The organism is Roseovarius arcticus (genome assembly GCF_006125015.1).
Lineage (GTDB): Bacteria > Pseudomonadota > Alphaproteobacteria > Rhodobacterales > Rhodobacteraceae > Roseovarius > Roseovarius arcticus.
The window spans coordinates 3,526,736-3,640,482 of the sequence record NZ_SZZN01000001.1; the positions used below are offsets into that span (position 1 = coordinate 3,526,736).

General features: G+C 59.7%; 111 protein-coding genes, 1 tRNA gene and 1 pseudogene (2 of these 113 running past the window's edge). 64 read left to right on the forward strand and 49 right to left on the reverse strand.

The window, feature by feature from the left end; translation table 11 throughout:
• A protein-coding gene (locus tag MK6180000_RS16845; protein WP_138935791.1) for a PP2C family protein-serine/threonine phosphatase crosses the window boundary here: on the reverse strand, positions 1-769 show its 5' portion. It extends 506 nt beyond the left edge of the window; 769 of the gene's 1,275 nt are visible here — the first part of the coding sequence; the start codon lies at positions 767-769; the stop codon falls past the left edge of the window.
• A 152-nt stretch (positions 770-921) separates the two neighbouring features.
• Here MK6180000_RS16845 and MK6180000_RS16850 point away from each other — a divergent pair, with 152 nt between their 5' ends.
• On the forward strand, positions 922-1,254 hold the full coding sequence (locus tag MK6180000_RS16850) for an Hpt domain-containing protein (protein WP_138935792.1): 333 nt from the start codon (positions 922-924) through the stop codon (positions 1,252-1,254).
• 10 nt (positions 1,255-1,264) lie between these two features.
• On the opposite strand, the gene ilvA is transcribed toward MK6180000_RS16850, so the two are convergent.
• From ilvA to MK6180000_RS16865, 3 genes are read right to left on the reverse strand one after another with little or no spacing between them, the layout of a single operon-like run.
• Complete coding sequence (gene ilvA / locus MK6180000_RS16855; RefSeq protein WP_138935793.1) at positions 1,265-2,503, reverse strand: threonine ammonia-lyase IlvA; 1,239 nt, start codon at positions 2,501-2,503, stop codon at positions 1,265-1,267.
• Between the two features lie 58 nt (positions 2,504-2,561).
• The gene (locus MK6180000_RS16860; protein WP_138935794.1) at positions 2,562-2,768 is read right to left on the reverse strand and encodes a hypothetical protein; all 207 of its coding nucleotides are present in this window, start codon (positions 2,766-2,768) and stop codon (positions 2,562-2,564) included.
• The gene (locus tag MK6180000_RS16865) at positions 2,732-2,971 is read right to left on the reverse strand and encodes a hypothetical protein (RefSeq protein ID WP_138935795.1); all 240 of its coding nucleotides are present in this window, start codon (positions 2,969-2,971) and stop codon (positions 2,732-2,734) included. Before MK6180000_RS16865 ends, MK6180000_RS16860 begins: the two co-directional genes overlap by 37 nt.
• A 161-nt stretch (positions 2,972-3,132) precedes the next feature.
• Here MK6180000_RS16865 and MK6180000_RS16870 point away from each other — a divergent pair, with 161 nt between their 5' ends.
• Positions 3,133-4,359: an argininosuccinate synthase gene (locus MK6180000_RS16870; protein WP_138935796.1), complete on the forward strand. Its 1,227-nt coding sequence runs from the start codon at positions 3,133-3,135 to the stop codon at positions 4,357-4,359.
• Positions 4,360-4,446: 87 nt separating this feature from the next.
• Here the strand turns inward: MK6180000_RS16870 and MK6180000_RS16875 are convergent, their stop codons facing one another.
• A complete protein-coding gene (locus tag MK6180000_RS16875) occupies positions 4,447-4,998 on the reverse strand; it encodes an ActR/PrrA/RegA family redox response regulator transcription factor (RefSeq protein ID WP_138935797.1) in 552 nt (183 codons plus the stop codon).
• Between the two features lie 80 nt (positions 4,999-5,078).
• Positions 5,079-5,708 (reverse strand): SCO family protein, encoded by a 630-nt coding sequence (locus MK6180000_RS16880; protein ID WP_138935798.1) that lies wholly within the window; start codon positions 5,706-5,708, stop codon positions 5,079-5,081.
• 52 nt (positions 5,709-5,760) lie between these two features.
• Here MK6180000_RS16880 and regB point away from each other — a divergent pair, with 52 nt between their 5' ends.
• From regB to MK6180000_RS16935, 11 genes are all read left to right on the forward strand, one after another.
• Positions 5,761-7,200 carry a sensor histidine kinase RegB gene (gene regB, locus MK6180000_RS16885; protein WP_138935799.1) on the forward strand — a complete coding sequence of 480 codons (1,440 nt, stop codon included), beginning with the start codon at positions 5,761-5,763 and terminating at the stop codon, positions 7,198-7,200.
• Positions 7,201-7,308: 108 nt separating this feature from the next.
• A complete protein-coding gene (locus MK6180000_RS16890) occupies positions 7,309-8,820 on the forward strand; it encodes a PAS-domain containing protein (protein ID WP_138935800.1) in 1,512 nt (503 codons plus the stop codon).
• Between the two features lie 40 nt (positions 8,821-8,860).
• A complete protein-coding gene (gene tsaE / locus MK6180000_RS16895) occupies positions 8,861-9,343 on the forward strand; it encodes a tRNA (adenosine(37)-N6)-threonylcarbamoyltransferase complex ATPase subunit type 1 TsaE (protein ID WP_138935801.1) in 483 nt (160 codons plus the stop codon).
• A complete protein-coding gene (locus MK6180000_RS16900; protein WP_138935802.1) occupies positions 9,336-10,334 on the forward strand; it encodes an aminoglycoside phosphotransferase family protein in 999 nt (332 codons plus the stop codon). Before tsaE ends, MK6180000_RS16900 begins: the two co-directional genes overlap by 8 nt.
• The gene (locus tag MK6180000_RS16905) at positions 10,310-11,005 is read left to right on the forward strand and encodes a nucleotidyltransferase family protein (protein WP_138935803.1); all 696 of its coding nucleotides are present in this window, start codon (positions 10,310-10,312) and stop codon (positions 11,003-11,005) included. The genes MK6180000_RS16900 and MK6180000_RS16905 overlap by 25 nt, the downstream gene beginning before the upstream one ends.
• A complete protein-coding gene (gene addB, locus MK6180000_RS16910; protein WP_138935804.1) occupies positions 10,998-13,928 on the forward strand; it encodes a double-strand break repair protein AddB in 2,931 nt (976 codons plus the stop codon). The genes MK6180000_RS16905 and addB overlap by 8 nt, the downstream gene beginning before the upstream one ends.
• Entirely contained in the window at positions 13,925-17,260 is a 3,336-nt protein-coding gene (gene addA, locus MK6180000_RS16915) for a double-strand break repair helicase AddA (RefSeq protein ID WP_138935805.1), read from the forward strand. The genes addB and addA overlap by 4 nt, the downstream gene beginning before the upstream one ends.
• 54 nt (positions 17,261-17,314) lie before the next feature.
• Positions 17,315-17,635, forward strand: a complete 321-nt coding sequence (trxA, locus tag MK6180000_RS16920; protein ID WP_138935806.1) for a thioredoxin — start codon at positions 17,315-17,317, stop codon at positions 17,633-17,635.
• A 123-nt stretch (positions 17,636-17,758) separates the two neighbouring features.
• Positions 17,759-18,316, forward strand: a complete 558-nt coding sequence (hslV, locus tag MK6180000_RS16925) for an ATP-dependent protease subunit HslV (protein ID WP_138935807.1) — start codon at positions 17,759-17,761, stop codon at positions 18,314-18,316.
• 117 nt (positions 18,317-18,433) lie between these two features.
• The gene (hslU, locus tag MK6180000_RS16930; protein ID WP_138935808.1) at positions 18,434-19,744 is read left to right on the forward strand and encodes an ATP-dependent protease ATPase subunit HslU; all 1,311 of its coding nucleotides are present in this window, start codon (positions 18,434-18,436) and stop codon (positions 19,742-19,744) included.
• A gap of 163 nt (positions 19,745-19,907) precedes the next feature.
• Positions 19,908-21,131 carry an MFS transporter gene (locus MK6180000_RS16935; protein WP_138935809.1) on the forward strand — a complete coding sequence of 408 codons (1,224 nt, stop codon included), beginning with the start codon at positions 19,908-19,910 and terminating at the stop codon, positions 21,129-21,131.
• Here MK6180000_RS16935 and MK6180000_RS16940 read toward each other — a convergent pair.
• Genes MK6180000_RS16940 through MK6180000_RS16950 form a run of 3 tightly spaced genes read right to left on the reverse strand, consistent with a single transcriptional unit; the run spans position 21,114 to position 23,388 of the window.
• Complete coding sequence (locus tag MK6180000_RS16940; protein ID WP_138935810.1) at positions 21,114-21,707, reverse strand: Smr/MutS family protein; 594 nt, start codon at positions 21,705-21,707, stop codon at positions 21,114-21,116. The genes MK6180000_RS16935 and MK6180000_RS16940 overlap by 18 nt on opposite strands.
• Positions 21,707-22,741, reverse strand: a complete 1,035-nt coding sequence (gene mltA, locus MK6180000_RS16945; protein ID WP_138935811.1) for a murein transglycosylase A — start codon at positions 22,739-22,741, stop codon at positions 21,707-21,709. Before mltA ends, MK6180000_RS16940 begins: the two co-directional genes overlap by 1 nt.
• Positions 22,738-23,388, reverse strand: coding sequence for a Tim44/TimA family putative adaptor protein (locus MK6180000_RS16950; RefSeq protein WP_138935812.1), 651 nt, complete (start codon positions 23,386-23,388; stop codon positions 22,738-22,740). The genes mltA and MK6180000_RS16950 overlap by 4 nt, the downstream gene beginning before the upstream one ends.
• 111 nt (positions 23,389-23,499) lie before the next feature.
• Between MK6180000_RS16950 and MK6180000_RS16955 the strand changes: the two genes are divergently transcribed.
• Positions 23,500-23,970: an FxsA family protein gene (locus MK6180000_RS16955; protein ID WP_138935813.1), complete on the forward strand. Its 471-nt coding sequence runs from the start codon at positions 23,500-23,502 to the stop codon at positions 23,968-23,970.
• A gap of 55 nt (positions 23,971-24,025) precedes the next feature.
• The gene (gene secB, locus MK6180000_RS16960; RefSeq protein WP_138935814.1) at positions 24,026-24,526 is read left to right on the forward strand and encodes a protein-export chaperone SecB; all 501 of its coding nucleotides are present in this window, start codon (positions 24,026-24,028) and stop codon (positions 24,524-24,526) included.
• Positions 24,527-24,533: 7 nt separating this feature from the next.
• On the opposite strand, the gene dnaQ is transcribed toward secB, so the two are convergent.
• The 4 genes from dnaQ to MK6180000_RS16980 are packed head-to-tail and all read right to left on the reverse strand — an operon-like array spanning position 24,534 to position 27,238.
• The gene (gene dnaQ, locus MK6180000_RS16965) at positions 24,534-25,226 is read right to left on the reverse strand and encodes a DNA polymerase III subunit epsilon (protein ID WP_138935815.1); all 693 of its coding nucleotides are present in this window, start codon (positions 25,224-25,226) and stop codon (positions 24,534-24,536) included.
• A complete protein-coding gene (gene coaE / locus MK6180000_RS16970) occupies positions 25,219-25,812 on the reverse strand; it encodes a dephospho-CoA kinase (RefSeq protein ID WP_138935816.1) in 594 nt (197 codons plus the stop codon). The genes dnaQ and coaE overlap by 8 nt, the downstream gene beginning before the upstream one ends.
• Positions 25,809-26,642, reverse strand: a complete 834-nt coding sequence (locus MK6180000_RS16975) for a shikimate dehydrogenase (RefSeq protein WP_138935817.1) — start codon at positions 26,640-26,642, stop codon at positions 25,809-25,811. Before MK6180000_RS16975 ends, coaE begins: the two co-directional genes overlap by 4 nt.
• Positions 26,639-27,238 carry a Maf family protein gene (locus MK6180000_RS16980; protein ID WP_138935818.1) on the reverse strand — a complete coding sequence of 200 codons (600 nt, stop codon included), beginning with the start codon at positions 27,236-27,238 and terminating at the stop codon, positions 26,639-26,641. Before MK6180000_RS16980 ends, MK6180000_RS16975 begins: the two co-directional genes overlap by 4 nt.
• A gap of 394 nt (positions 27,239-27,632) precedes the next feature.
• On the opposite strand from MK6180000_RS16980, the gene hemJ reads away from it, so the two are divergent.
• From hemJ to MK6180000_RS17015, 7 genes are all read left to right on the forward strand, one after another.
• Complete coding sequence (gene hemJ, locus MK6180000_RS16985; RefSeq protein WP_138935819.1) at positions 27,633-28,082, forward strand: protoporphyrinogen oxidase HemJ; 450 nt, start codon at positions 27,633-27,635, stop codon at positions 28,080-28,082.
• Between the two features lie 119 nt (positions 28,083-28,201).
• Positions 28,202-29,473: a transcription termination factor Rho gene (rho, locus tag MK6180000_RS16990; protein WP_171054675.1), complete on the forward strand. Its 1,272-nt coding sequence runs from the start codon at positions 28,202-28,204 to the stop codon at positions 29,471-29,473.
• A gap of 57 nt (positions 29,474-29,530) precedes the next feature.
• Positions 29,531-30,817 (forward strand): tRNA uridine-5-carboxymethylaminomethyl(34) synthesis GTPase MnmE, encoded by a 1,287-nt coding sequence (mnmE, locus tag MK6180000_RS16995; protein WP_138935820.1) that lies wholly within the window; start codon positions 29,531-29,533, stop codon positions 30,815-30,817.
• A gap of 3 nt (positions 30,818-30,820) precedes the next feature.
• On the forward strand, positions 30,821-32,698 hold the full coding sequence (gene mnmG / locus MK6180000_RS17000) for a tRNA uridine-5-carboxymethylaminomethyl(34) synthesis enzyme MnmG (protein ID WP_171054676.1): 1,878 nt from the start codon (positions 30,821-30,823) through the stop codon (positions 32,696-32,698).
• Between the two features lie 5 nt (positions 32,699-32,703).
• Positions 32,704-33,303 (forward strand): 16S rRNA (guanine(527)-N(7))-methyltransferase RsmG, encoded by a 600-nt coding sequence (rsmG, locus tag MK6180000_RS17005; RefSeq protein WP_138935822.1) that lies wholly within the window; start codon positions 32,704-32,706, stop codon positions 33,301-33,303.
• Positions 33,296-34,105 (forward strand): ParA family protein, encoded by an 810-nt coding sequence (locus MK6180000_RS17010; protein ID WP_138935823.1) that lies wholly within the window; start codon positions 33,296-33,298, stop codon positions 34,103-34,105. Before rsmG ends, MK6180000_RS17010 begins: the two co-directional genes overlap by 8 nt.
• Before the next feature lie 70 nt (positions 34,106-34,175).
• Positions 34,176-35,021, forward strand: a complete 846-nt coding sequence (locus MK6180000_RS17015) for a ParB/RepB/Spo0J family partition protein (protein ID WP_246040621.1) — start codon at positions 34,176-34,178, stop codon at positions 35,019-35,021.
• A 6-nt stretch (positions 35,022-35,027) separates the two neighbouring features.
• On the opposite strand, the gene hemW is transcribed toward MK6180000_RS17015, so the two are convergent.
• The 3 genes from hemW to rph are packed head-to-tail and all read right to left on the reverse strand — an operon-like array spanning position 35,028 to position 37,495.
• Complete coding sequence (hemW, locus tag MK6180000_RS17020; protein WP_138935825.1) at positions 35,028-36,185, reverse strand: radical SAM family heme chaperone HemW; 1,158 nt, start codon at positions 36,183-36,185, stop codon at positions 35,028-35,030.
• Entirely contained in the window at positions 36,178-36,786 is a 609-nt protein-coding gene (gene rdgB / locus MK6180000_RS17025; protein ID WP_138935826.1) for an RdgB/HAM1 family non-canonical purine NTP pyrophosphatase, read from the reverse strand. The genes hemW and rdgB overlap by 8 nt, the downstream gene beginning before the upstream one ends.
• Complete coding sequence (gene rph / locus MK6180000_RS17030) at positions 36,779-37,495, reverse strand: ribonuclease PH (protein ID WP_138935827.1); 717 nt, start codon at positions 37,493-37,495, stop codon at positions 36,779-36,781. The genes rdgB and rph overlap by 8 nt, the downstream gene beginning before the upstream one ends.
• Before the next feature lie 118 nt (positions 37,496-37,613).
• Here rph and hrcA point away from each other — a divergent pair, with 118 nt between their 5' ends.
• Positions 37,614-38,678: a heat-inducible transcriptional repressor HrcA gene (hrcA, locus tag MK6180000_RS17035; RefSeq protein WP_138935828.1), complete on the forward strand. Its 1,065-nt coding sequence runs from the start codon at positions 37,614-37,616 to the stop codon at positions 38,676-38,678.
• A 12-nt stretch (positions 38,679-38,690) separates the two neighbouring features.
• Positions 38,691-39,251 (forward strand): nucleotide exchange factor GrpE, encoded by a 561-nt coding sequence (locus MK6180000_RS17040; RefSeq protein ID WP_138935829.1) that lies wholly within the window; start codon positions 38,691-38,693, stop codon positions 39,249-39,251.
• Between the two features lie 60 nt (positions 39,252-39,311).
• On the opposite strand, the gene mutS is transcribed toward MK6180000_RS17040, so the two are convergent.
• Complete coding sequence (gene mutS, locus MK6180000_RS17045) at positions 39,312-41,963, reverse strand: DNA mismatch repair protein MutS (RefSeq protein ID WP_246040561.1); 2,652 nt, start codon at positions 41,961-41,963, stop codon at positions 39,312-39,314.
• 145 nt (positions 41,964-42,108) lie between these two features.
• Here mutS and MK6180000_RS17050 point away from each other — a divergent pair, with 145 nt between their 5' ends.
• Positions 42,109-44,364, forward strand: a complete 2,256-nt coding sequence (locus MK6180000_RS17050) for an NADP-dependent malic enzyme (protein ID WP_138935830.1) — start codon at positions 42,109-42,111, stop codon at positions 44,362-44,364.
• Between the two features lie 13 nt (positions 44,365-44,377).
• Here the strand turns inward: MK6180000_RS17050 and MK6180000_RS17055 are convergent, their stop codons facing one another.
• The 3 genes from MK6180000_RS17055 to MK6180000_RS17065 form a co-directional block, all read right to left on the reverse strand.
• Positions 44,378-45,247: a DMT family transporter gene (locus tag MK6180000_RS17055; RefSeq protein ID WP_138935831.1), complete on the reverse strand. Its 870-nt coding sequence runs from the start codon at positions 45,245-45,247 to the stop codon at positions 44,378-44,380.
• An 86-nt stretch (positions 45,248-45,333) separates the two neighbouring features.
• Positions 45,334-45,621, reverse strand: a complete 288-nt coding sequence (locus tag MK6180000_RS17060) for an HU family DNA-binding protein (protein ID WP_138935832.1) — start codon at positions 45,619-45,621, stop codon at positions 45,334-45,336.
• 121 nt (positions 45,622-45,742) lie between these two features.
• Positions 45,743-47,221 carry an AMP nucleosidase gene (locus tag MK6180000_RS17065; RefSeq protein ID WP_138935833.1) on the reverse strand — a complete coding sequence of 493 codons (1,479 nt, stop codon included), beginning with the start codon at positions 47,219-47,221 and terminating at the stop codon, positions 45,743-45,745.
• 95 nt (positions 47,222-47,316) lie between these two features.
• Between MK6180000_RS17065 and MK6180000_RS17070 the strand changes: the two genes are divergently transcribed.
• From MK6180000_RS17070 to MK6180000_RS17145, 16 genes are all read left to right on the forward strand, one after another.
• Entirely contained in the window at positions 47,317-48,174 is an 858-nt protein-coding gene (locus tag MK6180000_RS17070) for an SDR family oxidoreductase (RefSeq protein ID WP_138935834.1), read from the forward strand.
• Positions 48,175-48,258: 84 nt separating this feature from the next.
• Positions 48,259-49,551, forward strand: a complete 1,293-nt coding sequence (pncB, locus tag MK6180000_RS17075; RefSeq protein WP_138935835.1) for a nicotinate phosphoribosyltransferase — start codon at positions 48,259-48,261, stop codon at positions 49,549-49,551.
• A gap of 16 nt (positions 49,552-49,567) precedes the next feature.
• On the forward strand, positions 49,568-50,218 hold the full coding sequence (locus MK6180000_RS17080; RefSeq protein ID WP_138935836.1) for a histidine phosphatase family protein: 651 nt from the start codon (positions 49,568-49,570) through the stop codon (positions 50,216-50,218).
• 18 nt (positions 50,219-50,236) lie between these two features.
• The gene (locus MK6180000_RS17085) at positions 50,237-50,851 is read left to right on the forward strand and encodes a glutathione S-transferase family protein (RefSeq protein ID WP_138935837.1); all 615 of its coding nucleotides are present in this window, start codon (positions 50,237-50,239) and stop codon (positions 50,849-50,851) included.
• Between the two features lie 10 nt (positions 50,852-50,861).
• Entirely contained in the window at positions 50,862-51,917 is a 1,056-nt protein-coding gene (locus MK6180000_RS17090) for a saccharopine dehydrogenase (protein ID WP_138935838.1), read from the forward strand.
• The gene (locus tag MK6180000_RS17095) at positions 51,914-53,059 is read left to right on the forward strand and encodes a saccharopine dehydrogenase family protein (protein WP_138935839.1); all 1,146 of its coding nucleotides are present in this window, start codon (positions 51,914-51,916) and stop codon (positions 53,057-53,059) included. The genes MK6180000_RS17090 and MK6180000_RS17095 overlap by 4 nt, the downstream gene beginning before the upstream one ends.
• An 82-nt stretch (positions 53,060-53,141) precedes the next feature.
• Positions 53,142-53,846, forward strand: coding sequence for a monofunctional biosynthetic peptidoglycan transglycosylase (gene mtgA, locus MK6180000_RS17100; protein ID WP_138935840.1), 705 nt, complete (start codon positions 53,142-53,144; stop codon positions 53,844-53,846).
• A gap of 58 nt (positions 53,847-53,904) precedes the next feature.
• On the forward strand, positions 53,905-54,570 hold the full coding sequence (fzlA, locus tag MK6180000_RS17105; RefSeq protein WP_138935841.1) for an FtsZ-binding protein FzlA: 666 nt from the start codon (positions 53,905-53,907) through the stop codon (positions 54,568-54,570).
• Between the two features lie 38 nt (positions 54,571-54,608).
• Entirely contained in the window at positions 54,609-55,664 is a 1,056-nt protein-coding gene (gene queG / locus MK6180000_RS17110; protein WP_138935842.1) for a tRNA epoxyqueuosine(34) reductase QueG, read from the forward strand.
• A gap of 49 nt (positions 55,665-55,713) precedes the next feature.
• A complete protein-coding gene (locus MK6180000_RS17115) occupies positions 55,714-57,717 on the forward strand; it encodes a hydantoinase/oxoprolinase N-terminal domain-containing protein (RefSeq protein WP_138935843.1) in 2,004 nt (667 codons plus the stop codon).
• Positions 57,718-57,786: 69 nt separating this feature from the next.
• Positions 57,787-58,980 (forward strand): glycine C-acetyltransferase, encoded by a 1,194-nt coding sequence (locus tag MK6180000_RS17120; RefSeq protein ID WP_138935844.1) that lies wholly within the window; start codon positions 57,787-57,789, stop codon positions 58,978-58,980.
• Between the two features lie 11 nt (positions 58,981-58,991).
• Positions 58,992-60,023 carry an L-threonine 3-dehydrogenase gene (gene tdh, locus MK6180000_RS17125; RefSeq protein ID WP_212751952.1) on the forward strand — a complete coding sequence of 344 codons (1,032 nt, stop codon included), beginning with the start codon at positions 58,992-58,994 and terminating at the stop codon, positions 60,021-60,023.
• The gene (locus tag MK6180000_RS17130) at positions 60,020-60,829 is read left to right on the forward strand and encodes an isocitrate lyase/PEP mutase family protein (RefSeq protein ID WP_138935846.1); all 810 of its coding nucleotides are present in this window, start codon (positions 60,020-60,022) and stop codon (positions 60,827-60,829) included. The genes tdh and MK6180000_RS17130 overlap by 4 nt, the downstream gene beginning before the upstream one ends.
• A gap of 364 nt (positions 60,830-61,193) precedes the next feature.
• Positions 61,194-61,643 carry a peptide-methionine (R)-S-oxide reductase MsrB gene (gene msrB, locus MK6180000_RS17135; protein WP_138935847.1) on the forward strand — a complete coding sequence of 150 codons (450 nt, stop codon included), beginning with the start codon at positions 61,194-61,196 and terminating at the stop codon, positions 61,641-61,643.
• A complete protein-coding gene (msrA, locus tag MK6180000_RS17140) occupies positions 61,640-62,137 on the forward strand; it encodes a peptide-methionine (S)-S-oxide reductase MsrA (protein WP_138935848.1) in 498 nt (165 codons plus the stop codon). Before msrB ends, msrA begins: the two co-directional genes overlap by 4 nt.
• 80 nt (positions 62,138-62,217) lie before the next feature.
• The gene (locus tag MK6180000_RS17145; RefSeq protein ID WP_138935849.1) at positions 62,218-63,141 is read left to right on the forward strand and encodes a DMT family transporter; all 924 of its coding nucleotides are present in this window, start codon (positions 62,218-62,220) and stop codon (positions 63,139-63,141) included.
• Positions 63,142-63,144: 3 nt separating this feature from the next.
• Here MK6180000_RS17145 and MK6180000_RS17150 read toward each other — a convergent pair whose 3' ends face one another.
• The 5 genes from MK6180000_RS17150 to MK6180000_RS17170 form a co-directional block, all read right to left on the reverse strand.
• A complete protein-coding gene (locus tag MK6180000_RS17150) occupies positions 63,145-64,470 on the reverse strand; it encodes an NAD(P)/FAD-dependent oxidoreductase (RefSeq protein ID WP_138935850.1) in 1,326 nt (441 codons plus the stop codon).
• Positions 64,467-65,279 carry an ABC transporter permease gene (locus tag MK6180000_RS17155; protein WP_138935851.1) on the reverse strand — a complete coding sequence of 271 codons (813 nt, stop codon included), beginning with the start codon at positions 65,277-65,279 and terminating at the stop codon, positions 64,467-64,469. Before MK6180000_RS17155 ends, MK6180000_RS17150 begins: the two co-directional genes overlap by 4 nt.
• On the reverse strand, positions 65,276-66,166 hold the full coding sequence (locus MK6180000_RS17160) for an ABC transporter permease subunit (protein ID WP_138935852.1): 891 nt from the start codon (positions 66,164-66,166) through the stop codon (positions 65,276-65,278). The genes MK6180000_RS17155 and MK6180000_RS17160 overlap by 4 nt, the downstream gene beginning before the upstream one ends.
• A gap of 3 nt (positions 66,167-66,169) precedes the next feature.
• Positions 66,170-67,291, reverse strand: coding sequence for an ABC transporter ATP-binding protein (locus tag MK6180000_RS17165; RefSeq protein ID WP_138935853.1), 1,122 nt, complete (start codon positions 67,289-67,291; stop codon positions 66,170-66,172).
• Positions 67,292-67,358: 67 nt separating this feature from the next.
• Positions 67,359-68,444, reverse strand: a complete 1,086-nt coding sequence (locus MK6180000_RS17170; RefSeq protein ID WP_138935854.1) for a polyamine ABC transporter substrate-binding protein — start codon at positions 68,442-68,444, stop codon at positions 67,359-67,361.
• A gap of 147 nt (positions 68,445-68,591) precedes the next feature.
• Between MK6180000_RS17170 and MK6180000_RS17175 the strand changes: the two genes are divergently transcribed.
• The 9 genes and pseudogenes from MK6180000_RS17175 to MK6180000_RS17215 form a co-directional block, all read left to right on the forward strand.
• A complete protein-coding gene (locus MK6180000_RS17175) occupies positions 68,592-69,296 on the forward strand; it encodes a GntR family transcriptional regulator (RefSeq protein ID WP_138935855.1) in 705 nt (234 codons plus the stop codon).
• A 71-nt stretch (positions 69,297-69,367) separates the two neighbouring features.
• Positions 69,368-70,762 (forward strand): aspartate aminotransferase family protein, encoded by a 1,395-nt coding sequence (locus MK6180000_RS17180; RefSeq protein WP_138935856.1) that lies wholly within the window; start codon positions 69,368-69,370, stop codon positions 70,760-70,762.
• 228 nt (positions 70,763-70,990) lie between these two features.
• On the forward strand, positions 70,991-71,668 hold the full coding sequence (locus MK6180000_RS17185) for a potassium channel family protein (protein WP_138935857.1): 678 nt from the start codon (positions 70,991-70,993) through the stop codon (positions 71,666-71,668).
• Complete coding sequence (locus tag MK6180000_RS17190; protein ID WP_138935858.1) at positions 71,668-73,014, forward strand: TrkH family potassium uptake protein; 1,347 nt, start codon at positions 71,668-71,670, stop codon at positions 73,012-73,014. Before MK6180000_RS17185 ends, MK6180000_RS17190 begins: the two co-directional genes overlap by 1 nt.
• Positions 73,015-73,222: 208 nt before the next feature.
• Positions 73,223-74,323: an ABC transporter ATP-binding protein gene (locus MK6180000_RS17195; protein ID WP_138935859.1), complete on the forward strand. Its 1,101-nt coding sequence runs from the start codon at positions 73,223-73,225 to the stop codon at positions 74,321-74,323.
• A gap of 107 nt (positions 74,324-74,430) precedes the next feature.
• Positions 74,431-75,528, forward strand: coding sequence for an extracellular solute-binding protein (locus MK6180000_RS17200; RefSeq protein ID WP_138935860.1), 1,098 nt, complete (start codon positions 74,431-74,433; stop codon positions 75,526-75,528).
• Between the two features lie 97 nt (positions 75,529-75,625).
• A complete protein-coding gene (locus tag MK6180000_RS17205) occupies positions 75,626-75,913 on the forward strand; it encodes a DUF1330 domain-containing protein (RefSeq protein ID WP_138936562.1) in 288 nt (95 codons plus the stop codon).
• Positions 75,914-75,917: 4 nt separating this feature from the next.
• Complete coding sequence (locus MK6180000_RS17210) at positions 75,918-77,588, forward strand: ABC transporter permease (protein ID WP_138935861.1); 1,671 nt, start codon at positions 75,918-75,920, stop codon at positions 77,586-77,588.
• 12 nt (positions 77,589-77,600) lie between these two features.
• Positions 77,601-78,479: pseudogene (locus MK6180000_RS17215) on the forward strand (ABC transporter permease); the annotation flags it as partial.
• Between the two features lie 61 nt (positions 78,480-78,540).
• Here MK6180000_RS17215 and MK6180000_RS17220 read toward each other — a convergent pair.
• The gene (locus tag MK6180000_RS17220) at positions 78,541-79,407 is read right to left on the reverse strand and encodes a branched-chain amino acid aminotransferase (protein ID WP_138935863.1); all 867 of its coding nucleotides are present in this window, start codon (positions 79,405-79,407) and stop codon (positions 78,541-78,543) included.
• Positions 79,408-79,563: 156 nt separating this feature from the next.
• Between MK6180000_RS17220 and MK6180000_RS17225 the strand changes: the two genes are divergently transcribed.
• The 3 genes from MK6180000_RS17225 (at position 79,564) to leuC (ending at position 82,424) form a co-directional block, all read left to right on the forward strand.
• Entirely contained in the window at positions 79,564-80,061 is a 498-nt protein-coding gene (locus tag MK6180000_RS17225; protein WP_138935864.1) for a MarR family winged helix-turn-helix transcriptional regulator, read from the forward strand.
• Positions 80,058-80,759: a response regulator gene (locus MK6180000_RS17230; RefSeq protein ID WP_138935865.1), complete on the forward strand. Its 702-nt coding sequence runs from the start codon at positions 80,058-80,060 to the stop codon at positions 80,757-80,759. Before MK6180000_RS17225 ends, MK6180000_RS17230 begins: the two co-directional genes overlap by 4 nt.
• Before the next feature lie 261 nt (positions 80,760-81,020).
• A complete protein-coding gene (gene leuC / locus MK6180000_RS17235) occupies positions 81,021-82,424 on the forward strand; it encodes a 3-isopropylmalate dehydratase large subunit (protein ID WP_138935866.1) in 1,404 nt (467 codons plus the stop codon).
• Positions 82,425-82,441: 17 nt separating this feature from the next.
• Here the strand turns inward: leuC and MK6180000_RS17240 are convergent, their stop codons facing one another.
• Positions 82,442-82,654, reverse strand: a complete 213-nt coding sequence (locus MK6180000_RS17240; RefSeq protein ID WP_138935867.1) for a hypervirulence associated TUDOR domain-containing protein — start codon at positions 82,652-82,654, stop codon at positions 82,442-82,444.
• Positions 82,655-82,741: 87 nt separating this feature from the next.
• On the opposite strand from MK6180000_RS17240, the gene leuD reads away from it, so the two are divergent.
• The 3 genes from leuD to MK6180000_RS17255 all read left to right on the forward strand — a co-directional run bounded on the left by leuD (position 82,742) and on the right by MK6180000_RS17255 (position 85,537).
• Entirely contained in the window at positions 82,742-83,347 is a 606-nt protein-coding gene (gene leuD, locus MK6180000_RS17245; protein ID WP_138935868.1) for a 3-isopropylmalate dehydratase small subunit, read from the forward strand.
• Positions 83,348-83,702: 355 nt separating this feature from the next.
• On the forward strand, positions 83,703-84,500 hold the full coding sequence (locus MK6180000_RS20760) for a hypothetical protein (protein WP_246040562.1): 798 nt from the start codon (positions 83,703-83,705) through the stop codon (positions 84,498-84,500).
• A gap of 74 nt (positions 84,501-84,574) precedes the next feature.
• Positions 84,575-85,537: an endonuclease/exonuclease/phosphatase family protein gene (locus MK6180000_RS17255; RefSeq protein ID WP_246040622.1), complete on the forward strand. Its 963-nt coding sequence runs from the start codon at positions 84,575-84,577 to the stop codon at positions 85,535-85,537.
• On the opposite strand, the gene hemF is transcribed toward MK6180000_RS17255, so the two are convergent.
• The 6 genes from hemF to MK6180000_RS17285 all read right to left on the reverse strand — a co-directional run bounded on the left by hemF (position 85,534) and on the right by MK6180000_RS17285 (position 90,334).
• On the reverse strand, positions 85,534-86,424 hold the full coding sequence (gene hemF / locus MK6180000_RS17260) for an oxygen-dependent coproporphyrinogen oxidase (RefSeq protein WP_138935870.1): 891 nt from the start codon (positions 86,422-86,424) through the stop codon (positions 85,534-85,536). The genes MK6180000_RS17255 and hemF overlap by 4 nt on opposite strands.
• A gap of 20 nt (positions 86,425-86,444) precedes the next feature.
• Positions 86,445-87,245, reverse strand: a complete 801-nt coding sequence (locus MK6180000_RS17265; RefSeq protein ID WP_138935871.1) for an SDR family NAD(P)-dependent oxidoreductase — start codon at positions 87,243-87,245, stop codon at positions 86,445-86,447.
• A 27-nt stretch (positions 87,246-87,272) separates the two neighbouring features.
• Positions 87,273-88,268, reverse strand: a complete 996-nt coding sequence (locus MK6180000_RS17270; RefSeq protein ID WP_138935872.1) for a class I SAM-dependent methyltransferase — start codon at positions 88,266-88,268, stop codon at positions 87,273-87,275.
• Positions 88,269-88,273: 5 nt separating this feature from the next.
• Entirely contained in the window at positions 88,274-88,609 is a 336-nt protein-coding gene (clpS, locus tag MK6180000_RS17275; protein ID WP_138935873.1) for an ATP-dependent Clp protease adapter ClpS, read from the reverse strand.
• 161 nt (positions 88,610-88,770) lie between these two features.
• A complete protein-coding gene (zapE, locus tag MK6180000_RS17280) occupies positions 88,771-89,838 on the reverse strand; it encodes a cell division protein ZapE (RefSeq protein WP_138935874.1) in 1,068 nt (355 codons plus the stop codon).
• Between the two features lie 52 nt (positions 89,839-89,890).
• Positions 89,891-90,334, reverse strand: a complete 444-nt coding sequence (locus tag MK6180000_RS17285; RefSeq protein WP_138935875.1) for an Lrp/AsnC family transcriptional regulator — start codon at positions 90,332-90,334, stop codon at positions 89,891-89,893.
• Between the two features lie 83 nt (positions 90,335-90,417).
• On the opposite strand from MK6180000_RS17285, the gene MK6180000_RS17290 reads away from it, so the two are divergent.
• Genes MK6180000_RS17290 through MK6180000_RS17300 form a run of 3 tightly spaced genes read left to right on the forward strand, consistent with a single transcriptional unit; the run spans position 90,418 to position 92,694 of the window.
• Positions 90,418-91,071, forward strand: coding sequence for a LysE family translocator (locus tag MK6180000_RS17290; protein ID WP_138936563.1), 654 nt, complete (start codon positions 90,418-90,420; stop codon positions 91,069-91,071).
• Positions 91,043-91,675 carry a hypothetical protein gene (locus MK6180000_RS17295; RefSeq protein WP_138935876.1) on the forward strand — a complete coding sequence of 211 codons (633 nt, stop codon included), beginning with the start codon at positions 91,043-91,045 and terminating at the stop codon, positions 91,673-91,675. The genes MK6180000_RS17290 and MK6180000_RS17295 overlap by 29 nt, the downstream gene beginning before the upstream one ends.
• A gap of 56 nt (positions 91,676-91,731) precedes the next feature.
• Complete coding sequence (locus MK6180000_RS17300; RefSeq protein WP_138935877.1) at positions 91,732-92,694, forward strand: acetyl-CoA carboxylase carboxyltransferase subunit alpha; 963 nt, start codon at positions 91,732-91,734, stop codon at positions 92,692-92,694.
• On the opposite strand, the gene MK6180000_RS17305 is transcribed toward MK6180000_RS17300, so the two are convergent.
• Together MK6180000_RS17305 and MK6180000_RS17310 are read right to left on the reverse strand one after the other, a co-directional pair.
• Positions 92,691-93,338, reverse strand: a complete 648-nt coding sequence (locus MK6180000_RS17305) for a GntR family transcriptional regulator (protein WP_138936564.1) — start codon at positions 93,336-93,338, stop codon at positions 92,691-92,693. The genes MK6180000_RS17300 and MK6180000_RS17305 overlap by 4 nt on opposite strands.
• A gap of 31 nt (positions 93,339-93,369) precedes the next feature.
• Entirely contained in the window at positions 93,370-94,050 is a 681-nt protein-coding gene (locus MK6180000_RS17310) for a M48 family metallopeptidase (protein ID WP_138935878.1), read from the reverse strand.
• Positions 94,051-94,159: 109 nt separating this feature from the next.
• Here MK6180000_RS17310 and MK6180000_RS17315 point away from each other — a divergent pair, with 109 nt between their 5' ends.
• Both MK6180000_RS17315 and MK6180000_RS17320 read left to right on the forward strand, forming a co-directional pair.
• Positions 94,160-94,489, forward strand: a complete 330-nt coding sequence (locus MK6180000_RS17315) for a TIGR02300 family protein (protein ID WP_138935879.1) — start codon at positions 94,160-94,162, stop codon at positions 94,487-94,489.
• A gap of 98 nt (positions 94,490-94,587) precedes the next feature.
• Positions 94,588-94,663 (forward strand) — tRNA-Ala (locus MK6180000_RS17320).
• Between the two features lie 67 nt (positions 94,664-94,730).
• Here the strand turns inward: MK6180000_RS17320 and ccoS are convergent.
• The 14 genes from ccoS to MK6180000_RS17390 form a co-directional block, all read right to left on the reverse strand.
• Positions 94,731-94,907, reverse strand: a complete 177-nt coding sequence (gene ccoS / locus MK6180000_RS17325; RefSeq protein WP_138935880.1) for a cbb3-type cytochrome oxidase assembly protein CcoS — start codon at positions 94,905-94,907, stop codon at positions 94,731-94,733.
• The gene (locus tag MK6180000_RS17330; RefSeq protein ID WP_138935881.1) at positions 94,904-97,054 is read right to left on the reverse strand and encodes a heavy metal translocating P-type ATPase; all 2,151 of its coding nucleotides are present in this window, start codon (positions 97,052-97,054) and stop codon (positions 94,904-94,906) included. The genes ccoS and MK6180000_RS17330 overlap by 4 nt, the downstream gene beginning before the upstream one ends.
• Positions 97,051-97,503 carry a FixH family protein gene (locus MK6180000_RS17335; protein ID WP_138935882.1) on the reverse strand — a complete coding sequence of 151 codons (453 nt, stop codon included), beginning with the start codon at positions 97,501-97,503 and terminating at the stop codon, positions 97,051-97,053. The genes MK6180000_RS17330 and MK6180000_RS17335 overlap by 4 nt, the downstream gene beginning before the upstream one ends.
• The gene (gene ccoG / locus MK6180000_RS17340) at positions 97,504-99,054 is read right to left on the reverse strand and encodes a cytochrome c oxidase accessory protein CcoG (RefSeq protein ID WP_138935883.1); all 1,551 of its coding nucleotides are present in this window, start codon (positions 99,052-99,054) and stop codon (positions 97,504-97,506) included.
• A gap of 166 nt (positions 99,055-99,220) precedes the next feature.
• Entirely contained in the window at positions 99,221-100,084 is an 864-nt protein-coding gene (ccoP, locus tag MK6180000_RS17345; protein WP_138935884.1) for a cytochrome-c oxidase, cbb3-type subunit III, read from the reverse strand.
• On the reverse strand, positions 100,077-100,292 hold the full coding sequence (locus MK6180000_RS17350; RefSeq protein ID WP_138935885.1) for a cbb3-type cytochrome c oxidase subunit 3: 216 nt from the start codon (positions 100,290-100,292) through the stop codon (positions 100,077-100,079). Before MK6180000_RS17350 ends, ccoP begins: the two co-directional genes overlap by 8 nt.
• A gap of 12 nt (positions 100,293-100,304) precedes the next feature.
• A complete protein-coding gene (ccoO, locus tag MK6180000_RS17355) occupies positions 100,305-101,129 on the reverse strand; it encodes a cytochrome-c oxidase, cbb3-type subunit II (protein ID WP_138935886.1) in 825 nt (274 codons plus the stop codon).
• 12 nt (positions 101,130-101,141) lie between these two features.
• Complete coding sequence (ccoN, locus tag MK6180000_RS17360; protein WP_138935887.1) at positions 101,142-102,740, reverse strand: cytochrome-c oxidase, cbb3-type subunit I; 1,599 nt, start codon at positions 102,738-102,740, stop codon at positions 101,142-101,144.
• A 184-nt stretch (positions 102,741-102,924) separates the two neighbouring features.
• Positions 102,925-103,659 (reverse strand): transcriptional regulator FnrL, encoded by a 735-nt coding sequence (fnrL, locus tag MK6180000_RS17365; RefSeq protein ID WP_138935888.1) that lies wholly within the window; start codon positions 103,657-103,659, stop codon positions 102,925-102,927.
• Positions 103,660-103,798: 139 nt separating this feature from the next.
• On the reverse strand, positions 103,799-105,115 hold the full coding sequence (locus MK6180000_RS17370; protein ID WP_138935889.1) for an aspartate aminotransferase family protein: 1,317 nt from the start codon (positions 105,113-105,115) through the stop codon (positions 103,799-103,801).
• Positions 105,112-106,224, reverse strand: a complete 1,113-nt coding sequence (locus MK6180000_RS17375; protein ID WP_138935890.1) for a phosphotransferase — start codon at positions 106,222-106,224, stop codon at positions 105,112-105,114. Before MK6180000_RS17375 ends, MK6180000_RS17370 begins: the two co-directional genes overlap by 4 nt.
• Positions 106,224-107,513: an ArgE/DapE family deacylase gene (locus tag MK6180000_RS17380; RefSeq protein WP_138935891.1), complete on the reverse strand. Its 1,290-nt coding sequence runs from the start codon at positions 107,511-107,513 to the stop codon at positions 106,224-106,226. The genes MK6180000_RS17375 and MK6180000_RS17380 overlap by 1 nt, the downstream gene beginning before the upstream one ends.
• Before the next feature lie 21 nt (positions 107,514-107,534).
• Positions 107,535-109,097, reverse strand: coding sequence for an acetolactate synthase large subunit (locus tag MK6180000_RS17385; protein WP_138935892.1), 1,563 nt, complete (start codon positions 109,095-109,097; stop codon positions 107,535-107,537).
• Positions 109,094-110,122: a histone deacetylase family protein gene (locus MK6180000_RS17390; protein ID WP_138935893.1), complete on the reverse strand. Its 1,029-nt coding sequence runs from the start codon at positions 110,120-110,122 to the stop codon at positions 109,094-109,096. The genes MK6180000_RS17385 and MK6180000_RS17390 overlap by 4 nt, the downstream gene beginning before the upstream one ends.
• Positions 110,123-110,413: 291 nt before the next feature.
• Here MK6180000_RS17390 and MK6180000_RS17395 point away from each other — a divergent pair, with 291 nt between their 5' ends.
• From MK6180000_RS17395 to MK6180000_RS17405, 3 genes are all read left to right on the forward strand, one after another.
• Positions 110,414-111,979: an ABC transporter substrate-binding protein gene (locus tag MK6180000_RS17395; RefSeq protein ID WP_138935894.1), complete on the forward strand. Its 1,566-nt coding sequence runs from the start codon at positions 110,414-110,416 to the stop codon at positions 111,977-111,979.
• A 95-nt stretch (positions 111,980-112,074) separates the two neighbouring features.
• Positions 112,075-113,046, forward strand: a complete 972-nt coding sequence (locus tag MK6180000_RS17400) for an ABC transporter permease (RefSeq protein ID WP_138935895.1) — start codon at positions 112,075-112,077, stop codon at positions 113,044-113,046.
• On the forward strand, positions 113,043-113,747 hold the 5' portion of the coding sequence (locus tag MK6180000_RS17405) for an ABC transporter permease (protein ID WP_138935896.1). It continues 135 nt past the right edge of the window; only the first 705 of its 840 coding nucleotides appear in the window; its start codon is at positions 113,043-113,045; its stop codon lies off the right edge, out of view. Before MK6180000_RS17400 ends, MK6180000_RS17405 begins: the two co-directional genes overlap by 4 nt.

Here is a 113,747-nt window from a genome sequence, read left to right on the forward strand (position 1 = left end):
CCATGCGCTGCAACGCGACGTTCTGCTCGGGCGCGGCGCCCGACAGATATCCGGCGAGCCGCGCCGTCATCAAGGCAGAGCTGATGCCATGGCCGGACACATCAAGACCATAAAGCCCGATTCGCGTGTCGCTGACAGGGAACATGCCCACCAGATCACCGCCAACATGCCCAGACGAGCGAAGCAGCATGGAAACCTCGGCAGTGCCATAATCGCGGTGGCGATCGCTGACCAACGATTGTTGTAGCTTTTTGGCCTCTTTCAGGTCGGCGTCAAGCGACGCGTAGAGCGCCTGCAACTTGTCCAGCGTCGAATTGACGAGGCGGTTCTTCTGGGTCAGCTCGCGCTCCATCTCAAGAATACGTTCGCCCGCGGCTATTCGCGCGCGTAGCTCGCCCGGATCGACCGGCTTCGTCAGGAAGTCATCGGCGCCAGCGTCCAAGCCATTGGCGATTTCTGCCTTATCAGATTTGGATGTCAGCAGAATGAAGTATCCATAATTGTCGCGCGACAGTTTTCGGAATTCGTCGCAAAATTCCAAACCTGACATACCCGGCATCATCCAGTCGCTTAGCACCAAATCGGGGGGCGATTCGCGACATATCTCAAGGGCGTGAATTCCCGATTCAGCCTCAATGACGGCAAACCCCCACTTCTTCATTAGCGCACCAAGGATGCGGCGCTGAAGTCGGCTATCATCGACAACCAAAACGCGCTGAATAGCGCGCTTGGGGGGGGGCGGCGCTTCGTCTGCGGACGGATCTGGCATTTGGGACAAAATTCTTCCCTTCGCGTTCAATCCGCAGACTTTACCGCACCCCCGATTAACGGATCGTGAAGAGAGAAAGGTCGGAGCAAGAATTTGGATGATACCTTTTGTTAAGGGCTTTGCATCATTTTCGAGGCTATAGGAGGGATTTGATGATCGACTGGAAAAGGATATCAGAGCTGCGCGATGAAATCGGAGTCGACGATTTTGGCGAAGTTGTTGAGCTGTTTTTGGATGAAGTCGATGGCGAAATTGCCCTGCTGCGCAGTGGTTGCGCCGAGGATGCCTTGGAATCGCGCCTGCATTTTCTAAAAGGCAGCGCGCTGAACCTGGGATTTCGCGCGTTTTCAATCCTCTGCCAGAACGGCGAAAGCGCCGCAGCAGCAGGCCGGCCACAAGACGTAGATTTGCCTGCGATACTGATTAGCTTTGACGCATCAAAGGCGGAATTTCTGAATGGGCTGCCCCGGCTGACGGCGGCCTGACAGACGTATCTCAGATAAGAAATTCGGCTAGAACTCCGTCATCAGTTATGTCACGATGCTCAAACCCGGCGGCGGTAAAAGCAGCCAGCAGACGGGTAAAATTTTCCGCACGGCTGGTTTCGATCCCGATCAGGACCGAGCCGAAATTACGCGCTGATTTCTTGAGGTATTCGAACCGGGCAATGTCATCTTCGGGACCAAGTAAATTCAGGAAATCCTTTAGCGCGCCGGGACGCTGCGGCATACGCAGAATAAAGTATTTCTTTACCCCGGAATGGCGCTGCGCGCGTTCCTTAACCTCCGGCAAACGCTCAAAATCAAAGTTGCCGCCGGAAGTCACGCAAACCACAGTCTTGCCGCGAATTCGGTTGCGCATGTCCTTGAGCGCATCTACCGCCAGCGCGCCGGCCGGCTCCAATACGATACCCTCGATATTGAGCATTTCGATCATCGTGGTGCAGAGGCGATCCTCATTGATAGTTACGACTTGGCCGGGGTCCAAATGGGCAAGCCTTGCAAAGGTTCGCGCACCAATCTGTGCCACCGCGGCGCCATCAGCAAAGGTATTCACATAGTCTAGGCGCACAGGTGTGCCGGCCAGCAGCGCTGCCTGCAAACAAGCACCTCCCTGTGGCTCGACCAGCGTAATCTCGGCGCGGTCGCCGATATAGCTGGTCACGCCAGCCGAAAGACCGCCACCGCCAACGGGCATCACGATATGATCGGGCATACCGCCCAGATCGCGCTCAACCTCGACCATGACAGATGCTTGCCCCTCGATCACATCCTCGTCGTCGAAGGGCGAAAGAAAATGACCGCCAGTCTGTGCGCAATACTGCTGCGCCGCTGCCAGCGTCACGTCGAAATAATCACCCGTCAATTCGACCCGAATGTTGTCGCCACCAAATATGCAGGTCTTGCCGATCTTTTGCTGCGGCGTGGTCACGGGCATAAAAATGACGCCCTCCACCCCAAAGTGGCGGCACATAAATGCGACGCCCTGCGCGTGATTGCCCGCGCTAGCGCAGACAAAAGTGGGCGCATCCCCGCCCCGCGCCAGCACTTTGCGCATGGCGTTGAACGCGCCCCGCAGTTTGTAAGAGCGGACGGGCGTCAGATCCTCCCGCTTTAGCAGGATGTTGGCGTCGTAGCGCTCGGACAGGTGTTCGTTTCGCTGAAGCGGTGTCGCGTCAAAGACGCCGCGCATCGCTGCCTCGGCGGCTTGGGCATTTTGCTGAAAATCACTCATGCTGATATGCCTGCCTTAAGAAAACAGCCTGTGCAAGGGGCGCACCACGTTCGCCCGATCATTCGCGCGCGTCGCTCAGCGGGCGCCCGTCGACGTAATGACCATAGATCGTCGTGAGGATACTGGCGTTAAGCTGGCCCAGCGCTGCCGCCAGCAGGATCGACAGGATGGCCCCGAAGACGGGGACAGACCCTGCCAGCAGCACAACGATCACGCTGGCCAGTTGGGCTACGACCATCGAGAGGATGATGATAAGCGGTGCCAATTGACCAGCATCCAGATCATTGCAACCACCGCAATCAGGATTGAGATCAGCCCTGTCAGGATCATGGGCCCGCGCGCCGCCGCCTCGCCAACCGCCGCCTGCAACTGAGGCAGCGCAAACCCAGCCACCACGAGGGCCACGGACCATAGGGCGGTGGGCACAAGCGCGATGTGCAGCGCCTCCCGCCAATTGCGCACCAGCATGCTCAGCGCATGTACAAAAATCTTCCAGCCCTTTATGCTGATCTACCTTTTTCCCAAGCTCGGCCATTCAGCACGGCGCACCGCCGCACGCACTCCCAGCGCCTTGCCTGCCAATGCAAAACCCGCTAAGCCCCGCCGGACTCTGACAAAGGAACATGACGATGTCCGCGCCCAAGAAAGTCGTGCTGGCCTATTCCGGCGGCCTCGATACCTCGATCATCCTGAAGTGGCTGCAAACCGAATATGGCTGCGAGGTGGTGACCTTTACCGCCGATCTGGGCCAGGGCGAGGAGCTGGAGCCGGCGCGGCAGAAGGCGATCACCCTCGGTATCAAGCCTGAGAATATTCATGTCGAGGACGTGCGCGAAGAATTCGTGCGCGATTTCGTGTTCCCGATGTTCCGCGCCAATGCGCTCTATGAAGGGCTGTATCTGCTCGGCACATCCATCGCGCGCCCGCTGATCTCCAAGCGTCTGGTCGAAATCGCGGGAGAGGTCGGCGCCGACGCTGTCGCTCACGGTGCTACCGGCAAGGGCAACGATCAGGTCCGGTTTGAGCTGGCAGCCTATGCCCTCAACCCCGATATCAAAGTGATTGCGCCCTGGCGTGAGTGGGATCTGACCAGCCGCACCCGGCTGCTGGCCTTTGCAGAAGCAAACCAGATTCCCATCGCCAAAGACAAGCGCGGCGAGGCGCCCTTTTCGGTCGATGCGAACCTTTTGCACACCTCGTCTGAGGGCAAGGTGCTGGAAGATCCCGCTGAAATGGCGCCTGATTACGTTTATCAGCGCACCGTCGCCCCCGAGGATGCGCCCAATACGCCTGAATTCATCGAAGTCGGATTCGAGCAGGGTGATGCAGTATCTATAAATGGCGAAGCGCTCAGCCCCGCCACCATTTTGACCCGGTTAAACGAACTGGGCGGCAAGCATGGCATCGGCAGGCTTGATTTTGTCGAGAACCGTTTCGTGGGCATGAAATCGCGCGGCATCTACGAGACGCCCGGCGGCACCATACTGCTGGAGGCCCATCGCGGCATTGAGCAGATCACACTCGATTCAGGTGCGGGCCACCTCAAGGACAGCCTGATGCCCCGCTACGCCGAGCTGATCTATAACGGCTTCTGGTTCTCGCCCGAGCGCGAAATGCTGCAAGCGGCCATCGACAAAAGCCAAGAACACGTCACCGGCACCGTCAAGCTGAAGCTGTACAAAGGCGCTGCTACCTGCGTCGGTCGCTGGTCCGATCACTCGCTTTATTCCGAGGCGCATGTCACGTTTGAGGATGACGCGGGCGCATACGATCAGAAGGACGCAGCAGGCTTCATCCAGCTGAACGCGCTTCGGCTCAAGCTACTGGCCGCGCGAAACCGCCGCATTAAAGGCTGATCGCCAGACGTGAAAGGGTGGGGAAAATACCGCCCTTTCAGCGGCCTAAGAAACAATCACGTACCCGTACTGCGCCCAGAGCATCGTCTATCTCGGCGATCGCTTGGCCAGTATGCGCTGCAGTGTCCGCCGGTGCATATTCAGGCGCCGTGCCGTCTCGGATACGTTGCGATCGCACAGCTCAAACACACGCTGGATATGCTCCCATCTCACGCGATCAGCGCTCATCGGGTTTTCAGGTGGTGGGGGCAATTCAGCGCCCGTCGCCATGAGTGCGTTGATGATGTCCATCGCGTCCGCTGGTTTTGACAGGTAGTCGATCGCACCGATCTTGACCGCCGCGACGGCGGTCGCGATAGCCCCATAGCCGGTTAGAACGATCACCCGGCTTTCGGGACGGCGTTCGCGGATAACCTCGACGACATCCAAGCCATTGCCATCCTCCAGCCGCAGGTCGCAGACAGCATAGGCTGGCGGGTGGGCGCTGGCTGCGGCGCGTCCCTCAGCAACGGACATTGCAACCTCGACAACAAACCCGCGTTTTTCCATCGCCCTGCCCAGGCGGCGCACAAATGCTTCGTCGTCATCGACCAACAGCAGCGAGGGGTCGTCGCCCAGAACCAGCTCCGTGTCGGCCATCACGCATCCTCCAGTTGATCGTTTCAGAATAGCCTAGAGGTAGGTCACTGTCGCCCCTGCGTCAAACCGGAGCGAATCTGTCAACTCGCATTCAGGAAGCACGAGACTTTCTCGGCCATCTGCTCACCAGTCAGGTCGCGCCGAAAAAACTCGACAAAGCCGCGGCCGGGCAGAGTCAAATAGGTGAATGTCGAATGATCGACGAGGTAGTAATCCTCCTCGCCTTCCTCCGGCTCATGCGCTTTGTAGAACGTGCGGTAGGCCTTGCTTGCCGCCTTGACCTGCTCGGGCGAGCCGGTAAGGCCCAGCATCCGGGGGTGCATCGCGTCAGTGAAATCTGCAACCACCTCGGGTGTGTCGCGCTCCGGATCGATCGAGATAAAGATCGGCTTCACGATTTCGCCGCGCGCCTCTAGGATCTCGGTCGCTTCGGCGTTGCGGGCCACGTCCAGCGGGCAAACATCGGGGCAAAACGTATAGCCGAAATAGATCAACGCTGGCTGGTCCAACACCTCAGCGCTGGTCACGGTCTTGCCGGTCTCATCGACCAGTGTGAAGTCGCCGCCAATGCTGGCGCCGCCATCTGCAACTGCGGTGCTACGGCACTCGGCAAACTCGCCGCCGCCACCCCGCCCAGCAGTTATCAGGTATATACCGCCCAGCACGGCGATCAGCGCCCCCCCGGCAGCGATGGCAAAGATGCGGGTCATGTGAGGTTCCTTCCAGCTAGGCAAGTGCACGTCGTTGTGCCACATCTAACCTATGCCGCATCGCACGCAACAGGACGAAATATCGCACAAGGGCGCGGGCGCACAGATTCAGGTCGCGCCGCGCGGGCGCGGTGCTTGGATTCGGCTACGCACGCTGATCTTGCTGCGGTGGTGGGCGATTATAGGCCAGTTGTCCGCGTTAATAGTCGCCCAGCGCGCGCTGGGGATCCAGATCGAGGCGGGGCTGTGCTACCTCGTTATCGGCGCTTCCATCGTCAGCAATCTGGTTGCCTCGCTGGTCTTTCCCGCGACCAAACGCTTGAATGAGACTGAAAATCTGGCGATGGTCCTCTTTGACCTGCTGCAATTGGGGCTGCTACTCTATCTGACGGGAGGACTGAACAATCCGTTTTCAGTGCTGATCGTCGGGCCAGTCGTCGTTTCGGCTTCGTCCTTGTCGTCCCGTTCGACTCTGTTTCTGGGAATGACCGCTATCGTGATCGTGACGGTGCTTGCGCGCTTTCACCTTGATCTGCGCAGTGATGCCGGTTTCGTCATGCAAAGGCCGGCGATTTTTTTGTTCGGCACGTGGGTCGCCATCGTCATCGGTATCGTATTTCTGGGCGTCTACTCGCGCTGGATCGTGACCGAAATGCGCGCCATGTCAGGCGCGCTTCAGGCCACGCAGATGGCACTGGCGCGCGAGCAGAAGCTGACCGATCTAGGCGGTGTGGTTGCGGCGGCCGCCCACGAGTTGGGCACCCCCCTTGCCACGATCAAGCTGACGAGTTCGGAGTTGGCCAGCGATCTGCCCGAAGGCAGCGAGGCACAGGCCGATGCCGTGCTGATCAGCGCTCAAGCCGACAGATGCCGCGATATCCTGCGCTCGATGGGCCGCGCCGGAAAGGACGATCTACATCTGCGCAGCGCGCCCTTTACGGCAGTCGTCGAAGAGGCAGCCGAACCTCATATCGAACGCGGCAAACTGCTATTGTTTGACAATGGCCCGGCACACGGCGCCTCTCAGGCACCGCCCGTTATATTGCGCCGCCCCGAGATTATTCATGGTCTGCGCAACCTCATCCAGAATGCTGTCGATTTTGCCGAGACCCGCGTCTGGATAGAGGCGCGTTGGTCCGGCGCTGCGATTACATTGCGCATCATGGATGACGGGCCGGGATATCCTACAAATATGTTGAGCCGGATCGGTGATCCACAAATGCCGCGCCTGGCGCGCAACAATTCCGCACTTGGCGCGCAGAGGCCCGAATATGATGGAATGGGCCTCGGCCTTTTCATCGCCAAGACGCTGCTGGAGCGATCCGGCGCAGAGCTGAGCTTTGCCAACGGATCCGACAGCTTTCGTGGCGATTCGGCCCGCCGTGAACGTATTGGCGCGGTCGTCGAAGTGGCATGGCCCCGCTCGGCCCTAGAAGTCAGCGGCGACAACTCCCTGGGCGGGATAGGGCCAAACAAACCGATAATGCCGTAACCTTGATGCGCGAATGCCACCCTCAATACCTTTCGAGATCAGGCTTAACTGTCTGTTAACTAAGGCGAGCGCTATTGTAATGCTCCGTTAAGATCGAAAGGGGCGCCAATGGCCGCGACATCACTCATGCTCTGGCTTCAGCTGGGCGCCTTGGCTGCGCTGATCTCATTCGCGGTGCTTTGGTGCGTGGGCCGCTTCATCCCAAGCCCGCCGCGTGCTGTGGCGCCGTGGCATTCGGGCGATGCAGAGGCGAGCTATCTGTTTCAGGACGATCTGATGTTCGATCATGACGCAGGCGCACTTCCCACTGCCGAGGATGGCGCGCAGACTTGGGCAGCCATGCGAACATGGCTGGACCATCGCTTTGCCGATTTGCCGGCCAGCCTTGAGGGACTGATCGAGGATACACCGTTCCTTGCGGCACCGCGCGAGGCAGGCGACACTGCGGTCCTACGCTTGACGCGCACCGTCCATGGAACACGCGTCACCCTCACCGATCCGCCCCACGCCGCCCCTGCTGAGCGGCATGATATGCGGGCCAGCGCCGCGCGGATGACTGATATCACCGACACATTCAACGCCGCGCCGCACCCTATCTGGAAGACGGGGACAGATGGCACGATCCTATGGAGAAACGCAGCCTGCGAGGCCGCGTTTGACCCTGCCTTGCATCCGGGCGAGCATACCGCACAAGGCGATAGTCCCACGAGCCGCTTCTGCGTGACGCCCCAAGGGGGGTCGCGGCCCAAATGGTACGAATTATGTACGACCGAACATAACTGGGGCGGGCTGCATTACGCGACCGATGTCAGCCAAGTCGTCAGTGCCGAAAGGATGCAAAAGGATTTTGTCCAGACCCTGACGAAAACCTTTGCCTACCTGCCAACCGGCCTTGCCGTGTTCGATCGCAACCGCAAGCTGGTTTTGTTCAATCCCGCGCTAATCGACCTTACTTCTTTGGGCGCGGAGTTTCTTATTGCCCAGCCTAACTTGATGGCCTTTTTCGACAGCCTGCGCGACCGCCACGTCATGCCTGAGCCGCGCAGCTATTCCTCATGGCGCACCCAGATTGGCGAGGTCATCGATGCAGCAGAGGGCGGCCACTACCAAGAGACATGGTCCCTGCCCAACGACGTAACATACCGCGTGACCGGACGGCCACATCCCGACGGTGCAGTCGCTTTTCTGTTCGATGATATCTCGGCCGAGGTGATGGCAGAGCGGCGTTTCAGGGCTGAACTGGATCTGCGGCAATCTGCGCTGGATTGCCTGCCAGAGGCCGTTATTGTCATCGGACCAAACAACGTGCTGGCCTTCTGCAATACCGCCGCAACCGAGTTGCTGAATATCGATCCCGACGCCAGTTTTGCCGATATGACTGTGCCCGATCTGATGCGCGCCTGTGCAACTGCCCTGCCTGCCCCATCGGTCTGGAGCGAGGTCGAGCGCCGCCTGCGCCAGCGCCAGCCGGATGCCCCATTGCGTAAATCGGCCGAGATTGCGCCGAACCATTGCCTGACCTACCGGGCCGAGGCGCTATCAGGCGGGGCACGGATGCTGATGCTGCGCAGCACCATAGACGCGGCCCAGCAAATCCCGGCGCGGCTGGTCGCAGGCTGATCGCGGTTGCAGGTGGCGGCGGCGCGTGTAGTGTCGCGCCATGCACAGCCATCCCGACACACTCACAATCACGTCCAGCAGCCCGGGCGATACATGCACCATGGGACGCCGCCTCGGCGCGCACCTATGCGCGGGCGACGTCCTGCTGCTCAGCGGCGATATTGGCGCGGGCAAGACGCATTTTGCGCGCTGTCTGATACAGTCGGTCTTGGCGCAGCCCGAAGACGTTCCGTCGCCGACCTATACAATCGTTCAGACCTATCCCGGCCCCACATGCGAGATTTGGCACGCTGATCTATATCGCCTGCCGGGACCAAATGAGGTGGTCGAACTGGGCCTTATCGAAGCCTTCGATACTGCGATCTGCCTAGTTGAATGGCCTGATCGGTTAGGCAATCTCGCGCCGCCGTCGGCCCTGAAAATGGATTTCGTCCTCGATGGAAATAATGACACCCGCAAAGTGACACTGCACTGGCAGGGCGGGGACTGGCAGACCAAGCTGACGGAGGCGCTGCATGACTGATCGCATGGCTCTGGCAAGGGACTTCTTGCGCGGCACGGACTGGGCGGGCGCCGATACCGCACCGTTGGCTGGGGACGCGTCAAACCGTCGTTACCTCCGCGTCTCGCGGGGCATGGAAACGGCGGTGCTGATGGACGCACCACCAGAGCGCGGCGAGGATGTCCGCCCGTTCATCGCCGTCGGCCAACGTCTGCTCGCAGCGGGCCTAAGCCCGCCGCGAATTCTCGCCCAAGATACGGATCACGGATTTCTATTGCTCGAAGATTTGGGCGACGATTTATTTGCGCGGATTATCCCGCAAAAGCCAAAGATCGAGCCTGACCTGTACCGCGCCGCGACCGACGTCCTGGTCCATCTGCATAGGCAACCTCTGCCTGAAGAGCTCGCCACTTATGATGCAGGCATGATGGCGGACAAAGCGGCGCTGGCCTTTGAATGGTACGCGGGCGCGGCACAGTGCAGTGCCGCGCATGAAGCCGTCCTCACCGCATTGTCGGCACATGCAGATGATAGCGTTCTGATACAGCGCGACTACCACGCAGAAAATCTGCTGTGGCTGCCCGGCCGTGATGGCGTGGCACGCGTTGGGCTGCTGGATTTTCAGGACGCGATGCGCGGTCATCCGGCCTACGATCTCGTCTCGCTTTTGCAGGACGCACGGCGCGATGTACCGCCCGCAATCGCGGCCGACATGCTGGCCTATTATATTGCGCAGACCGGGCAAGAACAGGACCGCTTTACTGCCGCCTATCATGTGCTGGGCGCACAGCGTAATCTGCGGATCATCGGCGTTTTCGCGCGTCTGTGCCTGCGCGACGGCAAGGCACATTACATCGATTTAATACCACGTGTCTGGGGACACCTCATGCATGATCTGGACCATCCAGCATTGGCGGACGTGGCCCCATTTATAATTGATGGACTGCCCGCGCCGTCCGACGCATTCTTAAGGGATCTGAAAAACCGATGCGCAACGTCCCCACTTCTCTGATGCTCTTTGCCGCCGGTTTCGGCACGCGCATGGGCAGCTTGACCGCGGACCGCCCCAAGCCTTTGATCGAGGTCGCCGGGCGCGCCCTATTGGATCATGCGCTTGATATCGGGGCAGACGCGGGCGTGCCGCGCATCGTGGTTAACGCCCATTACAAGGCCGAGCAAATTGCCGCCCATCTGGCGGGGCGCGATATCGCCATCTCGCGAGAGGCACCCGATATCCTTGATACGGGCGGCGGTTTGCGCGCCGCCATGCCGCTGCTGGGTCGGTCGCCAGTTTTTACCATGAATTCAGACGCTATTTGGCACGGACCGAATCCGCTGGCACTGCTGGCCGAGGCGTGGCGCGACGACATGGATGCCCTCCTGCTATGCGTGCCACCTGCACACGCGATCGGCCATGCCGGCCAAGGCGACTTCGTGATGGACGCGGACGGGCGCGCCACACGGGGGGCGGGCCGTGGCCTGATCTATTCTGGTGCCCAGATCATCCGCACTGACGCGCTTGCCGAAATGCCGGATAGTGCGTTCTCGCTAAATGTAGTCTGGGACAAGATGCTGGCAGACGCGCGCCTCTTTGGCATTTCGTACCCCGGCAACTGGTGCGATGTCGGACACCCCGGCGGCATCAAATTGGCCGAGGATATGTTGGAACACCGCGATGTTTGACCCGCAGGAAGCCCCACGTGTTTTCGGCCTGCCGCCGGGCGTCGACTTTCCCGCTGCTCTGGTGGATGGCATTTTGGGGCGGCTCAAGGATCAGCCACCCGAGGCAATGGGCCGCGTGCATCTAATCGTCAACACGCAGCGCATGGCGCGGCGCATTCAATCACTGTTGGCGCAAGGGGACGCGCGCCTTATGCCGCGCATATCGCTGGTGACAGAGCTTGGGCAAGACTGGACGATGGCCGATATTGCGCCGCCGGCGCCACCTCTACGCCGTCGGTTGGAGCTGATCCAGCTGATCTCGTCCCTGCTTGATGCCCAGCCCGACCTTGCGCCCCGCACCGCGCTTTACGATTTGGCCTCCAGCCTCGCGACCCTTATGGACGAGATGGAGGGCGAAGGCGTATCGCCGGACGTTATCGACACGCTGGATATCAGCGATCAATCCGGCCATTGGGAGCGTATTCGCGCGTTTTTGAACATTGTGCGCCACTTCACTGAAGGACGCGGCGCACCGGGTGTCGAGGCGCGGCAAAGGCAGGTAATTGAGCGCACCATCCAACGTTGGGCAGCCGCGCCGCCGCAGTATCCTGTCTTGCTGGCCGGGTCGACCGGGTCGCGCGGGACAACGCAGATGCTGATGCAAGCAGTTGCGCGACTGCCTCAGGGCGCGGTAGTCCTGCCGGGCTACGACTTCGACACGCCAGATCATGTCTGGGTGTCAATGAACGATGCGTCGATGCTGAGCGAGGATCATCCGCAATACCGTTTTCAGGCACTACGCATGGCGTTGGACCTGGGGCGTGTTCCACCTTGGACAGGGGCGCTGCCCCCCAGCCCCGCACGCGCAAAGCTGGTATCGCTGGCGCTGCGCCCTGCGCCGATCACCGATCAATGGCTGGACGAGGGTCCAAAACTGGACGCGATCGCAGAAGCGATGGCTGGCGTCACACTGATCGAGGCCCCGTCGCACCGGATAGAGGCGCTGACCATCGCCATGCGCCTTCGAGAGGCGGCTGAGACAGGCCAGACCGCTGCGTTGATCACACCTGACCGCAGCCTGACACGCCGTGTCGCCGCCGCGCTGGACCGGTGGGGCATCATCCCCGACGACAGCGCTGGTATCCCGCTACACCTATCGCCGCCGGGCCGGTTCCTGCGCCATGTGGCCGAGCTTGCCCTCGGGCCTCTCACTGCCGAGGCGCTGCTGACGCTGCTGAAACATCCGTTGACGCATACGGGCGGCGACCGGGGCACACATCTGCTGCTGACCCATGAGCTGGAGCTGCACCTGCGCCGCAACGGCCCGCCATTTCCAAAAGCGGGCGACATCGTCGATTGGGCAGCCGAACTGACACAACCAATGGCGCGAGACTGGGCAAACTGGATCGGCGGCCACATCGCGGCGCAGGACGCGCCAGAGGCGAGCCCGCTTGAGGCGCGCGTTGCTGCGCATCTGGCCACCGCCGAGGCGATTGCTCAGGGCTGCACTGCCGAGCATACCAGCGAGCTATGGAGCGCGGACGCAGGCAAACCGGCGCGCGAGATTTGCGATTTGCTTAGCGCCGAGGCGGTACATGGCGGCGATATGACGGCCACCGATTACGCCACGCTATTTGCCGCGATTTTGCGCGGACAGCAGGTGCGTAGCGCTGCGCAGCCCCATCCTGGAATTCTCATCTGGGGCACGTTGGAGGCCCGCGTTCAGGGCGCGGATATGCTAATCCTTGCTGGCCTGAATGAGGGCAGCTGGCCTGAATCGCAAACGCCTGACCCATGGCTTAACCGCGCGCTGCGTCATCAAGCGGGCCTCTTGCTGCCTGAGCGGCGCATCGGACTGGCGGCGCATGATTTTCAGCAAGCGGTCCTGGCGGGCGAGGTATGGCTGACGCGCAGTGCGCGCTCGGACGAGGCCGAGACGGTCGTGTCACGCTGGCTGAACCGGATGCAGAATTTGCTATCAGGTCTGCCGCAGCAGGGTGGCGACGATGCGCTAAATGCGATGCGGCAACGCGGGCAGGATTGGCTGGACCGCGCCGCCCAACTAGAGGCGGTCGAGGCGATCACCCCTGCCCCGCGACCGGCGCCCTGCCCGCCCGTCGATCTACGCCCAAACCGCCTGTCAGTGACTGAGATCAAGCGGCTCATCCGCGATCCCTATGCGATCTACGCCAAACATGTGCTGGGCCTACGTCCACTGGACCCATTAATGCGCGCGCCCGATGCGTTGCTGCGCGGGATCGTTCTGCATGAGGTGCTGGAACGCTTTGTCAAAGACAGTGTAGCCGCCCCCGAGCGCCTGACGCGCGAGGTGCTGATGACCTTGGCCGAAGAGGTGCTGACCAGTAAAGTGCCATGGGCGGAGGCACGCGCGCTATGGCTTGCACGGCTGGAGCGGGTCGCTGATTGGTTCATCGAGACTGAGGAGGCGCGCCGCGACTTAGCCACGCCCACAGCATTCGAGGCGCGCGGACAGGCGCAGATGGCCGATTTGGGATTTACCCTCGTGGCGACTGCAGACCGCATTGATATCGACGACCGCGGCTGCTTGCATATCTATGATTACAAAACGGGAAAACCGCCGGGCAAAAAGGAACAGATCCACTTCGACAAGCAATTGCTGCTGGAGGCAGCCATCGCCCAGCGCGCTGGCTTTGGCGATTTGGCGCCCTGCGATGTGGCCCGTGCGGTCTATATCGGCCTTGGCAGCGAGCCGACAGAAATGCCCGCACCGCTGGAGGACGAGCCAGCCAGCAAGGTTTGGCAGCAGCTGCACGATCTGATCGCCGCCTACCGCGACCTGCGTCAGGGTTATGTTGCGCGCCGCGCGATGCAGGGCAAAAAAGACGCGGGCGACTATGATCAGCTTTCGCGGTTTGGCGAGTGGGACATCACCGATGATCCTGTCCCGCAGGAGATGACATGATGCAGCGCGACGATGCGACACTGGCCCAAATTGCAGCCGCTCAACCGGGCCGCTCCACTTGGCTGGGGGCAAATGCCGGATCGGGCAAGACGCGGGTTCTGACCGATCGGGTGGCACGGCTGCTGCTGAACGATGTCGACCCGCAACATATCCTTTGCCTGACGTATACCAAGGCCGCGGCCAGCGAGATGCAGAACCGTCTGTTCAAGCGGCTGGGCGAATGGGCGATGTTGGATAGCGTCAAGCTGGCATCGGCCCTGCAGGAGCTTGGGATTGAGAGTCGGTTGGACGACGAGGCGCTACGCGGTGCCCGGCGCCTCTTTGCTCGTGCGATCGAGGCACCGGGCGGGCTCAAGATCCAGACGATCCACTCGTTCTGCGCGTCCCTGCTAAGGCGTTTTCCGCTAGAGGCGGGGGTCAGCCCCCAGTTCGTCGAGATGGAGGAGCGAACGGCGCAACTGTTGCGGACCGAAATAGTTGAGCAGATCGGGGCAGGACCGCATGCGGCCAAACTGACGGCGCTGGCGAAATATCACACTGGCGAGACGCTGGACGAGCTAACGCGCGAAATCGCCAGTCGCGCGCCGATGTTCGATGCGCCGCGCACCGAGGCGGGGCTGGCGCATGCGCTGGGTCTGCGCCCCGATGTCAGCCGCCGCAGCGTCGAGGAAGAGGTTTTCCTTGGCGGCGAAACGGGTCTTTTAGGCAAGTTAGTGACTGCTTTAGCATCTGGCAGTCCCAATGATATCAGGGCAGCGGCCAAGCTGCGCCGCATCTCGTGTCTGGATTTTGGTGCGCTTCCGATTTTGGAGGATGTCTTTCTGACCAAATCGGGCAAGGCGCCTTTCACTGTGTCGAGCCGCACGCCAACCAAGCCAACGCGAACCGCGCTTGGCCCCACTATGGACCTCATAGACGCATGGATGCACCGTGTTCAGGATGCGCGCCCCAAACGCGTGGCGCTACAGGCGCTTAACTTAGGCATCGCGCTACAGGATTTCGCTCAAGTGTTCCTACCTGCGTATGCGCGCGCCAAACAGCTGCGTGGCTGGCTGGATTTTGACGATCTGATCCTGCGCGCCCGTGCGCTGCTGACCCGGTCGGATGTGGCGGCATGGGTGCTGTTCCGCCTTGATGGTGGGATTGACCACATTCTGGTGGACGAGGCGCAGGACACCAGCCCGGTCCAATGGCAGGTTATTGACCGCCTCGCGCAGGAATTCACCGCCGGGCAGGGCGCCCGCGACGGCACCGAGCGCACCATCTTCGTTGTTGGCGACAAAAAACAGTCGATCTATTCCTTTCAGGGGGCTGATCCGCGCGAATTCGACCGAATGCAGCGCGATTTTGCCGAGCGGTTGGAGGCGGCAGGAACGCCCCTGCAAAGCCAGCGGCTGGAGCACTCATTTCGCTCGTCCAGCGCCGTCCTTGACGTGGTCGACGCCACATTCAGGGAGCTTGAGGCATCAGGTTTTGCCGCGGATCAGAGCCACATACCGTTTTTTCCTGATATGCCCGGCCGCGTCGATCTGTGGCCGATAAACCCCGAGGCGCCCGAGGCCGAGGCGCCGCCTTGGCATGCGCCCGTCGACATCAAGGCCAAGGACGATCCAAGCGTTATTCTGGCGACGCAAATTGCCGATAACATTGCGCACATGATCGAAACCCGCCAACCGATCCCAGACAAAGGCGGCATGAGGCCAGTGCGCGCGGGCGATTTTCTGATCCTCGTGCAGTCGCGCAGCGATATTTTTCATGAGATCATCAGCGCCTGCAAGGCGCGCAATCTGCCTATAGCAGGGGCCGACCGGATGAAGGTCGCCGCCGAACTGGCGGTCAAGGATCTGGCGGCGGTCCTCTCATTTTTGTCCACACCCGAGGATGATCTGTCGCTCGCCATCGCGCTGCGCTCGCCGCTGATTGGCTGGGACGAGAGGCAGCTCTACGATCTGGCGCAGGGGCGCGCGCGCAAATACCTGTGGGAGGCGCTGCGCAAACGTGCAGCGGAATTCCCCGAGACGATGGAGATCCTGAACGACCTTCGCAATCAGGCAGATTACCTGCGGCCCTATGATTTGATCGAGCGTATTTTGACGCGCCATGACGGGCGCCGCCGGATGCTGGCCCGCCTGGGCGCCGAGGCAGAGGATGGCATTGACGCGCTGCTATCTCAGGCGCTTGCGTATGAGCAAAAGGCGGTCGATAGCCTCACCGGTTTTCTCGTCTGGTTGGAGACCGACGATCTGGAGATCAAGCGCCAGATGGACGCAGCGGGCAACCTGATCCGCGTGATGACAGTGCATGGCGCCAAGGGGCTGGAGGCGCCCATCGTGATCCTGCCAGAGACGGGCAAGCGCAAGAACGATGTGCGAGCGCAGGTGCTGGACGTCGGCGGTGCGCCGCTGTGGCGGGCCAAATCCGGCGTCATTCCAGACGCCCAAAGCGAGGTGATTGACCGGATCAAACTGGCCCAAAGCGCCGAGCGGGACCGCCTGCTATATGTCGCGATGACCCGCGCCGAAAAGTGGCTGATCGTGGCTTCGGCCAAGAAGCCGGGCGATAGCGGGGATAGCTGGTATGAGAAGGTCGCAGCCGGGCTGACGCGCATGGACGCGGTACCCTACCGTATCAACGGCGCCGATGGCCTGCGGCTGGAGCGGGGTGACTGGACAGCCGCGCCGTCAGCCCCGGACCATAGCGCGCCGCCCAAAGTTGCCGTCCTCCCCTCCTACTTCCAAACTCATGCGCCAATTCCAGTGGATACGCCCAAGCCCCGCAGCCCGTCGGACTTGGGCGGTGCCAAGGCGCTGCCGGGCGATACCGGCCTTGTTGAAGAAGCGGCGATGCTGCGAGGCAGCCGCATCCACGCCTTGCTTGAGTTTTTGCCCGCCTTGCCCTCGCATAGCTGGCCCGGCGCTGCCGCGCATATCCTACCGGGCGCCCCCGATCTGGACGCGCTTCTGGACGAGGCGTCGCGCAACATCGCGTCCAAAGATCTGACGGTGCTATGGGGCGCAGGCGCCCTGCCAGAGGTAGGCATCACCGCCGATCTGCCCGGTTTGGGACGCCTTCAGGGCGTGATCGACCGCCTGATTGTGACGGCTGATACGGTGCTGATCGTCGATTTCAAATCGAACGCGCTCGTCCCAGATACGCCTGCGGGCTGCCCAGAGGGCCTTTTGCGCCAGATGGGCGCCTATGCTGCTATGGCCGCGCAGGTCTGGCCCGAAAGGCGGATCGACACCGCTATATTATGGACGCGCGATGCCATCCTTATGCCAATTCCACACGATCTTGTGTCAGACGCGCTCCACCGGGCTGCGGCAACTTGACCTCAGCGGCGCCGCTACTTACGTATCCTTAGAACCCAATTCAGGAGATGACCCATGGCCACAGTTGCCGTCACAGACGATACCTTCGACGCCGAAGTAAAGAATTCCGATATCCCCGTTGTTGTGGATTTCTGGGCAGAATGGTGCGGACCTTGCAAGCAGATCGGCCCGGCACTGGAAGAGCTGTCGAACGAGATGGATGGCAAGATTAAAGTGGTCAAGGTCGACATTGATAGCAATCAGGGCATGGCCAGCAATCTAGGCGTGCGCGGCATTCCGGCGCTGTTCATCTTCAAGAATGGTGAAGTCGTATCGAACCTTTCGGGCGCAAAACCCAAGGCTGCGCTGCAGAAATGGATCGAAGACGCGATCTGATCTTGCTGATCAATTAGATTTAAAAGGGCGCCCAATACGGCGCCCTTTTTGCTGCACCCCGTGGAACTTGCAGTCGGGCCTTGCGGCTTACATATTGCCTGCAGAGGCACAAGGAGTGACAAAATGGCGAGCGAACAATTCCCTGGCTGGCATGGCACCACCATCATCGGCGTGCGTAAGGGCGGCGAAGTGGTTATCGCTGGTGACGGACAGGTCAGCTTGGGCCAGACAGTGATCAAGGGCACCGCCCGCAAGGTGCGACGCCTGAGTCCTGGAGGGATCGACGTGGTCGCTGGCTTTGCCGGGTCAACCGCCGACGCCTTTACACTGCTGGAACGGCTAGAGACCAAGCTGGAGGCGACGCCCGGCCAACTGCAACGCGCTTGCGTCGATCTGGCCAAAGACTGGCGCACCGACAAGTACCTACAGAAGCTGGAAGCGATGCTGATCGTCACAGACGGGCGCGACCTATACGTTATTACCGGCGCCGGCGACGTGCTGGAGCCCGAGCATGACGTGGCCGCAATCGGATCGGGCGGAAACTACGCGCTGGCCGCCGCACGCGGCATGATAGATACGGACCGCGATGCGGAGGCTATTGCCCGTGCCGCCATGGCGATCGCCGCTGATATTTGCGTTTATACCAACGGCAAGCTGACGGTTGAGAAGATTAAGGGCTAAGCCAACATCCGCGAAAGGGACCGCGCCCGATGCCGTCGGACTGGCGCCACGCCATAGCGCCGCTTGCGTTTCCGCCGCTCATGCTTAGGTTTCGTTCAGACCGCAAAAGGAAACCGAATGACCGACCTCACTCCGCGCGAAATTGTCAGCGAACTGGATCGTTTTATCATCGGGCAGAGCGATGCCAAAAGGGCCGTCGCGGTCGCCCTGCGCAGTCGTTGGCGGCGCAGGCAGTTGCCGGACGATCTGCGCGACGAAGTTTATCCGAAAAATATCCTGATGATCGGCCCCACCGGCGTCGGCAAGACCGAGATCAGCCGCCGCTTGGCGAAATTGGCCCGCGCGCCCTTTATCAAGATTGAGGCGACGAAATTTACTGAGGTCGGATATGTCGGCCGCGACGTTGAGCAAATAATCCGCGATCTGGTGGATAGCGCCATTGCCATGATCCGCGAGCAGATGCGCGAGGACGTGACTGCCGCTGCACGTACCGCTGCAGAGGAACGCGTCATCACCGCCATCGCAGGCGAGGATGCCCGCGAGGGCACGCGTGATCTGTTCCGCAAAAAGCTGAAGACTGGCGAGCTGGACGATACAGTGATTGAGCTGGAGTTGGCCGACAATTCCAGTCCGATGGGCATGATGGAAATCCCCGGTCAGCCCGGCGGCGGCCAGATGGGCGGTGTGAACCTTGGCGATATATTCGGCAAGGCGTTCGGCGGTCGCACAGTCAAGCGCAAGATGACCGTGGCCGAAAGCTATGAGACCCTCATCGGCGAGGAGGCCGACAAGCTGCTGGACGACGAGGCAGTCAATCGCGCCGCGCTAGAGGCGGTCGAGCAGAATGGCATCGTTTTTCTGGATGAAATCGACAAAGTCTGCGCCCGCCACGATGCGCGCGGCGGAGAGGTTAGCCGCGAGGGCGTGCAGCGCGATCTGCTACCGTTGATCGAAGGTACCAGCGTCAGCACCAAACACGGCGCGGTCAAAACCGATCATATCCTGTTCATCGCGTCGGGGGCATTCCACATTGCCAAGCCGTCGGACCTGCTGCCCGAGTTGCAAGGTCGCCTGCCCATTCGGGTCGAACTGCGCGCGTTGACCGAAGAGGATTTCGTCCGAATCCTGACCGAAACTGACAACGCCCTGACGCGGCAATACACCGCCCTCATGGGCACCGAGGAGGTTACGGTCGATTTTACCGAGGACGGGATCAGAGCGCTTGCCCACATCGCCGCCGAGGTGAACGCGTCGGTGGAAAATATTGGCGCGCGCCGACTCTATACAGTTATGGAGCGGGTGTTTGAGGAGCTTAGCTTTAACGCCCCCGACCGAGGCGGCGAGTCCGTGACAGTCGATGCCGCCTTCGTCGAAAAGAACTTGGGCGAACTATCTAGATCCGCCGATCTCAGCCGCTATGTGCTTTAAGATGCCAACCGCTTTCTCAGTCTAGCTTCAGATACGGCCAGCTTCTTCACGCGCGCCGCCTGACTTTTGCACGTTGCCGCAATGAGTAGAGTCCCAGCGCACCGGTGTATCACGCATCGGTTTGTTGCTTTTCTTTTTGCGCGTTTCACGCCACCAACAGCGGATGCAAACGCTGACCTTCATACGCGACAATGCACGCTGGCTTGCCGCTGGTGTTTTGCTGACGTTTCTCAGCAGCTTTGGGCAGACCTTCTTTATCTCGATCTTTGCCGGGGAAATCCGCGAGGGGTTTGGTCTTAGCCATGGGCAATGGGGCGGGATCTATTCGCTGGGCACAACCGTGTCGGCAATTGTGATGGTCTGGGCCGGCGGGCTTACAGATATCTTTCGCGTGCGTGCTATTGGGGCGGTCATCCTCGTGATGTTGGCGCTGGCCTGTGTTGCCATGGCATTAAATCCCGTGTGGTGGCTGCTGCCACCCGTGATCTTTGCGTTGCGGTTCACCGGGCAGGGGATGAGCAGCCATATAGCGACCGTCGCCATGGCCCGCTGGTTCATCGCAGCGCGGGGCCGCGCGCTATCAGTCTCTATACTGGGCTTTTCGCTGGGCGAGGCGGTGCTGCCTATCCTCTTTGTCGCGCTCATGCTGGTGATGGACTGGCATCTGCTGTGGCTGGTCGCGGCCGCAATCGCACTCATTGGCGCGCCTATCTTGCTGCTTTTGCTGCGCCAAGAGCGAACTCCGCAAAGCCATGCGCAATCAGGCCAAAGTATGGGGATGGAGGCGCGATACTGGACGCGTAATCAGACATTCCGGCACTGGCTTTTCTGGTTCATGATCCCCTCGCTGCTGGGGCCGTCCGCTTTCAATACCGCCTTCTTCTTTCATCAGGTCCACATCGCCGAGGTTAAATCGTTGTCCCATGTCGAGTTGGTGGCAATGTTCCCGATCTACACCGCCGTTAGCATCGCCGCGATGATGCTCAGCGGTTGGGCGCTGGACAAGGTTGGGACAGCGCGCCTGATACCGTGGATGCAATTACCGATGGTGGCGGCCTTCGTCCTCTTTGCCTATGCGAACGGCACATGGGGGATGCTGGTCGGCTTTCTGTTTCTTGGGATGAACACCGGGATGAACAATACGCTGCCCGCAGCCTTCTGGGCCGAATTCTATGGTACGCGCCATATCGGCTCTATCAAGGCAATGGCAGCGGCGGTCATGGTACTGGGATCAGCCATCGGACCCGGTATTTCAGGGCTGGCGATCGATTTAGGCGTGCGAATCGAGGTGCAGTTTTTGTGGATCGCAGTCTTCTTTGTGATCTCAACAGTGTCCATGGCGATAGGCGTCAACCGCGCCAAGGGTCTGCTACCTGGGGCGCCTTAGATAAACGTAGTAGGCACCGCCACCGCCATGGCGGTTATGCGCGTTCGTGACCTGCATCACGAGGCCCGCGAGCGGCGGAAGGCTTAACCAATGCGGCACGTTATGGCGTAGCACACCCTGCCGCACCGGGATCGGGCCGCCTGCGTCGCTGCGCCGCCCCTTGCCCGTTATGACCAGCACCAGCCGCTTGCCGTCGCTATGGGTGCGCATGATGAAGCCCGATAGCGCCCCATGAGCGCGGTCAACCGTCATTCCGTGCAGGTCGATGCGCGCCTCTGGCGCCAACTTGCCGCGCTTTAGCTTGTCATAGGCCTTGCGATCCATCGTGACAGGCTGCGCCTGCATCCTATCGGTGAGGCCAGGCAGCACGTCATGCGACGGGCCACCGCGCGCCGACGTTTGTCCCACGGTGAAATGCTGGATTGGCGCAGGGCCGACGCGCTCGGGGGGTTCCGGCCGGGCGCCCACAGGAAGCGTGGCCTTGGGGCGGGCCTGCGCAGGGTGTAGCGGCTCGGCTGTGCGGGCAACCTGTCGCCACAGGTCAAGCTCGTCGGGTCTCAGGCGCCTGCGGCTCATCAGATCGCGTCCGGCGCCAGCGCATACGCCCGCTGAATCGGCATAAGAACCAGCATCCGGCCCGAATCGCGCATGCGGCCCGCAATGCGGCCCGCCTCATCACCCGTTCCCATGAAAAGGTCCGCCCGCTGCGCGCCTTTGATCGCCGATCCGGTATCTTGGGCGATCATCAGGCGCCGCACTGGGTCCTCGCCATCCTTTTCGACCCAGACAGGCGCGCCCAGAGTGACAAACGCCGGATCGACCGCCACTGACCTGCCGGCCGTGATGGACCTGTTCATGGCCCCGCGTGGGCCGTTTTCGGGTGCCAAATCATCAATCCGGCGAAAGAAGACATACGAGGGATTAAACAGCAGCAACTCCGCCCCCTCGACGGGGTTTCGCCGGACCCAATTTTTAATAACCTGCGCTGAAACCTGATGGATGTTGTAGACACCGCGTCGCACTAACTCCGCCCCGATAGACCGATAATCATGACCATTCGATCCCCCATATCCGACGCGGATGGTGCGGCCGTCCGGCAAACGCACACGCCCTGACCCTTGGATTTGCAGAAAGAACAGTTCGACCGGGTCATCGACCCACGCTATCTCTAGCCCCCGGTTCTTCATCGTTTCGCCCGTCTCAATCTCGCGGCGGGATATCCACGGATCGTTCGCGAGGGACTCGGGCGGTTCGCGATAGAGGGGATAGCGATAACGCCCGCCAGAGTGTAATGCGCCATTCAATTCAGGCTCAAAATAGCCGGTAAACAGCGCGGGCCGCCCCTCGCTAATCAAGACGGGGCGAAAAAACAGTTCGAAAAAATTGCGCGCGCTTGGGTTTTGCTGCGCAAGCGCACAGAGCGAGCGCCAATCGATATCGTCCATATCAGGACATGTTTCGTTAAAGACACGCAGCGCGCTGGCGTGATCGTCCGCAGCCCAGCCCTCAAGATCGGCAAAATCCACGATGTCATAGCGCGCCTCGGCCAGTGCGGCGGGACCGATAAACGGCACCGCGAGCGCTATGGCAGACAGCGCAGCTCTGATCATTCGCCGGTGGCGACGAGCCGCCAATTGGGGTCGTCCGCGCCCATGCTCCGCTCGAACGTCCAGACGTCCTTTTGGCGCTTGGCCTTGCTCGGCTCGCCCTCGACAATCTCGCCGTCTTTGCCGCGCACCACAGATACCAGCTCGCCTACGAACTTGACCGTTATTTCAGCCACACTGTTCTCAAAGCTGGCATTGGCGAGGGTCATATCACGGATACCGATAAACTCGGCCTCAATGGTCAAGCCTTGTTTCTCGCGATCAGCCACGACCTCGGCAAAGGAGGCATAGACGTCCTCGGACAAGAAATCCTTGACCCCCTCCATATCCCCGCGTTCGAAAGCCATCAGGATCATCTCATACGCGCCGCGCGCACCGCTCAGAAAATCGCCAACGCCGAATGATGGCTCGGCACGCTTCATCTCGGCCAGTGCAGCGGCGGTTTCGCCATCCTCTGGGACGTGGTCGGTAATGTCGCGGTCCGGCCCGCCCTCAATAACCTCAAGTTTATGGGGCCGGGGGGACGGTCCGGTCTTTGAGCTGGGTGCTGGTTCGTGACCGTCACGTGTGCCCAGCACACTCCTCAGCCTGAGGATCAGGAAGACAGCAATGCCGGCGAGAACCAAAAGCTGCAAAATAGGCGAGTTCATGAGTACCTCATCGGGGCAAAGCGTTGAAATCTGCGGGTCTGCAGCCTTATGTAGGGGGCGAGGCTGGCCAAGTCCACCTTGGCGCACGGCAAACCCGAAGGACAAGACCAGATGTGGCTACTCATTGCATTCATGATCATCCCGATTATCGAGATCGGCCTTTTCATTCAGGTCGGCGGGCTGATCGGGTTGTGGCCCACGCTGGCCATTGTAATCCTGACCGCAATCTTGGGGACGTGGCTGGTAAGAACGCAAGGTGCGCTGGCCCTGAGTGAGCTACGCGGCTCATTTTCGGGCCAAAGCGATCCGACAGAGGCCTTGGCGCATGGTGCGATGATCCTGATTGCGGGCGTATTGCTTGTCACGCCCGGATTTTTCACCGACGCACTGGGATTTGCGCTGCTGACGCCGCCTTTTCGGCGGGCCGCATTCGCCTATTTGCGCAAGCGGGTCAAAGTTCAGAGCTTTAGCACCGGCGCTGCCCCGCGCCGCAGCCAGGATCCGAATACGATTGAGGGCGATTTTACCGAGGTGTCACCCGACGATAAGCCGAGGAAGCCGTCTGGATGGACCAGGGATTGAGGCGCATCCGACGACCTGATAGACCGCTGCGCAAACTCATACTCAGGAGATGACGATGGCCGAACAGGAAAATGGCGCAGCAAGCGCAGAGCAACCCCAGATCAAGATGCAGGTTCTGACGCAATTCGTACGCGATCTGTCGTTCGAAAACATCCTTGCCCAGCGCGGCGCAGGCGGCGAAGTGCAGCCTGATGTGACCGTCAACGTCAATCTGGACGCCAAGAAGCGCGCCGCCGACCATCAGTACGAAGTGATCGCCAAGCTGCGCATCCACTCCAAGAACAAAGGGACCGAGGACGATCTGTTCCTGCTGGAGCTGGAATACGCTGGCGTGTTCCACGTCGAAAACGTGCCCGAAGATCAACTGCATCCGTTCCTGATGATCGAATGCCCGCGCCTGATGTTCCCATTCTTTCGCCGAATCGTATCAGACGTCACGCGCGATGGTGGTTTCCCGCCGCTGAACATGGAGAACATTGATTTCGTGTCGATTTACCGCAATGAGATCGCGCGCCGCCAAGCCGAGCAGGAGCAGCAGCCCAGCGGCACTGCCTAAACTTTGGCTAGGACGTTCGGCGCCACACTGGCGCATCGCCCAGCGTCCCAACAAAAGCGTCATGCGCGGCGGCCTCATCAGGGGTAAGCCGCGCGGGCAACGGTACAGGGCGCGGGGCCGGGCGCCATGCTTCTTGTGTCTCTGATCGGCCCATTTGGCTCTGACTTTGACCAAGTATCAATCCGGGCTGGCGCCCGCCAATCAGTTCCAGATAGACCTCTGCTAGAATCTCGGAATCCAGCAGCGCGCCGTGCAGCGTACGCGCGCCATTGTCGATATTGAACCGGCGGCACAGCGCGTCTAACGAAGCAGGCGAGCCGGGAAATTTCTTGCGCGCTATGGCCAAGGTATCAATAGCCTGCTCCCACGGTAATTGCGGCTTGTTCAGCCAGCGCAGCTCCGCGTTTAGAAACTTCATATCGAATGCAGCGTTATGAATCACCAGCTTGGCGTCGCCCACGAATTCCAGAAATGCTTCTGCAATCTCGGCAAAGATCGGCTTGCCACGTAGAAAATCATCACCCAAGCCGTGCACCTTGAACGCGTCTTCGGGCATGGCGCGTTTGGGGTCGATGTATTGGTGATAGGTGCGACCCGTCGGCATGTGATTAAGAAGTTCGACACCGCCGATCTCGACGATACGGTCGCCTTGATCAGGCTCGAAACCAGTGGTTTCGGTGTCTAGCACGATCTCACGCATGGGGCATGTCCTGTCTGATAGCGTCAACAACAGCCTGCACCTGCGCGCGGGCGTGTTCAAGGGTATCGGTAGTGATGACCCATGTGGCGCGGGCACGTTTCTCTGCGTCAGGCATCTGTTTTGCGAGGATCGCATTAAATTGCGCCTCGCTCATCGTGTCTCTCTCTAGGACGCGGGCGCGTTGCATGTGCGCGGGCGCGGTCACGCAAACGGTTGCGTCCATTTCGGCGTCATAGCCGTTTTCAAAAAGAAGCGGAATGTCTAGCACGGCGATATCAGTCTCTATTCCGGCCAAAAACGCTTGTCTGTCTGCGGCGACAAGCGGATGCACGATAGCTTCAATTCGCGCCAACGCGGTTTTGTCATCGGCGATAATCTTCTTTAATGCATCGCGTGACACGCTGCCGTCTTCGATTGCGGCGGGAAATTCCGCAGACATCGCCGCGACAGCCGCACCTCCCGGAGCATAAAGACGATGTACGGCGGCATCTGCATCCCAGACGGCGCACCCCAGATCTGCGAACATCGCGGCCGTTGTCGACTTTCCCATGCCAATGGAGCCAGTCAGACCCAAAAGGTAGCTCATCTAAGCGCGGCGGCGCGGGTCGCGCTGTCGACCTCTGGCCGCTCGCCAAACCACCGCTCGAACCCTGGAACAGCCTGATGCAAAAGCATGCCAAGGCCGTCAACGGTATGGCACCCCATCTGCTCGGCGACCTCCAGCAGCTTGGTGCGCAAAGGCGCATAGACCAGATCTGTCACGACCGCGCCCTTTTGCAAGCCATCCAGCGGCACGCGCAATGGCTGCTGTCCTATCATGCCCAGCGACGTGGTGTTCACGACCGTTGCCGCATAATCCATCATATTTCCTGCCTGAACCCAATCGAACACCCGCACCCGCTTGCCAAATTCCTGCGCCAGCGCATCAGCGCGAACGCGCGTACGGTTCGAGAGCAGCAATTCCGGAACGCCAGCATCCAGCAGCGCCGCGATAACCGCGCGCGATGCACCGCCCGCGCCCAGCACAGCGGCGGGCCCTGCCTTGGCATTCCACGCGCAAGGCGCGCTTTGCAGGTTTTTGATAAAGCCATATCCATCGGTGTTGTCGGCGTGAATCTTGCCATCTTTGCGAAAGATGAGCGTGTTCGCAGCCCCAATCAGCGTGGCGCGATCAGTGACCAGATCGGCGATATCGAGCACTTTTTCCTTGTGCGGGATCGTCACGTTCACCCCGACAAAGCCTGCCTTGGGCAGCGTGCGCAGCACAGTCTCCAGATCCTCGGCAGCGACATTCATTGGAATGTAGTGCCCGGCAAGGCCGCGCGTTTTCAGCCAATGCCTGTGGATCTGCGGCGAGCGAGAATGGGCGATAGGCGAGCCGATAACGCCGGCCAGCGGGATTGTATGTGCGCTCATGACTTCAACTCTCCTCTGGCGGCGAGGAAAGTAATAATTTCCAGTAGGGGTAGGCCCATGACATGGAAATGATCGCCGATGATGCGCTGAAACAGCCGCACGCCCTCTTCCTCCAGTTTATACGCGCCAACCGAATGCTGGATACTATCCCAGTTGCGCGCGATGTAATCATCCAGATATGCATCCGATACATCACGCATCTGCATCTGCACAACACCCACATGGCGCCAGACCGGTGAGGCTCCGTCAGAAATCACCGCAGCTGAAATCAGCTTGTGCGTCCGGCCACGCATTGCAATGAGGTTTTCGCGCGCCTCGCTTTGCTTCTCGGCCTTGGATAGGATCGCGCCCTCCAGATCCAGAACTTGGTCGCAGCCGATAACCAGTGCGCCGGGATGCCGCTCACCAACTTTGCGGGCTTTCATTTCTGCCAGCGCATCCGCGATATCGCGAGGTGGTGCGCCCTCCGCCAACAGGGCAGACTTCACGGCATCCTCATCAATGCGCGCAGGATGGACATCAACAGCAATACCCGCGTTCTCCAGCAACGTGCGGCGAATGGCAGATTGGGACGCCAGAATGATGCGGACAGTCATGTGGAAAACCCGTTGGCAAGTGGTGGTAGATCCGCCCGAGTTATCCCCATTCGCACGCCATTGCCAATGCCAGGCGGATAGCCCACGGTTTTCACGCTGGCGCCACGGCAAAAATCCCATGGTGGATTGTATAAAATTTTGCGCGGGAGGAATCGGTTGGGGTCGAGGGTTATCCCAAGGCCGAGCAGCAAGAGCCGGATGGATTCTACGGGCATTATGCTGATATATAGCAGACTGACTGACATACGCACAAAGGTATCCACATCTCTTCAGGCTGTTGCCAGATCTGTGGATGACCTAATAATCCACAGCATTGGCAATCCCTACTTCATCATCATCCTTTCCTATATTTCTATATTATTATTAGGAAGACAGGCGCAGACAGGACACGTTCATGATTCAATTTCTTGCAGAGATATATCTATGGACGAAGGCGCTGCACATCGTGTCCGTCATCTCTTGGATGGCGGGCTTGTTCTATTTGCCACGCCTCTTTGTCTATCACATTGAGGCGGCGACGCCCGGCGATAGCCGCGACGAGATATTTCAGGTGATGGAGCGTAGGTTGCTGCGGGCGATCATGAACCCGGCAATGATCGCAACATGGGTGTTTGGCCTAATGCTAGTGTTCACACCTGGGATTGTGGACTGGGGGTCCGTTTGGCCATGGACCAAGGCGACAGGCGTTTTAGGAATGACGTGGTTTCATCATTGGCTGGGCGCGCGCCGTAAGGAGCTGAATAACGGCACATGCAAGGTCAGTGGGCGCGGTTTTCGCCTCATGAACGAGGTGCCGACCATTTTGCTAATCGTGATCGTCTTTTCTGTCGTCCTGCGATTTTAACCGGTGATTGACTCGGGCGCGCGTCGCTTGTAATTAGCGGTGAGCCGCCCGTCCGGGATGCGCATTTTCATATTCAATTCTATCTATTCCGCGCCGATCCTGCGCGCTTGAGGTTTCCAATGTCCGAAGACCGTCTGAACCTGTCCGATCTCAAGGCGCACACCGCCAAGGATCTTTTGTCCATGGCAGAAGAGTTGGAGATCGAGAACGCCTCGACCATGCGCAAGGGTGAGATGATGTTCTCGATCCTGAAAGAGCGAGCGGAAGAAGGTTGGACTGTATTTGGTGATGGGGTGCTTGAAGTTATGCAGGATGGTTTCGGCTTTCTGCGCTCAACTGGGGCAAATTATCTGTCTGGCCCCGACGATATCTATGTCTCGCCCGACATGATCAGGCAGTTTTCGCTGCGCACAGGCGATACCATCGACGGAGAAATGAAGCAGCCCGACGACACTGAGCGTTATTTTGCCCTGACCAGCGTGACCCAGATCAACTACGAAGATCCTGAGAAAGCCCGTCATAAGATCGCGTTCGATAACCTAACGCCGCTCTATCCGGACGAGCGCCTGACGCTGGAAATCGATGATCCGACGATCAAGGACAAATCGGCGCGTATCATTGATCTGGTCGCGCCCATCGGCAAAGGCCAGCGCTCGCTGATCGTCGCGCCCCCGCGTACGGGTAAGACGATGATCATGCAAAACATCGCGGCTAGCATCGAGCGCAACCATCCGGAATGCTATTTGATCGTTCTGCTAATCGACGAGCGGCCTGAGGAGGTCACTGACATGCAGCGGTCCGTCAAAGGTGAGGTCGTTAGCTCGACCTTCGACGAGCCTGCGACGCGGCACGTGGCGGTTAGTGAAATGGTGATCGAAAAGGCCAAGCGCCTGGTCGAGCATAAGCGAGATGTGGTGATCCTTCTGGATTCGATCACAAGACTTGGTAGGGCATACAATACTGTCGTTCCATCGTCGGGCAAGGTTTTGACCGGTGGTGTGGATGCGAATGCACTTCAACGACCTAAACGATTCTTTGGCGCAGCGCGCAATATCGAAGAAGGTGGCTCGCTCACAATCATTTCGACAGCGCTGATTGATACAGGCAGCCGGATGGACGAGGTCATCTTTGAAGAATTCAAAGGTACTGGTAACTCTGAGTTGGTCCTGGATCGCAAGATCGCTGACAAGCGCGTATTCCCCGCGATCGATATTCTGAAATCAGGCACACGCAAAGAAGAGCTGCTGGTCGACAAGCTGGACTTGCAAAAGACGTTTGTACTTCGCCGCATCCTTAACCCAATGGGTACAACCGATGCCGTGGAGTTCCTGATTTCCAAACTCAAGCAAACCAAGACAAACGCCGAATTCTTTGACTCGATGAATACCTGACAACTAACTGGCGATCCCGATTGGCATACAATGCCCCATCGGACAACGGAGGCGGGCATGGATACGATCTACGCAATGTCCTCAGCACAGGGCAGGGCCGGGGTTTCGATTATCCGCGTGTCCGGAGCTGATGCGTGGTTTGCGTGTGAGGTCATCTGCGGGGATGTGCCATCGGCGCGCCTGGCGTCAGTACGTACCTTGCGGAATTCAGAAGGCGATGTTCTTGATCAGGCGCTGGTTCTGACATTCGCCGAGGGCGCAAGCTTCACTGGCGAAGAATCTGTTGAATTTCAGGTGCATGGTAGTACCGCAGTGGTTTCGGCAATGCTTGAGACGCTGTCCAGTATCAAAGGCCTTAGGCCGGCCGACCCAGGTGAGTTCACGCGGCGCGCACTAGACAACGGCTGTCTTGATCTAGCGCAGGTTGAGGGTTTGGCGGACTTGATCGACGCTGAAACTGAGGCTCAACGCAAGCAAGCTCTGAGGGTGTTTTCTGGCGAATTGGGAAGTCGCGCCGACGAATGGCGCCGGAAGCTGATACGGTCCGCAGCGCTGATGGAAGCGACGATCGACTTTGCAGATGAAGAAGTCCCGGTCGACGTGTCGCCAGAAGTTAGCAGCTTGATATCCAGTGTGATTGCCGATCTTAAGCATGAGATTTCAGGAACGCACGCTGCCGAGCGTATACGTGCAGGCTTTGAAGTCGCGATCATCGGTTCGCCGAACGTAGGCAAATCGACGTTGCTAAATAGACTGGCCGGTCGCGATGCAGCTATTACCTCTGATATTGCGGGCACAACGCGTGATGTTATCGAGGTACGGATGGATATCGTTGGCCTGCCCGTAACGTTGCTGGACACCGCCGGGTTGCGGGATACAGATGATCGAATTGAGGCGTTGGGAGTCGACCTGGCCCGAAAGCGCGCTACCGCCGCCGATTTGAGAGTTTTTCTTGTTTCGCCTAACTGCCCTCTGCCGTTTGAGCCAGAGAAGGACGATATCGTCCTTGTAGCGAAATGTGACGTTCAAACAGGCGAGTATCCCGGCATTTCGGGGAAAACCGGTGCAGGCGTTGATGATCTGATCGGATGGATTGCAAAGGTACTGTCGACTCGCGCTTCGAACGCGGGCATCGCTACACGTGCGCGTCATCGGGAGGCAATGACGCGCGGCGCGGCTTCATTAGAGGCGGCGTTAGAGCTCATGCGCGATGGGGAGGATTCCGCCGATTTGGCAGCGGAGGAGTTGCGAAGCGCTGTTCGGGGCCTCGATTCTCTGGTAGGGTGTGTTGATGTAGAAAGCGTGCTAGACGAAATCTTTGCTAGTTTTTGCCTAGGTAAGTAAGGAGTGTTTCACGTGAAACATTGCGATTTTGATGTTTTGGTCATCGGTGGCGGGCATGCAGGCGCGGATGCTGCGCATGCATCCGCACGTACTGGTACAAGAACAGCGCTGATCACTCTGTCTCGCAACAGTATTGGCGTCATGTCATGCAATCCGGCAATCGGCGGTCTAGGCAAAGGCCACCTGGTGCGCGAAATTGATGCGCTTGATGGTGTTATGGGGCGCGTTGCAGACGCGGCGGGTATCCAATTTCGCCTTTTGAATCGCCGAAAAGGTCCTGCAGTCCAGGGCCCTCGAGCTCAGGCCGACCGTCACATTTACCGGATGAAGATGCTCGCTGAACTGGAAGCGCAAGAGAACCTTACGATCATTGAGGGCGAAGCTGCTGACTTTATGATGCGAAGTGGCAGCGTCTGCGGTGTGGTTCTCGCCGACGGCTCCGAGGTAGCGAGCAAAGCAGTCGTTCTGACGACGGGCACTTTCTTGCGGGGCGTTATTCACATCGGCGATGTCTCGCGACCTGGCGGGCGATTGGGCGACAAGCCTTCGGTGAAGTTAGCCGAACGTCTCGACAGTTTTGACCTCAGAATGGGACGGTTGAAAACTGGCACTCCGCCGCGGCTTGACGCGCGGACGATCAACTGGGATTGCCTTGAATCGCAGCCGGGTGACTCTGAGCCAGTGATGTTTTCGTTTCTGTCGAAAGGCGTCCAGGCTCGTCAGATCTCCTGCGGCATTACCCACACGAATGAGAATACGCATGAAATTATTCGTGCGAATCTTGAACGATCCGCGATGTATGGAGGGCAGATAGATGGAGTCGGACCGCGATACTGCCCATCTATCGAAGATAAAGTGGTACGGTTCGCCGACAAAACGTCGCATCAAATTTTCTTAGAACCGGAAAGCCTGACTGATCATTTGATCTATCCAAACGGCATTTCAACATCCCTGCCCGAGGATGTGCAGGTTAAGTATGTCCGATCGATCCATGGACTTGAGAATGCAGAAATTCGTCAGCCGGGGTATGCTATCGAATACGACTACATCGATCCGCGCGTTTTAGATGCCAGCCTCATGGTTCGGGACGTGCCCGGGCTATATCTTGCCGGCCAAATCAATGGAACTACAGGGTACGAAGAGGCAGCCGCGCAGGGGCTGGTGGCTGGTCTAAATGCGAGTTTGGCTGCATCGGGGCAGGCGCCTGCGCTTTTTAGTCGGTCCAGCAGCTACATCGGGGTCATGATTGATGATCTTATAACCCGTGGCGTTAGCGAACCCTATCGAATGTTCACATCACGAGCCGAGTTCCGGCTGTCGCTGCGCGCAGATAATGCCGACCAACGATTGACTGGTCAGGGGATATCGTGGGGCTGCGTTTCGGACGTGCGCCGTATCGTGTTTGATCGCAAAATGGCAGACCTCAACTCTGCACGCAACCTAATCACGGAACATACGTATACTCCTCAGCAACTGTTGGCGCTCGGGCTGAAGATCAATCAAGATGGGAGCAGACGGAATGGCTATCAGGTTCTTTCTCTTCCAGAAGCCAAATTTGAACATTTGATCCGACTCAATCCAAAGCTCGATGAGATTGAGGATGAGGTCCGGTCGCAGTTAGAAAAAGATGCGCTCTACTCAACTTACATCGCGCGGCAGGAGCGGGACGTAGCGCTGATGCGTCGGGATGAGGCGCATGTAATTCCCAAAAGCTTCGATTATCAAGTCCTTGACGGACTTTCGAACGAACTGAAGGTAAAGTTGCAGGCAGTTCGCCCGGCGAATTTGGCTCATGCTGCGCGGATTGACGGAATGACCCCAGCGGCCCTTACTTTGCTTCTTACTAGATTGCGATCGGGTGATCGGGTGCGGGCGGTGTGAGTTCTATGCTGGATAATGTTTCACGTGAAACATTAGACCGACTGCGCGCGTTGGAAAACATAACGCTTAAGTGGACAAAAAAGATCAACCTTATATCCCGTGAAAGTGCGGAAATGCTGTGGGAGCGGCATATTTTGGATTCGATCCAAGTATACAGAATAGCACCTAGCCAGATTGATCACTGGGCAGATTTGGGGTCCGGCGGAGGATATCCTGGCCTCGTCGTGGCAATTCTTGCTCACGCTACAAACGCGCCGCCGCGGATTACTCTTGTCGAGAGTGACGAACGGAAATGCGCTTTCTTGCGCGCGGCACTACGGGAGGTTGGGGTGGTTGCGACCGTAATTAATGACCGAATTGAAGCAGTCCCACCGTTGACTGCGGATATTCTGTCGGCCCGCGCACTGGCGGATCTGCCTACTTTGTTGGCGTATGCAGAACAGCATCTGGCCGCGAACGGAACTGCAATTTTTCCAAAGGGCGCGCAGTGGGAAAATGAGCTTAACACCGCAAGAACTGAGTGGAAGTTTGATTGCACTGCGACTAAAAGTGAACTGAAAGCTGACGCCGCGATTCTCAGCATTAAAGGAGTGTCCCGTGTCTGATTTAGCCCGCCCATACGGGCCACGAATTATAGCGGTCGCAAACCAGAAAGGTGGAGTCGGTAAGACGACCACGACAATAAATCTTGGCGCGGCCTTGGCCGAACAAGGTTTGCGCGTACTGATCGTCGATCTGGACCCACAGGGAAATGCGTCGACGGGTCTTGGGATTGAGGTGGATGATCGCGAGTTTACGACGTACGAGTTGTTGCTCGAAGATATCGACCTAGGGCAGGTCGTACAGCCCACCAACAGAGAAAATCTGATGATAATCCCAGCAACGGTTGATCTTAGCTCTGCTGATATCGAGCTGATTTCGAACGAAAAGCGCAGCTTCCTTCTGCATGATGCATTGCGCCAGACAGCAATGGATCGCTACGATCTCGATTATGTGCTCATCGATTGCCCGCCATCACTTAACTTGTTGACCGTAAATGCGATGGTGGCCTCTCATTCGGTCTTGGTACCGCTACAGAGCGAATTTTTTGCGCTTGAGGGGTTGTCACAGCTCATGTTGACGATCAGGGAGGTACGTCAATCGGCCAATCCAAATCTGCGGATCGAGGGTGTGGTCCTGACGATGTTCGATGCGCGAAATAATCTATCAGGCCAGGTTGAGCGGGACGCTCGGGAAAACCTTGGCGATTTGGTTTTTAAGACGATGATACCCAGAAACGTTAGGTTAAGCGAAGCACCGTCATATGCGATGTCCGTGCTGGAATATGACTCGCAGTCACGCGGCGCGAACGCTTATCGCGCGCTGGCAAAGGAATTGGTCAAAAACAGGACGCCGGTGGCGGCTTAGACAAGGGGCAGAACAATTGGCTGACAAGGGACAAAAACAACGGGGATTGGGCCGTGGCCTATCCGCATTGATGGCAGACGTGAATGATCGGTCGGACCTGAGCGCGTCTGCTCCGCGTGCCCCAGATATGATGGTCCCGGTCGAACAGGTGGTCGCAAACCCTGATCAGCCGCGCCGTCGGTTCGACGCTGATTTGCTGGATGACTTGGCGGCGTCGATCAAAGAAAAAGGGATCATTCAGCCCTTAATCGTCCGAAGAAAGGGCGACGGTTACGAGATTGTCGCCGGTGAACGGCGGTGGCGCGCCGCACAGAAGGCGGGCCTACATCGCATTCCAGTAGTCATTCGCGATTTTGACGATACCGAAGTCTTGGAAATCGCGATTATCGAGAATATCCAGCGCGCTGACCTAAACCCCGTCGAAGAAGCGGCTGGATACGTCCAGTTGATGAACAAATTCGGTCACACTCAAGAAAAGCTAGCAGAAGCACTGGGCAAGAGCCGGAGCCATATCGCGAACACGATGCGGCTGATGCAATTACCTGAGGCTGTTCAGACGTTCGTAACCGAAGGCAAGCTGTCAGCGGGGCACGCGCGCAGCCTAATCACGGCGAAGGACCCCATCGCACTCGCCAAGAAGGTAATCGCTGGCGATCTATCGGTACGAGATACCGAGAAATTGGTTCGAAAGGCAGCCGCGGTCCCCTCAGATAATGATAGCACCAGTCGCAAACCGGCCCGGAAAGTCTCCGAAAAGACGGCTGATACTCGCGCGTTGGAAGGTGATTTGTCAGCTAACCTAGGGATGAAGGTCTCGGTTGATCATCAAGATGGTGAAGAAAGTGGCGTTATTACAATTACTTACAAGACGCTTGATGAGCTTGATGAGCTTTGCAGAATTTTGACGACGGGTTAGCACTGTTTAGTCTGGCAAAAGCTCGGTAATCACCGCGTTTAACACCATGCGCCCTTTTGGCGTCGCCGCAATTGTTACGCCATCGGTACGGATCATCCCTAACGCAGCAAGGTCCTCGATCTTTGTGGCGTTCAACTCCGCCCCTGCAAGATCACGATAGCGCTTCAAGTCGATCCCGCCCTCGATGCGCAGCCCCATCATCAAATACTCGCCGGCCTGGTCTTTGGGGGCGATTGCGAAGCGGGGCTTTTCCGTCAGGCCGTTGTCGCTACGAGGTAGCCACGCTGCGGGATGAGCATACGCCTCGGTTGCCCATCGCGTGTCATCGAGGGTCAGCCTCCCATGCGCGCCAGGGCCAATTCCGATATAATCCCCATGACGCCAATAGATCATGTTGTGCCTTGATTCCCCGCCCTTTGCAGCGTGGTTTGACACCTCATATGCTGGCATTCCGGCAGCCTCACACAACTCTTGCGTCGCCTCGAACATATCCACGGCCAGATCGTCGGTGGGCAATCCTTTAAGCCCGCCGGCGTCAAAGCGGGCACCGAACGCCGTGCCCGGCTCAATCGTCAGCTGATAAAGTGATAGGTGGTCGACGGCCATGGCCAGCGCTTGAGACAGTTCGCTGCGCCAATCGGCCAGTGTCTGGTCCTGCCGCGCATAGATGAGATCAAAGCTGACGCGGTCAAACTGAGCGCGCGCTACGTCAAAGGCGGCGCGTGCCTCGGATGCTGTGTGAATACGGCCAAGACGCCGCAAGTCTGTATCGTTAAGCGCTTGGATCCCCATAGAAATACGGTCCACGCCAGCGGAGGCATAGCCCGCGAATCTGCCCGCCTCGACCGAACCGGGGTTGGCTTCAAGCGTGATCTCCAAGTCGTTGGCAAGTGTCCAGTGTTGCCGGACCCGGTCGAGAATGGCGTGGACTGTCTCGGGCGGCATCAAGCTGGGCGTACCGCCGCCGAAGAAAACAGAGTTCAGCACGCGTCCTTGGGTTAATTCTGCGTAACGATCAATCTCGCGCAGAAAGGCATCACGCCAAGCTGCGTGGTCGACATCGTTACTAACGTGGCTGTTAAAGTCACAATACGGGCATTTGGCGGCGCAGAACGGCCAATGCAGATACAGGCCAAAGCCGCCAAGGCGCCAATCCTCAGTCAAGGCAGCCCTTCACAAACTTGGCAAACGCATCTGCCCTATGGCTGATGCGGTTCTTTTCAGCCGGGTCCATCTGGGCAAAGCTAACATCGTACCCTTTTGGTTGGAATATTGGATCGTATCCGTGCCCGTTATCCCCGCGCATCGGCCAAATGATCTTGCCCTCCGCCGTACCGGGAAAAATCTCGTCGTGACCATCAGGCCATGCGAGGGCCAATGTGCAGCAAAATCGTGCTGTCCACGGTTGCGGCGTATTCGATAAAACCAGCTTGTCATGCGCCTTAGTCATTGCCATGGCAAAGTTGCGGCCAGTCGGTGTCTCTGCCCAGTCAGCGGTATAGACACCAGGCGCGCCATTCAGCGCATCGATCTCAATACCCGAATCGTCGGATAGCGCCGGTAGGCCAGTGGCCTGCGCGGCGGCGTGCGCCTTGATCCGGGCGTTTCCAGCAAAGGTGGTTTCAGTTTCTTCCGGTTCAGGCAAACCGCGATCGGCGGCGCCGACCACAGTGATGCCATAGGGACGCAAAAGATCAGCGATCTCGGCCAGTTTGCCCGCGTTATGCGTGGCAACCAGCAGGGTATCGCCGGTCAGCTTACGCATTGACAGCGGCCAGTTGCAGCGCGGCCAATTCGCCGACGCCCTTTTCAGCCAGATCCATAAGCTGATTCATCTGCTCGCGGTTGAACGTCGCGCCCTCAGCCGACATCTGGACTTCAATCAGCTTGCCCGACTGGGTCATGATGAAATTTCCGTCGACGCCAGCTTCGCTATCCTCGGGATAATCCAGATCAAGGACAGTTTGCCCGGCGTAGAGGCCGCAAGACACGGCGCCGACCGGATCGATCAGCGGATCGGATGTGACTTCGCCGGTCTTCATCAGCTTGTTTACCGCCAGCTTTAGCGCGACCCATCCACCAGTGATTGACGCGCAACGTGTGCCGCCATCGGCCTGAATGACGTCGCAATCAACTGTGATCTGGCGCTCGCCCAATGCCACACGGTCAATGCCTGCGCGCAAAGACCGCCCGATTAGTCTCTGAATCTCTACTGTGCGACCGCCCTGCTTGCCTGCTGTCGCCTCGCGGCGCATGCGCGACGTGGTCGAGCGGGGAAGCATCCCGTATTCCGCCGTGACCCATCCCAGACCCGACCCCTTAATAAAGGGTGGCACCCGGTCCTCGATGGTGGCTGTGCACAGAACGTGCGTGTCGCCAACGCGGATCATGCACGACCCTTCGGCATGTTTCGTGACGCCCGTTTCGATTGAAACGGCGCGCATTTCGCTTAACTCTCTACCAGAGGGGCGCATGACTAATCCTTTATGTCGGTTGCCCGCGGGAATACAGGTGGCCGGGCCGGGATGGCAACCCCGATTGACCGCACGCACCGCAGCCTCTTAGATAGTCCAGCAAGGCGAGGAGCCATTCATGACTGACGCGCGGAAGCTGCTGGAGGAGATGAACGAGCGCTCGCGCGAGGTTTTTCGCCGCGTAGTGGAGGGATATTTGCTGACCGGCGCACCCGTTGGATCACGCAGCCTTACGCGCGATATGAGCGAAAAGATCAGCGCCGCAACCGTGCGCAACGTCATGCAGGATCTAGAATATATGGGTCTGCTCGACAGCCCCCATATCAGCGCTGGCCGCGTGCCCACGCAAAGCGGCCTGCGCATGTTCGTCGATGGCCTGCTTGAGGTTGGCGATCTGCAAAGCGCGGACCGCGCTTTGATGGACAGCACGATGTCGTCAAACTCCACGGATGTTGCTGGCGTCTTGGACCGCATTGGTCAGACATTGTCTGGGGTCACCCAAGGTGCATCGCTGGTCTTGGCGCCAAAGCATGAGGCGCCCATCAAGCATATCGAATTCGTCAGCCTGGGCCATGATCGTGCCTTGGTGGTGCTGGTCTTTGGCGACGGGCACGTAGAAAACCGCATCTTTACCCCGCCGCCGGGGCAGACACCCAGCTCAATGCGGGAGGCGGCGAACTTCCTAAATTCGTTGGTTGAGGGCCGCACACTTAGCGATGTGCAGACTGTGATCGCCAGCCAGATCAACGCGCGCCGACAAGAGATCGACCAGTTGGCTCACGCGATGATCGAAAGTGGCCTCGCCGTTTGGGCGGGCGAGGGTGAGGGGCCAGAACGCCTCATTGTTCGGGGCCGGTCGCATTTGCTGAACGCGAGTACCGATGAGGTCGATCTGGAGCGTATCCGCACCCTTTTTGACGACTTGGAGCGTAAGCGAGACATCGCTAACTTCCTCGAACTGACGGATGAGGGCGAGGGGGTTCGCATCTTTATTGGCTCTGAGAACAAACTTTTCTCACTTTCGGGTTCCTCTTTGGTGGTCTCTCCTTATATGAACGCAGACCGGAAGATCGTCGGCGCCGTGGGGGTCATTGGACCCACTCGGCTGAACTACGGGCGCATCGTTCCGATCGTGGATTATACGGCGCAGCTGGTGGGCAAGCTGATCGCCGATAGAAGTTGAAGGGCTTATAAAATGGCAGAGCGCGAAAACGAAGATTTCCTTGACGATATCGAACAGGCCGAGGCCGAGGCGTATCACGAGGAAATGACAGAGATTTCCGATGAGGACGCCGAGCTGGACACCGTCCGCGCCGAACGCGACGCGTTTCACGACAAATTCCTGCGGGCGCTGGCTGACGCCGAAAATGCGCGCAAGCGTGCCGACAAGGACCGCCGCGAGGCCGAAAATTACGGTGGCTCTAAACTGGCGCGCGATTTGCTGCCAGTTTATGACAACATGAAGCGCGCCGTAGATTCCATTAGCGAAGACCAGCGCGAGGCGAATGCCGCGCTGATTGAGGGGATTGAGCTGACAATGCGCGAGCTGATCAGCGTCTTTGCCAAACATGGCGTACGCATCGTGTCGCCGCAGGTGGGCGACCGATTCGACCCGCAACACCATGAGGCGATGTTCGAAGCGCCGCTGCCCGGCACCAAGGCTGGCGAAATCATACAGGTCTCGGCAGAAGGCTTCATGCTGCACGATCGCATTTTGCGCCCGGCGCAGGTGGGCGTGTCATCAATGCCAAGTTAGACTAGCCTAAGGACGCTGTGAAACGTTAACGCCACGGATAAGTTTTCGTGGCGTTTCGCGTTATTCAGTGCCGCTTTGTGGTAGTTTTGACTTTAACTCATAAATTAGCGCCAGTGCGTCGCGGGGGCTTAGCTCATCCGGTAACACCGCGCTCAGCGCCGTCTCAATCTCGGACGGGCCCCGGGGCGGGATCGGCGGCGCCATCGGGCGGGACGAGAATAACGGCAGATCGTCGATAAGCGCCTCCCGCGCACTGCCGCCCTCGCGTTCGCCGCGCTCCAGCGCATCCAGCACGACGCGCGCGCGGTTGATCACCGCCGTCGGCAGTCCGGCCAATTTTGCGACTTGCACCCCGTAGGACCGGTCGGCCGCGCCGCGCCGCACCTCATGCAGGAAAATGACGTCGCCCTCATGTTCTTTCACCGCCACGGTCGCATTGTCGACGCGGGCCAGCTTATCGGTCAGGTTTGTAAGCTCATGATAATGCGTAGCAAATAACGCGCGGCAGCCATTTACTTCGTGCAAATGCTCCAGCGTGGCCCATGCGATTGAAAGGCCGTCATAGGTGGCGGTGCCGCGACCGATCTCGTCCAGAATAACCAGCGCGCCTGCATCGGCCTGATTGAGGATCGCAGCCGTTTCGACCATTTCGACCATGAAGGTCGAGCGTCCGCGCGCCAGATCGTCGGATGCGCCGACACGGCTGAACAGTTGGCTGACGATGCCGATATGCGCGGTGGTCGCAGGCACAAAACTGCCCATCTGAGCCAACAGCGCTATCAATGCATTTTGCCGCAAAAAGGTAGATTTGCCTGCCATGTTCGGACCGGTCAGCAGCCAGATGTCAGTCGCACCTCCAAGGTTGCAATCGTTGGCGACGAATGGCCCGCCCCCTTGGGTGCGAAGCGCCTGCTCCACTACGGGATGCCTTCCGCCCGTGATGGCCAGAGCGCGGCTGTCATCGACCTTTGGGCGGCACCAATTTGCCTCTATCGCCAGATCGGCCAGTGCCGTGGTTAGATCCATCTGGGACAAGGCCCGCGCAACTTGGGTCAATACAGGCGCCTCAGCCAAAGTAGCGGACTTAAGCCCTTCATAGAGACGCTTTTCAATCTCAAGCGCGCGTCCGCCCGCGTTCAGAATGCGCGTTTCCATCTCAGAAAGTGGAATTGTGGTAAAGCGCACTTGGTTGGCAGTCGTCTGGCGATGTTTGAACGTATCGCTATGCGGTGGCGAAAGCATTTTTTCCGCATGAGTCGCGGTGACTTCGATGAAGTAGCCCAATACATTGTTGTGCTTAATCTTGAGGGTCGAGATGCCCGTCTGCTGCGCATATTCGGCCTGCATCTTGGCGATGATGCCGCGACCCTCATCGCGCAGTTGCCGCGCCTCGTCCAACTCGGCGTCATGCCCCTCGGCTATGAAGCCACCGTCGCGGATCAGCAGAGGCGGCTCGGCAACCAAAGACTGATCCAGTAACGTCATAAGGGCGTCATGGCCGATCAAATCCTTGGCCTGATCCGCTAGAGCGTCCGGCAGATCAAAGCCCTCCATCAGTCTCGCAATCTCTTCTGCTCCTTCCAGCGCATTGCGTATCGCGGCCAGATCGCGGGGTCCGCCCCGGTCCAGCGCCAGACGTGACAACGCGCGATCAAGGTCGGGCACCTTACGCAGGTGGGCGCGCAAATCGGCCCGGAATCGAGACTGTTCAACGGCGAAACTGATCATGTCGAGGCGGGTTTGTATGATATCAAGGCTTCGCGATGGGCTGGACAGGCGCCGCTCAAGAAGGCGGCCGCCGCCTGCAGTCACGGTACGATCCATGACCGATAGCAGTGATCCGGCGCGTCCGCCCGACAGCGCATAGGTCAGTTCCAGATTGCGGCGTGTGGCCGCGTCGATCTGCATAACGCCCGCCAGATTTTCACGTTGGGGCGGCTGCAAAAGGGGCAGTTTCCCTTTTTGCGTGATTTCCAGATATTCAACGACTGCCCCCATCGCCGCGACTTCGGCCCGCTCAAACGTGCCGAACGCATCCAGGGTTTGAACGCTGAACAGCGCGCAGAGCCGTTTACTTGCGCTGCCGCTATCAAAGGCGGAGCGACCAAGTGGCGTCATGGATGCACCTGATTCAGTCACTACGCTGGCAATTTCTTCGCCTACGCCATCGACGACCAGTACTTCACTGGGGCTGAGCCGGGCCAGCTCCGGCCCGATCCGCGCGGGCGGCAATGACAACACATGCAGGGCCCCGGTGGATATGTCGGTCCACGCCAGCGCATGCTCCCCGCGCACCTCGGCGATGGCGGCAAGGTAATTGTGGCGCCGCGCCTCCAGCAGCGATTCCTCGGTAAGCGTGCCGGGCGTGACCAGCCGGACGACACCGCGCTTGACCACCGATTTCGACCCGCGCTTCTTGGCCTCCGCAGGGTTTTCTAACTGCTCACAGACAGCGACGCGAAACCCCTTGCGGATAAGGGTCAACAGATACCCCTCGGCCGCATGAAATGGCACACCGCACATGGCGATATCCTGCCCCAGATGCTTGCCCCGTTTGGTCAGCGCGATATCCAGCGCCTCGGCGGCGGCGGCGGCATCGTCAAAGAACAGCTCATAGAAATCGCCCATGCGATAGAACAGGAGGGCGCCGGGATACTCGGCCTTAATCTCTTGGTATTGTGCCATCATTGGCGTGACTGTGTCGCTGGTCATGAAAGGCCCCCATCGCTGGCGCGAACCTACAAACCATCGCCCAGCGGCGAAAGCCCCAATGCTCGCTACCCGCGCGCAGAACTGTTGAGGCGTCGCCGATAGCCAGCTATGCAGGGATAAACGCATTTTCAGGACGCATCCGCACATGGCAAATCCCAAATTCACCCCCGAAGAGGCGCTGGCATTTCACCTAGAGCCGACACCGGGCAAGTTCGAGATCACCGCGACCGTGCCGATGACCACCCAGCGCGATCTGAGTCTGGCGTATTCGCCGGGCGTCGCTGTGCCATGTCTCGCTATTCAGGAAAACCCTGAGACGGCATATGACTATACGAACAAGGGTAATCTCGTCGCCGTCATCTCGAACGGTACGGCTGTTCTGGGCCTCGGTAACCTGGGTGCGCTTGCGTCCAAGCCGGTGATGGAAGGCAAGGCAGTGCTGTTCAAGCGGTTTGCCGATGTGAACAGCATCGACATTGAGCTGGATACCGAAGATGCCGACGCATTTTGCAATGCCGTTCGCCTGATGGGGCCGACATTTGGCGGTATCAACCTTGAGGATATCAAGGCGCCTGAGTGTTTTATCATTGAGCAGCGGCTGAAAGAGGAAATGGACATTCCGGTGTTCCACGACGACCAGCACGGCACGGCTGTGATCTGCGCCGCTGGGTTGATTAATGCGCTGCATCTGTCGGGCAAGAAGATCGGGGATGTGCGTATCGTGTTGAATGGTGCGGGCGCGGCGGGCATCGCCTGCCTTGAATTGCTGAAGACAATGGGCGCGCGGCATGAGAACACTATGATGTGTGACACAAAAGGCGTGATCTATCAGGGCCGCACCGAGGGCATGAACCAATGGAAATCGGCCCACGCGGTGGTGACGGACCGCCGCACGCTGGCCGATGCGATGAAGGATGCCGACGTGTTTCTAGGCGTGTCCGCCAAGGGCGCAGTGACGCAGGATATGGTCGCTAGCATGGCGCCGGATCCGGTGATTTTTGCCATGGCAAACCCTGATCCCGAGATCACGCCCGAAGAGGCACACGAGGTGCGCCCCGATGCGATCGTCGCCACCGGGCGCAGCGACTACCCCAACCAAGTGAACAACGTGCTCGGATTTCCCTACCTTTTCCGCGGCGCGCTGGATGTCCATGCCCGCGCGATCAACGACGAGATGAAGATCGCCTGCGCCGAGGCGCTAGCCGCGCTTGCACGCGAGGATGTGCCGGACGAAGTGGGCATGGCCTACGGACGCAAGCTATCCTTTGGCCGTGATTATATCATTCCCGCTCCTTTCGATCCGCGGCTGATCCACGTGATTCCGCCAGCCGTGGCGCGCGCTTGCATGGATACCGGGGCTGCGCGGCGGCCAATCGTAGATATGGAGGCATATGAGGCGTCGCTAAAGGCGCGGATGGATCCGACTGCCAGCATAATGCGGCTGATCAGCGCGCGGGCGCGTAATGCGCAGGCGAGGATGATCTTTGCCGAGGGCGATGATCTGCGCGTGCTGCGCGCGGCCGTTCAGTACCAACGTGCAGGCATGGGCAAGGCGCTGGTCGTTGGCCGCGAGGCCGATATTAAGGCAAAGCTGGAGGGCGCCGGTATGGCTGACGCCGTCGCAGAGCTGGAGGTCGTAAATGCGGCCAACACCCCGCATTTGGAAGAATATCGCGCGTTCTTATATGGGCGGCTTCAACGTAAGGGCTTCGACAGGCATGACATTCACAAACTTGCCTCGCGCGATCGGCATGTCTTTGCTGCGCTGATGCTGGCGCATGGTCACGGGGATGGTCTTATCACAGGCGCCACGCGCAAGTCGGCGCATGTGCTGAAGTTGATTAACCACGTATTTGACGCCGATTCCGAACATGGCGTCGCGGGTGTCACTGCGGTGATGCACAAAGGCCGAATTGTTTTCGTCGCCGATACATTGGTGCAAGAGTGGCCGGATGAAAACGATCTGGCCGACATCGCTGAGCGCGCGGCGACCGTCGCGCGCAATCTGGGGCTGGAGCCGCGCGTCGCATTCGTCAGCTTTTCGACGTTCGGCTATCCGCGCAGCGAGCGGGCCGAAAAGATGCACCGCGCCGTCACTGTACTGGAGGCACGGGGTGTCGATTTCGAATTCGAAGGCGAGATGACGGTGGATGTAGCGCTGAATACCTCCGCGCAGGAGGCGTATCCGTTTCAGCGCCTGTCAGGCCCAGCCAACATTCTGGTGATGCCCGCGCGGCACTCGGCCTCGATCTCGGTCAAGCTGGTACAGGAAATGGCAGGCGCGACCGTGATCGGCCCAATCCTGTCGGGTTTGGACAAGTCGGTGCAGATCTGTTCATCCAGTTCGACGGCGACGGATATTGTGAACATGGCTGTGCTGGCCGCGTGCAGGGTAGGGTAGGGCGCGCGTGCCGCTAAGCCTTAGACCGGCGCGATAGCTGCACTGCAAGAATACCGGCCATAATAATCGCGACGCCGATCAGGTCCGTGGGATGCAACGCTTCGCCCAGCACGGCGGCGGCGATTGCGACGCCAAGGAACGGATTAAGAAAGTGAAACGTGGCGGCGCGAGTGGCAGTGATCCGCTGAACCAGCTTGAACCACAGCAGCGTCGCACCGAGGCCAGGCACCAACAAGGTCCAGACAAACGCGGCGATCAGTGTCCATGACCATTCGACAATCAGCGTTTCGGTGGCAAAAGCCACGACTGATAGAATTGCGCCACCAATCAGCATCTGTAGGCCGACCACCATCATGAAATTACCGCCCGACGTCGCGCCCTTGACGCTGAGCGTCGCAACGGCCAGCGCGGCGGCGCCTATGATGCAAAGGGTCAGGCCATACAAGTCGACCCCGCCGGAAAACCGCGTGCCCATCACCAAAGCGACACCTGTGAATCCGGCAAAAAGACCGAAAAGCGCCAAAGGCTTCAGCCTTTCGCCGAGGAACATCCAAGAGGCAAGTGCAACGAGCAGCGGCATGGTGGAGGCGATGATGGCCGCCAGTGACGCCTCAATTGTCTGCATCGCGACAAAGTATAGCCCGAGATAGAGCGCGTTCTGGCAAATCCCCAGAATGATACAGGCGCGCCATTGAGGCCGGGTCAAGCGCCAAGTCTGGCCCAATATCCGGGCGATCACGACGGCGAGTATGCCCGAAATGATGAACCGCAGCGCCAGCGCGCTAACGGGCGGCGCCGCCGCCACGATGATCCGGGCCGAAGTGAACGCGCTGGACCACATCACGGCAAAGCAAACGCCCATCACGATACTGCGCAGATCCATCGTCGGCTTACCCTTAACTGCAACCACCCAAATGCAAAAGGGCCGCCTAGTGGCGACCCTTTCGGAAACTCATGCAAGATGCAAGATCAGCCGTTGACGCTGTCTTTCAGTGCCTTGGCGATGGTCATCTTGACGACCTTGTCGGCATCCTTTTTGATCTGCTCGCCCGTGGCGGGGTTGCGGACCATACGCTCGGGACGCTCACGGCAATAGATCTTGCCGACGCCGGGCAGTGTGACGGCGCCGCCGCCGGACACTTCGCGTGTGATGACGCCAATAATTGAATCGAGCGCAGTGCCCGCTGTCTTCTTGTCGCTACCCATTTCTTCGGCCAGTGCGGCCACGAGCTGGGTCTTTGTCATCGGTTTCGCCATCGGGTGATCTCCTTAATACTGCCCGTTCATTGGGCCTCACGATAAGGTGTAACGTCATTTTAATGGGCATTACAACGTATACTGGCGCAGTGAACGTGAATTATGGGCAAAAATGTGCCTGTCAAAGAAACGCGGTTTCGTCAAAGGCGCGCAACTTGCGGCTGTGCAGCCTATCGAGAGGCATTTCTGACAATGCCTCCATCGCGCGAATTCCGATCATCAGGTGGCGGGCGACCTGATCGTTATAGAACTCACTGGCCATGCCCGGCAGCTTCAATTCACCGTGTAACGGCTTGTCCGAGACGCACAAAAGCGTCCCGTATGGTACGCGAAACCGAAACCCATTGGCGGCGATGGTCGCGCTTTCCATGTCCAGCGCGATTGCGCGGCTCTGGCTAAGGCGGCGCACCGGGCCAGATTGATCGCGCAATTCCCAGTTACGATTGTCGACGCTGGCGACGGTGCCGGTGCGCATAATACGTTTTAGCGCAAACCCCTCTAGCTGGGTGACATCCTCGACCGCCTCCTCCAGCGCTATCTGGATTTCGGCCAGCGCGGGAATCGGCACCCATGTGGGCAGATCCGCATCCAACACGCCATCCTCGCGCAGATAGGCATGGGCCAGCACATAATCGCCCAGACGCTGCGAATTGCGCAAACCGGCGCAGTGGCCGACCATGATCCAAGCGTGCGGGCGCAGCACCGCGATATGATCGGTCGCCGTCTTTGCATTGGATGGGCCGATGCCGATATTGACCAGCGTGATGCCGGACCCATCGGGTTTCTTCAGATGATAGGTAGGCATTTGCGGCATCTTGGTGGGCGCATCTATTGGCGTGTCCGGTGATGTGATCTCGGTATCGAATGTAGAGACGAAGCTGGTGTAGCCGCTTGCCGGATCGGCCAGCGCGCTGCGGGCGTATGTTTCAAACTCGGATACGTAGAACTGGTAATTGGTGAACAATACATGGTTCTGGAAATGCGCGGGCGAGGTGGCGGTGTAGTGCGCGAGCCGGGCTAGTGAATAATCTACGCGCTGTGCCGTAAATGGCGCTAGGGCTGCGGCGCCGTCCGGCGTGCGCTTGGCCAGGCCATTGATGATGTCGTCGTCCATCGTGCCGAGGTTTGGCACATCAAACACGTCGCGCAGGGTGAACCCGGCAGCGCCCTCGTGCGGTACGGTCATGCGCGCATCCTGCGCGACCGCAAAATGTACAGGCATCGGCGTGCGGGATGCCGCAATGAGGATCGGCACACCGTGATTTTCCAGCAGTAAATCGAGTTGTTGGATCAGATAGTTGCGAAACAGGTCAGGCCGCGTCACCGTCGTTGCGTATGTGCCCGGCCCCGCGACATGCCCAAAGGCCAGCCGCGTGTCGATCCCGGCAAAGCTGGAGGTGGTCAGGCGAATTTCGGGATAGAACGCCCGGATGCGATGTGTCGGCGCCGGGCCGGGAAGCGCGGCCTTGAAACCAGCGCGCAGAAAATCCACCGCCTGATCGTAGAGCATGCAGAGATGATCGACCGCCGGTTTGGCTTCGGTGAACGCTCGTGCTGGCAAAGCCGGAGGGCTGCTGATCGTCTCGTCACTGGCTTGCATTTTGCCCTCTTCATTATTGCCCGTACTGGTGCGACGGCAGGATGCACGGCCCTGCCGCCCTTGCCAAGCGTATAGGCGCGGCGCATATCGGGGACATGACAAAGACGCTTCTTTCCTTCGGTCACGGCTATTCGGCCCGCGCGCTAAGCGATGTTCTGCAAGCGGAGGGTGGATGGCGCGTTATCGGCACAACGCGCAGCGCAGAAAACGTGGATGCGGTGCGCGCCAGTGGGGCCGAGCCACTGATATGGCCCGGCGATGATTTGCGTCTGGTGCTTAAGGCGGCGACGCATCTGCTGATTTCCGCCGGACCGGGCGAGGGCGGCGATCCTGTGCTGGCAGCGATTGCAGACGGCATCGCGCGTGCCGCGCCGCATCTGGAATGGGCAGGGTACCTGTCGACGACCGGCGTTTATGGCGATCACGATGGCGGCTGGGTCGATGAGCAGACACCCCTTGCCCCGACCACGCAGCGCGGCAGGCTGCGGCAAGAGGCCGAAGCCGCGTGGCAGGCTATCCCAGCGCTGCCGCTGCATATCTTTCGCCTTGCCGGCATATACGGGCCGGGCCGCGGCCCCTTTGCCAAGGTACGGGCCGGGCGGGCGCGGCGCATTATCAAGCCGGGCCAGGTGTTCAGCCGGATCCATGTCGACGATATTGCGCAGGTGCTGGCTGCATCGATGCATGCGCCCGATCCCGGTGCGATCTATAACCTGTGCGATGACGATCCGGCCCCGCCGCAAGACGTAATCGGTTTCGCGGCCAAGCTGCTTGGTTTGCCTATTCCAGAGGCTGTGGCATTTGAGGATGCCGAGATGTCGGAAATGGCACGCAGCTTCTACGCGGAATCCAAGCGGGTCAGAAATGACCGGATAAAGGATGAGCTAGGCGTTCGCCTGCGCTATCCCAGCTATCGCGAGGGGCTGGCTGCCATGGCCAAGGTCGGCGGCTAGCTCTGTCCGCCTGCGCGCAGCAAGCCTTGCCAATCCTGCCCTGCCCCTGCTTTAACCATGCCAACCTATTCCCCGGAGCCTGACATGGTCGATATCGCCTCGCGCGTCCACAATCACAAATGGAAGATCGACCCCATCGTGCGGTCGCTGATCGATACCGACTTTTACAAGCTGTTGATGTGCCAGTCCGTATTTCGCAACAATCCGGACACTCAGGTCACGTTCAGCCTGATCAACCGGGCCACGCATATCCCGCTTGCCGATCTGGTGGATGAGGGCGAATTGCGCGAGCAGCTGGATTACATCCGCTCGCTTTCGCTGTCGCGCGGTGAAAGCACGTGGATGCGCGGCAATATGTTCTACGGCAAGCGGCAAATGTTTACCCCCGAATTCATGGATTGGTTCGATAAATTGCGGCTTCCGCCCTACCATCTGGAGCGGGTTGGCGACCAATACGAGCTGACGTTCGAGGGCTCGTGGCCCGAAGTTATGCTGTGGGAAATTCCCGCGCTTGCCGTGATAATGGAGCTGCGCTCCCGCTCGGTCCTGCACCGGATGGAGAAGTTTGAACTGCAAGTTCTCTATGCTCGCGCGATGACCAAACTGTGGGAAAAGGTCGAGACACTGCGCAACATTCCCGATCTGCGCATTGCCGATTTCGGCACGCGTCGCCGTCATTCATTCCTATGGCAGGATTGGTGTGTGCGTGCGATGCACGAGGGGCTGGGCGAGAAATTCGTTGGCACGTCGAACTGCCTTATCGCCAAGAACCGCGATCTGGAGGCGATCGGCACCAACGCACATGAGTTGCCCATGGTTTACGCCGCGCTGGCCGAGGATGACGAAGCGCTGGCGCGCGCGCCCTATGATGTTCTTAGCGACTGGCACGAAGAACATGAGGGAAATCTGCGCATCATCTTGCCCGACACCTACGGCACCCAAGGGTTTCTGGACAAAGCTCCTGATTGGCTGACCCGGTGGACCGGCATTCGCGTCGATTCGGGCGACCCGGCCAAGGCGGCGGACATGGCGATAGAGTGGTGGACTGCGCGCGGCGAGGACCCGGCAAAGAAACTGATCATCTTCTCCGATGGTCTAGACGAGGCCAAGATTGCCCAGCTTCACACTCAATTCTCTGGACGGGTGCGGGTGTCATTCGGCTGGGGCACTTACCTGACCAATGACTTTCGCGGGCTGGTGCCTGAGGACGCTCTTGCGCCCTTTTCGCTGGTTTGTAAGCCAGTGGCAGCCAATGGGCGGCCCACGGTCAAGCTGTCGGACAACCCGAAGAAAGCGATGGGCCCGGCCGACCAGATCGCGCGGTACAAACGCGTCTTTGGCGTCGGCGATCAGGATGCGGTCGAGGTCGAGGTTTGATTTTGGCGGACCGCGCATGACAGAGATCATTCTTGTCCGCCATGGGCAGGCCAACTCGAACGCTACCGATGAGGCGGGCTATGATCGCCTGTCTGATTTGGGGCGCCGCCAGGCTGGTTGGTTGGGTGAATGGCTGGCCTTGACCGACCCGCATTTCGACCGCATCGTTACTGGCACGCTGACACGCCAGCGCCAGACAGCCACCGCGATGGGATATACCGCAACGGGCGAGGATGCGCGCCTGAATGAGCTAACGTATTTTGATCTGGCACACGCTATGGAGGCGCAGCATGGCATCAAAGCGCCTGACGCCGCGCATGATTTTGCCCGGTATCTGCCGGATGTGATTGGCCGCTGGTCCGAAGACAAGCTGACGGGCGTGCCCGAAACATTTGGCAGCTTTAACACCCGCATCATCACCATGATTGATGAGATTTCTGCGCAGCATGGCCGCAGCCTTCTGGTCACGTCTGGCGGTGTAATTGGGATAGTAATGCGGCATGTCTTAGGGCTCGACACGGATTCGATGACGCGCATGATGCTGCGCACACACAACAGCTCGGTCCACCGGCTGCGTCACATTCACGGGCAGTTGGTGCTGGACAGCTTCAATGCGACGCCGCACCTTGACGCTGCTGACCGGGCGCATGCCCGTACTTTTATTTGATCTGGCAGGAGCCTCGCCATGAAACTCTACTACGCCCCCGGTACCGTATCCGTCGCGGTTGCCATCGCCCTACACGAGGCTGGGTTGGACTTTGACACACATAAGCTCAGCTTTGCGGACGCCGAACAGACCAAGCCGGAATATCATAGCGTCAATCCTAAGGGCCGCGTGCCCGCGCTGGACACCGGAGATGGCGTTGTGACGGAAACGGGCGCGATCCTTGACTACATCGCTGCAATTGCGCCGGATGCGGGCCTGATGCCTGATGCGCCGATTGACGCCGCACGGGTGCGGTCGGTCATCCAGTACCTTGCCAGTACAATGCAGGTAAACCACGCGCACGGCCCGCGCGCCTCGCGCTGGGCAATGGAGGAGGCGTCGCAAGCCGATATGCGCGCTCAAGTTCCCAAGACCATGACCGCCAGTGCGGCCTTTGTCGAAGAGCATTGCCTGACAGGCCCATTCGTGATGGGCGACCGCGTCACGATTGCGGATGCGCACCTATTCATCATGTGTACATGGCTAAAAGGCGACCGCGTCGAAGTTTCGGCGTTTCCGCGCATCATCGCGTTTCTGGACGCGATGGAGGCGCGCGAGTCGGTCAAGGCGGTACGCGCCGCCGGTATGCTGTAGGAGCGCCGCAATGACACATCTGTGGGTCCGCGCCGAGCAGCGCCCGAATGAAGAACGCGTCGGCCTGACACCCGAGGGCGCGGCGGATCTGATCGGCGCCGGAATGAAAGTCACGGTCGAGCAGAGCGATCAGCGCGCCATTCCGCTGGACGGCTATCGAAGCGCAGGATGCGATATCGCCCCCTCTGCCAGCTGGCCTGATGCGCCCGAGGATGCCATCATTTTTGGCCTCAAGGAATTGCCCGACGATGGCACGCCTCTACCGCATCGCCACATCATGTTCGGCCACGCGTTCAAGGGGCAGCACTCCGGACGCGCCTTGCTACAGCGATTTCAGGCTGGGGGCGGCACGCTATTTGATCTGGAGTATCTGGTGGATGAGGATGGCCGCCGCGTCGCTGCCTTTGGCTATTGGGCCGGGTATGCGGGCGCGGCTGTCACGCTAAAATCTTGGGCGGCTCAGCAGCGCGGCGGCATTTGCCCGGCTGTCGGCACCTATCCGGGCAAGGACGCGCTGCTAGCCGATTTGGCCCGTGATTTGGACGGGCTGGGCCTGCCATCGGCGATTATCATCGGTGCGCTGGGCCGTGTCGGCACCGGGGCCGCTGACCTTTGCACTGCGATGGGGCTGGCCCCCACCCTCTGGGATCAGGCCGAGACTGAAGGCGGCGGGCCATTCCCCGAAATTCTCAGCCATGACATGTTTCTCAATTGCATCTTTGCCCGTCCCGGTACGCCAGTGTTCGTGCCGCGCAGCGCGCTGGACGCGGCCCGCGATTTGACCGTGATCGGCGATGTCGCGTGTGATCCAGATAGTGACTATAATCCCGTGCCAGTCTATGACGCCGCTACCGACTGGGCCGCGCCTGCACGCAGGGTTCACGATGCGCCCCCTATGGACGTGATGGCGATCGACAATCTGCCCTCGCTTCTGCCAGTGGAATCGTCGCAGGACTTTGCTGCCCTCCTCTTGCCCTCCCTGCGCGGTCTGGGCAATCTGGACGGGGGCGTCTGGGGACGGGCGCGCACGACATTTGATACTGCCATGAAAGGCCTCGAAACATGACGATACATTGGTGCGGCACCGGCCTTTCGGCCATTCCCGGTCTTAGGCGGCTGATTGAGGCGGGCCACGAAGTCACGGTCTGGAACCGTAGCCTCGATAAGGCCAAAAATGCGGTTGGGGACATCACGCAGCGTATTCAGGCGTTCGACATGGACGCGCTGACCGCCGAGGTGCAGGCAGGTGACCTGGTCGTCTCTATGCTGCCGGGCGAGTGGCACGTTCCAGTAGCCGAGATGTGCCTCGCTAAGGGCGCACATTTCGCCAGCTCGTCCTACATATCGCCAGAGATGCGGGCATTACATGCCCGCGCCGAGGCCGCGAACCTTTGCTTCGTCAATGAGATCGGCCTTGATCCTGGCATCGATCACCTGATGGCCCATGCCCTGATCGCCGACTACCGCGACAGTGGTACGGTTCAGGCTGAGAACGATCTGACATTCATCTCTTATTGCGGTGGCATCCCCAAGCACCCCAATGCGTTTCGCTATAAATTCAGCTGGTCGCCTCTTGGGGTGCTGAAGGCGCTGCGGTCACCCTCCCGCTCGATCAAGGATCATGCGGAACTGAACGTTGATCGCCCGTGGAATGCGATCAGCAGTTATTCTGCACCCCTGCCCACGCCCGAGACGTTTGAGGTCTATCCAAACCGCGATAGCGTTCCATTCATTCAAGATTACGGCTTTGACCCCGATTGGCGGGTCAAAGAGTTCGTGCGCGGCACCTTGCGGTTGAATGGCTGGACGGATGCGTGGGCAGATGTCTTTGCCGAGGTCGAGACGCTCAAGGGCCCCGAAGGGGATGCGCGTCTGCGCGAGATGTCCGATACTTTTTGGGCCGAACATGCCTATGACGAAGGCGAGCCTGATCGCGTTCTGATGTGCGTATCGCTGATGGCAGAGCGGGATGGTGCGCCGGTTTGGCACAAAACTTTTGTGATGGACGCATGGGGCGACGGGCGCGGTACGGCAATGGCGCGGCTGGTGTCTATCCCACTTTCGCTGATGATCGAATCGGTGCTGGCAGGCGAAATTCCCGCTGGCGTTAGCCCTGCGCCCAGCGATCCTGCGCTGGTCGAACGCTACCTTGGCGAGGTCAATAAGTTGGCGCAGCACCTGCAAGTCGTCAACCACATGGCAGGGTAGGACGCTGCCGGGCTTCATATTGCTCTAAATAGTCATATCGCGCGGCCTGCCACATCAGGCCGCGCGCCATTTAAGGGGCGCTATGCCGCGCAAATCGACCAAACTGCCAGCCGCTTCGCTGTTTCGCCGTCTGGGGACGTGGGCGATCTGGGCGCTTGCGACAGGCGCGCTTTGCGTTTGCCTTGCGGCACTTGCGCACCGGACCCTCGCCCCCGGTCCGACATTTTACATGAAGCAGGAGGCCCGCCGTCTGGGCCAGATCGCCCATGACTGGACGCCCATAGCAGCGATTGCGCCCGTAATGGCCCGGTCCGCCGTCGCGGCCGAGGATGCGGATTTTTGTAATCACTGGGGCTTTGACATGCGCGCCATCCGCCAAGTGCTGGAGCGCGGTGGCGCACGCGGGGCGTCAACCATAAGCCAGCAGACGGTCAAAAACGTTTATCTGTGGCAAGGCCGCTCGTGGTTGCGCAAGGCGCTGGAGGCCCTGATGACGCCCGTGGTTGAGGCCGTATGGTCCAAACAGCGTATCATCGAAGTCTATCTGAACATCGCCGAATTTGACGAGGGAATTTTCGGCGTCGGTGCCGCCGCGCGACACTACTTTGGCGTCAATGCGAGTGAGCTAACCGCGCAGCAGGCTGCGCGACTGGCTGCTGTGTTGCCTGATCCCAAGGATCGCTCGGCCAGCAAGCCATCAAGCTGGCTGCGAAAACATGCCGCTGGTATCATGGACGGCGCGGCCACGATCCGCCGGGATGGACGCGCCGCGTGTTTCGAGGATTGAAAACCTTTGCCTGAGCAGGCATTGAAGGGCACCCACCGCAACAAAGGTTTGCCGCGTCATGGCCAAGCTCTATCACGTTCCACTATCGCCGTTTTGCCGCAAGGTCCGTCTCAGCCTGGCTGAGAAGAAGATTGAGTGCGAGCTGATCGAAGAGCGGTATTGGGAAGAGAACCCTGATTTTCATCGTCGTAATCCCGCGCGCAAGGTTCCGGTCCTGCGGATCGATGGGCGCATCATGCCCGAAAGCGCGGCGATCTGCGAATACCTTGAGGAAAAGCATCCCGAACCGCCTTTGATGCCCCGCAGCGCAGAAGGCCGCTATGAGGTGCGCCGCATTGTGACTTGGTTTGATGACAAGTTTCACCACGAAGTCACGTCCAAGCTTCTTTATGAGCGCGTGAACAAGAAAATGATGGGCAAGGGATTTCCCGACAGCGGCAATGTCAAATCTGGTGCCAAGGCGATCAAGTATCACTTGGATTATATGGCCTTCCTGCTGGATCATCGCCGCTGGCTGGCGGGCGACGTAATGACGCTTGCCGATTTTGCGGCTGCGGCCCATCTCAGCTCGCTTGATTATATCTCGGATGTGGATTGGAATCGCAGCGAGGCGGTCAAGGATTGGTACGCCAAGATCAAGTCCCGTCCGGCCTTTCGCAGCATTCTGGCTGATCAGGTTTCGGGCTTTCCGCCGCCTAAACACTATTCGAACCTCGATTTTTGATACCAGATGCCCAACAGGTATCTCGCCCGCGAAGCAACATGAACGCGCTAAAGGAAAAGCTGGTCGCGCAGGCCCATGCTGAGGGATTTGAACTAGCGCGGATTTGCCGCCCTTCGGATGTGCCGCAGGTGCCCGATCGCCTTGCCGAGTTTCTGGCCGAGGGGCATCACGGGCAGATGGGGTGGCTGGCCGAACGTAGCCATTGGCGCGGCGATCCGGCGGCCCTGTGGCCCGAAGCGCGGTCGGTCATCATGCTGGGCGAGATCTACACGCCGCAGCATGATCCGCTGGAGGTGCTGCGCTATCCCGACAAGGGTGCGATCAGCGTTTATGCGCAGAACAAGGACTATCATGATCTGGTCAAGAAGCGGCTGAAACGATTGGCACGGTGGTTGATTGCGCAGACCTCCGACGAGACGAGCGTAAAGGTTTTCGTCGATACCGCCCCTGTGCCAGAGAAGCCGCTAGGCGAGGCGGCGGGCCTTGGATGGCAAGGCAAGCACACCAATCTGGTCAGCCGCGATATGGGCAGCTGGTTCTTCATCGGGTCAATCTTTACAACGCTAGAATTCGAAACTGATCCAGCGGAAAAGGACCATTGCGGCAGTTGCCGCGCGTGTCTGGACATCTGCCCGACGGATGCCTTTCCCGCGCCCTATCAGCTGGATGCGCGGCGCTGCATCTCTTACCTAACAATTGAGCATGACGGGCCGGTCGACGTTGAACTGCGTAGCCTGATGGGGAACCGCATCTACGGCTGCGACGACTGTCTGGCCGTTTGTCCGTGGAACAAGTTTGCGCAGGAAGCACGAGAGGTCCGGTATCACGCGCGGCCTGATCTGGTTGCGCCGCCGCTGGCCGAATTGGCGCAGCTTGACGATGCCGCCTTTCGCGAGAAATTCTCCGGTAGCCCGATCAAGCGGATCGGACGGGACCGTTTTTTGCGCAACGTCCTTTATGCCATCGGCAATTCTGGGCAGGCATCGCTGATGGATGCCGCGCGCCAGCATGTCGGCGCGCCGGACGCGACGGTTGCCGACGCCGCATGCTGGGCCGTAGAGCGCTTGCAAGATGCCGCAAAAGGGATGGAATAGCCGCCAGATCCGGCATATCCCAATAGGTGCGTCAGGCAGGAGAAATGATATGGCGATCTTGTTGGGCGTCGATACGGGCGGGACTTATACGGATGCGGTGTTGATCCGCGACGAGGCCGAAGTGATCGCCAGCGCGAAGGCGCTGACCACCCGGCATGATCTGGCCATCGGTATTGGCGAGGCTGTGGCGAACGTGCTGGCCTCCAGCGGCACTGCGCCAGAGCAAATCGCGCTCGCGTCGCTATCGACCACCCTTGCGACGAACGCGTTGGTCGAGGGGCAAGGTGGGCGCGCTGGTCTGATCTACATCGGTTTTCGAGAGCAGGATCTGGATGGTCAGGGCCTGCGCGCTGCGCTGGGCGGGGATCCGGCGCTGATCCTGTCGGGCGGGCATAATCATGCCGGATATGAGGCGCGCCCGCTGGACCGCGCTGCGCTAGAGGATTGGCTAAGCGTGGATCGCGGCATTTCCGCTTTTGCTGTCGCGTCGCAATTCGCCACGCGCAACCCCGAGCATGAGCTGGAGGTCGCGCGCATCATCGGACAGATTACAGGGCGGCCTGTGTCCTGTTCCCATCATCTATCGGCCAAGCTGAATGGGCCAAAACGGGCGTTGACCGCGCTATTGAATGCGCGGCTGATTGGAATGATTGCGCGCCTGATCGAAAAGGCCGAGGGCAAGCTGACAGATTTGGGCATAACCGCACCCCTGATGGTGGTGCGCGGCGACGGGGCACTGATCAGCGCAAAGCAGGCGCAAGAGCGCCCTATAGAGACTATTTTAAGCGGGCCTGCTGCGTCTATTGTGGGCGCGCGTTGGCTGACGGGTGCGGATACGGCGCTGGTGTCTGATATCGGCGGTACGACCACTGATGTCGCTGTCCTGCGAGGTGGCAAGCCGATGATCGACCCGGCAGGCGCGCAAGTAGGTCCGTGGCGCACGATGGTCGAAGCGGTGGGGATGCGCACGACCGGCCTTGGCGGTGATAGCGAGGTGCATGTGCAGGACGGCGGTTTGACGGGCGGCGTTATGCTGGGTCCTCGCCGCGTGCTGCCCGTCTGCCTGATCGCGCAGGAGGCACCCGAGATTGTTCATCGGACGCTGGACGCCCAGTTGCGCGCTACTGCCCCCGGCGAACATGACGCCAGCTTTGTGCGCGCTGTGCCGGGGATTGAGGCGGGCGGTTTGCAGGATCGCGACGCAGAGCTATTGCAGCGCATCGTGGATGGCGGCGTGCAGCCTGTCGGCTCGGTACTACGCACGCGGCTAGAGGGTCAGGCGCTGCGCCGCTTGGTTGGTCGTGGATTGATACAGGTTTCGGGGGTAACGCCGTCGGATGCCAGCCACGTCCTTGGGGCTACGTCCAATTGGGATGCAAGTGCGGCGCAAAAGGCGATGGCCCTCCTGGCCCGCAAGCGTATCGGATCTGGCAACATGCTGGCAGATAACGCCGTAGAAATGGCTCAGATGATTGTGGACCAACTTACGCACCAGACCGTATTGGTCATATTAGAGACTGCTTTTGCCGAAGAGGCCGATCAGTTCGGCCTGCCGCCCGATCAGCTGGCGCGCCACGTGCTGACGCGGCGCGGCCTTGACCGGCATCAGGGTTTGATGCGGTTGGATATCGGCTTGAACGTCCCTGTGGTCGGGCTTGGCGCATCGGCCGGTACATATTATCCTGCGGTCGGTGCCCGTCTGGGATGCCAGATGATCCTGCCGGAACATGCGGGCGTCGCAAACGCAATCGGTGCCGTCGTAGGGCGTGTGACCATCAGGCGCAGTGGCACTGTCACCAGCCCTTCCGAGGGACTTTTTCGTGTGCATCTGGAAACGGGACCGGAGGATCATGGCGAAGCGGGCACTGCGCTGGATGCGCTTCAGTCTGCGTTAGAGGCCGCTGCCCGCAGCGATGCCATTGCCGCTGGGGCCGTGGATATTCAGATTACTGCAGTGCGCGACCTGCGTACCGCGCAAGCCGAGGCGCGGCAGGTATTCTTGGAGGGCGAGATCACCGTCGAGGCATCGGGCAGACCCCGCATCGCGACGTGACGACATGCATGTTCCGGCGCGTTGGAATGCGCTAGGCTCGTCCATAATCCGAAAAAGAAGGGTATGGACATGAACGCTTCCAAGGAATTCAACGCCGATATTTCTGCCCGGCTGGAAGGGCTAAGGGACGAAGGTCTCTACAAGACCGAGCGCGTCATCACTTCGCCGCAGGCTGGCCGCGTCTCGCTGGAGGGCGGCGCAGAGGTAATCAACCTTTGTGCCAATAATTATCTTGGGCTGGCGGATAATGCGCAGATTATTGAGGCGGCCCAGGGGGCGCTGGATCGCTACGGCTTTGGCATGGCATCCGTGCGATTCATCTGCGGCACAGGCGAAGAGCACAAGGCGCTGGAGGCACGCATCGCAGCGTTTCTGGGGACGGAGGATTGCATCCTTTATCCCAGCTGCTTCGACGCTAACGCTGGGCTATTCGAGACTATTCTAGGTTCTGAGGATGCTATCATCAGTGACGCGCTTAACCATGCCAGCATCATCGACGGCGTGCGCCTGTGCAAGGCTCAGCGATACCGCTACGCCAACAGCGACATGGACGATCTGGAGCGTTGCCTCAAAGAGGCGCAGGGCGCGCGCCATCGGTTGATCGCCACAGACGGCGTATTTTCAATGGATGGCTATTACGCCAAACTGGACCAGATTTGCGATCTGGCTGACAAATATGATGCGCTGGTGATGGTCGACGACTGCCACGCCACCGGCTTTGTCGGCGCGACTGGACGCGGCAGTATCGAGCATTGCGGCGTGATGGGCCGGGTCGATATCCTGACTGGTACGCTGGGCAAGGCGCTGGGCGGCGCGTCGGGCGGCTATACCGCAGCGTCCGCATCTGTAGTCGATTGGCTGCGCCAACGCTCGCGCCCGTACCTTTTTTCCAATTCGCTGGCGCCAGTGATCGCCGCCGCCTCGCTCAAGATGTTTGATCTGGTTGAGGACGGCGATGACCTGCGCGCACAGCTTTGGGATAATGCCGCACATTTTCGCACACGCATGACCGAGTTGGGGTTTGAATTGCTGCCGGGTGAACATGCGATCATCCCGGTTATGCTACGTGATCCCAAGTTGGCGCAGCAGATGGCAGCCAAACTGGGCGAGCATGGGGTATACGTCACCGCCTTCAGCTTCCCTGTCGTGCCAAAGGACAAAGACCGTATCCGCACGCAGATGAGCGCTGGACTGACCCGCGAAATGCTGGACGAGGCGATCAACGCATTTGAAGTTGTCGGGCGCGACCTGGGGGTGATCTGATGGAAAATCGCATGAAGGCGCTGGTCAAGTCACGTCCTGAGCCGGGCCTCTGGATGAAGTACGTTCCGGTGCCCGAAGCAGGGCCGAAGGACGTTCTGATCAAGGTCCGTAAATCCGCGATATGCGGCACTGATGTGCATATTTGGAAGTGGGACGAGTTCAGCGCCAAGACAGTGCCGGTTCCCATGGTCGTCGGCCATGAGTTCGTCGGGGAGGTCGCCGATACCGGCGCCGCCGCAACCCGTTACAAGATCGGGCAGCGTGTGTCGGGCGAGGGGCATATTGTCTGCGGCACCTGCCGCAATTGCCGCGCCGGGCGTGGACAGCTTTGCCGGAATACCAAGGGCGTCGGTGTTAATCGGCCCGGTAGTTTCGCCGAATATGTCTGCATTCCCGAGATGAATGTGATCCCAATTCCCGAGGATGTACCGGACGAGATCGCGGCCATCTTTGATCCGTTCGGCAACGCGGTGCACACAGCGCTTAGCTTTGATCTTGTCGGTGAGGACGTCCTTGTCACAGGCGCCGGGCCGATCGGCATCATGGGGGCGCTGGTCGCGCAAAAGGTCGGCGCGCGCAAAGTCGTGATTACTGATATCAACCCTTACCGTCTGGATCTGGCGCGCAAGATGGGCGTGCAGCACGTCGTCGACGTCTCTAAGGAGCACCTTAGTGACGTGATGGACCGCATTGGAATGTATGAAGGGTTCGATGTGGGCCTCGAGATGTCGGGTGCGGCTGCCGCCATGCAGCAGATGATCAGCCGCATGAATAATGGCGGCAAGATCGCGCTGCTGGGAATCGCCCCAACCGAATTTGCGGTCGACTGGAACACCATCATATTTAAGATGCTGCACGTCAAAGGTATCTATGGCCGTGAAATGTTTGAGACATGGTACAAGATGATCGCGCTGGTGCAGAGCGGCTTGGACGTGTCTGGTCTGATCACACACCGTATCGGTATTGATGACTTTGAGGCGGGGTTTGCCGCGATGATATCTGGCAACTCAGGCAAGGTAGTGATGGATTGGGATGCGGCATGACTGATATCGGAACGAAATTTCGTGCGCTGCATCGCAAGGGTGATCCGTTCTTGCTCGTCAATGCATGGGACAGGGGATCGGCGCGTATGATGCAGGCGCTCGGCGCGGCCGCGATTGCCACAACGTCGGCTGGCCATGCGTTCAGCATGGGCCGCGTCGATGGCGGAACTCTGACGCGTGACGAGGCGCTGGCGCATGCGCAGGACATCGTTTCCGCTGTAACAGTGCCTGTTTCAGGCGATTTCGAGAACGGATTTGGCGACGCGCCCGAAACGGTCGCCCAGACCATACGGCTGGCATATGAGGCTGGTTTGGCAGGCTGCTCGATCGAGGATACGGCCCTGCCGGATTTCACCGCATACGGCTTTGATCTGGCGGTAGAGCGTATTCGCGCCGCTGCCAGCGCCGCTCGTGCGCTACCCGGTGATTTCGTTCTAGTCGCGCGGGCGGATGGTGTGATGCTGGGCCAATATGACACCGACGAGGCGATCCTACGCATTCAGGCCTTCGAGGCCGCTGGCGCGGATTGCGTCTACGTGCCTGTGCCGCCGGATGCGAAGTCACTGAGACGAATTATAGACAGCGTGTCGGTGCCTGTGAATGTGCTGGCATCTGGCAGTTACGCCAATACGCTGCGCGCGGAGGTCGCCCAAATGGGCGCGGCGCGTATTTCTGTCGGTGGCGCATTGGCGCGCGTCGCCTATGGCGCGGCGATTTCCACGGCCAAAGACATGCTTGGTGGTGATTTCTCGGGGCTAGCACGCGGCGCCGCCGAGGAAGAGATCGAAAACCTACTGACAAAGTGAGAACGGCGAGCCTGCGGTTCAAAAAGACGCCCAAGCCGGGGGCAAAAAGCTGCCCAGCCACGTAAGTGCCGCGACAATCGGGGGCGGTGTCGTCGGGTGTTAGATCCTCTGTCATCTGGAAAAGTTCGGCTGGAAGGATGCGTTAATGTATCCGGCTGAGGTGCTATGCGCGGCAAGCCATGTTCCCGGCGGGGTCAAAATGAGAGGCTAGGTTCCTGTGGCGGCCGCCGATCTTCGGGGGTTTGAGCCTAGGAAAATGCCGCGCTGGTATCAAGCTGCAGTGAAGCATGTGAAATATCAGTTGGCTTTTGGCGCAGCACGCCCATTTATGCCTGCAAGAGCTAACAAAAGATAGGAGCCTGCCATGACCCGATTCAGCAAAGATCCAGATGCCATCGCACGCCTCACGCCCGAAGAGTACCACGTGACCCAACAAAGCGGCACAGAGCGGCCCGGTACTGGCAAGTATTTGGGCAACAAAGAGGTGGGTATCTACGTCGATATCGTTTCAGGCGAGCCGCTGTTCGCATCATCGGACAAATACGAGAGCGGATGCGGCTGGCCTAGCTTCACCAAGCCGATTGAGCCTGCGCATGTCGCTGAGTTGCATGACGACACACTTGGGATGGCCCGCGTCGAGGTCCGTAGCAAGCATGGCGACAGCCACCTCGGCCACGTCTTTCGCGATGGACCACGCGACCGGGGCGGGCTGCGCTATTGCATCAATTCGGCGTCGCTGCGTTTCGTGCCCAAAGGCGAAATGGATGCAGAAGGCTACGGCGAATATTTGGACCAAGTGGAGGATGTGGCATGAGCGAAGAGCGCGCAGTTCTAGCCGGCGGATGTTTCTGGGGGATGGAGGATCTGATCCGTAAGCGCGATGGGGTCCTGTCCACCCGCGTTGGATATACCGGCGGTGATGTGCCCAATGCGACGTACCGCGATCATGGCACGCATGCCGAGGCAATCGAGATTACGTTTGACCCTGCAAAGATCAGCTATCGCGAGATCCTTGAGCTGTTTTTTCAGATCCATGATCCGACTACATTGAACCGGCAGGGCAATGATGTGGGACTCGGTTATCGCTCCGCCATTTACTACGTCAATGACGCGCAGAAACTGGAAGCGCGCAGTACAATCAAGGATGTCGAGGCCAGTGGCAATTGGCCGGGCAAGGTCGTGACGGAGGTAGAGCCCGTGGGCGATTTCTGGCAAGCTGAGCCTGAGCATCAAGATTACCTGGAGCGTGTACCGAACGGATATACCTGCCATTTCCCGCGCGCAGACTGGGTTCTGCCGCGCAGCTAGGCGGGCGCTAAACTAGGTTGCGGTCCGGCCCTTGACCTTGGGCTGGACCGGGCGCATGGAGGCGGCAAAGGAGCCATGCCATGCAGCCGGTCAAGGCGATTTCGCTAAAATTATGCGCGGTCATTCTCTTCATCATCATGTCGTCGCTAATCAAGGCGGCATCCGACGACGTCCCGCCGGGTGAGGCGGTCTTTTTTCGCTCGTTTTTCGCCGTTCCGGTGACGATTGTCTGGCTGGTGATGCTGGGCCAGCTATCGACTGGCCTGCGCGTCAAGTCGATTTGGGGTCATCTGCGCCGGGGTGTTGCGGGTACGGTCGCGATGGCATTGATGTTTGCAGGACTGGCCTTGCTGCCGCTGCCTGAGGTGACCGCGCTGGGTTATACATCCTCCCTGCTCATCGTCATTTTCGCCGCGGTTTTTTTAGGTGAAAAGGTGGGCTTCTTCCGCATCAGCGCCGTCTGCGCCGGATTGATTGGCGTTCTGATCATTCTCGCGCCAAAGCTAAGCGTTTTTGGCGGTGCGCCGGTCGAGACGTCTCAGATAATTGGCGCGGTTGTGGTTCTGATCGGCGCGACCTGCGCCGCCATTGCGCAGATCACCATTCGCAAACTGGTCCAGACCGAGCATCCGGCAGCCATAGCGTTCTATTTTTCGGTCACGGCGACGGTTCTGTCGGCTTTGACATTTCCGTTTGGCTGGGTGCTGCCAACTGGCTGGCTTGTGATACAGTTGGTGCTGGCAGGTGTGCTGGGCGGGGCCGCTCAAATATTCCTGACGCTGTCCTATCGCTATGCAGATGCCAGTATAGTGGCGCCTTTTGACTATGCCTCAATGCTGTTCGCGCTGGGCATCGGCTATTTTATATTCGATGAGGCGCCGACCGGGCCGATGCTGGTCGGGGCTGGAATGATCGCTGCTGCAGGCATCGCAATCATCTTGCGCGAACATCATTTGGGCCTCAAGCGGGGCCGCGCCCGCGCGCTGCGCACGCCGCAGGGCTAACACTTAGGCCCCAGTCGCCCACATCGCCGCATAGACCGGCCAAAACCACGCACGCCGGAATCGGCCCAACGGCCAGTGCTTGGGGGGTGTTTGCATAACCTTTGGGTAGCAACGGCGCGGCGCACGGTCCTGCGCCAAATCTGCCAGCAGTGCGCCGGCATAAGTCCCCATAGCCACCCCGTTGCCGTGATAAGATATGGCGGTGAACGCGCCGGGCATGGTGTCTATTGGCCCTGCATATGGGGTCAGATCACGCGAGATGCTGAGCAGGCCATGCCAGCTATGCGGCGTCTCGACATGCTGCCACGCGGGGAACATCGTCTCAAAATGCTGGCGGATATTGGCGTGCATTCGTTCGTCTGCCCAAGGCGCGCTAAAGAGGCCACCGCGCATGCCGAACAGCATCCTGTTGTTCGGCATCAGGCGGAAGTAGTGCAGGAAAAAGCGGTCGTCATAGCAGGCCTGCCGACTGGTCCAGCCTTGGGCGGCAAGCTCGGCGTCGGTCATCTCGCGGGTAACCAGCACGTTTGATTGCGTGGGCAGGTAGCGGCCCTTCATCCAAGCGGGCAGATCGTCCGAGCTGTAGCCGTTGGTTGCCACGATCAGGCGGCGGGCCTGCACGCGGGCCTCCGGAGTTTGCAGGTTAAAGCTGGCCCCTTGGTCAATGCGCTGAACAGGGCTGTGCGCGCGAATACGAACGCCAGCGGCACGGGCGGCATCGGCCAGCCCCTGAATGTATTTCATCGGGTTCAGGGCAAATCCTATGGGCGTGCTCATCGCGCCATGAAACGGCCCTGTCATGCCGTTTTGTGCCTGCTTTTCGGCCGGAATGATTGCGGGTGTGACGCCATAGTCCCGCTCAATCTCTTGGGCGCGCGCGTCAAAGCCGTCGAACGCGGCAGGTGTATGCGCCATTACCGTCTCGCCATTTGAGTGGCGATCGACCTGCATCCCATGCCCTTCTATCAGGTCCGCTGCCAGTTCAACGGCGCGGCGCTCGGCCGTGCGAAAATCGCGTCGCGCGTCCTCGCCGTACATTCGCGTCAGCGCCTTGTCCGAGGCGGCCGATCCGCCAAGGCAGCAAAAGCCGCCATTGCGCCCAGATGCGCCCCATCCGACATCCTGCGCCTCCAGTACAATCACGTCCGCGCCGTCCTGGGCCAGATGCAGCGCCGCCGACAGCCCGGTAAAGCCTGCACCGATGATTGCCACATCTGCCGTCAGCGTGCCGCGCGCCCGCGGATTCGCCTCGCCTTCCATTGTCGTGGGCCAGTAGCAGGCAGCGCGCGGTGCCTCGCCATAGGCGTGATCGGGATAGATGCGCCTCATGTGCCTGCTGCGCGCTCGTCTGCTTGGCGCTTGAGGCTGCTGCGCTTGCTGATCAGTGATGCGGTAATGACGCCAACCGCGACAACCGAGATCATCAGGGTCGACAGGGCGTTAATCTCGGGGCTGAGGCCGAGGCGGATCGATGACCAGATCTTGATAGGCAGTGTGGTCGACGAAGGTCCAGCTGTGAAGCTCGCGATTACCAGATCATCGAGGCTGAGCGTGAAGGCCAAGAGCCAGCCGGAGATGACTGCAGGCGCAATGATCGGAAGTGTGACCAAAAGGAACGCCTGTAGTTGCGAACAGCCCAGATCCAGTGCTGCCTCCTCTAGCGATTGGTCAAAAGTGACGAGGCGCGAGGATACCACGACCGATACGTAGCACATCGAAAACGTCGTGTGTGCCAGCACGATGGTCACGATTCCCCTGTCGACGTTCATCCCAATGAACAGCAGCAACAGCGACAGGCCGGTGATGACCTCGGGCATGACAAGGGGGGCATATATCATACCCGAAAACAGCGTCCGGCCCGAAAAGCGCCCGGCACGCACCAGCACCAGCGCGGCCATCGTTCCCAGCACTGTGGCAATGGACGATGATATAACCGCCACCTTGATCGTGACCCAAGCCGCGTCTAGAAACGCCTCGTTCTGTAGCAATTCGCCATACCAGCGGGTGGAGAATCCTGCCCAGACCGTCACCAGCTTGCTGTCGTTGAAGCTGTAGATGATGAGGATCACCATCGGCAGGTAAAGAAAGGCAAAGCCCAGCGTGAGGGAAGTGGCGTTAAACCATGTGACGCGTCTCATCCTTCGGCCTCCCGCTGCTTCTGCTCGTTGCGTTGGAACAAGATGATGGGGATGATTAGGATCAGCAGAAGGATGACAGCCACGGCGCTAGCCACTGGCCAGTCACGGTTGTTAAAGAACTCCTCCCAGAGGACCTTGCCGATCATCAGCGTCCGCGAGCCGCCCAGTAGCGACGGGATCACAAATTCTCCGATCGTGGGGATGAAGACTAGGAAACAGCCCGCGATGATGCCGTTTTTTGACAGCGGAAACGTGACCAGCCAGAACGCAGTTATGCGGCTGCACCCCAGATCTTCGGCGGCCTCCAGCAGGGACGCGTCCATCCGCTCCAGCGCTGCATAGATCGGCAGGATCATGAATGGCAGGTAGGTATAGACGATGCCGATATAGACGGCGACGTTGGTATTCAGGATCGTCAAAGGCTCGGAAATCAGGCCAAGGGACAGCAGAAGCTGGTTCAGATACCCCTCGTTCGAGAGGATTCCGACCCACGAATAGACCCTAATAAGGAAGCTGGTCCAAAATGGCAGGATCACCAGCATCATCAGCGTCGGGCGCCAGTGATCGGGTGCGCTGGCCATGCCGTAGGCGATCGGATAGGCGACAATCAGCGTGAGAAGAGTGGCGACGAAGGCGATTTTCAAGGACGATAGATAGGCCTTCCAATAAAGGTCATCGGTCGTCAGGAATTCAAAATTCTCAAAGTCGAGATTGCCGAAGAACTCCTTGATCCCTGCCCAGCCGCCACCTAGGTCAAGCGTCGGCGTGTAGGGCGGTATCGCAAGTGCAATGTCACTGAGGCTGATTTTTAGCACGATCAGGAACGGGACGAGGAAAAGCGCCACGAGCCACAGATACGGGACAGCGATCAAAAAAATGCGGCGCATATCCTATCCCTCCAGCAGAACGCCGGCAGAATCGGTCCAGCTCAGCCAGACGGTATCCTCCCAGCTGAAACTGCGGCGTGACAGGCGGCGGGTATTGGCCGTCTGCGCCTTGACCATCTGGCCGGTCTCAAGCTTGACGTGGTAGGTCGACAAATTGCCCAGATAGGCGATATCGAGGATCGTACCCTTTAGCGCGTTGGCCGCGTCGGGTTTGTCCGCCGTGATCGTCACCTTTTCTGGGCGGATCGCCAGATGGACGGCCTGCCCATTCTGAAACTGCTTTTCCGACTCGGCGTGCAGGACAGGCTGTCCCTCCGCAAACGCGATGTCGTAGCCGTTGCCCCTCTTGGTCGCGCGGCCCTCAATGATGGTTACGTCACCGATGAAATCGGCGACATAAACCGAACTTGGCACTTCATAGATGTTGGCGGGTGTATCCGCCTGCATGATTTTGCCATCGTCCATCACGGCGACGCGGGTCGCGACGGTCATCGCCTCTTCTTGGTCGTGGGTCACGATAACGAAAGTTGTGCCCGTCTTTTCTTGAATATCCACCAGCTCGAACTGTGTGTCCTGCCGCAGCTTGGCGTCCAGTGCGCCAAGCGGTTCGTCCAGAAGCAGCAGCTTGGGCGCCTTGGCGAGGCTGCGGGCAAGGGCGACACGCTGGCGTTGGCCGCCTGATATCTGGTGGGGTTTACGCTGAGCGAATTTTTCCAACCGGACCAGTTTCAGCATCTGCTCCACGCGCTCAGCGATCTGGTCCTTGGGCATCTTGTCGCGTTTGAGGCCAAAGGCGATGTTGTCATAGACCGAGAGGTGCGGGAACAGCGCGTAGGACTGAAACATCATGTTTACCGCCCGCTTGTTCGGGGGGATCGGGGCCAGATCAACACCGTCCAGAATGATGCTGCCCTCGGTTACCTTTTCGAACCCGGCCAACATCCGCATCAGCGTAGTTTTGCCGCAGCCCGATGGCCCGAGTAGCGCAAAAAACTCGCGCTCGTAGATATCGAAGGTCTGGTTGTCGATGGCGGTAAATTCGCCAAAACGCTTGGTGACATTCTTGAACTGGATCAGCGGTTTGGCCGCTGGGTCGTTCCACGGCTCGAAAACGGTCTGGCTCATCATAGCTCCCGGTCGGGGGTGTCAAAAAAGCCCGCGCAAACCATGTTGCGCGGGCTGTGGTCTGGTTTTAGGTACCGGACTTAATCTTGGTCCAGAGGCGCGTGACAACACGCTGAACCTTTGGCTCAAAGGGCGTGGTGGTGAACAGGTTCTCCAACGTTTCCTCATCTGGATAGATCGCCGGATCGCCGATCACGTCCTCGACCAAAAACTCTTGGCTCGCCTTGTTGCCGTTGGCATAATAAACATAGTTCGATGCGGTGGCGGCGTTCTGGGCGTCCATGATGAAGTTCAGGAACTTGTGCGCACCGTCGGGGTTCGGCGCGTCCACTGGGATCGCCATTTGGTCAAACCACATCTGCGCACCTTCCTTGGCGGCGTGATACGCGATCTCGACGCCGTTGTCGGCCTCAGCGGCGCGGTCGCGCGCTTGCAGGATGTCACCGGACCAGCCGATTGCGACGCAGATATCACCATTTGCCAGCGCGTTGATATACTCGCTAGAGTGGAATTTGGCGATATAGGGGCGAATTGCCATCAGGACGGGCTCGACCTTTTCGATGACTTCGGGGTCGTGGCTGTCGGGATCCTCGCCAATAAACTTCAATGCCATCGGGATCATCTCGGCAGGGGCGTCCAGCATATGCACGCCGCACGCGGCCAGCTTTTCCATATTCTCAGGCTTAAAGATCAGGTCGAGCGATCCGACAGGCGCATCCTCGCCCAGCGCCTCTTTGACCTTGCCCAGGTTCACGCCAATGCCGGTCGTGCCCCACATGTAGTTAATTGAATACGCGTTTTCTGGGTCATACTGCTCGGTGCGCTCTTTGATCAGGTCCCACATGTTAGCTGCGTTGGGCAGCTTGTCCATGTCCAGTTTTTGAAAGGCGCCTGCGGTGATCTGGCGTTGCAGGAAAGTGCCCGATGGGACGACGACGTCATAGCCCGATCCGCCGGCCAGCATCTTTGTCTCTAGAACTTCGTTACTGTCAAAGACGTCATAGGTCAGGTCGATGCCGGTTTCTGTCTCAAATTTTTCCAGCAGCGATTCATCAATATAATCGGACCAGTTGTAGACGCGCACCTCTTCGGCGGTGGCGGTGGTCGCCATCAGCGCAAAGGCGGCTGTGGTGGTCAGAATGGTATTTCTCATTATCTTCTCCCGTTGGACTCGGTGATCAGTGTCACCGCTATCGCGAATTTGATCAAGTTTTTCCTCACCTAGCAATATGGTAATGTTTCCATGGGGCGGGTAAACTCGCAATATTGGACACCCTAAACCCCCGGAGTGCCGCGTGCTATGCCGCAACTTGCCCAAAAATTCAGCACAATCGACACGGCGATGCCCGCACATGCGCAAGTTTATCTGCGGCTGCGCGATATGATCTTGTATGGCGATTTGACGCCGGGACAGGCTGTCACGATCCAGGGCCTAACCGCACAACTCAGCGCCGGTATGACTCCGGTGCGCGAGGCGATCCGAAGGTTGATTTCACAAGGTGCCCTGGAGTTTCAGGGCAATCGCCGGGTCAGTGTGCCGCAGTTGGATGCAGACGACATCAGCGAAATCATTGTTGCGCGCGAATGGCTTGACCCGCATCTGGCGCGGCAAGCCATAGCACGTGCAACGGATGCAGATATCGCAGCGCTCACGCATCTGGATGGTGCGCTCGACGGCGCAATTATGAAGGGCGATCTGCGCGCGTATCTGCACCTGAACCATCAGTTCCACCTCTACCTTTATCGCTTGGCTGCGTCGCCGATTCTGGCCGATCTTGCGGCGGGTCTCTGGCTGCGGTTCGGCCCATCGATGCGGGTCCTGTGCGGGCGTTTGGGCACGCAGAATCTGCCGGACAATCACAAGGAACTGTTGACCGCGATGCGAGCGAACGATCCAGACGCAGCCGCTGCAGCCATCGCAGCAGATGTGCGCCAAGGCATGGACCAACTTCGCGCCTCCCTTGATGAAGCGGCCCAAGCCAGCGATTCGATTGACAAAGCATAATTTGATCATATTCTATCCGGCATAGCGCCAAGCGCCGCCCCACCGCACCCAAACCTACGAAAGGCCAGCCCATGAACATGATCGCCAACCATCCGCCTACAGCCGACCTTCAGGCGCTGGACGCCGCTCACCACATGCACCCTTTCACAGATAATTCCGAGCTGGCGAAAAAAGGCGTGCGCGTCATTGCCCGCGCCAATGGCGTGACCCTGACCGACACGGATGGTAATGATTATCTCGATGCCATGGCGGGCCTGTGGTGCGTCAACATTGGCTATGGCCGCCCCGAAATGGCCGAGGCCGCAGCGCGCCAGATGCGCGAGCTGCCGTACTACAACACTTTTTTCCAGACGACCCACGTGCCTGCCATCGCGCTGTCGTCCAAACTGGCCGAGCTGGCGCCGCGCGATCTTAACCACGTATTCTTTGCCGGATCTGGATCCGAGGCGAATGACACCAACATTCGTATGGTCCGCACCTATTGGGCGCAAAAGGGCAAGCCGGAAAAGACCGTCATCATCAGCCGCAAGAATGCATATCATGGATCGTCAATGGGCAGCGGTAGCCTTGGTGGCATGACATTTATGCACGAACAGGGCGGTCTGCCGATCCCTGATATCTGCCACATCGACCAGCCGCATTGGTGGCAAGAGGGCGGCGATATGTCCCCCGAAGAGTTCGGGCTGGAGCGCGCGCGCCAACTTGAGAAGAAGATCGAAGAACTGGGCGAGAACCGCGTCGCCGCCTTTATCGCCGAGCCTATTCAGGGTGCGGGCGGCGTTGTTATCCCGCCCAGCACATACTGGCCAGAAATTCAGCGTATTTGCGATGCGCACGACATCTTGCTGATCGCCGATGAAGTGATCTGCGGATTTGGCCGTACCGGCAGCTGGTTTGGCTCAGAGACGTTGGGCATCCGTCCGCATATCATGACGATCGCCAAGGGTCTTAGCAGTGGCTATGCGCCTATCGGCGGCTCGATCGTGTGCGACGAGGTGGCCGATGTCATCAACAATTGCGAATTCGCGCATGGTTACACGTATTCGGGCCACCCCATGACTTGCGCCGTCGCGCTCGAAAATCTGCGCATCCTACAGGAAGAGGGCATCGTCGACCGCGTTGCTGACCACTCCGCTGCATATCTGGCAAAGAAGTGGGGCACATTGGCCGATCACCCACTGGTGGGTGAGGCGACGACCATCGGTATGATGGGGTCCATCGTGCTGACGCCTGATGCGTCCAGCCGCGCCGCCTTTGCCGGCACCGAGGGCGATGTGGGTCTTATCACCCGTGAACATTGCTTCAAAAACGGTCTGGTGATGCGCCATGTTGGCGACCGCATGATTATCTCGCCCCCGTTGGTTATCACGGACGGCGAGATGGACACGCTGGTCGAGCGTGCATGGAAGGCGCTGGATCTGGCGCACAAGCAGCTGAAAGACGAAGGCAAGATGAAGGCGGCCTAAAACGGCGTTCAACGGTATCCGGTGCGGGCGCGGCCATTGGCTGCGCCCGTTTTCGTTCTGCGTGGGCGTTGAGGCATTCGTGACCAGCTCGGCGAGTCATCCCTTCTGCAATACCGCCGCCCTCATGCGACCCATTTCCTGCACAAAGCGGGCTTTGCTATTTCGTATTGTCACCTGCATATTCGACCTTGCACCGGCAGTGCGCGCAGCCTTTCGAGCGGATAGCAGATGAATAGACGCAAGCAGACTGACAAACATACGACTTTCGCGGTCATCGGCCTCGGCAATTTCGGCAGTACGGTGGCAAGCGAGCTGATCCGCTTTGGCAATCACGTCATCGGGATGGACCATGACGAACGTGCGGTGAACGCGCAGGTCGAAACCCTTAGCCAGGCGCTGATCGTCGATGCCCGCGATGAGGCTGCCCTGCGCGAGGCGGGCGTGGGCGAATGCGGCGTCGCGGTTGTTGCTATTGGTGATGATCTGGAATCCAGTATCCTTGCCTCGATCAACCTCAAGACCATCGGGGTTAAAACGGTCTGGGCCAAAGCGATGAGCAAGACGCATCACCGCATCCTGAGCAAACTCAAGGTTGACCGCATTATTCATCCCGAAGTGGAGGTTGGCCAGCATATCGCTCAGGTCCTGCATAATCCTCTGGTGCGTGATTATGTCAGCCTCGGCAACGGCTTCATCGTGGTGAACTTCCGTATTCCCCAATCGCTGGAAGGGCGGAAACTGACCGATATCCCATACGATTCAAAATACGATCTGCGCTGTGTCGGGGCCATGCGCGGCACCGAATGGCTGGGGTGCGATGGCAGCGATTGCACTTTGCAAAAGGATGATCTGCTGCTGCTTTTGGGCCAACGGTCTAATCTGCGCAACTTTGCGGCCAGTCTTTGATGCCACATAAGCAGGCGCGCTCGCTCTCTACGGGCGGTTGGCGATTGCCGCCGCCTGCGACGCTGGGACTAATTTATCTAACGTTTATCTTGCTGGGCGGTGGCGTGTTGTGGCTGCCGGTATCTAACGCAGGCGACGTCACGCTTTGGGATGCGCTGTTTACTTCGACGTCGGCGGTGACTGTGACAGGACTGATCGTAGCAGATACCGGCAGCGCCTTTACTCCTTTCGGGCAGGCGGTGATCGCGCTGTTGATCCAGTTGGGGGGCCTAGGCCTGATGGTCTTTGCTGTTATGTTGCTGACGGTATTGGGCATCCCTATCGGTTTGCCCTACCGCGCCGTGCTGCGCGAGGAGGTCAACCAAAAGACCCTGCACAACCTGACTGATATCGCGCGGGTGATCATTGCCGTGTCCCTATCCTGCGAGTTGATCGGCGCTGCGATCCTCAGCTTTGTGTTTGTGCCGGAATTTGGCTGGGCCAAGGGGATTGGCCATGCGCTGTTTCATTCTGTGTCGGCGTTTAACAATGCTGGATTCGCGCTCTATCCAGACAGCCTTATGAGCTGGGTGGATGATCCGGTGATCAATACGGTACTTCCAGCGCTTTTCATCATAGGTGGGCTAGGATTCATTGTGTTGGCGGATATTTACCGCGTGCAGACTTGGCGCATGCTGACGCTGCATAGCAAGCTGATGATTGTCGGCACGTTGGCCCTGATCGGGTTTTCATGGCCGATGTTCGCGGCCCTTGAATGGACAAATCCCGGCACGTTGGGCGGTCTGCCTGACACCGCGTCACGTGTCTGGGCTAGCTGGTTTCAGGCGGTAACGACGCGTACGGCCGGTTTCAACTCGGTCGATACAAGCGCGATGCATGACAGCACAACATTGATGACGATGGCGCTGATGCTGATTGGCGGCGGCAGCACGTCGACCGCAGGCGGGATAAAAGTGACAACGGCAATCGTGTTGGTGGTCGCGACGATTGCGTTTTTCAAGCGGCAGACGCAGATGCATATCTTTGGCCGCAGCCTTGGCTCTGAGGAGGTGCTGAAGGTGCTCGCGCTGACGACAGTATCGATGCTGCTGGTGATGACAGGAATCTTCGTCACATCAATCTCGCATGACGGCGATTTTTTGGACCTCGCGTTTGAGATCACATCGGCCTTTGGCACAGTCGGTCTTTCGCGCGGCACCACGGGCGAGCTGGATACGATAGGCCGAATCACTGTCATGCTCATCATGTTCTTGGGCCGTGTCGGCCCGCTGAGCCTGGGATTCTTCCTCGCGACGCGCAGTGTACCGCGCGTGCGTTACCCCAAAGGCCAGATTTATCTAGGCTGACGCAAGTTGTGCCCACTATTGGCCAAGTCGGACAGCTTGCATACTTTATGTGCACTAGAGCCTTAAAAAGCAGTGAGAATATGAGGTAATCGAGTATTGAGCGAAAAAAATTAGCAAGGTTGTTGCATTGATATCCGTTTGTCGGTTTAGTCCCCGTTCAACGCGGCGCATGATCGCGAACAAACGATAACACAACAGGGAGACTCATTTGTCCGAGTCTAAGACCAGCGACGCGTTCGTCGAGTTTGATCGCGTACAAAAAAGCTATGATGGCGAAACTCTGGTCGTCAAAGACCTGAACCTGTCCGTTCCCAAAGGTGAATTTCTGACGATGCTTGGCCCCTCCGGCTCGGGCAAGACGACGTGCCTGATGATGCTAGCTGGGTTTGAGACGGCGACGCACGGCGATATCCGCCTTGGCGGCACGTCGATCAATAACATCCCCCCGCACAAGCGCGGCATCGGCATGGTATTTCAGAACTACGCCCTTTTTCCGCATATGACGATCGCCGAAAACCTGTCGTTCCCTCTTGAGGTGCGCAAGATCGGCAAATCAGACCGCGAGGCCAAGGTGATGCGCGCGCTCGATATGGTCGAGATGGGCAGTTTCGGCGGTCGCCGTCCATCGCAGCTCTCCGGTGGCCAGCAGCAGCGCGTCGCGCTGGCCCGCGCACTGGTGTTCGAGCCTGAGCTGGTCCTGATGGATGAGCCGCTGGGAGCGTTGGACAAGCAGCTGCGCGAAAAGATGCAGTTCGAGATCACCGATTTGGCCCACAATTTGGGCATCACCACAGTCTATGTGACACATGACCAAACCGAGGCGCTGACCATGTCAGACCGCGTTGCCGTGTTCGACGATGGCCGAATTCAGCAAATTGCCGCGCCTGACGTGCTTTACGAGCAGCCCGAGAACAGCTTTGTCGCGCAGTTCATTGGTGAGAACAACACGCTGCAAGGCGTCGTCAAAGAGATCAAAGGCGATCTTGCTCTGGTCCAGCTGGACGGTGGCGGTCTGATCGACTGCAAGCCAATAAACGTGTCCAAGGTAGGCGACCGGACGCAGGTTTCGATCCGTCCAGAGCGTGTCGAGTTTGACAAAAAGCGTCTGCAAGAGGGCGTGCATACGCTGAAGGCGGAAGTGCTGGAATTCGTCTATATGGGCGACATTTTCCGCACCCGGCTACGCGTGGCCGGTACCGACGATTTCATCATCAAGACGCGCAATGCCCCAGACCAGAAGCGCCTGCAACCGGGCCAGCAGCTGGAAATCGGCTGGCTTCCGCAGGATTGCCGCGCACTGGACGCATGACGTTAGGAATATCGCGGCCGCACACGGCCCGATGAATAGAGGGAAAGGTGGACAGGCCCGTGCCGCCCCCTCAAACGAAAAAAACGGGTCTAACTAGGGAGAATAACATGAAACTAACTAAAACACTTCTGGCCTCAACGGCATTGACGGCCGTGGCTGGCTTGGCATCCGCTGAAGTCAAAGAACTGACCATCGTCAGCTGGGGCGGCGCCTACTCGGAATCGCAGAAAAACGCGTATCACCTGCCCTATACCGAAAAAACCGGCATCACGATCATCAACGATGACAGCTCGAACGAGGCCGTGGCCAAGCTGCGCGCGATGAACGAGGCCGATAACATCACGTGGGATGTGGTCGATGTGGTCGCCTCTGACGCCATTCGTCTTTGCGACGAAGGTCTGGCAATTGAAATCGATCCTGACACCATGCTGGCCGACGGCGACGACGGCTCAAAGGCGGCGGATGATTTCGGCGATCTGCTGGTCTCGGACTGCTACGTTCCCAGCATCGTTTATTCGACGACCTTTGGTTATCGCACCGATCTAGTCGGCGACACGCCCCCCAGCACCGTCTGTGACGTGTTTGACCTAGAGAAATACCCCGGCAAGCGTTCGCTGGAAAAGCGCCCGATCAACAACATGGAATGGGCACTGCTCTGCGACGGCGTGGAAAAGGCCGAAGTCTATGACGTGCTGGCCACCGAAGAAGGTCAGCAGCAAGCGCTAGACAAGCTGGACACCATCAAGGACAGCGTCGTTTGGTGGAATGCCGGTGCTGATACGCCCCAGCTGCTCGCCGATGGCGAAGTCGTCATGGGCTCCACCTATAATGGCCGTCTGTTCAGCCTGATCGAAGAGCAGGACCAGCCCGTTGGCATGCTGTGGGACGCTCAGGTGTTCGACATTGATGGCTGGATCATTCCCGCCGGCCTTAGCGAAGAGCGTCAGGCAGCTGCGTTGGAGTATCTGAAGTTCGCGACAGACACTCAGCGTCTGGCCGATCAAGCCGCCTACATCAGCTACGGCCCCGCACGCAAGTCGTCGGCCCCGCTGGTCGGCAAGCACGCGACGCTGGGCATCGACATGGCGCCGCACATGCCGACAGACCCCGAGAACGCCAAGAACACGTTCCTCTATAACTACGAGTTCTGGGCAGATTACCGCGATGACATCGACGCCAAATTCCAGGCGTGGTTGGCTCAATAAGATATTGGTTTGAGGCGGGAGTGCCCGCCTCGCGCCTACCAATAAGTGCGGCCCGCAATGTACGGGCCGCACGCTACCAACCGGGGACGAAATGCGTATGCCCAAGGGCTTTCTGATAGGCCACATCACGGTGAAAGACGCAGGCGCGTATGCTGAATACGTCCAGCGCGATACACCGATCCTTGAGCGGCATGGCGGACGCTTTATCGTTCGTGCAGGCCAATCCGAAACGCTTGAGGGCGCGGCAGAAGAGCGGCACGTCGTGATTGAATTCCCCAGCTATGCGGCCGCGCGCGGCGCCTATGACGACCCCGAATACCAAGCCGTCGCAGACATTCGCAGACGGACCGCGGACAGTACGATCATTCTGGTCGAAGGGACTTGAAGACATGAGCGATACCGCCACCAACGGGCCTGTCCTGGCCGCAGATGGAACCCCGCTAAAGCGCAGTTTGTCGCGCGCCCTGCGTGTGCAAAAGCTGCGTGCGCTGGCCCTGATCGCGCCATTGCTGCTGTTCGTCCTCATCTCCTTTATCTTTCCCATCGGCGATATGCTGTTCCGCTCGGTCGAGAACCAGATCGTCGAAAATACGCTGCCATACACTGTCGAGGAGTTGTCCAAATGGGATGGCACCGATGACGCGCTGCCGCCTGAGGCCGTCTTTCGCGACATGTATTTCGATCTGTATCTCGCAACCGAGATGAAGCGTCACACCCGCCTCGGCTCGCGCTTGAACTACGAGGCCAGTGGTATGTCGTCGCTGTTTCGGCAGGCGGGCCGCAAGCTGGACGATCCGGGCAAAGATGCCCAAAAAACGCTAGAGGCGATTGATCCACGATGGGGCGATCGCGAAACTTACTTTGCTTTGTTCAATGCCGCTGAAGGCAAGTCTGTCGACAAAGACCTGCTAGCCAAACAGGAAAAGCGCATTCGTTGGCTGTCAGATGAATTACCCACTGGCGAGATGAATTTCGCCCCGTCCGCGACTGTATCGAACCTGCTCCCGCTCAGCGCGCGCGTCTACACCTCATCGGCTGTAATAACTGGGCTAATCAAGAACAAGACCGTGGCCGACGCCAAGCCGATGGATTCGCTATATCTCGCGCTGGTGCAGGACGTAACGCGCCCCGGTTTCTTGGATGATCTGGCAAGCTATGACGGACCGCAAAAGGATGCGCTGACTGCGCTCGCAAACGCCGGTCTGAAAGCGCCTGACTATACCGCCATCTTTGAGGATATCGACCGCGACTGGGCGAGTATTGAGACGTGGCGCATCATTCAGACGCATAGCGGCCCCTATACCAGCGGTTATTTCCTGAATGCCGTAGACATGATGAAAACGCCCGATGGCGCCGCAGTTCAGCCCGAAAATAAACGGGTATTGATCCAATTGTTCATCCGCACCCTTATCATGTCGATGACTATTATGGGCGCGTGTATCCTGTTGGGTTATCCTGTCGCGTGGCTGCTGGCTAACTTGCCATCGCGCAAGGCGAACGTGCTGATGATTTTCGTTCTGCTGCCCTTCTGGACGTCGCTTCTGGTGCGTACCTCGGCGTGGAAGGTAATGCTGCAACAGCAAGGCGTCATAAACGACGTGCTGGTCTGGATTGGCCTCGTTGCTGATAATGACCGCCTTGTGCTGATCAATAACCAGTTCGGCACGATAACAGCGATGACGCACATCCTGCTGCCCTTCATGATCCTGCCGATGTATTCGGTAATGCAGACGATCAACCCGACCTATCTTCGTGCCGCAAAATCGCTGGGCGCGACGAACTGGACAGCGTTCTGGCGCGTTTACTTCCCGCAATCCATTCCGGGCATCGGTGCGGGCTCGATCCTCGTCTTTATCCTCTCGATTGGCTACTATATCACGCCCGAGATCGTCGGCGGCACCAAGGGTGTCTTTATCTCTAACCGGATTGCCTATCACATCTCGTCCAGTCTGAACTGGGGCCTTGCCGCCGCGCTGGGTACCATCCTGCTTGCCGTCGTGCTGGCACTCTACTGGTGCTACGACAAGATCGTCGGCATCGATAACGTGAAACTGGGGTAACGCGACATGAGCCTTCCAATCTACGCCACGTTCGGCCAGCGCGTCTGGTACTACACCTTCCGCATCATCTGTGCGCTGATCTTCATCTTCTTGATCACGCCGATCCTTGTGGTCATTCCACTGTCGTTCAACGCCGAGAACTTCTTTACCTTCACGCCCAAAATGCTCAGCTTTGATCCTGAGGGTTACTCGCTGAAGCACTACCGCGATTTTTTCAGCAACAACGAATGGCAGCGGAGTTTTAAGAACTCGCTGATCATCGCGCCTATTGCCACGGTTATCTCGGTTAGCCTTGGCACGCTGGCGGCAATCGGTCTGTCGCAATCGCATGTGCCGTTCCGGCGCGCGATTATGGCGATCCTGATCTCGCCGATGATCGTGCCGCTGATCATCTCGGCGACAGGCATGTTCTTCTTCTACTCGAAGATCGGCAATTTCATGGAAAACTCCATTGGCCTCGACAAGAACCTCGTCGGCTACATCAAGGTTGTCCTCGCCCACGCGGTGCTGGGTATCCCGTTCGTGATCATCACGGTGACTGCAACACTTGTCGGCTTTGACCGCTCACTAACCCGCGCGGCCGCGAATATGGGCGCAAACCCGGTGACTACGTTCTTTAAGGTGCAGATGCCGCTGATCCTGCCGGGCGTCATCTCCGGTGGCCTCTTTGCTTTCATCACGTCCTTTGACGAAGTGGTCGTGGTGCTGTTCGTCGGCTCGGCCAGCCAAAAGACGCTGCCGTGGCAGATGTTCACTGGCCTACGCGAGCAAATCTCGCCGACGATCCTTGCGGTTGCGACGATCCTGGTTGGCATTTCGATCCTGCTGCTCACAACGGTCGAGCTGCTCAGGCGGAGGTCCGAGAGGCTCAGGGGCATGTCACCCGGCTGATACGAAAAAGGGGCGCCATCCGCTGGAGGCGCCTCTTTTCATTCGTACATCGTTTCGGTGTTTAGCTGCGCACCAGCGCCTCATATGCAGCGCCGATCTCCTGCGTCAGCGCGCCAACTTCGAATGTGTAATCCCCGATCATTCCCACTGGCGTCACCTCTGCGGCGGTCCCGGTCAACCAGCACTGCTCAAACCCTTCCATCTCGTCAGGCATGATATGACGCTCGTGTACCGCGATCCCGCGCTCTTTCAGGATCCCAATGACGGTCTGCCGCGTCAGTCCGTTTAGAAAGCAATCTGCAAGCGGCGTGTGCACCTCGCCATCCTTAACGAAGAAGATGTTGGCTCCCGTCGCCTCGGCCACGTAGCCGCGATAGTCCATAAACAGCGCGTCCGAACAGCCTTTGGCCTCGGCCGCATGCTTTGACGTGGTGCAGATCATGTAAAGGCCTGCCGCCTTGGCGTGAACCGGGATCGTCTCGGGGCTGGGCCGCTTCCACTTCGAGATGTCCAATTTGGCGCCCTTGGTCTTGGCGTCGCCGTAATAGGCACCCCACTCCCACGCCGCGATGGCCAGATGCACGGGATTGTGCGAGCTGGCGACACCCATGTCCGGCCCCGCGCCGCGCCACGCGATGCAGCGCACATAAGCGTCTGTCAGACCCGCCTCAGCCAGCACTTGCATCTTGGCCGCCTCGATCTGGTCGACCGTGTATGGCACTTCGAAATCCAGCTCTCCGGCAGAAAAATGCAGGCGCTCAGAATGCTCGCGGCTCTTGAATATCTTGCCATTATACGCGCGCTCCCCCTCAAAGACTGAGCTGGCATAATGCATCGCGTGGGTCAAAATGTGGACGTTGGCATCGCGCCAATCGACCATCGTGCCATCCATCCATATCTTGCCGTCGCGGTCGTCGTAGCCAGCCATATCGTGCCCTCCAAGGTGCAGCTTTTGCATTTGTTGCGCATTATACGTCCGAAACGGACGTTAAATTGCGTAGAAACTGCGATTCGCTACCAGTTGAAACTTGGAAAGTCAATAAAGCTGACGTAAGTTGATCAAAGGCAGCAAAAGGGGGGACATATGGCTGAGGTGCAAGGCGGGGAGGCACTGCTTTTCCTGACGGATGAACAGTTGCAGCAGGGGATTGAGGCGATGTTCTTTGCCTATCAAGGCTTCACCGCTGATCCTGATCGCATACTTAGCACCATGGCCTACGGACGCGCCCATCACCGCGCGATCCATTTTATTGCGCGCAAGCCGGGCACAACGGTGACGAACCTGCTAAACATCCTTGGCGTGACAAAACAATCGCTGAACCGTGTCCTGCGCACGCTGGTTGAGGATGGCCTCGTTGCCAGCCGCGTCGGCAAATCGGATAAGCGCGAGCGCAACCTGCATCTGACGCAGGAGGGCGCCGCGTTGGAGCGCGAATTAAGCGATGCGCAGCGCGCCCGGATGCGCGCGGCCTACCGTGCGGCAGGGCCAGGGGCGGTGACAGGCTTCAGGCAGGTGCTTGAGGCGATGATGGATCCCGACATGCGCCGCCGTTACCAGACATTGCGAGAGGCACAATCATGAGCGATCCAGCCCCCCACCTGCTGATCGTCGACGACGACGAACGCATCCGCGGCCTCCTGCGTAAATTTCTGGCGCGGCACGGCTTCCTCGTGTCTGTCGCGCGTGATGCGGCTCATGCCCGCCGCGTTCTGGCGGGGCTTGAATTCGATCTGATCGTGATGGACGTGATGATGCCAGGCGAGGACGGCGTTGCGCTCACCCGCGCTCTGCGCGAGACGCTCACGACTCCCATTTTACTGTTGACCGCACGCGGCGAGACGGATGACCGCATCGCGGGGTTCGAGGCCGGCGCAGATGATTACCTTCCCAAGCCCTTCGAGCCAAAGGAATTGCTGCTGCGTATAAATGCCATTCTGCGCCGCATGCCCGAGCCTGAGCCAGAGGGCGCCGCGCCCAAGGTCCTCGCGCTTGGCCCAGTACGCTACGATATGGAGCGGGCGGAGCTTACGCAGGATGGCACGCCCATCCGGCTGACCGCGACCGAGACGCAACTGATGCGCATTTTCTCGCAGAACCTGCGGCAGGCGGTTAGCCGCGCAAAATTGGTCATCGACTTGGGCCGCGATCAGGGCCAGGCGCAGGAACGCGCTGTTGACGTTCAAATCACCCGCCTGCGTCGCAAGATCGAAGCAGACCCCAAGCAGCCCCGTTACCTGCAAACAGTGCGCGGCGAGGGCTACATGCTGGCTCCGGACTGATGCCCTTTTCTTTTTGCTAAAAATATCCTCGCCGAAGGCATAAAATCTCTTTGTGCGAACCCAGCGTCTCACTCATATCGTCGCCCTTGCGGGATGCAGGCGCAGGTAGTATTCCATCCCCATGAAAAAGATTATCGACATTGATGACCGATCGCGCCTGCCTTGGCGCTTCTTTGGTGCGTCGCTGTCCGTGCTTGCGCACCTATAACAGGCGCTTGCCTGCCCGATACAAATTCATTCTGACAATACGGGAGAGGACCTATGTCCCCCAAGACGCTCTATGACAAAATCTGGGATGCCCACATGGTGCATGAGGCCGATGACGGCACCTGCCTTCTCTACATCGACCGGCATCTGGTGCATGAAGTGACCAGCCCGCAGGCCTTCGAGGGCTTGCGAATGACGGGCCGCACTGTGCGCGCGCCCGACAAGACGATTGCCGTGCCCGACCATAACGTGCCCACCACGCTGGACCGTGCCAAGGGAATTGAGAACCCCGAAAGCAAGATCCAAGTCGAGGCGCTGGACAAGAACGCCGCAGACTTCGGCATCCATTATTATCCCGTTTCGGACGTTCGCCAAGGTATCGTGCACATCGTCGGCCCCGAGCAGGGGTGGACGCTGCCCGGCATGACCGTGGTGTGCGGCGACAGCCATACCGCCACGCACGGTGCATTCGGCGCGCTGGCGCATGGCATCGGCACGTCCGAGGTAGAGCATGTTCTGGCGACCCAGACGCTGATCCAGCGCAAGGGCAAGAATATGAAGGTCGAGATCACTGGCAAGCTGTCCAAGGGCGTCACCGCCAAGGACATCACGCTGAGCGTCATCGCGAAAACCGGGACCGCCGGCGGTACTGGATATGTCATCGAATATTGCGGCGAGGCTATTCGCGATCTGTCGATGGAAGGCCGCATGACTGTCTGCAATATGGCCATCGAGGGCGGCGCACGCGCAGGCCTGATTGCGCCGGATGAAAAGACCTATGAATATTGCAAGGGTCGCCCCCACGCACCAAAGGGAGAGCAGTGGGATGCCGCACTGACATGGTGGATGACGCTCTACTCTGATGACGACGCACATTGGGACAAGGTTATCACGCTCAAGGGCGAGGATATTGCGCCCGTCGTCACATGGGGCACCAGCCCAGAGGATGTTCTGCCAATCACGGCGCGCGTTCCTGCCTCAACCGATTTCACCGGCGGCAAGGTTGCAGCCGCGCAGCGTTCGCTCGACTATATGGGCCTGACCGCAGGAACACCCTTGAGTGAGGTAGAGATCGACACTGTGTTCATCGGGTCCTGCACCAATGGCCGGATTGAAGATCTACGTGCAGCTGCCGCGATCCTGAAAGGCAAGAAGGTTAAGGAAGGTCTGCGCGCTATGATCGTCCCCGGCTCTGGTCTCGTCCGGGCTCAGGCCGAGGAGGAGGGGCTCGCCGATATCTTTATCGAGGCCGGCTTTGAATGGCGCCTCGCTGGCTGCTCGATGTGCCTCGCGATGAACCCCGATCAGCTATCACCGGGCGAGCGTTGCGCCGCGACCAGTAACCGCAACTTTGAGGGTCGTCAGGGCCGGGGTGGCCGCACGCATCTGATGTCGCCCGCCATGGCAGCGGCCGCAGCGATCACGGGCCGTCTGACCGATGTGCGCGAGATGATGTGATGGCTTGCGGTGCGCCCCTAGGATTTGCGCAGCTCGATGTGCGATTTCAGCACCTCATCCCCGTCTTGCTGCTCAATGCGGTAGGCGGGGCTGTCCTCGGACGCATCGCGCGTCACCTCAGTGCCCTTGATCGTCAGCGTAATTTTTTGCGTATAGACCTTGGTCACCTCGCCGGTTCCAGTGCCATTGCCCCAGTCCCATTCGACTGTCGTGCCCTCATTGTATGACATGATGCTCTCTCCCTTAGCGTTCGCATGATGAACGCGCGCTGCGCAGGCTTGGTTCCGGGCGCGCGGCACCCGACAAAGGATACTACGATGGAAAAATTTACCAAGATTAGCGGTATCGCCGCGCCCATGCCGATGATCAACATCGACACCGACATGATCATCCCCAAGCAATTCCTCAAAACGATCAAGCGGACCGGCCTCGGCGTGAACCTCTTTGACGAGATGCGCTATGGCGACGACGGTCAGGAACTTCCCGATTTCGTATTGAACAAACCGGCCTACCGCGAGGCGGAAATCCTCGTCGCGGGTGACAACTTTGGCTGCGGATCGTCGCGAGAACATGCGCCTTGGGCAATCAACGATTTCGGTATTCGCTGTGTCATCGCGCCCAGCTTTGCCGACATCTTTTACAACAACTGTTTCAAGAACGGCATTCTGCCCATCGCCCTGCCGCAAGAGCAGGTCGATCTGCTAATGACAGAGGCGCAAAAGGGCGCAAACGCCCGGATTGAGGTGGATCTGGAAGCGCAGACTGTCACGACGTCGGATGGAGAAGCGATCCCGTTTGAGGTGGACGCGTTCAAGAAACATTGCCTGCTTGAGGGTCTCGACGATATTGGGCTGACCATGGAAAAGGCCGCGTCCATCGACACGTTTGAGGCGAGCGCCAGCGCAGAGCGCCCTTGGGTATAAACCCTGCCAAGCAACATTCGGCCCACTGAAACAGGGCCGAATGTTGCGGACTTGTGCCCAGATTGCGCGCGTCAACCATATCTAGTGGTACGCACATTCCCTGCCGCATCGCCCCATTATATTGATGCAATAGCGCATCAGTCGGCCGCGCCATCGCGCCACATGAGTCTAAAGGCTTACCAAATTCTTGAGCATCGGTTCGAAACAAGGCACGATTGCGAGAGAGCTGAGGCGTACCGCCATAAAGTGCGGGATCAAGTTGGAACAAAGTCGCGGCATCGTATCGCGGCAGGCCAAGTTGAAGAGGGATTGGGAAGTGATATCACATGTCGCCGGCGCAGCTATACGCGCTATAATGATTGCAGTTCTTATCGCGCTTCCGTCACTGATGGTGGCGCAGGGCACCCAAGAAGCGAGCCAGATCATTCTGCTCATCGCCTTCGTTGCCGGGATGCTGGTTTTCGCCGAATACTCTGCCCAATCACCCACCATCATTGAATTTCGATTTGCCGCGCCATTTAACCGGATCAAGTTCTTCGGCTTGGCGTTGACCGTGTTGATCCTGTCGTCAATCGCGCGCGGCGCAGGTAATCCTGGCTCACTGACCCTTTTGCTGATGGATCTGGGCCGCGCGCTCGGCGCTTCGCTGGACTTCCCCTATTCCCCAGTGCGGCAAGTGCTTCTGCTTGTGCCTGTGCATACCTCAATGGAGCTGGCCGATTTCATCGCGATTGCTGCTGGATATAGCTACACGATATCTCTGGTCATGATCGTGATTTTCGCGCTTTTAGTGCGACTACTGGGTTGGCCAGTGCGTCGCGGCGCCTTTAATGTCTGGATGAATCTGCCGATGTTCGACCCCACGCGCGGCGGTGATGTGGTTCAAAAACTTCATCGCGAGGCTGGCATTAACATTTCCTTAGGGTTTGTCCTGCCATTCTTGCTTCCAGTCGCGGTGGCGCTGCTTGACGGCATAGTCGAGCCCGCCTCGCTGTTGCATCCGCAGCGGTCAATCTGGGTGATTTCGGCATGGGCCTTCCTTCCTGCGACATTGGTGATGCGCGGTATCGCGATGCACCGCGTGGCCGAACTGATTACGGCCAAGCGGCGGCGCGTATATGCGCAGGCCGAGGATGCGTTGCAAACGGTCTGATTGCGCTGAGCCTGTGCTGGCTGTGGCTGGCACTGCCTGCATCGGCCGACACGTTACGCGTCGCAACCTTCAACATCGAATTATCACGGGATGGACCGGGTCTGCTGCTGCGCGATCTGGCACGCGGTGACGCGCAGGCAGACGCGGCGGCGCAGGTGATTGCGGACGTGGCGCCTGATATTATCCTGCTTCAGAATGTCGATTATGACCTTGAGTTGCGCGCGCTGGGCGCGCTGCGTGATCTGATTGCCCAAAAAGGGCTGAACTATCCGGCGATGTTTGCCCTGACACCAAATACCGGCATGGCGACTGGCCTCGATATGGACGGCGACGGGCGGCTGGCTGAGCCTGAGGATGCCCAAGGCCACGGTGCGTTTACGGGTCAGGGCGGCATGGCTATTCTGTCGCGCTGGCCGGTGGATACTGGCGCTGTTCAAGACCTGAGCGGGCTCTTATGGCGCGATATGCCAGACGCAATGTTGCCGACTGTGGACGGCGCCCCCTTCCCGTCCGCCGCCGCGCAGGACGTGTTACGGCTAGCAGATGTGGCGCATTGGGCTGTGCCTGTGCTCCATCCTAGCGGGCCGGTTACGCTGCTGGCCTTCCACGCCAGTCCGCCTGTTTTTGACGGTCCAGAGGATCGAAATGGGCGGCGCAATCACGACCAGTTGCTATTTTGGCGACACTATTTGAATGGCACATTCGGCCCGGCGCCAGACCGCAGATTCATTGTACTGGGCCATGCCAATCAGGATCCGAACCGGGGCGACGGGATAAAGGCCGGTATTCGCGGCCTGCTGTCGGACCCCCGCTTGCAGGACCTTATCCCGCAGCGGCGCATGGGCGACCCGCCCGATGCGACAGTCCACTGGCCGCGTGTTAGCCCGTCCTACATGCGGGTCAGCCATGTTTTGCCATCGCTTGACTGGACGGTGACGAATTCAGGTGTTCATTGGCCAATGGACGGCGCAAACGCCGAACTGGTGGCGACCGCTAGCAGGCACCGCATCGTCTGGGTCGATCTGGAGGTGGACTAAATCCACTTTGCCATCGGCGGCAATGACATCAGCACTGCGTTCGCATCGTGCCCGGTGGCGAGGCCGAATTTAGTGCCCCGATCATAAACTAGATTGTATTCGGCGTAGAGGCCGCGATGCACAAGTTGCGCATCCTTGTCGGCGTCGGTCCAGTCTTGCACGCGGCGCTTCTCGATCAGAGGGATGAACGCTGGCAGAAACGCCCGGCCAATATCTTGGGTCAGGGAAAAATCCGCCTCCCAATCGCCGGAGTTCTGATCGTCCATAAAAATCCCGCCGACGCCGCGCGCCCTCTTGCGATGCGGGATATAGAAATACTCATCCGCCCAAGCCTTGAGCCGGGGGTAGTGATCGGTGCCGTGCGGGTCCAGATGTGCCTGCTGCTGGGCGTGAAAATGGGCAGTGTCGCCTTCGTATTCAATGCAAGGGTTCAGGTCTGACCCGCCGCCGAACCACCACGCATGTGGCGTCCAGAACATCCGCGTGTTCATGTGCACGGCCGGGCAGTGCGGGTTTTGCATGTGCGCGACCAGGCTGATGCCGCTCGCCCAAAAGCTGGGATCGCCGTCCATGCCTGGCACACCGCGCGCGGCCATCGCTTTTTGCGCCGCCTCGCCAAGCTGGCCGTGCACTTCGGACACGTTCACACCGACCTTTTCGAATACACGGCCGCCGCGCATGACGCTCATCAGGCCGCCGCCAGCATCGCCGCCATCGCCGTCATCGCGGCGGGTCTCATTCACCTCAAACCGGCCTACGCCTGCCTCCGATAACGGCCCGGTGTCGTGACTTTCCTCCAGCCCCTCGAACGTATCGACGATTTCGTCCCGCAGGCTGCGAAACCATTCGGCGGCGCGGCGCTTTTCGTTGGTGAAATCCTCGGTCATGGATGACCCTTTCCGCAGGTTCAGTGAGCTGGCGACGCCACCGGATCAACCAGAGAGCGGCCCCCGTCGAGGGTCACGATCTGTCCCGTCATAAAGCTAGCGCCGTCACTGGCCAGAAACTGAACCGCATCTACCAGCTCGCTACAGGCGGCAATGCGGCCCAGCGGTGTATTTTGCTCGATATCGCTGCGATAGTCGCCATGGTCCTTGAGGGTTTCCTGCAACGACCGGCTCATCACTGAGCCAAATGCGAGGGCGTTTACCCGGATGCGGTGCGGCGCCAACGTGACTGCCAGCGAGCGTGTCATCTGGTCGATGGCCGCCGACGATATGCCGTAGGCAAGCAATTCGGGATGGGCGCGGCCTGCCGCGATGGATGACAGGTTGATGATCGCTCCGCCGGGGGGCGTTTCTTGCCCCTCGGCCTGCTTGATCATGCGTTTCGCGACCAGCTGGCTCAGGCGCAGGGCGGTCATCAGGTTCTGGTCTAGCAGCATGCTTACCGCGTCGTCGTCTGGATTAAGCGGGTCCGACGTGACCACCTGACGTGAGGCATTGACCAGAATATCGACCGAATCGAAGGCGTCGATGGTGGCTGACAGCAGGTTGGCCAGCGTCAGTTTTTCGCGCAGGTCGCCTGCGAAGTAGCGGATGGGGCCGTCGTCACTAGCCTCGCCCAGTTGATCGGCCAGCGCATCCTCGTCCATGTCGGCGAACATGACGTTTGCGCCCTTGTCAGCCAGATGCCGCCCGATGGCGAGGCCGATGCCGTTGGCCCCGCCGGTGACGATGGCCGTCTTGCCGGAGATCGAAAATGACATTGTGTTGCGTCCTTAGTGAGGGGGGTCTTAGCGCTTTTTGCGCATTGGGCGGCGGGCGTGCAGTAGCTTGAAGCGTGCGTCGCCGCCCGGCACCTCGGAGACGTCGGCAAACAGCCCCGCCAGCGTTTGCTCGTACGGTAGATGGCGATTGGCGACCATCCACAGCTGGCCCGCAGGTTTCAGCATTTCGGCGGCTGCGGCAATAAAGGCCCGGCCCAGAGCCGGATCGGCCTTGCGTGCGGTATGAAAGGGTGGATTCATCAGCACGGTATCGGCGAGGGTCTCAGGACGCCAGCGCAGGGCATCCTCCCAATGAAGGCGGGCGCGGGGGTCGGTCACGTTTAGCCGTGCGCAGGCCAGCGCCGCATGATCCGCCTCAATTGCGTCGATCTGCTTGATGCTCTCGCGCTCTAGCGCGCGGTGCGTAAGGTAGCCCCAGCCGGCGCCCAGATCGATCACATGCGCGCCCAGTTTTTCGGGCAGATTATCCGCCAGCGCGCGTGACGCAGGGTCGATCCCATCGGCAGAGAAGACACCGGGCGCGGTAACGTATCCCTCTTCGATTTCGGAGGGCTCGCCTGTGCGCCAATCATCCAATGCTGGCGCTGGGTCCATCCAGAACAGCTTGCCATGGGCCTTGCTGATGGGGCCGGACACGCCGTCCGCTTGCTTGCGGCAACCCTTGAGCGCCGATTCGATGCCGTCGGTTTTCAGCCCGTCGACGATGACCGGCCCGTCCGTGACGTCCGCTGCCTCTGCGATCAAGCCGCGCGCGCGACCTTTGGCGCGTGGCAGGCAAACGATAGACGCGCCATATCGCCCCTCGGGCGCGGTATTGCATGCATAGCCAAGCGCGGCAAAGTAATCGCGGTCCGGCTTGTTGCCGGTAATGACGTGGCACAGATCCTGCGATAGCGCCGTCAGGTCCGTGTCTGCCGTCGGCGCAAAGATAGCGATACGTGCGCCGCCGGGCAGGGAAAGACCGTCGCTCGCAAGCGCCAGAGAAAGCCGAATACCTGTCATAGGGTCTATTCCCGTTCCATCGTGCATTGCAGGGGGTGTTGATGTTGGCGCGCAAAATCCATCACTTGCGACACCTTGGTCTCGGCAATCTCGGCGCTGAAGACACCAACGACGGCAACACCTTTTTTGTGGACCGTAAGCATAATCTCAAATGATTGCGCGCTGGTCAGATTAAAGAATCGCTCTAGCACAGCGACTACAAATTCCATCGGGGTGTAGTCGTCATTCAGCAGTAAAACCTTGTATAGCGGCGGGCGCTTAGTCTTGGGGCGCGTCGCGACGACGACGGATGTGTCATCATCATCGTCCTGTCCGGCCATTGTCCAATACTGCGATGTCATGAGGTTTGCGGGTCCGTTTCACGAGTCGATTGTTAGGGCGTCTATATAGCCTTTGTAGTTTGTTTTGAAAGGGGGGTGACGGCGGTGCGCTTCGAGGCCCGGATAGGGCCGGCAGAGTGATGCGGGGGCTGCCCGATGGGGCGGCCTGACGATCGCCTGGCTTAGGGTTGGGCGCGCTCGCTCCACCCTTCTGACTGCATTTCTCGCAATCTGCTTGCTGTGCGCTCGAACTCAAAGCTACCTTCGCCCTCAACATAGAGAAATTCCGGCTCAGCGGCGGCCGAGCAGATCAGGCGCACGCGCGCCTCGTATAACGCGTCAATCAGCGTAACAAAGCGTTTCGCCTCGTTAAAGTTCTGTCGGCTCAGCAGAGGTATCTCCTCTAGCACGAGTACGCGCGCGGCATCCGCGAGTGCCAGGTAGTCAGCAGCGCCCAACATTCGGCCGCACAGGTGGTAGAAGCTGGCCCTCGCAACCCCATTGTGGAACGCAGGAATCTCAAGCTGGCGTTTCTGCACTGTCAGGGTATGGGGCTGCGCCGCGCCGTGTGTCAGGCTTTGCCACACTTCCTCTATCTTAGCGCGCGCATCGGCGTTGATCGGCGTGAAATACGTCTGGCTGCCTGCGATCTTGTCCTGTCTGTAGTCGGTAGGCGAGGTCAGCTCACGCACCACCATCCGCTCCTTGAGCAGGTCAATGAACGGCAGGAAAATTTGCCGGTTTAGGCCATTTTTATACAGGTCGTCGGGAATCCGGTTCGATGTGGTCACCACCACAACGCCTGCATCGAAAAGCGCCTGAAAGAGGCGCCCGACGATCATCGCATCGGTGATGTCGCTGATCTGCATTTCGTCAAAGGCCAGCAGTCGGACCTCTTCGGCCACCTTGGCGGCAACGGGTGCCACCGCATCCTGCGCGCCGTCCTGACGGGCAGCGTGGATACCGGCGTGGATTTCCTGCATAAAGGCATGAAAATGCACGCGGCGGTTTGGCACGTCCAATGAGGCGGTGAACATATCCATCAGCATGGATTTCCCGCGCCCCACACCGCCCCACATATATAGGCCCTTGGGCGGCTCGGATGCCTTGCGAAACCATCCTTTGGGCGATGCCTCGGCCAAAGCGGCGCGCATCCGTTCGAATTCGGGCAGGATGGCCTCCTGCGCGGGGTCGGCGGTCAGTTCGCCAGCGGCGACCATATCGGCGTAGATATCGGGCATGGTTTTCATGGCCTGCGGGATACCTCGCATTTGAGTAGTTTGGAAGCGGCCAAGGCACCCATCAGGCGCGCGCGTCCTTGGGCGAGCCCATGACAACATACGACGTGATCGCATTCACCTGCGGCAGCACGCCCATGACATCGGTATGAAACGCCTTATAGCTGGGTAGATCTGCCACCTCGATTCGCAAAAGGTATTCTACTGATCCGGTGATGTTATGGCACTCGACCACCTCGGGGGCGGTAGCCATAGCGCGCTCGAACGCTTCCTGACTTGCCTTGGTATGGCTGTTCAGTCCTACGGTGGCATAGGCGATAAATCCGACGCCGATTGCGCTGCGGTTCAGCACGGCGCGATAGCCCGCGATGACGCCGCGCCGCTCCAGATCCTGAACGCGGCGCAGACAGGCGCTGGGCGACAGACCGCAGCGATCGGCCAGCTCAATATTGCTGATACGGCCGTTACGAGAAAGCTCTTGCAATATGCGGTCGGTTATTCTGTCCATAGCGCCGCGATATTGCAGATAAAAGCGAGTCAGTGCAAACAAACGCAATTTCAATTCAGCTCAATCCGAATAATGTTGCGCGCATTACACTGGATATTCTCATAGCGCTGGTCGCCTTCTGTTTTGTCGGGGTGATTACCCCCGGCCCGAACAACCTGATGCTGATGGCGTCTGGTGCCAATTTCGGATTTCGCCGGACAGTGCCGCATATGCTTGGCGTAGGGCTGGGTATGCCTGTTCTGGTCACGCTTGTCGGCGTCGGCATCATTCGTATTTTTGAGGCTTTTCCAATCGTCCAGACCATTTTGACGGTGCTGAGTGTCGCGTACCTGCTCTATCTGGCGTGGAAGATCGCGAATGCAGCCCCGCCGCGAAAGGCGAGCGAGGACGAAGCAGGCACGCCTTTGACCTTCCTTCAGGCCGCTGCGTTTCAGTGGGTCAATCCCAAGGCTTGGTTCATGGCGCTTTCAGCCATCACGCTCTACGCCGGTGGGCGCGATTTGATGGCGATCTTGTGGGTCGCGGGCAGCTATTGCGCCGTGTCGACCGTCAGCGTCACCAGTTGGACCGCGCTGGGCCAGCAAATGCGGCGGTTTCTAAATAGCCCCGGCCGATTGCGGGCATTCAACTGGATCATGGCCGCGTTGCTGGTGACGACGCTGGTCCCCGTGCTATGGCCTGCGGATCAGTCGGAAAAGGGCCTGCCACATGACGCTGACACTGCTGCATACCAGTGAGGTTCACTGCGCCACTTTTGACACGCTGAGGACGCGTATCGCGCCTGATGCCACGCTGACGCATGTGGTGCGACCTGATTGGCTGGCCCGCGCGCAGGACGGCATAGATGCCGCGCTTATGGCCGAGATGACGCAAGCGGTGCAGGGCGCGGCAGGTCCGGTATTGTGCACCTGCACGACGCTGGGGTCGGTGGCCGCAGCCTTGGGCGCAACGCGTATCGACGCGCCGATGATGCAGGCGGCAGCGCGCATCGCGGCCAAGGCTGGCGGCGCGATCGTCATGGCCTATTGCCTCGATAGTACGCTGGCACCCTCATGCGCGCTTTTGGACGCGGCGCTGGAGGCCGAAGGATACGCCGCGCGCGTTCATACGCTGAACCTTTGCCAGTTCTGGCCGCTCTTTGAGGCGGGCGAGGTTGCGGCGTTTCACGCTGTCGTCGCCGCCGCGATTCGTGAAAACCTGCCCAGCGTGCCGGACGCGGCCTGCGCTGTGCTGGCGCAGGCCTCAATGGCAGGCGCGGCGCCGTTGCTGGACGGTTTGGCTATCCCTATGCTTGCCTCGCCCGAGATGGCCCTGCGCGCGATGCTGGATATCGCGACCTGATTGCATTTCTGCGCGCACAGGGCCATATAACGCGGGCATCAGACGGAGCCTCGCAGATGACCCACTACCTCGACTTTGAAAAGCCGCTTGCCGAAATCGAAGGCAAGGCCGAAGAGCTGCGCGCGATGGCCCGCTCTGGTGAGGGCGTCGACGTCGATGAAGAGGCCGCCGCGCTGGACAAGAAGGCTGGCGTCATGCTGCGCGATCTTTACAAGGATCTGACGCCGTGGCGCAAATGCCAGGTGGCGCGCCACCCAGAACGGCCCCATTGCACCGATTACATCAAAGCATTGTTTACCGAATACACGCCGCTGGCCGGCGATCGCAACTTTGCCGATGACCATGCCGTCATGGGCGGCCTTGCGCGGCTAAACGACCGCCCCGTCATGGTGATCGGCCATGAAAAGGGTAACGACACCAAATCGCGGATTGAGCGTAATTTCGGTATGGCCCGTCCCGAGGGGTATCGTAAGGCGATTCGCCTGATGGAGATGGCGGCGAAGTTCAATCTGCCGGTGATCACGCTGGTCGACACGCCCGGCGCCTATCCCGGCAAGGGCGCCGAAGAGCGTGGCCAGTCCGAAGCGATTGCCCGTTCGACCGAAACATGCCTGCAAATCGGCGTGCCACTGGTCAGCGTAGTGATCGGCGAGGGCGGCTCGGGCGGGGCAGTTGCCTTCGCCAGCGCGAACCGCGTCGCGATGCTGGAACATTCCGTCTATTCCGTGATTTCGCCCGAAGGCTGCGCCTCGATCCTGTGGAAGAACGCCGAGAAGATGCGCGAAGCCGCCGAGGCGCTGCGCCTGACGGCCCAGGACCTGCTTAAGCTGGGTGTCGCCGACCGCCTGATAGAAGAGCCGCTGGGCGGCGCGCATCGCGACCCCAAGAAGGCGATGTCGAATGTCGCCGCCGCGCTGGGCGAGATGCTGAAAGAGCTGGATGGCAAGAGCCCAAAGGCGCTAATTAGCGACCGCCGCGAGAAATTTCTGAATATGGGCACCAAGGGACTTGCGGCCTAAGCTGCCAGCATTCTGAGGCCTTGGGTCACGTCCGAGCGGACGGCGAGGCGCAGCGCAGGCTCGTCCCCCGCCTTTAGCGCGCCAATAATGAGACGGTGATAGGGAGGCGGCTCTTTCTGGCGCAGCTTGCCGTATAGCTTGCGCATCGTTGGACCCATTTGCAGCCATACGGTTTCGGCCATTGCCAGCATCGCGGGCGCCTGCGCGCGCAGGTAAAGCGTGCGGTGAAATTCTAGGTTGCGACGAATATAGGCGACAGCATCATGGCGCGCGATATCCTCGGCGATGGCGGCGTTGATCGTGGTCAGCCTGTCGATCAGTGCGATATGTGCGCGAGGCAAGGCGCGGCTGGCCAGCTCAACTTCCAGCAGGGAGCGTAGCGCCGCCAACTCCTCTATCCGGTCATTGCTAAGCTCGGGCGTGGCAACGCGGCCCGATTGGCTGAGCGTCAGAGCGCCCTCAGCCACCAGCCTGCGCAACGCCTCGCGGGCCGGTGTCATCGACACGTCAAATTCGCGGCCTATGCCGCGCAGTGTCAGCGCTTGGCCCGGCGCAATCTCGCCGTGCATGATACGAGTGCGCAGGCCGCGGTAAACGCGGTCATGGGCGGGGGCGGCCGGATCGGGTCGGGGGTTCATCAACATGACGCTGTTGTGATCACAAATGCCGCCCGCGTCAATCGAAGCGATAGCGATGTAGACCAGTGCCATGAGTGCGAAGCCAGCCACGGTGCGTCTCGTACTCCGGCATCAGCATGGCGACGACCGCCCAAAAGGCGGGCGAGTGGTTCATCTGCTCCAGATGCGCGACCTCATGCGCGGCGACATAGTCCAGCACATCAGGCGGCGCCATGATCAGCCGCCACGAATAGCTGAGGCCGGCGGTGGAAGAGCATGATCCCCAGCGGGAGCGCGTATCGCGCAGTGTGATACGGCTGTAGGGGCGCCCTAGCGCGGCTGAATAGCGATCAGAGGCGGTGACCAGCCGGTCATGCGCTAGCGTCTTTAGCCACGCTTGCAGGCGCGCTGGTTGGCCGCCCGGCACGAGCAGAGTGTCATGGGTCACAGTGACGCGGCGTCCAGTGCCTGTCTCCAGCCGGTAGACTTGCCCTTCGACGGGAATGTCCGCGCCGGGCGCGGCGCGCACGTGCGGCGCGCGGTCCTCCAGATGGCCCTGAAGCCAGCGCTGTTTCGAACGGGCGAAGTCCAGTGCCTCACGCTCCGGCAGGCCGCGCGGCAGGGTCAGCGTTACCCTTCCGTCCACCGACGACACGCGCAATGAGATGCGCCGTGCCCGCGCCGAACGGCGCAGCGTGACCGCGATTGGGGGGTCACCGGGAAGGATATGCTCGCCCATATGCCTTGCTGCCTATTGGGGTGTTTGACTTAAAGGCTTTGACACCTTTGCCCTGTTATGGCAGGTGGCGCAGATCGCATGCAAGGCACCATATTTGAAAGGGACGCACATGCCCAAGGAAGAATGGGGCGTCAAGCGCCTGTGCCCGACCACTGGCCAGCGCTTCTACGACCTGAACAAGGATCCGATCGTCAGCCCTTACACGGGCGAAGTCGTCGAGCTGAACACCGGCAAGAGCCGGTCGATCAAGGCCGACGCCGAGGATGCCGAGACGAAGAAGATGAAAGAGGCCAACACCGACGACGGCGCGGTCCTGGACGACGATGATGACGATGATGTCGAGGTCAATCTGGGCGATGACGTGCTCGAGGATGACGACGACGACGACGTGTCTCTGGATGAGATCGCCGACGTTGCCGCAGACGACGACGATAGCTGATACGCATAGTCTGTACAGACTGGCCGGGCCGGATTTTTCGCTTGATCCTGCCCGGCGCTTTGCCTAATCAGCACCCAGCGGCCCACGGGCCGCTGTTCGGGGCCTTAGCTCAGCTGGGAGAGCGCCTGCATGGCATGCAGGAGGTCAGGGGTTCGATCCCCCTAGGCTCCACCAACTTTCCTATTTTTTGATACGCTGCAACGGAATCGTAAATGCGATGAACGCGCCGCGCGCGTGGCCTTCAGTCCTGCGTGCGGCTCTGATCCGTGCCGGCTGGTTCATCATCGTCCAGCAGCATTCGCGCGGCAGCGCCTTCGGCGTCATCATACTGCCCACTGCGAATCGTCCACAGAAACGCACAGAGGCCAAGCGCGCCCAGCGTGATCGAAACTGGTATCAGGATAAGTAGGATGTTCATTTCACGCGCCTCACTCGCATCGCGTTTAGCAGCACGGTGATTGACGACGTCGACATAGCGATGGCAGCGATCAGGGGGGTAGCATAGCCCATCAGCGCGACGGGCACCGCGATAGCGTTGTAAGCGGCGGCGATGGCAAAGTTCTGCTTGGATAGCCGGGTTGCAGCGCGGGCGATTAAAATCAGCAGCGGGAAATCTTCTAGGCTATCGCGCAGCAGCACAACATCGGCGGCATTGCGCGAGGCGTCCAGCGCGGACGACGGCGCGACTGACGCGTGGGCCGCCGCAAGCGCAGCCGTATCGTTCAGCCCGTCGCCGACCATTACGACGCGGTGGCCGTCCGCTTGGAGCGCGGTCAAATAATCGTGCTTTTGGGTGGCGCTGACTTCGGCCTGCATGTCTGCGATCCCCAGATGTTCGGCCATGCGTTGAACCGCGCCTTGCCTGTCACCGCTGAGGATGCGGGGCGTGATGCCTTGCGCGCGCAAACCGGCCAGTGCCGCCGCAACACCGGGGCGCGGCTCCTCGGCCAAGTGGAGCGGGATCGCAGCGCCAGCGCCGATTTGCAGACCCGGCCCGTTGAAGCCTGCGTCCAGCCACGCACCTCGGCCCAGCCGGACGATTCGCGTGTCCAATCGCGCCTGCATCCCGTCTCCAGCCACTTCCTGAATCTCGCTTAACCGCGCGGGGGCACCCGGCGGCAGCGCATCCAACAGCGCGCGCGAAACGGGGTGGCTCGACGCCTGCGCCAGCGCCCTTGCGACCGCAATTTGGCTATCCGTTAGGTGCGCCAGCTGGCGCCCACCGGTCGATAGCGTCAGCGTCCCTGTCTTGTCAAAGACGGCCAGATCGACCTCGGCCAACCGCTCTAGCGCCGTGCCTGATTTGACCAGAAAACCCATGGAATAGAGCCGCGCGATCGCTGCAGTCGCGACCGCAGGCACGGCAAGGCCCAGCGCGCAGGGGCAGGTGATGATCAGCACGGCCACAGCGATGTTTAGCGCGAGGCGCACATCGCCGCTGACCCAGACCCATCCGGTGAAGGCAAATAATGCCAGCAGATGCACCGCAGGCGCATAGATTCGCGCCGCGCGATCAGCGAGGTTGGTATAGCTGCTTCGGCTGTTCTCGGCCATCTCGACGAGTGTCGCGACACGGCGCAGGGCTGTATCCTCGCCCACCGCCGTTGCCGTCATCTCGAACGGGGCGCCCAGATTGATCTCGCCCGCCTGCACCCCGTCCCCATGAGCGAGCTGCGCGGCAGCGGACTCGCCGGTGATGAAGGACCGGTCTGATAGCGCCTTGGGGCTGTCTAGCGTGCCATCCACCGGCACGCGCACGCCTGCGGGGATCAGGAGGCGGTCGCCTACGGCCAAGTCGCTGACCGCCACCGTGGTTGCGCCGCCGGTGCCTAACCGCTGGGCAGTTTGGACCTCAAGTGCGGCTAGTTCCTTGGCGGCGGAGTGCGCGGATGCGCGCGCGCGGTGGTCAAGGAACCGGCCAATCAGTAGGAAAAACGTCAATGAAAGCGCCGCATCGAAATAGGCATGCGCGCCGCCGTTCATCACCTCATAGAGTGACATGCCACCGGCCAGCAGAATCGCCAGCGAAATGGGTACGTCCATGTTCAGCCTGCCCACCCGCAGAGCAGTCCATGCGTTCGCAAAGAAGGGCTGGCCGCAATAAAGGACAGCGGGCAGCGAGATCAGGGCTGAGATCAGGTGAAACAACTCGCGCGTCGCGCCGCTCGCGCCAGACCAGACGGCAACCGACAGGAGCATCACGTTCATCATCGCAAACCCCGCGACGGCAATACGGATCATCAGGCCCCGCCCGACGTGGTCCTGCCGCGCGTCCAGCACGGCCATATCTAGCGGATGCGCCTCAAAGCCAATGCCATTGAGGGCGGCAACGACCCCCTCGCGATTAGCGCCGTTTGTATGGACAGCAACGCGCTTGAGCGACAGGTTAACGCGTGCGGCGTCGACGCCGGGCAGGGCGCGCAGCGTGCGCTCAACCGATGCAATGCATGCAGCGCAGTGGATGCCTGGCAGGGACAGCACAATGTCGGGTGGACCTGCCTGCCGTGCCGCCCGCTCTGCCATGGGCGCCGCTGCGCAAGCGGGGCAGGCAGAGGCGTGTGTCATGGCGCAGCCCGCACGATGATGCGCTGCTGAAAGAGCGTGCCGTCGCCTGCGCGCGCCTTTAGCCGCAGGTTCCAGTTGCCCGCGCCTGCCATAACCGGCGCGGTAAATGCGGTACCGTCGAAGGTGAGTACCAATTCTTGGTCGCGTGCGACGCTGGTGGCGCGCCCAAAGGTGGCCTGCTCAATGGCAGGCGCCTGCGCGATGCCGTCGCGCATGATGATTAGCCTCAGGGTATCGCCCGCGATATTGGCCGACACGTCCCACTCTAGCGCCTCTTGCGCGTCGCGATCCGCGTCAAAGCTTTGCGAGGCGACGTAGGAGTTGCCGACCTCTAGCCCCGGAAAGGTCCGCACCGCATTGAAGGCTAGCGTCAGGTTCACTGCGATAATGATGCCAAACGCCAGCGCAAAGCCTGCGAAAACGTGCCGTCCGGTGATCTCCCTTGGCATTTATTCACCCCTGCCGTTGAAAGTGGTCGCCTTGGAGGCGCGGGTATCTGCCACTACGTCCTCGACCCAGAGGCGCAATGCGGTCATGTCGCCATCTGCCGCCGGTGTGCCGGGGCGCGCGGTCACATATACGCGTTGTAGCGTCGTCGTATCGGCGGGAACGACGAGGGTGCCCGCCTGCTGTCCCGCCAGTTCGATCCCCAGAGCGGCGTCGCTGCTGAGGCTGAGCGTAAAGGTACGCTCCTCACCCAGTTTGTTGCGCAGTCGCACGTCATAGATGTTTCTGATCGCGCCATCCGAAAGCGTCACGTAGGTCGGGTTGCGCACCGGGCTTACCGTCAACTCTATATCAGACCGGATGAACAGCGCATAGATGAGGCCGGCACCGATCAGCGACCAGACGGTCGTATAGAGAATCGTCCGAGGGCGCAGGATATGCTTCCAGAGCGGCTTGGTCGGAGTGCCTGCGCGCTCTGCCGCGTCGTCGGAGAGGGCCATATAGTCGATCAGGCCGCGCGGCTTGCCGATCTTGGCCATCACGTCGTCGCATGCGTCGATGCAAAGCGCGCAGGTGATGCACTCCATCTGCTGGCCGTTGCGAATATCAATGCCCATTGGGCAGACGTTAACGCAGGCCATACAATCAATGCAATCGCCCGGTCCCGCATCTGACAACGCCGGAATTTCGCCGCCCATCTGCAGCGCGTTGCCGGGATAGGGCGTGCCGGGATAGCGCGCGGCGCCCGGCCCAGCGGCTTGTGCGTCGGCCTCGGCAGTAATTGCCTCGGCCTTGCTTCGGCGGCGGACGTTGCCTTTGCCGCGCGGTTCACCGCGCCAGTCGCGGTACGCCACGGTGATGGTATCGGGGTCCATCATCGCGGCCTGAATGCGCGGCCAAGGGCACATGTAGATGCAGATTTGCTCGCGCAGGAAGCCGCCAAAGATGAACGTCGTCGCCGTCAGGATCGCGATGGTGATGTAGGCTGCGGGATGTGCGGTCCCAGTCACAAGGTCGCGCGCCAGCGTGGGCGCGTCGGTGAAATAGAATACCCAAGCGCCCCCTGTGGCGATCGCGATCGCCATCCATACTGCCCATTTGGTCAGTCGCAGTCGGATCTTGTGCGCAGTCCACGTACCCTTGTGCAGACGAACACGCGCATTGCGGTCGCCCTCGATCCAGCGTTCGACAAGGATGAAAAGGTCGGTCCACACTGTTTGCGGGCAGGTATAGCCACACCAGACACGCCCCAGTGCGGAGGTGAACAAAAACAGGCCAAGGCCTGCCATAATCAGCAAACCAGCCACGAAATAGAATTCATGCGGCCAGATCTCGATCCAGAAGAAATAGAACCGCCGGCTCGCCAGATCCACCAGCACGGCCTGATCGGGCAGGCTGGGTCCTCGGTCCCACCTGATCCACGGCGTCAGATAATAGATGCCCAGCGTCACGATCATAATCCACCACTTGAAGCGGCGGAAAAAACCAGAGACGCGGCGCGGAAAAATAGGTTCCCGCGCGGCGTAGAGGGATGGGGGTGACTGATTGGTCATATGATTTGTCCTGTTCGCAGGCCCTCAGTAACGGGGCGACGGCAAGCAAACGTTGATCTGGGTCAAGAACATCCCCGAAGCGGCGCGTTTTGCGAACAGGTCCGCTTCGGGGGCGGATCACCGGCCCCCGGCTGTTGCGCGGGGGGTTGCGGCGATCTTTTCCGCTCTATTCGCCTCCCCCGAGGGAGTGGACGTAGGCGGAAACGGCCCGGATATCGGCCTCGCTCAGGCGCGGGCCCCATGGGGGCATTACGCCAAAGCGTGCCTTCTCGACGGTGGTGTGCAACGCGGCGCGGTCGCCGCCATAAAGCCAGATGGCGTCGGCAATGTTGGGCGCGCCCAATTCCCGGTCGCCAAGACCGGCATCGCCGTGGCAGACGGCACAGTTGTCGGCAAAAACTACGGCACCTGCACCTGCCAAATTGCCGTCAAACTCAGCGTTGGATAGGGACACGACGTGTTCTACCACTGCGTCTATCTGAGCGCCGTCTAAGATATCGCCAAAGGCCGGCATCTGCGAATAACGCGCGTCATCGTCCAGATCGTTCCGGATGCCGTGGCGCACGGTGTACTCGATTGCGGCCATGTCGCCGCCCCATAGCCAGTCGTCGTCCAAGAGATTGGGATACCCCTTGGCACCCGCCGCGCCCGATCCGTGACATTGCGAGCAGTTGGCGCGGAAAACTGCACCGCCGCGCGCGATGGCATAGCGGTTCAGGTCGGCGTCGGCGGGCAGGGTCTGCATGTCTGCGCTTACCAGCGATGCCACCAGATCGGCATTCTGGCCCTCATGCGCCACGATGTCGGCGGCGATGTTGGCGCGGGTCGACCAGCCCATTAGACCAGTGGTCGCGCCCGAAATCATCGGCCATGCAGGGTATGCGATCGTATAGCCGATCGCCCAGATGATAGTCAGGTAGAGCGTCCAAAGCCACCAGCGCGGCAATGGGGTATTCAGCTCTTGGATGCCGTCCCAGCTGTGGCCAGTCGTCTCGATCCCGGTGACGTCGTCTTTCTTGCGCTCAGTCATTCTGTTTCTCCTTGCGCGTGCCATCTTGGGCGGCGGGGTCGTCATGGGGGAGGGTATCGTCGTCCTTCAGCGGAATGTTCGCGATCTCATCGTAGGTCTTGGATCCGCCGGGCCGAAAGGCCCAGAGGACGATACCCACGAAGATGCCAAACATCACTAACAGCACCCAGCTATCGGCGAGTTGGCGCAGGATTGAATAGGTGTCCATTCCTTGGGCCTCCTATCGGCTGGCGTCGGGCGTGAAGGTCGAGAAATCGACCATCGTGCCGAGCACTTGGAGGTAGGAAATCAGCGCGTCCATTTCCGTCAACGCGGCCTGCCCGTCGAAGTTGGATATGGCGGCACCGGGATAACGCTCCAGCATGGCGTCGTAATCGCCATCGGGGTTGGCCTGCACGCGGAAGTCGCGGCTTGCCTCCTCGATCTGCTCATCGCTGTAGGGCACACCGACGAAACGGTGGGTTTTCAGCAGGGCCTCGATATGGGTTGGCTCAATCTTGGTGCGTGCCAGAAAGGCATATTTGGGCATGATCGATTCGGGCACAACAGATTGCGGATCGCTCATGTGGTCCACATGCCACGCGTCCGAATACCGCCCGCCGACGCGCGCCACGTCGGGGCCCGTCCGCTTGGACCCCCACTGAAACGGGTGATCATACATAGATTCCGCAGCCAGCGAGTAGTGGCCATAGCGCTCTACCTCGTCGCGCATGGGACGGATCATCTGGCTGTGGCAGTTATAGCACCCCTCGCGCACATAAATATCGCGCCCCGTCAGTTCCAGCGGGGAGTAGGGTCGCACGCCCTCTACCTTCTCGATGGTGTTCTCCAGCCAGAAAAGCGGCGCGATCTCGACGATACCGCCGATGCTGACGACGAGCAGCGAAAGGATCAGCAGCAAGGTCGGGCTTCGCTCGATTATGGCGTGCCGGTTTAGAAATGCCGTCTGATGAGGCAGCTCGTTCGGGATCTCGCCCGGCAGGTCTGACAGTGTCGAGACGTTCGGATCTTTTTCCGAGTCGGTGATTTTCTCGTTATTGGCCATGTCAGGTTCTTTCTATTCTGCCGGGACGCCCACGGGGGCGGTGCTGCGCGCGCCTCCGCGGATTGTCATCCACATGTTCCAGACCATCAGCAGCCCGCCCGAGAGGTAGAGGACGCCGCCCAAGCCGCGCACGACATACATCGGAAATTTCGCCGCCACGGTGTCGGCGAAGGAGTTGACGAGGAAGCCCTGATCATCGACTTCGCGCCACATCAGGCCCTCCATGATGCCAGTCACCCACATCGACGATGCGTAGAGAACGATGCCAATCGTCGCGAGCCAGAAGTGCCAACTGATCGCCGACATGGAGTGCATCCGTTCGCGGCCCCACAGACGCGGCGTCAGGAAGTAGAGCGCGCCGAAAGTTATCATGCCATTCCAGCCAAGCGCGCCGGAATGAACGTGCCCGATCGTCCAGTCGGTGTAATGCGACAGCGAGTTGACCGCGCGGATCGACATCATCGGCCCCTCAAAGGTGGACATGCCGTAGAACCCTAGCGAGATAACGAAAATACGCAGGATCGGATCGGTGCGCAGCTTGTCCCACGCGCCTTGCAGCGTCATCAGCCCGTTGATCATGCCGCCCCAACTGGGCATCCACAGAACGATTGAGAAGACCATACCCAGCGTCGCAGCCCAGTCGGGCAGTGCGGTATAATGCAGGTGGTGCGGTCCGGCCCAGATATAGAGAAAGATCAGCGCCCAAAAGTGGATGATGCTGAGTTTGTATGAATAAATCGGGCGGTTCGCCTGCTTTGGGACGAAGTAATACATCATGCCAAGGAAGCCTGCGGTCAGGAAGAATCCGACCGCGTTATGGCCATACCACCACTGTGTCATGGCGTCCTGAACACCCGCGAACACCTGCACCGATTTGGAGCCCCAGAAGCTGACAGGGATGGACAGGTTGTTGATCACGTGCAGCATCGCGACGGTGATGATGAAGCTAAGGTAGAACCAGTTGGCGACGTAGATGTGACGCTCGCGCCGTTTGAACAGCGTGCCCATGAAGACGGCCAGATAGGCCAGCCAGACGATGGTCAGCCAGATGTCGATGTACCATTCCGGCTCAGCGTATTCTTTGGACTGAGTCGCGCCCAGCAGATAGCCGGTTGCGGCCAGCACGATGAAGAGCTGATAGCCCCAGAACACGAACCACGCCGTATTGCCGCCCCATAGCCGCGCCGAGCAGGTGCGCTGCACTACGTAGAACGACGTGGCGATCAGGGCGTTGCCGCCAAAGGCAAAGATGACCGCCGAGGTATGCAGCGGACGCAGGCGGCCAAAATTCGTATAGGGCTGGGCCCAGTCAAAGTTGAGCTCAGGGAAGGCGAGCTGAAAGGCGATGAAGGTGCCGACCAGAAATCCGGTGACACCCCAGAACGCGGTGGCGATCACGCCCGCGCGGATAACGCCGTCTGCATAGCCGGTGGGCGCGGGGGCAGGAACGGCCTGCTCCTCCATGTTGCGCAGCACCCAGATAAACAAGCCTGCCGATACTCCGACGATCAGAAGCGCATGGACCCTATAGGCCAGATCGTGGCCCCAATCGGCCCCAATTGCCGCAATGAGGGCAATGACTGCCAAAGCTGTAAGTTTGAAATATTCCATGTCGCACCTTTTCGTTGGCGCAGCCTTGGACGGGGCGCGCACACCTGTTCGCAGGGTGTGATTAGCGGGCGCTGGCAGGTCATACCTTGATCTGGGTCAAGTTATCAGGCCGGGCCACGAAGGCTTGGGGATATTCATGGACGCGTTGGGAAAAAGAGGAGACTGGAATAGCAGGGGATTACAATCAGTAGACCAAAGTGTCCTCTGAATCGTCGCCTGTCGCCAGATGAAGTGCCGCCAAATCAGCGATCTCGAACCGGCGGCGATCGGTAAAGCGCAGGATACCTTCCTTCTTCATCGCGTTCAGTTGGCGGCTGACCGTTTCCAGCGTAAGGCCGATATAGTCAGCAATCTCATCACGCGTCAGCGGTAGTATCAAGGGGCCGTCGGTGCCGGCCGAGCCCTCGATATCCTGCCTCCGCACCAGCATCTCGACGAAAGTAGCAATCTTCTCGCGCGCTGTCTTGCGGCCCAGCAAAACCATCCAGTCGCGCGCGGCGTCCAATTCGTCTAACGACATTTCAAGCAGGCGCTGTGCAATGTGAGGCGTTGTCTCGATCAGGCTCTCGAATGGCTTGCGTTGAAAACAGCACAGTGTCACGTCTGTTACCGCAACTACGTCGAAATCGATCTTGGCGCGTCCCGGCCGCCCGATGAAATCAGATGGAAACAGCATACCGACCATCTGGGTGCGCCCGTCTTCCATTGTTTTGTTCAGGGTTGCGACGCCGCGCACCACCGATGCCACATAGGTCAGCGGATCGCCCCGCCGCAGGATGGGATCGCCTGCCGCAAACGATCTGTAGGCCTTAATCCCTTCCAGCGTGGTCAGCTCGCTATCGTCACAGCGCGCACAGACGGCGCGGTGCCGGATTGGGCACTCGCTGCATTTGGGGCGCATTTTGGCTGTGAAACGCATGAGTTGATCTGCATCAAGGAAAATTACTGAGAATATCCTTAACATATCTGCCCCGCGCGCATCCTACAACTGCGCGTCTGCCGTAGCGGCGGGACAACCGTAGAGGGAACAAAACATGGGCCTCGGAGCAGGTCAGTGATCAGGCCGCGTCGAAGGCGGCCTGCATAGCGTCGACAAATCGCTCTGCCTCGCTCTGGCCCAGGATAAGCGGCGGGCGAATCTTGAGAATATTCGCGCCCGGACCCGTCGCGCTGATCAACACGCCGTTCTGGCGTAGGTGGTTCACAACCTTAGCTGCCAGAGCCGCATCGGGTGCATTCGTCGCCTTATCAGTCACGCATTCGACTGCCAGAAACAGGCCCGCGCCACGCACGTCGCCGATGTCGCTGCGCCCGTCCGCAATGCCTTGTAGCCCGGTTTTCATGAATGCGCCAATGGTGCGGGAATTTTCCTGCAGCCCTTCGTCCTCAATTACGTCCAGCACGGCCATACCGGCGGCAGCTGCCACCGGATTGCCTCCGAACGTGTTAAAGTAGCGGGCCTTTTCGCCGAATTCCTGCACCAGATGCGGCTGCATCGCCGTGCCCGACACAGGAAATCCATTCCCCATCGGTTTGCCCATCGTGACCATGTCGGGCACAAGCCCGTGCCGCTGAAAGCCCCAGAAGGCGTCGCCGGTGCGGGCAAAGCCCGGCTGCACCTCGTCGGCGATGAAAATGCCGCCCTCGGCGCGGATCAAATCAACGGCAGGTTTCAGAAAGCCTGCCGGATCGGGGTAGAGGCCATCGCTGGAGAAGACGGTATCGATGATGAATGCCGCAGGCTCGATCCCGTCGGCGCGCATTTCGGCAATTGCGGTGGCCAGATCGGCGGCAAGGCGCGCGCCCTGCTGCTCGGGCGGTACGGTCAATGCATTGGGTGCATCAATCAGGCGCACGCGCGGGCCGCGCGTGACAAATGCGCCCAAGGACGGCGACAGTTCCGACACGGATTCTGTCAGCCCATGATAGGCGAGGCGCGTAACGATCACCCCCTGGCGCCGGGTGTAAGAGCGCGCGATGCGCAGCGCCAGATCGTTCGCTTCGGACCCTGTGCAAGTGAACATAACGTGGCCCAGCGCATCTGGCATTGTGGCCAACAAACGCTCGGCATAATTGACCACGCCGTCATGCAAGTAGCGTGTGTGGGTGTTCAGTATGCCCAACTGCTCACTGATTGCGCGCACTACGCGCGGGTGGCAATGGCCCAGCGAGGCGACGTTATTATAGGCGTCCAGATACTTGTTGCCAGCCTTGTCCCAAACCCAAGCGCCCTCGCCGCGCACCAAATGCAACGGCTGTTCGTAGAAAAGGCGATAGGCCGGTCCCAGCACCTTGGATCTGCGCGCGATAAGGTCGCGATCCTCGGGGTCCAGCTGCGTGCCTGACGCGGCGTCGAAGGCATTGACCATGCTCATGAAGGGTGCCTTTCCATGGCGGTGTGCGCGGTAGTCCGCAGCGCGGATTGGACAGCACCTATGCCAATACTGTCGATGGTATCCAGGCCGCGCAGTGAGGTTGCCGTGTTGCGCAGAATATATTCTGCATTGGCCGGATAGCGCCGGGCGCGCCATGCGCCGATAGTCAACGTCGTGGCGTGGCGCAGGCGCATCAAATCTGGCAGCAGATCCAGCTCATCCTCTTCAAGCGGCATTTTGGCTGCAAAACCTTGGATCATTTGCGCGATGCGCGCCAGTGGGTCCGCGCCATCCGTCACCTGATACGAGCAGGCAACCGCCAGATCGCACGCAACGGGAGTATAGACCATATCGCCGAAGTCGATGATGCCCGTGGCGCGCGTCGCTTTGGGACCATCGACCAGCAGGTTGTGGGGGTTGAAATCATTATGCACCACCTGCGCGCGCAGTAGCGGCAGGCGTGGCGCAATTTCTGCGTCAAAGTGGTCGATGGTGGCGGTCACGCGGGCCCGTAGATCAGTGTCAGCAATCGCGTCCAGCATCGGGCGCAGGCGGTGGGCCTGTTTGATATCCCACTGCAGGACATGGCCAGCCGATGGGTGAAAAAACCCGCGCAGTCCCAATGTCAGCCGCGCCAGCAGCATGCCAAGTGCCGGGTATAGGCCCGCCCCCGGCTTTGCAGTGCTTAGGATCGTGCCGTCCAGATAGCTCATCAACCGAACGACGTGCGCATCGCCGGAGGGGCCGGTGATGATGGCCGATGATGCACCGCTGAGCGTTTGGCAAATCCGCTGTACCGGTAGCGTGGGATCGGTGCTGGCCAGATGCATCAGCGCGGCGGTCTGCATATGCGTCACCCCGCGATCTTCGACGGCGTTTGTAACCTTCAGCAGGGCCTGCTCGCCGCCCGGCAGGCGGATGTGAAAATTCGCATCCTTCTCGGCGCTAAGTGGCCGGATGTTGCCGCTTACGCCATAGATGTCCCGGGCCAAATCAGCGGCCATGTCCGACGTGATCTCGGGCGCAGCCTGGGCCAGCAGATCGGCCAGATCAGGCGCCGCCTCATTCGCGGTGCTAAAGGGAGGCAGTCCAGCCATCGCCGCCAGCATCAGCCGTCCAACGCCTCGGTCCCGCACCATTCGGCAATAAAGAGAGCCATGGTTTGGGTGATCTTCCGAACGGAATCCAGACTGACGCATTCGTCGATGCCGTGGATGTTACGCGATTTCGGGCCGTAGCACAGCGCCGGAATGTCGTTGTAGAGCGCATAGACCCTCGTATCCAGATAGCCCGCTGTCATGAATGATTTCATCGGCGCGCCGATGGCGGCCTCATGCGCGCGGCCCAGTACAGCCTCGGCCTCGCCGCCTTCCTCCAGCACGTAGCCCTCGGCGTAGAAGCCGTTGAAGACTACCTTGGGCGGGTTGTTCGCAAGGAAGCTGTCGGCCTCTGCAAAAACTCTAACCCGCTCGGTGATTTCTGCTGCTGCTTTCTCGGCGGTGACGCCCGGATAAATACCAATGCGGCAATCCACGTTGCACCATGACGGCACCGAAGACGCCCAATCGCCACCCTCAATCTTGCCTATATTGAGGTTAATCGGATGCGCTTCATTCTCGAAATGGGGGCGACCCGCCTTGTCTGCATTCCACTCCTCTTCGACCTCGCGTACCGCTCCGATGATGCGGTAGGCGGCGTCGATGGCGTTGGCGCCCTCGCCCATTTCTCGCACGTGGACCGGTACGCCGCGAACTTGGATTTCGAACCACAATACTCCCAAATTGGCACGCACCAGCATCTCCTCCTCCGGCTCGGGGATGAAGACGGCGTCGGCGGTGTAGCCTTGGAGGAACGTTTGCAGCGCGCCGTTACCTGTGGACTCCTCCTCAACGACTGATTGCACATAGACCGTCGCGGCAGGTTGCAGTCCGATGCGGCGCAGCGCATCCAGTGCAAAGAGGTTTGCGGCGGCACCGGCCTTCATGTCGCCCGCGCCGCGGCCATACATCCAATCGCCTTCGATCTTGCCCGAAAATGGCGGGTCCGACCACATATCGTGCAGACCCTCGGGGACTACATCCAGATGGGACTGCAGGATCAGCGAGCGGCCTGTCTCGCTGCGCGGTCGATGGATGCCGACAACGATGGGTGCGTCAGAATGGTCCTCGGATATTTTCGAACCACCGGGATGGGCGGCAATCGCTGCGTGGTCCATTTTGAACCGGTCCATGGCATAGCCGCGACCCTGCAATTCACGGAACAAAAGATCCTGAATACTATGTTCGTGCCCGCGTAGTGACGGATTTTGAACCAGTTTTTGCGTAAAGGCGATTTGTTCGTCAAAGCCGTCGGCGACGGCCTGTTTGATACGGTCCTTCAGATCTGCATCCATTGCCATGTCGTGTCCTTTTCAAAAGGGTTAAAGCATCGCCTCAATCAAGTAGGGGCCCGGCTCTTTTGCTGCATCCTCAATGGCGCGCATCAGGTCCGCCACATCCTCGACCCGGCGGCCGGGCACACCCATGCCGCGTGCCAATGCGACGAAGTCCAGATGCGGCCGGTCCAGGTTAAGCATGTCCAGTGCGTCCTGACCCGGCTGCGCACCCACGTTATGCAGCTCATGCTTGAGGATCTCATAGCTTTGGTTGGCAAGGATGACGGTCGTGACGTTTGACCCCTCGCGCGCCTGCGTCCAGAGGCCCTGAATGGTGTACATTGCCGATCCGTCGCCTTGGATCGTAATAACGGGCCGCTGTGGGCAGGCGATAGCCGCGCCCGCCGATAGTGGGATGCCGATACCGATAGAGCCGCCGGTGAGCGCCAGCCAAGAGTTCGGCCTTGCGCCGTCGCCTGCGGCGAATGTCGCGCCGCCAGACGATACCGCCTCGTCTACGACGATGGCATCCTCGGGCAAGGCGTTCGCCAGCGCTGCGCCGATGTTGGCCAGCGTGATCGCACCAGACTGCGGACGCGCAGGCATGGCGGTGCCCTTGCCGGTGCCGGGTTTTGCCCCGATGCGGTCTGCCAATGCGGCGACGGCGGCCTGTCCGTCACCGTCCACACCGACCAGCGTGACTTGCGCGCAGTCTTCGGGCAGCAGCAGGCTTGGCTTGCCAGGATAGGCGAAAAAGGCGACGGGCGGCAGCGTCTCGATCAGGATCGCACGGCTGTATGGCGCGAGGCACGCGATCGCCTCGTTGATCGGATACGGCACCTTGGCCATCGCTGCGCGGCCCTGTCCCCGCTCGATCCGGCGGCTGGACGTGGGCGCGAGGATCGTCGCGCCTGTCGTTTCGGCAATGCCTTGCAGCAGGGCGAGGGTTGCTACGTCCTCCAGCACCGAATTGCTGACGAGGATCGTGGTTTTCTCGCCCGATTCCAGCGCGGCGACGGCATCCGTCAATGCAGCCTCGTCCAACGGCGCGGGGCCGTCGGGGGTGATTTCCTTAGCTATCTGTCCGCCCTCGTCCCAGCCGATATCGGCGGGTGCGATCAACGTGGCGATGCGGCGGGGTTTGCCTTTGGCAACGCGCAGCGCCTCCATCGCGTCGGCGGCAAAGCTTCCGGCGTCAGTGCCGGACTTCACCCAGTCGCTGAACGGCTTGCACGCCCCCTCGACATCTGCCGATAGAGGGGCGTCGTATTGCTGGTGGCGCAGTGCGTGATCGCCGACGAGGTTGACCATCGGCACGCGTGCCTTGCGCGCGTTGTGCAGGTTGGCCGCCGCATTGGCAAAGCCGGGGGCGAGGTGCAGCAGCGTCACCGCAGGCTTGCCTGTCATACGGGCATAGCCATCGGCAGCGCCAGTCACGACCCCCTCAAACAGGCCCAGAACGCAGTGCATCAGCTTGGTCCGGTCCAGCGCATCGACGAATTGCATCTCGGACGTGCCGGGGTTGGCAAAGCAGACATCAACGCCCGCCGCATGGAGGCTGCGCACGACACTTTCGGCGCCATTCATTTGCTTGGGAGCGCTCGTCATGCTGTCGCCTCGCGGAAAGTGGTAAGGAATGATTTGGCATTATCGGCAAGCGAAGGGCCAAGGTAGCCGCCCTCTTGCACAAGCACGGTCGGGATGTTCAGCGCAGCCAGGCGGCGCGCCATTTCGGCAAAACCCTCAGGGTAGACATTGACCGCGGCCAGCGGATCGTCGGCGGCCATGTCAAAGCCAAGCGAGACGACCAGCGCCTCGGCCCCGAAATCCTTGATCGCGGCCAATCCTTTGTCCAGTGCGGCCATTACATCGTCCTCGCTGGCGCCCTGCTGGAGCAGGACGTTCAGAGACTTGCCCGCACCCTCGCCCTCGCCCGTCTCGTCCGCGTGGCCCAGATAGAAGGTGGGGTAAGTCGCCGGGTCGGGATGCAGCGAGCAAAAGAAGATATCGCCCCGCTCGTACAGAATATCTAGCGAGCCGTTACCTGTGTGTACGTCGACGTCGATCAGCGCGACCTTCTTGAATTTCGACGTCAGGTGGTTCGCCACAACACAGGCGTTGTTAAAGAAACAGAACCCGTTGGAGCAGTCGCGCATCGCATGATGTCCCGGCGGACGGCAGAGAGCATAGGCCGATTTCGCGCCCGACAGCACTTCTTCGGCGGCTTCAATGGCGGTCTGTGCGGACCAATAGACAGCCTCCCAAGTGCCCTCCGTCAGGGGGGTGGAGGTGTCGGTCATCCACCAACCCATCTGGCCATGAATATCCTTCGGCTCCTTGCCACGACGGCGGCCGGGATGCATCGTTGGAATAGCCAGCGCCTCGGTGCCCGCGCTTTCGACAAAACGGGCATGGGCGGTGGGCAGGAAATCGACGTAGTCGGTATTATGCACAGCCTTGACCGGGTCCAGACCGTGATCGCGCGGTTTTGCGATCTCAAAGCCTTCGCCTGCCAGCATGTCGCGCAGGATCTCGGCCCTCTGTGGTTGTTCCTGATGCGGCATGGCAGCGCCGCGGCGGAAATAGAACGTGGGCGCATGGCGCAATTGGCGTTCGTCAAAGAAGGCTTTCATCAGTGATCCTTTCGCATGATGCGCACCCGATACCGTTCGGGGGTTCAACGATGTTTTGGGCTGCGAGCGCCGCATCGTCAACATCGCCGCGCGGACCATCGCAAATTTCAGTTTGCAGTTCAACGACAATGATGCATGATGCACCAAAATGAATTCACGCTGATGAAACGGGCTGAATCGACGCTACGGCGCACGCTAAAAGTGTAGTATCGAGGGGTAGAAATCCGGAACCATTCCGGTATTCTGCTTCTATAATAAAAATAAGCAAAACCAACCAACGGGGAAACAATTATGCTTCGAAAAATCAAATTCGCTGCCGCCGCTTTGGCGCTGGCCCTTGCCGGCCCGCTGGCCGCGCAGGACGGCACACCGCAGGCGGGCGGCACGCTGAACGTCGTGATTCAGCCCGAACCACCCGGATTGATGATCGGCCTCATTCAAAATGGCCCGACGCAGATGGTCGCGGGCGAAATCTATGAAAGCCTGCTGCGCTACGATCACGAATTGACGCCGTCGCCGCAACTGGCCAAATCGTGGGAGATTTCCGAGGACGGACTGACCTACACGTTCACGCTGCAGGACGGCGTGACCTTCCATGACGGCGAGCCGTTCACATCCGCGGACGTCAAGTTTTCAGTCGATGTGTTTCTACGCGAATCGCACTCGCGGATGCGCACGTATCTGACCCATGTCGAAAGCATTGAGACGCCCGACGACCTTACCGTTGTCTTCAAACTGAAGCAGCCGTTTGGCCCCTTCATTGGTATCTTTGAGCCGGGCACCGCGCCGATGATACCCAAGCACATCTATGAGGGCACCGATTTCGCCAGCAACGAGGCGAACAACACGCCAATCGGTACTGGCCCCTTCAAGTTCGACAAATGGGAGAAGGGTAGCTTCATCCATCTGGTCAAGAACGAAGCCTACTACATGGAGGGCAAGCCTTACCTTGATGAGATCTATTACCATGTGATCCCGGATGCCGCATCGCGTGCCGTAGCGTACGAGACTGGCAAAGTCGACGTTTTGCCTGGTGGCTCGATCGAGAACTTCGAAGTGCCGCGCGTGCGCGACATGGAGAATACATGCATCACCGATAAGGGCTGGGAATTCTTTGGTCCGCTGTCGTGGATGTGGGTCAACAGCAACAACAAGCCGCTGGATGACGTGAATGTGCGCAAAGCAATCATGCATGCTGTCGATCGCGAATTTGCCAAGTCTGCGCTGTGGAATGACCTGGGCAAGGTTGCGACTGGTCCCGTCTCTTCCTCGACACGTTTCTATGCTAGTGACACGCCAGACATCAGCTACAACCCCGAAGAGGCCAAGAAGCTACTAGCCGACTCGAGCTATGACGGTGAAACCATCCGTATCCTTGGCCTGCCTTACGGCGAGACATGGACGCGCTGGGCCGAAGCGGTCAAACAGAACCTGGCCGAAATTGGCATGAACGCCGAGCTGATCCCGGCTGACGTCGCGGGCTGGAACCAGAAGATCAGTGATCGTGACTTCGATCTGGCCTTTACATACCTCTACCAGTACGGCGATCCGGCCTTGGGAGTTTCGCGGACCTACCTTGGCGACAACGCTGAGCCCGGCTCGCCTTGGAACAACGTGTCGAACTATCAGAACCCCGAAGTCGATGCGATGTGGAACGAGGCCGCTCTGATGGCCAACCCCGAAGATCGCAAGGCTGCCTACAAAAAGATCCAAGACCAGATCGTGTCGGACGTTCCGAACATCTGGCTGTTGGAGCTGGGCTTCCCCACGATCTATCGCTGCAACGTCAAGAACCCGGTCAGCACCGCGCTGGGCGTCAATGACGGCTTCCGCGATACGTGGATTGCCAAAGAGTAAGGGCATCTGCCCAGTGGTCCGGGGCGCGGTTGGCGCCCCGGACGCACCTAAAAAACGATTCATAAAATGAGATCGACAACAGGGGCAAACAAAACGTGACACGTTTTATCCTGGGCAGGCTGGTCAAGGCGGTGTTTATCCTGCTGGCCATTCTCGTCTTTAACTTCTTTTTGATCCACGCCGCGCCCGGCGATCCCGCCGCCGTCATGGCAGGCGAGGCCGGCGCCGCAGACGCCAAGTTTCTTGCAGACTTGCGCGCGCGTTTCGGTCTGGATCAGCCTCTTTATGTTCAGTTGTGGATCTACCTCAAGGGCGCTGTTCAGATGGACCTTGGATATTCCTTCCGCCAGCAGATGCCGGTGGCCGAGCTGATCGGCGACCGCCTGCCTGCAACGCTGCTTCTGACGGGTGTCGCCTTCGTGCTGTCGCTGGTGCTGGGTGTAATCGCAGGCGTCGCGGCATCCGCCCGTCAGGGCAGCTGGGGCGATACGATCATCTCCACCCTCGCGCTGCTTTTTTACGCAACACCCCTTTTCTGGGTCGCGCTGATGGCTGCGCTGGTGTTTTCAGTCTGGCTGGGCTGGTTGCCCGGTTTCGGTTATTCGACCATCGGCGCGGGCTACACCGGCATGGCGCATGTGATGGACGTGGCCAAACATCTGGTACTGCCAGCCTCGACCCTCGGCCTGTTTTTTATGGCAATTTACATGCGCATGACCCGCGCCTCGATGTTAGAGGTGTCCCGCCTCGATTTTGTCAAGACAGCCCGTGCCAAGGGTCTGAAGCGCAGCGTGATTCAGCGCCGCCACATCCTTCGCAACGCGCTCTTGCCGGTCATCACGCTGGCAGGACTTCAGGCGGGCCAGATCTTTGGCGGCGCGATCCTGACCGAAACGGTGTTTGCCTGGCCTGGCATCGGGCGGCTGATGTTCGAGGCAATCAATCAGCGCGATTATAACGTAATCCTTGGTGTCTTTTACATTTCTGCGGCCATGGTGCTGCTGTTCAACCTGATTACCGATGTCGTCTACGTTATCATCGACCCGCGCATAAGGCTGACGGCATGAAGGATTTTTGGAAACGTTACCGCTATAATCGCGGCGCCGTCATCGGCCTGTTCATTCTGGCTCTTGTGATCCTTGCAGCCATCCTTGCCCCTGTCGTTTACCCGCAAAGTCCATGGAAAATGGTGCAGCGCCCGTTCTTGGCCCCGTTCGAGTATACTGGCCTGCCGCTAGGCACCGACGCGCTTGGCCGGGACGTGCTGTCGGGGCTGTTCCACGGCGCGTATGTCAGCCTGCTGGTCGGTCTTGTGTCGACCATCGTGGCGCTGGCTATTGGTGTGCCCGTTGGCGCGATGGCTGGATATTTTGCCGGACGTACCGACGATGCGCTGATGCGCTTTACCGAGTTTTTCCAGACGATCCCCAGCTTTGCGCTGGCCATTGTCCTCTTGGCGATCTTTCAACCTAGCCTAACATTTGTCATCATCGCCATTGCGGTGGTTAGCTGGCCCCCCGTCGCGCGATTGGTGCGCGGCGAAGTCCTGAGCCTGCGCACGCGCGAATTCGTTGAGGCGGCTACCCTTTCTGGCCTTGGCAATACGCAGATCATCCTGCGCCATGTGCTGCCAAACGCGTTGCCGCCGATCATCGTGCTGGCGTCGCTGATGGTGGCCCAAGCGATCTTGCTGGAAAGTTCACTGTCCTTCCTCGGGCTTGGCGATCCGAACGTGATGTCATGGGGCTATATGATCGGCGCTGCGCGC

Coding starts and splice junctions, on each gene's coding strand:
- MK6180000_RS16850 (WP_138935792.1), top strand. CDS start 922: ATGATCGACTGGAAAAGGATATCAGAGCTGCGCGATGAAATCGGAGTC.
- ilvA (WP_138935793.1), bottom strand. CDS start 2,503: ATGAGTGATTTTCAGCAAAATGCCCAAGCCGCCGAGGCAGCGATGCGC.
- MK6180000_RS16865 (WP_138935795.1), bottom strand. CDS start 2,971: ATGCTGGTGCGCAATTGGCGGGAGGCGCTGCACATCGCGCTTGTGCCC.
- MK6180000_RS16870 (WP_138935796.1), top strand. CDS start 3,133: ATGTCCGCGCCCAAGAAAGTCGTGCTGGCCTATTCCGGCGGCCTCGAT.
- MK6180000_RS16875 (WP_138935797.1), bottom strand. CDS start 4,998: ATGGCCGACACGGAGCTGGTTCTGGGCGACGACCCCTCGCTGCTGTTG.
- MK6180000_RS16880 (WP_138935798.1), bottom strand. CDS start 5,708: ATGACCCGCATCTTTGCCATCGCTGCCGGGGGGGCGCTGATCGCCGTG.
- regB (WP_138935799.1), top strand. CDS start 5,761: ATGCCGCATCGCACGCAACAGGACGAAATATCGCACAAGGGCGCGGGC.
- MK6180000_RS16890 (WP_138935800.1), top strand. CDS start 7,309: ATGGCCGCGACATCACTCATGCTCTGGCTTCAGCTGGGCGCCTTGGCT.
- tsaE (WP_138935801.1), top strand. CDS start 8,861: ATGCACAGCCATCCCGACACACTCACAATCACGTCCAGCAGCCCGGGC.
- MK6180000_RS16900 (WP_138935802.1), top strand. CDS start 9,336: ATGACTGATCGCATGGCTCTGGCAAGGGACTTCTTGCGCGGCACGGAC.
- MK6180000_RS16905 (WP_138935803.1), top strand. CDS start 10,310: ATGCGCAACGTCCCCACTTCTCTGATGCTCTTTGCCGCCGGTTTCGGC.
- addB (WP_138935804.1), top strand. CDS start 10,998: ATGTTTGACCCGCAGGAAGCCCCACGTGTTTTCGGCCTGCCGCCGGGC.
- addA (WP_138935805.1), top strand. CDS start 13,925: ATGATGCAGCGCGACGATGCGACACTGGCCCAAATTGCAGCCGCTCAA.
- trxA (WP_138935806.1), top strand. CDS start 17,315: ATGGCCACAGTTGCCGTCACAGACGATACCTTCGACGCCGAAGTAAAG.
- hslV (WP_138935807.1), top strand. CDS start 17,759: ATGGCGAGCGAACAATTCCCTGGCTGGCATGGCACCACCATCATCGGC.
- hslU (WP_138935808.1), top strand. CDS start 18,434: ATGACCGACCTCACTCCGCGCGAAATTGTCAGCGAACTGGATCGTTTT.
- MK6180000_RS16935 (WP_138935809.1), top strand. CDS start 19,908: ATGCAAACGCTGACCTTCATACGCGACAATGCACGCTGGCTTGCCGCT.
- MK6180000_RS16940 (WP_138935810.1), bottom strand. CDS start 21,707: ATGAGCCGCAGGCGCCTGAGACCCGACGAGCTTGACCTGTGGCGACAG.
- mltA (WP_138935811.1), bottom strand. CDS start 22,741: ATGATCAGAGCTGCGCTGTCTGCCATAGCGCTCGCGGTGCCGTTTATC.
- MK6180000_RS16950 (WP_138935812.1), bottom strand. CDS start 23,388: ATGAACTCGCCTATTTTGCAGCTTTTGGTTCTCGCCGGCATTGCTGTC.
- MK6180000_RS16955 (WP_138935813.1), top strand. CDS start 23,500: ATGTGGCTACTCATTGCATTCATGATCATCCCGATTATCGAGATCGGC.
- secB (WP_138935814.1), top strand. CDS start 24,026: ATGGCCGAACAGGAAAATGGCGCAGCAAGCGCAGAGCAACCCCAGATC.
- dnaQ (WP_138935815.1), bottom strand. CDS start 25,226: ATGCGTGAGATCGTGCTAGACACCGAAACCACTGGTTTCGAGCCTGAT.
- coaE (WP_138935816.1), bottom strand. CDS start 25,812: ATGAGCTACCTTTTGGGTCTGACTGGCTCCATTGGCATGGGAAAGTCG.
- MK6180000_RS16975 (WP_138935817.1), bottom strand. CDS start 26,642: ATGAGCGCACATACAATCCCGCTGGCCGGCGTTATCGGCTCGCCTATC.
- MK6180000_RS16980 (WP_138935818.1), bottom strand. CDS start 27,238: ATGACTGTCCGCATCATTCTGGCGTCCCAATCTGCCATTCGCCGCACG.
- hemJ (WP_138935819.1), top strand. CDS start 27,633: ATGATTCAATTTCTTGCAGAGATATATCTATGGACGAAGGCGCTGCAC.
- rho (WP_171054675.1), top strand. CDS start 28,202: ATGTCCGAAGACCGTCTGAACCTGTCCGATCTCAAGGCGCACACCGCC.
- mnmE (WP_138935820.1), top strand. CDS start 29,531: ATGGATACGATCTACGCAATGTCCTCAGCACAGGGCAGGGCCGGGGTT.
- rsmG (WP_138935822.1), top strand. CDS start 32,704: ATGCTGGATAATGTTTCACGTGAAACATTAGACCGACTGCGCGCGTTG.
- MK6180000_RS17015 (WP_246040621.1), top strand. CDS start 34,176: ATGGCAGACGTGAATGATCGGTCGGACCTGAGCGCGTCTGCTCCGCGT.
- rdgB (WP_138935826.1), bottom strand. CDS start 36,786: ATGCGTAAGCTGACCGGCGATACCCTGCTGGTTGCCACGCATAACGCG.
- rph (WP_138935827.1), bottom strand. CDS start 37,495: ATGCGCCCCTCTGGTAGAGAGTTAAGCGAAATGCGCGCCGTTTCAATC.
- hrcA (WP_138935828.1), top strand. CDS start 37,614: ATGACTGACGCGCGGAAGCTGCTGGAGGAGATGAACGAGCGCTCGCGC.
- MK6180000_RS17040 (WP_138935829.1), top strand. CDS start 38,691: ATGGCAGAGCGCGAAAACGAAGATTTCCTTGACGATATCGAACAGGCC.
- mutS (WP_246040561.1), bottom strand. CDS start 41,963: ATGACCAGCGACACAGTCACGCCAATGATGGCACAATACCAAGAGATT.
- MK6180000_RS17050 (WP_138935830.1), top strand. CDS start 42,109: ATGGCAAATCCCAAATTCACCCCCGAAGAGGCGCTGGCATTTCACCTA.
- MK6180000_RS17055 (WP_138935831.1), bottom strand. CDS start 45,247: ATGGATCTGCGCAGTATCGTGATGGGCGTTTGCTTTGCCGTGATGTGG.
- MK6180000_RS17060 (WP_138935832.1), bottom strand. CDS start 45,621: ATGGCGAAACCGATGACAAAGACCCAGCTCGTGGCCGCACTGGCCGAA.
- MK6180000_RS17065 (WP_138935833.1), bottom strand. CDS start 47,221: ATGCAAGCCAGTGACGAGACGATCAGCAGCCCTCCGGCTTTGCCAGCA.
- MK6180000_RS17070 (WP_138935834.1), top strand. CDS start 47,317: ATGACAAAGACGCTTCTTTCCTTCGGTCACGGCTATTCGGCCCGCGCG.
- pncB (WP_138935835.1), top strand. CDS start 48,259: ATGGTCGATATCGCCTCGCGCGTCCACAATCACAAATGGAAGATCGAC.
- MK6180000_RS17080 (WP_138935836.1), top strand. CDS start 49,568: ATGACAGAGATCATTCTTGTCCGCCATGGGCAGGCCAACTCGAACGCT.
- MK6180000_RS17085 (WP_138935837.1), top strand. CDS start 50,237: ATGAAACTCTACTACGCCCCCGGTACCGTATCCGTCGCGGTTGCCATC.
- MK6180000_RS17090 (WP_138935838.1), top strand. CDS start 50,862: ATGACACATCTGTGGGTCCGCGCCGAGCAGCGCCCGAATGAAGAACGC.
- MK6180000_RS17095 (WP_138935839.1), top strand. CDS start 51,914: ATGACGATACATTGGTGCGGCACCGGCCTTTCGGCCATTCCCGGTCTT.
- mtgA (WP_138935840.1), top strand. CDS start 53,142: ATGCCGCGCAAATCGACCAAACTGCCAGCCGCTTCGCTGTTTCGCCGT.
- fzlA (WP_138935841.1), top strand. CDS start 53,905: ATGGCCAAGCTCTATCACGTTCCACTATCGCCGTTTTGCCGCAAGGTC.
- queG (WP_138935842.1), top strand. CDS start 54,609: ATGAACGCGCTAAAGGAAAAGCTGGTCGCGCAGGCCCATGCTGAGGGA.
- MK6180000_RS17115 (WP_138935843.1), top strand. CDS start 55,714: ATGGCGATCTTGTTGGGCGTCGATACGGGCGGGACTTATACGGATGCG.
- MK6180000_RS17120 (WP_138935844.1), top strand. CDS start 57,787: ATGAACGCTTCCAAGGAATTCAACGCCGATATTTCTGCCCGGCTGGAA.
- tdh (WP_212751952.1), top strand. CDS start 58,992: ATGAAGGCGCTGGTCAAGTCACGTCCTGAGCCGGGCCTCTGGATGAAG.
- MK6180000_RS17130 (WP_138935846.1), top strand. CDS start 60,020: ATGACTGATATCGGAACGAAATTTCGTGCGCTGCATCGCAAGGGTGAT.
- msrB (WP_138935847.1), top strand. CDS start 61,194: ATGACCCGATTCAGCAAAGATCCAGATGCCATCGCACGCCTCACGCCC.
- msrA (WP_138935848.1), top strand. CDS start 61,640: ATGAGCGAAGAGCGCGCAGTTCTAGCCGGCGGATGTTTCTGGGGGATG.
- MK6180000_RS17145 (WP_138935849.1), top strand. CDS start 62,218: ATGCAGCCGGTCAAGGCGATTTCGCTAAAATTATGCGCGGTCATTCTC.
- MK6180000_RS17150 (WP_138935850.1), bottom strand. CDS start 64,470: ATGAGGCGCATCTATCCCGATCACGCCTATGGCGAGGCACCGCGCGCT.
- MK6180000_RS17155 (WP_138935851.1), bottom strand. CDS start 65,279: ATGAGACGCGTCACATGGTTTAACGCCACTTCCCTCACGCTGGGCTTT.
- MK6180000_RS17160 (WP_138935852.1), bottom strand. CDS start 66,166: ATGCGCCGCATTTTTTTGATCGCTGTCCCGTATCTGTGGCTCGTGGCG.
- MK6180000_RS17165 (WP_138935853.1), bottom strand. CDS start 67,291: ATGAGCCAGACCGTTTTCGAGCCGTGGAACGACCCAGCGGCCAAACCG.
- MK6180000_RS17170 (WP_138935854.1), bottom strand. CDS start 68,444: ATGAGAAATACCATTCTGACCACCACAGCCGCCTTTGCGCTGATGGCG.
- MK6180000_RS17175 (WP_138935855.1), top strand. CDS start 68,592: ATGCCGCAACTTGCCCAAAAATTCAGCACAATCGACACGGCGATGCCC.
- MK6180000_RS17180 (WP_138935856.1), top strand. CDS start 69,368: ATGAACATGATCGCCAACCATCCGCCTACAGCCGACCTTCAGGCGCTG.
- MK6180000_RS17185 (WP_138935857.1), top strand. CDS start 70,991: ATGAATAGACGCAAGCAGACTGACAAACATACGACTTTCGCGGTCATC.
- MK6180000_RS17190 (WP_138935858.1), top strand. CDS start 71,668: ATGCCACATAAGCAGGCGCGCTCGCTCTCTACGGGCGGTTGGCGATTG.
- MK6180000_RS17200 (WP_138935860.1), top strand. CDS start 74,431: ATGAAACTAACTAAAACACTTCTGGCCTCAACGGCATTGACGGCCGTG.
- MK6180000_RS17205 (WP_138936562.1), top strand. CDS start 75,626: ATGCCCAAGGGCTTTCTGATAGGCCACATCACGGTGAAAGACGCAGGC.
- MK6180000_RS17210 (WP_138935861.1), top strand. CDS start 75,918: ATGAGCGATACCGCCACCAACGGGCCTGTCCTGGCCGCAGATGGAACC.
- MK6180000_RS17220 (WP_138935863.1), bottom strand. CDS start 79,407: ATGGCTGGCTACGACGACCGCGACGGCAAGATATGGATGGATGGCACG.
- MK6180000_RS17225 (WP_138935864.1), top strand. CDS start 79,564: ATGGCTGAGGTGCAAGGCGGGGAGGCACTGCTTTTCCTGACGGATGAA.
- MK6180000_RS17230 (WP_138935865.1), top strand. CDS start 80,058: ATGAGCGATCCAGCCCCCCACCTGCTGATCGTCGACGACGACGAACGC.
- leuC (WP_138935866.1), top strand. CDS start 81,021: ATGTCCCCCAAGACGCTCTATGACAAAATCTGGGATGCCCACATGGTG.
- MK6180000_RS17240 (WP_138935867.1), bottom strand. CDS start 82,654: ATGTCATACAATGAGGGCACGACAGTCGAATGGGACTGGGGCAATGGC.
- leuD (WP_138935868.1), top strand. CDS start 82,742: ATGGAAAAATTTACCAAGATTAGCGGTATCGCCGCGCCCATGCCGATG.
- MK6180000_RS20760 (WP_246040562.1), top strand. CDS start 83,703: ATGATTGCAGTTCTTATCGCGCTTCCGTCACTGATGGTGGCGCAGGGC.
- hemF (WP_138935870.1), bottom strand. CDS start 86,424: ATGACCGAGGATTTCACCAACGAAAAGCGCCGCGCCGCCGAATGGTTT.
- MK6180000_RS17265 (WP_138935871.1), bottom strand. CDS start 87,245: ATGTCATTTTCGATCTCCGGCAAGACGGCCATCGTCACCGGCGGGGCC.
- MK6180000_RS17270 (WP_138935872.1), bottom strand. CDS start 88,268: ATGACAGGTATTCGGCTTTCTCTGGCGCTTGCGAGCGACGGTCTTTCC.
- clpS (WP_138935873.1), bottom strand. CDS start 88,609: ATGACATCGCAGTATTGGACAATGGCCGGACAGGACGATGATGATGAC.
- zapE (WP_138935874.1), bottom strand. CDS start 89,838: ATGAAAACCATGCCCGATATCTACGCCGATATGGTCGCCGCTGGCGAA.
- MK6180000_RS17285 (WP_138935875.1), bottom strand. CDS start 90,334: ATGGACAGAATAACCGACCGCATATTGCAAGAGCTTTCTCGTAACGGC.
- MK6180000_RS17295 (WP_138935876.1), top strand. CDS start 91,043: ATGACGCTGACACTGCTGCATACCAGTGAGGTTCACTGCGCCACTTTT.
- MK6180000_RS17300 (WP_138935877.1), top strand. CDS start 91,732: ATGACCCACTACCTCGACTTTGAAAAGCCGCTTGCCGAAATCGAAGGC.
- MK6180000_RS17305 (WP_138936564.1), bottom strand. CDS start 93,338: ATGTTGATGAACCCCCGACCCGATCCGGCCGCCCCCGCCCATGACCGC.
- MK6180000_RS17310 (WP_138935878.1), bottom strand. CDS start 94,050: ATGGGCGAGCATATCCTTCCCGGTGACCCCCCAATCGCGGTCACGCTG.
- MK6180000_RS17315 (WP_138935879.1), top strand. CDS start 94,160: ATGCCCAAGGAAGAATGGGGCGTCAAGCGCCTGTGCCCGACCACTGGC.
- ccoS (WP_138935880.1), bottom strand. CDS start 94,907: ATGAACATCCTACTTATCCTGATACCAGTTTCGATCACGCTGGGCGCG.
- MK6180000_RS17330 (WP_138935881.1), bottom strand. CDS start 97,054: ATGACACACGCCTCTGCCTGCCCCGCTTGCGCAGCGGCGCCCATGGCA.
- MK6180000_RS17335 (WP_138935882.1), bottom strand. CDS start 97,503: ATGCCAAGGGAGATCACCGGACGGCACGTTTTCGCAGGCTTTGCGCTG.
- ccoG (WP_138935883.1), bottom strand. CDS start 99,054: ATGACCAATCAGTCACCCCCATCCCTCTACGCCGCGCGGGAACCTATT.
- ccoP (WP_138935884.1), bottom strand. CDS start 100,084: ATGACTGAGCGCAAGAAAGACGACGTCACCGGGATCGAGACGACTGGC.
- MK6180000_RS17350 (WP_138935885.1), bottom strand. CDS start 100,292: ATGGACACCTATTCAATCCTGCGCCAACTCGCCGATAGCTGGGTGCTG.
- ccoO (WP_138935886.1), bottom strand. CDS start 101,129: ATGGCCAATAACGAGAAAATCACCGACTCGGAAAAAGATCCGAACGTC.
- ccoN (WP_138935887.1), bottom strand. CDS start 102,740: ATGGAATATTTCAAACTTACAGCTTTGGCAGTCATTGCCCTCATTGCG.
- fnrL (WP_138935888.1), bottom strand. CDS start 103,659: ATGCGTTTCACAGCCAAAATGCGCCCCAAATGCAGCGAGTGCCCAATC.
- MK6180000_RS17370 (WP_138935889.1), bottom strand. CDS start 105,115: ATGAGCATGGTCAATGCCTTCGACGCCGCGTCAGGCACGCAGCTGGAC.
- MK6180000_RS17375 (WP_138935890.1), bottom strand. CDS start 106,224: ATGCTGGCGGCGATGGCTGGACTGCCTCCCTTTAGCACCGCGAATGAG.
- MK6180000_RS17380 (WP_138935891.1), bottom strand. CDS start 107,513: ATGGCAATGGATGCAGATCTGAAGGACCGTATCAAACAGGCCGTCGCC.
- MK6180000_RS17385 (WP_138935892.1), bottom strand. CDS start 109,097: ATGACGAGCGCTCCCAAGCAAATGAATGGCGCCGAAAGTGTCGTGCGC.
- MK6180000_RS17390 (WP_138935893.1), bottom strand. CDS start 110,122: ATGAAAGCCTTCTTTGACGAACGCCAATTGCGCCATGCGCCCACGTTC.
- MK6180000_RS17395 (WP_138935894.1), top strand. CDS start 110,414: ATGCTTCGAAAAATCAAATTCGCTGCCGCCGCTTTGGCGCTGGCCCTT.